The following is a 115343-nucleotide window of genomic DNA, read 5'->3' as shown; positions in this document are numbered from 1 at the left end:
CGGCGGTAAAGTGCGTTGCAGTAGCTGAGGTAAAATCACATCGTAATAGGTGTAAAAAGGAGTTAACCCTAACGACCTAGCTGCTTCAAATTGGCCTTTTTCAATGCTGTTTAAGCCACCGCGCAGAATTTCGGCGGTATATGCGCCCTGAAAGAGAGCGAGGGCAAGCACTGCGGTAGAAAAACGATCTAACCCAATCACTGGTCCAAAAACGAAATAGAGCAAGTAGATTTGTACCAACAATGGCGTATTGCGAATGAGTTCGACATAGCCGGTAGCGAGCGTGCGACCGACAACCGAGTTTGATAGTTTTAATAACGCCGTGGCCAAACCAATTATCAGCGTGAAAAGTAAACTGATGCTGGAGATCTTTAATGTAACCAACAGTCCGTCAATTAACTCGGCTGGCCACCATTCTCCGTCTTCGTAAAAAAACAGGTAGTCAGGTACACGCTCCCATTGCCATTGATAACCCATGGCTTGTGCGCCAGAGTCCAGTAGCCAACCTATGCCTAGAATAAGCAGCGAGATCTGTAATAGTGCTGAGAGTACAGGCTTTAATATCTGTTTTATCATCAATGGCTGAGGATCTGATTGAGAAATTGTTGAGTTCTTGGATGCTGCGGCGCATCAAAGATTTGTTCTGGTGTAGCCATCTCCAGTATCTGTCCTTCGTCCATAAAAATGACTCTGTCAGCCACTTTACGCGCAAACCCCATTTCATGGGTGACACACATCATGGTGATACCATCTCTCGCGAGGTCGACCATGACATCCAGCACTTCCTGAATGGTTTCGGGATCCAGTGCGGAAGTCGGTTCATCAAAGAGTAAGATTTCTGGCTGCATACAAAGAGAACGAGCGATGGCGACACGCTGCTGCTGACCACCAGACAGCTGGACAGGGTATTTGTCAGCTTGATCGCGTATTTTGACACGTTCAAGGAAGTGCAAAGCACGCTCAATCGCTTGTTGTTTTCCGAGCTTTAATGTCCGGATTGGTGCCAGAGTGAGGTTTTCGAGCACGGTTAAATGTGGAAATAAGTTGAAATGCTGAAAGACCATTCCTACTTGACCGGGAGCGACTTTCTGAGTTGACGTGGCGAGCACAGAAATATCGCCATTTGAGATCGCTTCTAAGCCATTTACTGTTCTTATTAGGGTGGACTTTCCGGAGCCTGAAGGGCCACAAATGACCAAAATCTCGCCTTTCGCGACAGATAGGTTGATATCTTTTAGGGCGTGGTACTGACCATACCACTTGTTGACGTTGCTAAATTCAATAGCGCTCATGGCTGCTTTACTTATTTATTTTTATAAGTCTACACCTTAGCAATATCGTGATTACATTGCATCAAAACATGTGATTTATCGTTGTTGATGGTAATTTGTGCACCAATTGGGTGATAACGATAAGTCATCCCTCGAACCATAGTGCTATGTGATGAAAATAACGACAATTGCTGAGTTTCGCCTCCACTGTTTTACATTAAATATCATAGTATTAATGAATTTTAATGGTCTCCAATTATTGTTTGTAAAAATATTTTTACGCGTTGTGTAAATCGTAAAAATGCAATGAATATTGCTTTCTGTTGAAAATAATGGTTGCAAGCTTCTTTTTTGATAGATAAGTTACAGGGAACAGATACGACAATGATTGAACAATAATGCAGCAAATGGATTGCAATCTGTTCAGCCCAAGAAAGATAGGAAGATGTAGCGATGTTTCAGACAGATGATGTAAGAATTAATAGAGCCAAAGAATTATTGCCGCCAATCGCGGTTTTAGAAAAGTTTCCTGCGACTGAGACCGCTTCTTCAACAACGTTTGAATCTCGTCAGGCAATTTCGAATATTTTGAAAGGTGATGATGACCGATTGCTCGTGATCATTGGTCCTTGTTCTATTCACGATCCAGAAGCTGCAATTGAATATGGTAAACGCCTAAAAGTACTACGTGATGAACTTGGTGACCGCCTAGAAGTCGTGATGCGTGTTTACTTTGAAAAACCACGTACAACGGTTGGTTGGAAAGGTCTGATCAACGACCCATACCTAAATGATACATTTAAGATCAACGATGGTTTACGTATGGGACGTAAGTTGTTGCTGGATTTGACTGATATGGGCATGCCAACGGCGAGCGAATTCCTAGATATGATCACGCCTCAGTATGTTGCAGACCTGATCAGCTGGGGGGCGATTGGCGCTCGTACGACAGAATCTCAGGTTCACCGCGAACTCGCATCAGGTCTTTCTTGTCCGGTAGGATTTAAGAATGGTACTGATGGCAATATTAAGATCGCGTCTGATGCGATTCGTTCAGCAAGCGCTTCACACCATTTCTTATCGGTAACAAAATACGGCCACTCTGCGATCATTGAAACGGCGGGTAACCCAGATTGTCATATCATCCTGCGTGGTGGTAAAGAGCCAAACTACAGTGCCGATCATGTAGGCGCTATCAAGCAGGAGCTGGAAAAGTCTGGCCTACCACAAAAAGTCATGATCGACTTCAGCCATGCGAATAGTTCTAAGCAGTACCAGCGTCAAATGGTAGTAGCTGAAGATGTGTGTAGCCAAGTTGCTGGTGGAGAAGATGCGGTATTCGGCGTTATGATTGAATCACACCTAGTTGAAGGTCGTCAGGATTTGGTTGATGGTGTTGCACCAACTTATGGCCAGTCTCTTACCGACGCATGTATCGGTTGGGAAGACACTGAGAAAGTACTTCGTCAACTAGCAGACGCAGTCACAGCTCGTCGCAACGGCTAAATTCAAGTTAAGCAATAGATGAAAAAGCGTAACCTTTCGGGTTACGCTTTTTTTGTTCATGTTTGACGGTTTAACGAATCTTTTATTATCAATTGCGACGAATGACTTGGTGGGTATTAAAGTGATCGCTATTAATGATAGTGACGGTATATTCAAACGGCTGTCCACCTTTGAAATAAACCACTTCACTCAGTTGGATCATGGCTTTGCCCAGTGGGACATTCATTAACTCTGACACATTTTGGTCGTCAAGGTTGAAGGCCTTTAAGTCTTGCTCACGGATGGAAACTTGCTTACCTGTCAGGTGTTCAATGTACTTATATTTTGATTTTTCCAGCTCATTAAACTGAAAGTTATTGCTGATATTGATAGGAATGTGGATCTTTTCCAGCGAAACAGGTGTTTCACCAAAACACATTAATCGATCAACGCGATAAACTTGATCTGTGGGTTTAATTTTTAGCTTGCTTGCAATGTCAGCTGAGGGAACTAAGGTGACACCAGCAGAGACGACTTTACGTATACCTGGCACATTAAGCTGTTTTGCTTGCCAATCGAAAGGAGAGAGTTCGTGAAAGCTATCACTGTTGAAGGGTTTTCGCATGCCAACGTATAGGCCAGAACCTCTGACTCGGTAGACAATGTCCTGCTCAACTAAATTACGTGTCGCTTCTCGCACTGTGGCTCGTGTGACATTCAGACTTTGAGCAATATTGGTTTCCGTGTCGAGCTTGTCACCACAATTCAGTCCACCCGTCATAATTCGGTCAGTGATATAGTCGATGACGATTTGCTGTTTAGCCGTAATTTTAGGGGCCATAATATCCATATCTATTGATAACGCGACGAACAGTATATACCCAAGTGAGCAGAAGAGGCAGGGCTTAAGCATTCGCCACTGGCTTTAGTTCACGGAAAATCTTTAAGCGTGTTGAAAGGCTAAGTTTCAAGCTGTTCTTGTCGATGAAGTTGGCACCAAAAAGCATGAAACAGTCATACTTGTGGTGCCAAACGTCACCATTCCTATGGCGTTAGTCCTGCCAAACAAGCCTCGATGACTTTATCTTCGCTGATTCCATAAACCTTCTTCAAATAATCAAGGCTGCCAACCTGACCATATTGCTCTTGTACCCCCAGTTTTTTGAAATACTGGGTTTCGGTGCCTGACTCTAACAATGCACTGGCGACGGCATCACCCAGTCCACCAATAATATTGTGGTTCTCCAGTGTTACTATGCGTTGAGTGAGCTTGGCGTAGTGGATCAGTAATGATTTATCGAGCGGTTTAATTGTGTGCATGTCAATCACAGCCACGCTTTTGTTGGTCAACTCGCTGATCTTGTCTGAGGTTGCAATCGCTTCATGAACGAGCATTCCTGTTGCGACAATTACTAGATCGCTTCCTTCTCTAAGGACATTACCTACACCGATTTTTATATCATTTTCAGACTGGTACAGTTCAGGCAGCGCTTTGCGAGTAGAACGTATGTAGTTGATCCCAGGGTTGTGATAAGCGTATTTCAACGCAGCTTTCAGCGTATGTTTGTCTGAGACATCAATGACCCGAGAATGTGGGATCAAACGCATCAACCCAATGTCTTCAAAGGGCATGTGCGTGCCACCATTAGTGACAGCAGAAACCCCTGCATCACTGCCAAAAATATTGATATGACGTTTAGCATAACCACCAGAGACAAACAGTTGATCGTAGCAACGTCGAGTAGCAAAACAGCCAAAAGAGTGCATAAATGGCACTTTTCCAATGGCAGATAAGCCCGCAGCGACACCGACCATATTGGCTTCAGCGATACCGCATTGCACAAAGTTTTCTGGGTGGGTCTGTGCGAGTTTTCCCGTACCGATGGTTTCCATCAAATCGGCTTCAAGCACCATGACGTCACTATGTTGTTCGATCAACTCTTGAAGTGTTTCAACGTGGACTTCTCGTAATTCAGTGTTCATTGAGTGCCTCTAATTTGTTTTCAATCGCTGTAACATCGTTTTTGATCGCGCTGATCAAGTCATCGTTTAAGCGCAAATGATGATTTGCGGCAATATTCTCGATGCTTGGGCAGCCTTGACCTTTAACCGTGTCTAAAATGATGGCGGTTGGTTTGTTGGACTGAGCCTTGTGGCTTTCAATGGCATTGGCAATGCTAGGAATGTCACCACCATTGACTTGCAACGCATGAAAACCAAACGCTTCGAATTTCTGCCTGAGATCGAATGGACGCTGTATATCGTCAATAAAGCCGTCGAGTTGACGTTTGTTGTAGTCGATAAACACGAGCAAGTTATTGAGGTTAAGGTGTGCCGCCAACTGAACGGCTTCCCAGCATTGACCTTCTTGCAGCTCCCCGTCACCCACAATCGTGAAGACCTGACGTTTTGTTCCAATTGCCATTCCCACAGCGCAAGAAAATCCTTGGCCTAACGAGCCCGTCGTCATATCTATCCCGGGGGTTTTATTCATGTCGGCGTGGCTAGGTAAGCGCGTGCCATTTTGGTTGATGGTATTGAGCCAAGCTTTGTCAAAAAAGCCGCGAATGGCGAGCGTAGCATACAGTGCCGGACCTGCATGCCCTTTCGATAACACAAAAAAATCGCGCTCATGACTATTTGGGTTTTGTGGATCGTGTTTTAAATAATGTCCGTAAAGGCAGGCGAGCGTTTCCGTAATGGATAAGCTGCCTCCGAAATGACCGTAACCCATGTGCATGAGGGCATTAACAAGTTCTTTTTTAATTTCTAAGTTCAGTGCTTCGAGCGTGCGTAGCTCTCTCGTTGATAACATAAGTACCTCGTGAGGGAGAGAGGTGGGCGATGCCCACCTTGTTATTAAGCAGATTCAGTTGATTTTGTGTCTTTTTCCGGAAGGAAATGTGTAGCAAGTACAGCAATAGTGAAGATCCCGACGCCTGTAATGACGGCGGTTTTACTGATCATTGCCAGATATCCTAGGAATATCCCTGTGACTGCGAAATCGGAATCAGAGAATGTGGTATTAGCAAATCCTAAGTCACCAAGTACAGGCAAAAGGAGTAGGGTAAGCACAGTGATCACCACGCCGTTGACAAATGCGCCGCACATGGCCCCTTTTCGACCGCCCGTGGCGTTGCCAAATACGCCAGCAGTAGCGCCGGTAAAGAAGTGGGGCACGACACCGGGTAAGATCAGCGTTAGCTCTAAAATACCAAAGACGCCCATGGTGATAAGGCCGCCAATAAAGCTGAATAAAAAGCCAATAAGCACGGCATTTGGAGCGTAAGGAAAGACAATTGGGCAATCTAAAGCGGGTTTCGCATTCGGTACAATTTTTTGAGAGATCCCGGTAAATGCTGGGACAATTTCAGCTAATACCAAGCGTACACCTTGCAAGATCACAAACACACCAGCTGCGAAGGTGATTGCTGTCAAAATGGCGTAGACGAAAGCGTTTTGACCGTTCGAAAGATTTTCTTGTACCCACTGTGGGCCAGCGGCAACGACAAGCACCAAGTAGATGATACCCATAGTGATCGAGATAGATATGGATGAGTCACGTAAGAAAACAAGGTTCTTTGGTAAGTTCAGTTCCTCTGTACTTTGCGAACCTTTTCCTACCATTTGACCTATCAATGCTGAAGAAACATAGCCAACCGTTGAGAAGTGCGCAAAAGCGACATCATCACTGCCTGTAATTTTTCGCATGAAAGGTTGTGCCATAGCGGGGAAAATCACCATGACCAAGCCGAGTGTAACGGAGCCAAGAATCACCATTGTTGGTCCAGAGAAACCTGCAACACTGAGGATAATGGCGATCATCGCAGCCATGTATAATGTGTGGTGACCGGTTAAGAAAATGTATTTGAAACGGCTAAAGCGGGCGAAAAAGATATTTGCAGCCATACCAAACGTCATGATAAGTGCTGTCGAAGCACCGTAGTCAGAGATAGCTGTGGCATATATGGCTTCATTGTTTGGTATGACGCCATGTAGACCAAAGCCAGTTTCGATCAATTGCCCCATGGGTGTGACCGCCCCAACCAAAATACCAGCACCACCCCCAATCACTACAAAACCTAAAATTGATTTCACAGTGCCTTTAATGACATCAGAAGAGGATTTTTTCTGGATAGATAAACCCAGTAAAGCAACAAGACCAATTAAAATTGCGGGGGTACTTAATATGTCCATTATAAAATTAAGCATGATCTATTCCTCCGCAAGTGTTTTGAAATAGTTTGTCAGACTTTGGCGCATCGCCTCTTTGTCTGTGATGTTTGGGATAGCAATAACAGGGTTACTCCCTAAACTGCCAGCCAAGTCATGGGTACAAACAAAGACGTCTGCCATGTCAGAAGTGACAGAGCCAAGATCGGTATGTTCCACTTCCGCTTCGACCCCCATCTCCTTTAAGACTTCTTTGACTTTTAGCTCGATCATGAATGAAGAGCCGAGTCCTGTGCTACAAACCGCCATAATTCGCATAAAGTGTTCCTTAATATTTAGCTAGGATTTTCAGGATTTGTTCTTTGTTTTGCGCCTTACTGACGGCTTCTACGTCTTTATCGCAGCAAAAGAACTCCGAAATGGATGTAATCAGTTCAATGTGTTGATTGCTGTCTATCGCTGCCAATAACAGGATAACTTTGACTGGATCATTCTCAGTGCTGTGGAACTCAACACCGTCGCGAACAACAAGTAGAGACAAACTGTTGTGGTTGACACCATCATCAGGTCTTGCATGTGGCATGGCGATCATAGGGGCGAGTACAAAATAAGGACCTAGCTGATCGGCTGTCGTTTTTATCGCATCCAAATAATGTTTTTCGATAGCTCGCTGCTCTAATAGGCACTGGCCAACAATGTCGATTGCTTGCTTCCAATCCGCAACGGTTTCTAGGATTTTGACGTTTGATGCAGTGATATATTGCGAGAGCAGCATAAGTTTTCCATTTGCACACACATGTACAAGTTGTATAGACATGTATCTATCATATGGTTATTTTTTGAGCTAACCGTGAGGTTGATCGAATTTTTTTGCTGTTTATAAAATAAACAACAAATAATTTTAGGAAGATCACGTTCTAGGTAGTGAATAAATTGGTTAAAGAGGAGAGAATGTTTGTTATGAAGTTCAATGACTATTCAAGTAATTGTGCATAAAAGAAATGGTTATTTTCTGAGCTATATTTTCCTGCCGAACATCAAAATAAAATTTTCAAATGTTAAAAGAAAATTAAAAACGAACCTTGTCAAACAGATATAAGTAATAAAATATTAAAAACAAACTTTAATATTAGGTTTTCAAATATTTAATTTTGTCTTTTGTATGAGAGTTTTTATTTTATAGAGTCATAAAAACATATAATGTGAATTATGTTGATTGGGGAATAGTGAATGGATAGTATTTGCCTCGAGAACAACAATAATAATAACTCTCTAAGCTACGTTTATGTTGTGTTGTTTAATTTGCCTCTTATTTATAGGTTGGAGTTGAAAGCTAAACAGATAATTTCTTGGCGCTTCTGTTTAATTTAAGGAATATAAGATAACGTAAGTTATCACTGAATGGACCACTAGCAATCGTAAGTTGGCTTTTCCTTCTAAGTTATGCCCGTGTAACTTTTGGTGGAGATAGTGTTGTGTAGATGCCTCCAATGCAGAAACACTTTGCTATCCCACCATTATTTTTTTCTACTATTCGTTACTCACTTCTTTCTCTTCATTTTTTAACTCATTTTTATAATCAAGAATAATTACTATTAAATAATAGACTTTTAGCTCTAGTTAAAATTAGAGTTTTAATTCTATTTACAGATATATTGATTATTTCCCATCAATAGCGATACCAACATCTAAAGTATCTAGCCAATCAAGAAACCTTCCAATATCATCACCTTTAAATATTGCACCATGTTGTGGACACATCATATCAATGTTTAATTTGCTGACTTTATCAATCCATGCACTTTTCGCTTTATTTGATGGCATCCAACGACGATGAAAATATTCCATTTTTGGTATGTGCTCATGAAAGTCTTCTACAAAAAAGGGGGCGTCATGTTTATCGAGTGCTGCACCAATATCACCTGACATTAGTATTTTTGCTTCAGGATCGTATACGGAAAAATTACCCGATGAATGCATGTAGTGTGCAGGAATAAACTGAATTTCTTTTCCTGCGAGCAACACCTTTCCGCCTTCGTCTTTAATCGGGGCAAAGGTAATGGATTCCATACCGAAATGGCGAATAAACCCTTCCCAAAGCCAAGGTGAATGCAAGGTAGAAGAGGGGAGTGCTTTGTCCCACAACCCTAATGATGAAATGATATCGGGGTCTTGGTGGGAGGCAAAAAGATGGGTGATATGCTCGATAGGAACTTCTTTGACAACGCAACTCAACATGGCTGAAAACAGCTCAATACCACCCGGATCGAGTAACATCGCTTGATCGCGATTGATGATCATATATTGGTTGGTATCGATGATTTTCTCTGGTTTTTCTGGATCTCGCGCAAAAACGAGCCAGCGATGAGCACCCTGCTCAAATAGTACTTTTGATTGCATAATTTACCCTAGCGAACAGTGAAAAGAGTTTTAGAGATTGAAGTACGTGTGATTGAATCGCGTCGGCCAGTTCTGCAACGCTTTCAGCAATAGTATTGAGTTGTGCTTGATGTTTTTCATCAGCTTGTGAAGCCTCAACACTCAACATAGTGGAAATGATTTGAGCGATCCGTAACTCGTCATAAAGCGTCTGCAGCAGATCATGTAAGCCCTTTGCTTCGGAAGTGAAGTGGTGACAAATGGTGTCATATTCAGCCTGATTGCGGATCCGTGCTTCATCTAAGCTATGCAGGTAGGTTGCATCAACCGCTTTTTCATAAACAGTCTCAAACCTATCTAGCGCATTGGATGCGCGCGTCCCTGCTGTCGCAATTTTGCTTAAGCTTTGGGCTTTCACGTTGATGGTATGGGAAGCGGCTAATGTGACACGGACTAAATCGTCAATGGAGTCTGTGATCGGGCGAAACCCGGCGGCACTTTCTCCTGCTCTTTGCGCCAATGCTCGAGCATTACTGGCAACCAGTAATAATCGTTTAGCAATCAGCATGCCTTTATTCAGTTCAGCAGCGACCTCTGCTGCAATTACGAAGACGGGTTTCCTAGCCATAATCATGCTTTTTTATTCGTCGATACTGTTAACTATAGATAAGAGTTCGAAAAGCACTAATAAAAATAAGGGAAAGTCATGGGGAGAAATGTGGTTGAGAAAAATTGGGTGAAAAAAGCTCCCCGAAGGGAGCTTTAGAGTAGGTTATTCTAATAATCCGGCGTTGGTTAATGCACTCAGGTTATTGTCGAGCACAAAATCGCTGAGTTGATCGAGCATCGCATCATGCATGGGCTCGTCAGCATTGCCTGAGTCTTGTGGGAACAAGAATGTGGAATGCGCACCAATATTGGAGAAGCTTACAAAATCCTTGGTGTTGGAAAGTGCGCTGTCGGCTTGCGTGACTGTTTTCATTCCTAGCTTGGTTGCCAGTGGAATGGTGCCAGCAAATGGACGCTGAGGCACGCTGTTTGGAACACTCTCATCCCCTTGCACCTGCATTAGGTATGCCGGGATAGTTGGAGACGTCCCGTCGGTGAGGTAGCTTGCGTTGCTGTATGGGTCAACGGTGTCCAGCACGGTTTGGGTCGCGTACGCAAACTGATTAAAGCCAGACTCCAACGCCGCTTTATCAGCGTCGCTGGCCATGTTGTCGAACAAGGTATAACAAGCACTGGCATCGAGTGAGGCGCAATAGCCATTTGCAAACGCTTGATACTCTGAGCTGGCTGTATAGGCAATGCTGTGTTTGATCAAAGGGCCATACTTTTCTGATCCAAGCAGCAGGTTTGCAATCTGGCCGCCTGAATTTGCAGTAGAAATTGATGAAAACTTATACATCGCATCCGCACTGCCGCCATCCAATACACGATTTGCCGCGCCAACAGCCGGAACACCCACAATGCCGCCTAATGAATGCCCGACAAAACGCGGCGGTGTGGTGAGGGTATTAATCGCAGACAGTGGTGTTGGTGCTAAGACGCCAGCGAGTTGACTGTAGGTAAGAGAAGCACGCAGTGCCATGACATCAAGAGCACTTTGTCTCACATTATCGCGTGCCACTGGTAAGTTAGTTAGGTTGAGATACGCGGTGATATCGGCATTGGCAGAACGTGAACTATCGAGACTGCGAGCGCCATGCAAAGGTAGATCAATCGCAATCACAGCTAATCCTTGGTTTGCAAGTTTTGCCGCATGGAAGTAGGCATCTTCTTTCGACGAGGTGATCCCATGTTGGTAAATGACTACTGGCCAGTTACTCGCTGCACCACTTGGCGTGAACAACAGGAACTCGACAGGTTGAAGCGATTTGATTTTTGGAATTGGGCTGTATCGCGTTAAATGGCGGTCGCTATCTAGGCGAGAACCATCGGATTTGGTCAAGTTCAACCCCACCAGTTTTAACTGCTCTGTTGCTTCTGTCAGTTTTGTTGCGTCAATTCCTGCTGCGGTGAGCTGAGAGGCGATGGTTGCTTGTTGCGTTGAATCTTCCAGTGCCTGTTTGATGAGCGCTAAGCTTGGCATGGCCGATTCAAAAGGTTGGCTGTTCCAGTTGTTGCCTGTTTCCAAGAAATAAGGAAGCTGAACTGTACCTTTAGAGACGTTGACGTTTAGGCCATCGGTATCGTACTCCGCTTTGAGTGTCGCTTTTAAACCTGTACCGTCTGGGTCCATGTAGGTATCAAAGTGACTATCAGCATCGAGTGCATCTTTGTAACCTTGTGTGCTGGTTACCGTTAGTAGGTGTGCCATGGTCAAATCGACATTGTTTGGGTTGGCGTTGTTTCTCCAGACTTGAGCAAGGCCACCTGAGCCCAGTGCGCTGGCTGTTGCCCCTTTTACCGCGTAGAGTGTTTCACCGACAGATTGGGTACTAAACCATGTGGAGTAGATGATGTGTTCACTGTCGATACCCGTCGCCGCGAACAAGGCTTCGGTACCATGGGTGACTTGTTGCAACGTTTGGAGTGTTTCAGAGCCGTATGACTTGAGTTTTGTCTTGATCGCTGCATAGCTTCCTGATGTTCCCACTGGATCACCGTTCACATCGGTGACTTCATCCGTGATAGCAAGAATGTATTCACCCTTGGCAGTCAAATCGCTGTTGAGCATTTGAATGGTGATGGTGTCGCTGGCAGCATCGGCGAGTGCAATGAAATCGACGTTCTGGGTCAGAATACGTTTTGGCGTAGGGTTGCCAAGCAAACTGTCAGTGAGTTCGACAAGGTAGATACCTTGTGCAACCACACCATCCGCTAACCCTGTTCCTTCGAAATTCATGATCAGTGGCATGGTTGTAGACCAGCCATCCATGGTTCCCATCGCAGCCAGTGGATTAGTGAGAGAATCGTCACCACCCGTTGGAATTTCCAGCGTCGCATCACTGGTATTCATTAAAGTATACGAAGGTAGAGGAACAGAGGCATTTTCGCCCTGTAAGGTGAATTTAATGCCAGTACTGCGTGCTAAAGCCGCTTCGATATGCGATTCGTATTGACTCTCGTTGGTGGTGCTTGACGTGTCATCACCGCAGCCAGATAGCAACGCGGCAGCGAGTAGAGTAACTTGTGTATTTAACTTCATGATCTGCTCCTGAGGGTTAGAACGCGTAGTTCATCTGAATGGCAGAGATATATGCCGTGCCTTCGGAATCAAATTCCAGATCGCTACCCAGCTTGTTGGTTTCTTTGAACGAGCCGGACTTACTCTTCACTAATGCAAAACCTGCATCGAAGCTAAGTGCATCGCTGTAGCGGTAGCTTGCTCCCGCTGAGTACCAGTAACGGTCACTGTCAGGAATGCTTAATGTGGCTTCGCCTGCTTGTTCGTCGAAGGCAAAACCAATCCGTGCTGTCCATTGTGCATTGATGGTGTATGTGCCACCTAACGACCAACGGCCATTATCTTCATACTTTTCTGACTTATAGAAACATTGTCCAGCTGTACCGTCATTACAATTTGGAGAGGTTGCTTTTAGCTCGGTAAAGCTGCTCCAGTCGGTTTGCTGATAACTGTAGTGAACGGCGACTTGTTCCGTCACCTGATGGAAGCCAGAAATTTCCCAAATTGAAGGTAATGTAATTTGCAGGCGACCTGTTACGGTCGGTTGAGTGGCAATGCCCGATCCGTAACTTGAAAACTTACCATCGTCAAAATCGAGATCGACAGCAGAGCGGTAACCAAAGCCAAAGCGGTGGTTTTGATTAATTTCATACATCGCACCGATGTTCCAACCAAAGGCGATGGTTTCACCGGTCATACCAATCAAGTTATCAGAAGTATTGCCACCGAATAGGGGGGCAAGCGCGCCTTGGTGACGGGTCAGCTCCGCTTCCGCATAAACAAGATTTAATCCCGCACCAAGGCTTAGGTTTTCGTTAACTCGATAAGCGATGGATGGGTTGATATTGACAGAGAGTAATGAGGTATCGCCCGCTAAATCACCCGCTTGGATATCATTGGGGTAATCCGTTGCCACACCATATGTGGTAAACATGCCGATTCCCCAAGACCATTGGTCGTTAATTGGGCTGAGATAGTACGCTGCAGGAACAAACTGCATAGGAGCGACATCTTTTGCATGTTCGTTATTGGTTTTGTCGTAGACGTTGACTTCAGGATCGATGACGGATAACGCTCCAGAAAATTGGGCTGTATCAAAAAGGGTCATAGCTGAAGGGTTACGAGCGATAACAGAAGCATTGTCGGCCACCGCTGCCTCACCAGAAAACGCGCGACCAAGGCCAGAAGCTGAATGTTCAGCAACTTGGAAGCCCGCTCCGTGAGCGTGGAAAGCCATTACGACAGAAAGAGAGAGCAGTGAATAGTGTTTCGTTTTCATTATATTGATCTCCAGAGATCACGGTTATAAACAGCTAGAAAATCGAATTAAACGTTAAATATTTGTGAAATAAATGTCAAAAATAATTTGTGATAATTTTGATGATATAAATGTTAAAAATGAAAACGCGCCATTATAAACAGCTACTTAAGAAGAAAAACCATTATCAATCAGGTTTGACCAGTATCATTTTGCTGCTTACATCAGGATAAGCAGCAAAATGATATGTTATTTAGAATGTTCTAATTGACTAATGTGAAATGACGGGCTGTGGTGTTAATGACCGACAAACCCAACAAAGACTTTGTCGTTCCCTAAGATTCGGGAAAACGCATACCCATGTTGTTGTGGGATAGCGGAGTGTTTTCCTGCGCCAACCGCAGGGTGTTTTGCTCGAAATTGTCCGAGAACTTTCCAGTGCTCTAATAACGCGTTTTGCTGATCATTCAATTGCCACACCATGTCAGAGCGTGTCCCTTGATGAAAATCGTCGGCATATGGTCCGATTGGTCGGCCGATTTCGTCGCCGTAATAAACTTGTATGGCACCTGGAGTTAACAGAAGGGCATTCGCAGCGTTTCGCTGCATATCATAACGATTAAAGCGGCTAAAAAATAACTCTGTGTCGTGAGAAGACATATAGCTGACAGGAGTATGGTCCGGTGTTTGCAGCATACTGTCGGCGTAGTTTTGGTAAGTCTCGGCCATTTGGCTGAAGCAGGCCGCTCCTTTATCCAGTTTCTTTTGTAGATCAAAGTTGATTAATGCATCAAAGCCCTGCTCTGCATAAGGGGAACGGTAAGCGGAATGGCCCCATACTTCGCCCATCATCCAAAAAGGTTCACCACGTTTATTGTTGGCTTTACGCCACTGCTCAAGTTGTTGACTGGCACTTTGTTTGAGCCGCTGCCACACCTCGCCTTCAACGTGCTTTACCGTGTCAACTCGAAAGCCATCGATTCCAAAACGTTTGACCCAGTCACTTTGCCATTCGATTAAATAATCTGAAACGGCAAAATTGTCTCTTGCTTTAACGCGAGTATTTGGGTTCTCTAGCAGCCATTTTGGCGGTGTGACAAACTGGCGCGATTCCGTTAAGAAGTCTGGTAAACCAGCGAGCGTGAGTGTGGTATCACTAGAGCCGGGCTCTGGGTAGTTAGGCAACTTGGCGCGAACCCAATCACTTCCCCACCAATTACGCCACTGGGGACTGTTGTAATCGATAAGCTGGTTGTAATCGTGCCAGTTTTGCGCAGAACTGGGTGTCCAGTTTGTCCAACGCTCAGGTAAGTTCTCACTATCACTGACGGCAATATGATCATGTTGAAGGTCGGCAAGTGTGGCATAGCCGGGGTGGTTGATCACCGCATCGAGCAGTACTTTGATGCCTCGTTGGTGTGCTTGTGAAACCAGTGTTTGTAGATCTTCTTCATTACCAAAGTTTGCGTCAAGCCTGGTGAAATCACGCGTCCAGTAACCATGATAGGCATAAAAAGGAAAGCTACCGCTGTCGCCACCACCAACAAAACCATGCACCTGTTCAACAATCGGTGATAGCCAAAGTACATTCGTTCCTAAGCTGGCAATGTAATCGAGTTTATCAATGATGCCTTTGAGATCCCCGCCGTGGAATGTGCCTATCTCTTGCTTACCATCTTTTTTACGACCATAGCTGTGGTCATTTTGCGTATCACCGTTATTGAATCGATCAACCATGACAAAATAGATGTTGGCATTGCGATAGGTGAAAGCGGGCGCTGGTGTTTCGGGAGCCACAGGTGCAAGTAACACCAAACCTCCGCTACTGGGGGAAGGGGTTATCGTTACCTGCTGGTTTTTTACCGTCACCTCTGCATTGGTGAAAGCGTCACGCAAACGGGTGCCTTCAGGAAAGGTATTAGCAACAAATAAGGTTACCGGGCCGTGCTCGTATTGCTCACACTTCACGTTGGGAATTGGGCGTTTAAATGTTGATTTGGTCGTTTTCTTGGTCGCCCTGTTGATGGTTAATGTATGCTGGATGTCATCGAAAACAAATTCATAGTCACCGCTAAATCGTATTTTTATGGGAAGAGTCGTTGCTTTGGCGCAATTTAGGCTCAACGGTGTGCGAAAGCGGGCTTTCTGCTGCGTATCTGCTTTACAATTTCCCGTTAGACCTGAAATGGTTAGCGTATAAGTGTCTTTTACTAAGGGAATCGTCAAAGGTGCTTGGCTGGTGAGAGGGAAATCTCGGCTCGTGGTTGTGGTAGAAATAGAAAGCGTAGGTGATGCATTGACAACCATAGACGTTAGAGCGGAAATAGCGGCGACTAGAATGGGAGTTTTCACGACATATCCTTGTGATGGAGTAGGGCATTGTCGATGTTAGCCGCCGAGGCGTCGCTTGACATCATTCCTTGTCTCTACGCCCCTAAACGAGTAATTGCTCACAAAACAACTACTCAAGGGATGAGCTGCTTTGCCAAAAGGCACTGATTTTTTGAAAGGTCAACCATTGGACATCAATAAATCCTAATAAACGTGCGATACCACCCAGATCTGCGGAATAACTTAACTTTGCAGTTATTGTCGCATTGAGTGAAGACGGAAAGCCTCTTAACCTGATGTCAGAATATTAGGAGGGAATTATGGTAGAAAAGGTAACCATGGCACAGCAAGGACCAGAGTTTTCGGAACTTGTTCAGGGCTATTGGCGGTTAGGTGAGTGGGGAATGACACCACAGCAGCGCCTAACATTTCTAAAGCAGCATATTGAGCTTGGTATTAGCACCGTTGACCATGCTGATATTTACGGCGGCTATGAATGTGAAGCGCTATTTGGTGAAGCGTTAAAGCTTGAACCTTCGATTCGTGAACAAATTGAGATTGTGACCAAATGCGATATTAATCTCTGTACAGAGATTAATCCTGAACGAAAAATCAATCATTACGACACCAGTGCGGCGCACATTTATCAGTCGGTCAATAACTCATTAGAGCGATTGGGCGTAGAGCAGATTGATGTTTTATTAATTCATCGCCCAGATGTGTTGATGGATGCTGATGAAGTCGCAGAAGCATTTAGTGAATTGAACAAAGTGGGTAAAGTGAAACATTTTGGTGTATCAAACTTCACGCTTGCTCAGTTTGAGCTTTTGCAATCGCGCCTGTCGCGACCTCTGGTGACAAACCAAGTTGAGATCAATCCGTTGAATTTTGATGTAGCTCATGACGGCACACTTGATCAACTGCAAATGAAACGCGTAAGGCCAATGGCTTGGTCTTGCCTCGCAGGTGGTGAAATATTTACAGGTACTTCTGAGCAGGCGAAACGTGTGCGTGCGGAGCTAGAAGCATTGCGCGAAGAGGTTGGTGCCGAAAGTATTGATCAAGTGATTTATGCGTGGGTTCGTCGCTTACCTTCTAAACCATTACCTATTATTGGTTCAGGAAAAATTGAGCGAGTACATTCAGCAGCCAAAGCGTTAGATATTGAACTGACTCGAGAGCAGTGGTATCGGGTTTGGGTGGCGTCAAAAGGCCACGGTGTGCCATAGAAAACACAATAAAAAAGCCAGCGTTTAAGCTGGCTTTTTTGTGATGCCATTATAGTTCGTCGGCATATTCTTCTGCAAAGTCTCGAACTTTCTCGCTTGTTGCTTCAGTTGAAAGTCGAACCAGTTGAGCTTTGTATTTTTGGTTACCAGAAACGCCTAATACGCGGCAAATCCATGCATGGTAATCTGCATACAGAGAAGGTCGATAGCCACGATTTACGGCCGTATCGAGTTGTTTGCTGAGTGCGTCTAGCAAAAACTCGTTCTCACGGTGATCCCTATAAATGCGTTTCACCGCTTTTTTCTTCAAATAAAGGTCATTTGCAATCGTCATATTGTATAGCTGATGCTCTTGCCAGCTTACATTCGCATCGTTAGGGAGCGGTAGGTGAATTTGGTACGATTTCAGGTGGCGAGCTTCCATCTCTTTGATACTGTCTTTTGCAAAGTTACGTAATTGCTCTGATGAACCTTCTTTGGCCACAAGCTCGAGAGTGTTTAAATACTCGGTTAAACCTGCTTCCGTGAGCGTCTTAATTTGCTCTTCGAGTTCATCTAACTCATCTTTAGACAAGGCTTTCTTATAGCTAGCCAGTACCGCTTCGTTAATTGGATCGAATAGTTTAGGTTGGTTCAACCACTGATCTTGAATCTCTTCATATGCATCCATACGTTTTTTACGCTGAGAACTTAAGATATCAGCGAGTAGCGGCGCTGTGACAGATTCAGGAATGTATGAGCGGTCCATGGTCGGTTGAGGTTGCTTCTGAAACTCAGCGAATTTGTCTTCTACTCCGTCTTTTAGCTTTTCAATTGCATCAGGATTCTTCACATACCCTTCATAAGTTGGAATCTCTTCTTTAAGTAGAGTTACGACATCAAAAGCAATAGAGACTGAAAACGAAGCGTCACGTTTGATACTTTCCTCTGATAACTTTTTAAAATAGTGAAGGCCTTTAATCGTGCGCTCTTTACTAAAGTAGATCGGCTGTTTTTTACCGTTTTGAACTGCGTAAACACTATAGTAGGCGCGAGGCACGCCAATACTATCAATTGGAAATGGTGTGCCTTCACCAGCGAAGACGCGACGATAATCAACCTGTACTTTTAAAGGGATAGCTTTCGGATCATTATTGTCAGCCAACAGTCCTTCTTCTTCGAGCTTTGCGAGGAAAGCCATTTCCATGAGTTCACGAGTTTGTTCCTGATCTAGATAATTTGGAAAGCTTAACTTTTGAACCAGATCGATATTGAAATCTTTTACGGTGAACTGAGAACCTGCAGGGATTACTGCAGGTTCAACTTTTGCTTGTTTTGGAGATGAACCACAGCCAGATATAGCGAGAATGAATGGAAGAAATAGAATAGACAACAGCGTTTTATATTTTTTCATTTAATTCTCCTTTATTATTAGATTGATAGGTTAGGAGTACTAGTTTTTCATTTCCAATACTTTATTTACAAAACGAGTATTAGATCAGATAAGTGGTTCTTATTAATGTTTTTATCAAAAATTAAGCCAGCAAAGTGCTGGCTTTTTAAGGTAATTAAGAGAATGCAATATCGAATGAATCATCATTAGTGAGAAGCGTGTATTCCACCCCATCGGATAATACATGAACTTGATGATATTCATCAGCGTCGAAGCCTTTGCGTTCAATCTCTCTGGTTTGTTTATTGGTAAGATCGTCTACGTCAATTAACGTGATTTCTGTTGAAAACGTAAGATCGATATCCGTAACAATCAGTCCAGTCGTGGCTTTTGAGTTGCTAGCAAGATCGTCGCTATCCAGTGTGAGCGTTTGGTTGAAGCCCTTTCCTTGTATTGCTTCAAAACCTTCGAAAGTAATGGTGTCATCACCATTGGTAATCAGAATATCGAAGCCTTTACCACCATCCACATGACGTTCTTTGTCATCGCGGCTTGCTGCTGATAATTGTGATAGATCAACAATGTCATTTCCTTTGCCGACATTAATCGAGAACTCTGTGTATTGCGAGCCTTCAATATTTTCCAGCGTGACGGTATCGTCGCCTCGTCCTGTATCTATATCGAATGTATTGCTCCAGCTATCGCTATTGCTTTTGACGCCGATATTAATTGTGTCGTTTGATGCAGAGTTTGATGTATCGATCTGACCACGCTTTACATTCGTGATGTTCAATGTAGAAAATCCACTTTCTGATTTATTGAAAATATTAACATCGACAATATTATTGATATCTATAAATGTGGAATTGGATGAAATATTCGCTTCCTTATACCCAATTTTGTTCCACTGATCTGAGTTTATTATGATTTTGTCGAGCTTTATTAAATCATCATGGTCAGTGCAAGCGATAGTTATGCCGCTTTTATTCCACAATAAGTAAGAATCTTCCTGAATATAAGTGGCATTGTCTTTGGTTAGGTTCTTGGATGTGCCTGTACCATCAATATTCGTTGTTCCTATTAAAATAGCCATATAATTACTCCCTTAATTATTTTTATCTAAGCCTTGGGCTTCAGGAATAGTTTCATATAAGCCTAATAAAATGCAATGACCATCATCATGACCAGTACGTACGTAGTTACCTAGGAATTAGGTTTGAATTTATATGTTAATGTGGAACAAAAGTGCTAAATTTCTTGGTTGGGTTATGGAGTGATCTTATAGAAATAGTTGGCGTGAATGTAATTTTGCGACGCAAAGTGAATTATAATATTGATATTAATTATGTTCAAAAATTGTCAATTTATTTTAAATTCTTAATTTTTATTTTCTTTAAGAAAAAACTTACAACATATTTAACTTTACTGTGAATGTAACCCAATCACGAATAAAACTCTGGCTTATGTTCCGTTGTTGATTGGGGTGTATGAACTGATTTTTGGCAAATAGGTGGAATATAAAGTTGAAGGTAAGACTCGGTTAACCGAGGCCTAAAAAAGCTGCTCGTTTGAGCAGCTTCTTTATTATTAAGCGATATCGAATGAATCGTCATTCGTTAGGATGGTGTATTCAACACCGTCAGATACAACGTTTACTTGGTGGTAATCGTCAGAATCTAGTCCCATACGCTCTAGGTAGTTCACTTGCTTCATACCAAGGTCGTGAGATTCTACCATGGTTACATCATCAGAGAATTCAACGTCGATATCAGAAACAACCAAGCCAAAACCTTGTTTGTAGTTTGCTGCAAGTGCGTCTGAATCTAGAGTCAACGTTTGGTCGAAACCAGTACCTTGAACAACTTCGAAACCTTCGAACGTGATGGTGTCATCACCGTTAGTAATTAGCGTGTCGAAGCCTTTACCACCTTCAATGTGACGTTCTTTGTCTGCACTGCTAGCGTAAGCCATTCCTGAAACATCAACAGTGTCGTTACCCTTACCAGCATCAATTGAGAATGATGTGTATTGAGAACCTTCAATACCTGTCATTGTGATCTCGTCGTTACCGTGACCAGAGTTGATATCGAAGTGGTTGCTCCAGCTATCGCTGTTGCTCTTAACACCTACATTGATTACGTCATTAGAGACGCCATTTGATGTATCAATTTGACCACGTTTTACGTTCATTACATTGATTTCTGAGAAGTGTGAAGCCGTGTTGTTTATGATGTTCACATCAACAACATTGTTAATATCAATGTAAGTTGCTTCAGAATTTAGGTTTGCTTCTTTGTAACCTTCTTTATTCCACTCATCAGAACTGATAGTAATGCTATCAATCTTGCTGTGATCTTCGTTATCGGACTCTACAGTCACGCCGTCTTCGTTCCAAGTTAGTGAAGAATCGTCGTTGATGTATGTGCCGTTGTTTTCATCTAAATCAACAGAAGAACCTGTACCGTCAGTATTCGTGGTACCAATAATAATGCTCATTGTATTGTTCCTAGTATGATGGAATTAATTTGTGAGCACATTCTTATATAAAGTTGAGAATTTGTAATCGTAGTGAAAGTCTTTTGGTTTTATTTTGGTACTATTGGCTTAATTAGTTCTAAATTATGATTTTTAAATGCACCTATAAATCCAATTGCATGTATTAATGAATTTGTGATCAATTTGTATTTGTTTAATATATTGAGCGAATGTGTTTTGATTAAAAATTAAGCGTTATTCTTATTTTCTTTCATAGATGTTCTGAAGTTCACCGTAATTTCAATTAGGGACCAGATGCATATGCAGGAAAAATCTGATGCTTATGTCAGTTACCGCTGTTGCATTGTTCGTAGTTAAGAATAAGCCGTTGTTATATATTAAGGATTATGAAATTGGTTTTAAAAAGAAATAAAAAAGCCGCCCGAAGGCGGCCTTTTTATTAAACTAGTGCGTAGTCGTCGTCTTCAACTAAGAGAGTGAATGACTCATCAGCATCGGTATAGACATTGACTAGGCTGAAATCAGTTGCTTCATAACCTAATTGGTTTAGGTAATCGATATGCTCTTGATCAAGCATTTCAATTTCGTATTCACTGATACCTTCGCCAAAGCTTACGTCGATGTTTGCGACCACTAAACCTAGGTCGTTACCTACGTTGTTTTCTAGCGTTTCGGCATCCAGAGTTAGACCGCTCTCAAACCCAGTACCTTCGACGACTTCAAAGCCTTCAAATCGAACTACCGCATCGCCGTTTGTGACTAACGTATCAAGGCCTTCGCCACCTTCAATTACACGCTCTTTGTCTGTATGAGAAGCTGCTTCGATGGTAGAGATGTCAACTACGTCGTTACCTTCACCAAGCTCAATCTTGAATTCGGTATATTCTGAGCCCATAAAACCAGCCAGTGTGACATTGTCATCACCCGCACCGGTTTCAATTTCAAACGTGTTACCCCAAGCGTCGCTGTTACTTCTAACACCAACATAAATCGAATCGTCAGACTCAACGCCTGTAGTATCGATTTGGCCACGTTTCACGTTGAGCACATCGATGTGAGATGTACCGGTTGAAGATTGGTTAGTGATGTCGACATCAACAAAGTTGTCGATCGTGATTGATTCGTAAGAACCATCAACCTTCGCTTCTTTGTAACCAGCTTTATTCCACTCTGCTGATTGAAGTACAAAGCTTGTGAATGGCACATCATATTGACTGTTAATTGTCGCTGCAATTATGCCGTCTTGATTGAAGAAATCAGGAACGATAAAACCGTTTTCAGGTGTTAGATCTGCTGAAGAACCTGTTCCGTCCAGGTTAGTTGTACCGATAATGACGCTCATTGGGAATCCTTTATTACGATGATCATTAATTTACCATTCCGTCGCATAGCGACCGGATCACTGAGTCCTTTGTTCATCAACCATTGCTTCATGCATCAATGAACAAAAGGTTGAGTCATCATATACAAAGAAGTTTTGCATTAGTGATCTTGAATATTGATTTGGTAATTATTTGGTACTGTGAATAGAAGTGGTTCCAAATAATTAACATGCTGTATCTATTGGTTTGGCGCTGTATTTTTCTGCTCTTGTTGATAGAAATGATTATTTAGTTATTTATCAGTAATTTTAATTGAAAGTTGGATCAGTACCGATATGGCTAGCATTTAATTCATACCTTCTTTCCATGGCTTATCATCTAATGTGCTGGATTGCTTGGTTATCTTACTCCTGAAATATGGGGCTCCCATCAACATGTTGAACTAGACCATAGGTCTAACGGTTTTGAGCAATCAATGATCTTGATTCAGAAAGTGCCGTGCTGCTACCTGACAAGCCAATGAAGCGAAGCATCTCGAAAGATCAGCAGTTCCTAACCATTCATCCTAAATATTTTCAGTTGACGCCCTATTGTTACCGCTTATCTCAAACCTAAGCACCTTGGCAATGCATTGATTAATCTTCCAACATCACGACCAGATAAGGACGAAAGCGATGAATGTGAAGAAATCTGTACTGGGCATTTTTCTAGGGGCTATGGTTTCAACATCTACTATGGCAGCACCAAGTGAAACATTGATTAGTCAATACAATCTAGCGGCGGAAGGGGATGAAAACAAAGTCAGTGAGGTGTATCAGCAACTCACTCAGCAGATCAGCAAGCAAGGGGCTGATGCACTTAGTTTGGTTTACCTCGGTAGTACCCAAACTTTGATGGGTAGAGATGCGTTTATGCCATGGAACAAGATGAAATATACCGAACAAGGTTTAGCGACTATTGCAAAAGGATTGAGTTTGATTCCAGATCAGCCAACTTATCTTAAACAACAAGAGTGGCGACAAGGATTACCCGAGAACATTCTTGCTCAAGCAATTGCCGCGGCTACATACACTTCATTGCCCGATATGTTTAATCATTTTGAGCGTGGTTACGATCTATTTTTAGATCTTCTCTCAAGTGAGGATTTTTCTGCTCAGAGTTATGAAGCCACGTCTTGGGTCTATATCTACGCCATTCAAGCTGCGTTGCGTGCAAATGATGCTGAACAAGCGATGAAATGGCTAAATGTGATGCAAACACAAAATGCTTCCCACCCGATGACGCTTCAAGCTGAGGCGATTATCCAGCAATCTGTTTGAGGTAATATCATGATTCAATTCAAGAAAGTCTCAAAGCGCTACCAACTCGGGGAGCAATATGTTAAGGCGCTTAAACAGGTGAGTGGTGAGATCTCCAACGGGGAGATGGTGGCATTATGTGGTCCCTCCGGTTCAGGTAAAAGTACGCTGTTGAATATCCTTGGACTGCTTGATATGGAATACGAAGGAGAGGTTTTGTTTGCTGGCCGAGTGTGCCCAAAGGATTCGCATGTTGCAGCGCAGATTCGCCGGACTCAACTGGGCTTTGTATTCCAGCGCTTTAACTTAATTCCTGTCATGACAGCATTAGAAAATGTGGCTTATCCATTAATGCTGAATGGGTTTAATGCATTTGAGCGAGAAGCTAGAGCGAAAGAGATTCTGGAAAAAGTCGGACTTGGGGGCTTTATAGGTCATCGCCCCGATCGCCTTTCAGGAGGTCAGCAACAACGCGTTGCTATCGCAAGGGCATTAGTTCACCGCCCTCAACTGGTAATCGCAGATGAACCGACCGCCAGTTTAGACAGTCATACCGCGAATGTGGTGATTGAGCTAATGAAGGCGCTAGGTCATGAAATGGGAACCACCTTTGTTGTTGCAACGCATGACCCACGTATGGCAGAGCATTGTGATCGGTCTATTTTGCTGTCCGATGGTGAAATTAACGGGGAGGAAATGCGATGGGCAAGTTAATCCCTCAATCCATACGGTTGGCATATCTGAATCTTACGCGTAACTCGCGCCGTAGTATGTTATCTGTTGCGATCGTTGCTATTGCAGTCTTTGCGTTGACCAGTGCAGGAGGCTTTGGCTTATATACCTACGAATCGTTGCGAGAATCAACCGCGCGCGATATCGGTCATCTAACTTTAAGCCAGCCAGATTACTTTGAGCTTGATGAGGAAGTGCCTTTAGAAAATGGTTTAGCGGACACCGAAGAAGTGATCAAAGGCTTGTTGGCCAATCCTGATATCCGTGGCATCCAGCCTCACATCGACTTTAACGGATTGATTTCAAATGGCAGCAAATCGACCATTTTTGTAGGTAATGGCGTGAATGACAGAGAGTTTGATATGAAAGGGCCGTTCCTTGATGTCAGAGAAGGAAAAACGCTTTCAAACATTGCCAGTCCACGTTACAACGTGCAGGAACCAGAAGTGATGTTGGCCGTGGATTTAGCGCGAAATTTAAAAGTCACCGTTGGAGATTGGATCACGTTGTTAGTGACCACAACCGATGGTGCGTTGAATGCCTTTGACTTTAAGGTTCAGGGGATTTATTCCACAGGGGTGCCTGAATTGGATAAGCGAGAGCTGTACATACATGTGAATACGGCTCAAGAACTACTCGCTTCCAATAAAGTGAGTACATTGTCTGTTTACTTGTTTGATATTGAAAAAACTGATGCCGTACAAACTCAAATCGAAAGTGCATTATCTCAAGTCGATTTGGCGCAAAACATGGCTGTGACGCCTTGGCAGCAACGCGCCTTTTTTTACGACAAAGTGAAGAATCTGTATGACCGAATCTTCGGAATCATGGGCGCAGTGATGGCGATGGTGGTATTTGTGTCGTTGTTTAATACGTTGACCATGTCTGTAACGGAACGCACTCGTGAAATTGGCACCTTGTCTGCTCTTGGCACTTATCCTAGCGAAATCGTGGCAGGGTTTATTAAAGAGTCTCTTCTTATGGCACTGATTGGTTCACTACTTGGTGGTGTGCTTACAGCGTTAACAAGCGCCATCTTGTTTGTGTCTGACATTCAAATGCCTCCTCCTCCGGGGAGTACCGAAGGTTATCCACTGAATGTCTATTTTTCTTTCGAACTTCTTGCCTATACCGCTTGTAGCGTACTGGTTATCTGTGTTTTTGCTGCTTGGATTTCTGCACGCAAAGGGGTGAATAAACCTATTACTGAGGCGTTAATTTATGTCTAAGTTGTTATTAACCAGTTTACTCTTTATTTGCTCGTCTTCTTGGGCGAGCACGGTTGAACAGATGCTAAAACAAGCTGATCAGTATCGTTTAAATGAAAGTGCAGCCAAAGTCGTGTCGTTAGTGAAGTTATATGAACATGACAAGTTGGATAAGACACGCCAATACCATGTCTATACCCGTGAGAATCGCGAGTCTTTAGTAGTGTTCAAATCTCAAGTTGAAGCTGGGCAAAAAATGCTGATGCTGGGTGATAACTATTGGTTGTTGATGCCAAAAAGTCGTCGTCCAATTCGAATCACACCGATGCAGAAACTGCTGGGTGAGGCGTCGGTTGGCGATGTTTCTACGCTAACTTGGAGCGATGATTACCAAGGTGCTCTGGTGGGTGAAGAGGTGATTACCTTGGATGGTCGCGCCATACAGAGTAATAAACTGGAATTGAGTGCGAAAACAAAAGGTGCGAGTTATCAGCGAATCACGTTGTGGCTCACTGCTGATAATGATTTTCCGCTAAAAGCAGATTTGTACTTACGTTCGGGTAAGCTAGCAAAACAAGCGTTATTCCAGCAAGGAGACGGAGTAGAAGGCATTCGGGTCGATGCGATGATTTTGCTTGACCAGATCCAGCCAGCGAAGAAAACGGTGATTGAATATCAAGCCGTGACACCGTATCAGCTGGCAGATAAGTATTACAACCCGGCGTTTCTAACACGTAACTCTCAAGTGGATCTCTGATATGAAAGCCATCAGTGTTGCATTGCTTTTAATTGTGTCCAGCTCTGTGAATGCGAACGTTCAGATTGAGTGGGACTGGATGATAAGTTCTGACTACGTTGAAAAACGTGAAAGCACGATCTTTGTTAACAGCGAACGCAATAACGCTCAAAGTGTCAATGCGCTTTTGGATGCACAAATAACATGGAAAAACTGGACTGGTCTTTTTGCTATCAAGGGAAGTGAGCTGTATAGCAATGAATCTCAACATCAGTTTGATGCTGAATTTGTGGTCCAAGAGCTATTCTGGCAATCAAGTTTTGAGTTGGGAACGACATCGCTGGATATGAGTGTTGGAAAAATGCGTCTCGATTGGGGGGTAGGTTACGCTTACCGCCCATTGGATGTATTCAAACCTTATCGGCGCAATCCTGTTGGAATACAAGTGGAAGAGGGAGCGGGGGCGATTGTGCTTTCTAGCTTTGAACAATCAGGTGAATGGAGCCTCATTTACAGTGATTCCTCATGGAATAGCCAAGCAGGTTCAGAATTGTCTGAAGCGATTGAACAACAAGGAATCGGTATTCGTCGATATATGTTGGTCGATGATCATGAGTGGCAAGGTCTAGTGTATTACGATGATGTCAGACATGGTCTGGTTGCGGGTTCTCTAGTAACGGTTTTAAACAGTGAGCTTGAGCTTCATGGCTCTGCGTTATACCAACGTCAATACCAGTACTTTTCGTTAGGAAGCGTTTTCCAGCCTGTCGAATTGCAAGAAGAGGCACATGGGTACCAAGCATTGATCGGGCTAAGTTGGGCAAATGGGGTTGGTCATCATGTGATTGCCGAATATTGGTATGACAGTCGCGCTTGGGATAAAGAAGATTGGCACCGCGCTTTTGATCATGCTTCTATGCTTAAGCTACAAAATGAAGCATTACTGGCAAGCAGCTATGCGTTAGGTTACCAGCAGGTTAATTTGGTGCAGCACAATATTATGCTGCATTGGACGTTAGATAGTTCCGCATGGGGGCATTGGAACTGGAGCCAGAACCTAGGTTGGCTTTCAGATTTAACGCCGACATTGGATATTATGTATTCCCCAGATGATCGAGGTGTGATTGCTACGCAGTGGTTAAATTATCAAGCATTCGATTCAGGAGATGCTTCGATGGAAATGGAGCTTGCCGCACGCTTTTTTACTGGCAGTGATTCATCTGCGTATGCAAATCTGCAAGACAAGTATATGATTCTTTTTAACTTAAAAGGAAAGTTCTGATGGACAATCACATGAGTCACTGGCGTGGGTTTGGTAAAAGTTTGGTTTTTACGTCACTGTTTTGTTTAGTGATTGCAGTCATTACCAAGATGATTTGGTCAAGTGCATGGGGTGAACATTTAGCCATCAGTTTTGGTTACGGTTATTCTGCGGTATTTACTGCCCACTTACTAAGCGTCTATAAGCCAGATTTACCCTATCGTTTTATTAATCTACTATCGGTGACCAGCTCGATGATCTTTGGCACCGCCAATGCCCACTATTGGCTTAAGAAGTATGAAAAATTTAGTGACTTCTCTGATCTGCAACCAGTCATGGCACTTGGGTTGATATTTACCGTTGCTTGCTTCTTTTACTTTTATGCATACGAGCAGAAAATTGTGGCAGAAAAAGAGCTCGAAATTGCTAAGCGTAAGCAGTCGGAACAAGAGAAGGCTTTGTTGCTGAGCCAACTGAACCAATTGCAAAGCCAGATTGAACCTCACTTTCTTTTTAACACCTTGGCGAATATCAATGTGTTAATTGAACAAAATCCGCCCTCTGCAAGCAAAATGCTCGAAAAACTCACCGAACTGCTGCGAGCAACTTTGAAAAAAAGCCGTCGCCGATTAGTTACCGTTGAAGATGAGCTATCTCTGGTTGACGCTTATTTAGCGATTCATAAAATTCGCTTAGGTAATAGGTTAGAGTATGAGGTGAGTGTTGAATCGCCATTGAGAGAAACCCTTTTGCCTCCAATGCTACTGCAGCCTTTAGTTGAAAATGCAATTCAGCACGGCATCGAGCCAAAATCTGACAGTGGCAAAGTGCAAGTGAGTATTACTTGTGATGATGAATTATTTCATATACGAATCACGGATACGGGGGTTGGGTTATCTGACGGCAACTCAACGACGGGAAATGGCATCAGCTTAGACAATATTCGTCAACGATTACACGCTCTGTTCGCCGAGAATGCCTCCTTTGGTTTGAGTGAAAACCGGGAAGGTGGGACAACGAGTCATATCGCAATCAACAGAACAGCACTAGAGACATTAATACAGTCAAATGGATTGATAGATGAGTAAGATAACCGCAGTAATTGCAGATGATGAACCTTTATTGAGGCACCATTTAGATAAGATGCTGGCAGAGTTGTGGCCAGAACTTGAGATCGTAGGTTTGGCTGCCAATGGCGCTGAAGCTATTGAATTAGTCCAGCAATATCATCCTACGGTCGTCTTTCTCGATATTCGAATGCCGCAGCTCGACGGAATGTCAGTGGCTAAGCAACTGTCGAAAATGGCCACAGCGCCACTGGTGGTTTTTATTACAGCTTATGATGAATATGCGATCCAAGCCTTTGATAATAATGCGATAGATTATCTGTTAAAACCTGTCTCTGAAGCGCGATTAATGACAAGCTTGGAACGTATAAAGGCTAGGGCGTCATCTAGTTCTGACGCAAATCCTGATGTGTCGGTATTACTTGAAAAGCTGCAATCTTTATCACCCTCAACATCGGCCACTGAATACTTGAAATGGATACGTGTTCAGAAAGGCGAAGACATCCATCTGGTTTCCGTTTCTGATGTCCTGTATTTCAAAGCAGAGGACAAATACGTCACTCTGTACAAATCAAACATGGGTAAAATAGAGGAGTTTTTACTCAGAGCTTCGCTTAAAGAGTTGCTTCACCAGCTCGACCCAGAACATTTCTGGCAGATTCACCGCTCGACGGTGGTTAATGTTTCAGCGGTTGAAAAAGTAAAGAAAGAGTTTACAGGTAAAATGTATGCTTATATTCAAGGTAATAAGCTTTCAGTGAGCCGGGCAATGCAATCAAAATTCACTCACCATTGGTGAATTCCGAAAATTCATTGCCGTTACCTCTTCTGGCTTAATCGCTTGAGAATAATAGAAGCCTTGAATGTACCTAACTCCAAGCTCGTTCAATTGTGAAAGTTGTTGCTCTGTTTCTACCCCTTCAGCAATGACCTTCATGTCCAGTTGTTTCGCAAGTTGTATCATTGAGACCAAAACTGGGGTGATGGAGGATTCTGCATGAAGGCTCTTAATGAAGACCTTGTCAATTTTCATCACATTGAATGGGTGTAGGTGGATAAAGTTCAAACCCGAATAACCCGTACCAAAATCATCAATCGCAATCTGGTAACCGCTGGCATGCAGTTCTTTCAGTGATGCGACGGCTTCTTCAAGCTCATCCGCACTAAATTCCACGTTTTCAGTAATTTCTAGCAATAGCTTTGATACCAATTTGGGGTGCTTTGTAGCGAAATCTTGCAGGTATTGGATAAAGCTATTGTCGATAATGAGCGTTCGACTGATGTTAACGCTGATATAACGATTCTTTAGTAGCTTTTTATTGCGATAAAGGAAGTTAGCCACAGAGTCGAGCGTGTTTTTAGTGATCACATCAATAACCCCTAACTTCTCAGCTAAAGGGATGAAAATATCGGGTGATATCTGCCCTTGGCTTGGATGATTCCAACGAACTAACGCCTCACAACCGCTCAACGTATGATCGTTGCTATCGACAATCGGCTGTAAGTACAGCTCAATTTGATCGTTTTCAATGGCACTTAGCAGTGAAAACTCCATCGATCTTTTCGCAAGGGTCTGATAACGGATCAGTAAGTACACCACCGACAAGGCGCTAGCAATAAAAATAGCTTGCCAAATATGTTCGAAAAAATGGTGTTGGAAAGTGGTGGCATTCAAATAAATGGTGATCGATAGCGGGTAAAGATGCGATGAAAAGCTAAACAGCGTATGGGCATCTTCCATTGAACCCGCGTCGCTGATGATTGATTGATCCAAAACCTGGATGCGATAGCCATAGTTTTGCTCGGCTAATAACGGCTCAACCAGTTGGATGAATTGCTTTGGTGGCATCAATGCATTAATGCCTTCTTTCTCTTTTTCAGAAGCGTACACAAAAAAGGTTTGCAGCTTGCTTTTAGATTCCGTCAGTGAAATCGTTGTATTACTCGGGGAGTGGTAGATTCGGTCTAGTACTGAGCTGTACAGTTTGATCTTTGTTTTACCTTCGTTGCTAGTACAAATGACGTAATTGTCTCTGTACATCCCCACTTCTTTTAGCATTTCAGAATGAAACGCGTATGAACGAAGGGCTAGCTTGTCCTTGGTGGTACAACTGTCGCTAACTTGTGTTTTTAGCGCTCTTAGTTCATCTGAAATCTTATTGATATGGTTTTCGAGTATTGCAATAGAGGCTTTACCATCAGCCATGGCATGGTTTCGTACGTGGTAGAAATTGAGCAGAACAGCAGTCAAAACAACGACTATAAAGATAATGACTACGGGGAGGTAGTTGGGTAGGTGGTCTATAGCTTGTGCAATAAAGCTGTTTGTTTTTTTTATATTAGATCTCTGGTGCTGCATAAAGAGTTAAGCCAACGTTTTTATTCACTATAAGCCGTCTAGCAAAAAAGTTATAAATTTCATTTTGTTATTAGAATACTATCACGCTTATTGTAAATCGCAGTTTTGTATCTGTCTTATTTATGAAACAAACGCCAAACGAGACACTTTACCGACTATCATTCGATAGTTTTCTGCTACCTCTCGGCAAGTGCTATTCATGATGTCAATAAAGTCGTCCATTTTTAAGTTTTAAATTCTGGTTTTTCCTCTTATTGGTAAGAATATCTGCTAATTATTATCCATGAGACGATATCCTTTGATACTTTTGTAAGTCAAATACTATAAAAGTGTGCCATAACATTAAAAGGTACGCAGGGCAAAAAGTGAACAGCTTAAGTTTGTCGAAAGTCGGGGGGATATATGGCTGTAGAGGTGATTGGTCAACAGGCCGTCGTACAAAAGATTACTGGGGAAGTCATTGCAGTTGAACATAACGGCAATGCCCGAATTGTTAATGTTGGAGAGACGCTCGAGAGAAACGAAATTCTCATTACCGTGAATCGCTCTTCTGTCGTTCTTGTTGCCGATGGTAACCAGTTTCTTGTCGATGAAAATTGTTTAGCTTGCTTGTATGAGCCTTTAGCTGATGGCGATCTTATTGCCGTTACCCCGATAAACGGAGAAGTCTCAGTAAATACTGACTTACTGAATGACAGTGGGATTACTGAAGATGACTTTGCTGCAATCTAAGATGCAATTTTAGCGGGGGCCGACCCGACACAGATCCTTGAAGCGCCTGCGGCAGGTGCAGGTGCTTCTGGTTCAGCAAATGCTGGTTTTGTGACGATTAATTATAATTTTGCTGAGACGATAGCCAGTACATTCTTTGAAACCGCAGGTTTCGATTCGACAACCCAAGAAGAGCAAGAGCAATTTGACCCACTGATTTTGGCCGCGGGTGGTGAAGGCCTTGCCGCAAGTCTTCAGGAAGGTATTTTATCTCAAGGTTCTTACCCTCAATCTACCACCGTTTCAGTGTTGGTTAACTCAGGTGATTTACCTCTCGATCCTACCTCTTTTGTTCCGGAAGCCAATTCTCTTGCTGCGTTGTTAGCTGAGTTAAATTCAGATATTACTTCTGCCGGAGAGCCGGTTACTTTTCGTTATGATGCCGTTGAAAATGCCATTATCGGTGAACAGGGCGGTAATGAAGTTGTCCGTATTGATATTGATGCGGTGAGCTCTGGTGTTGATGTGTCTCTTTCCGTTACTGCGACCATTAGTCAGCCCATTGATCACAATCCATCTGTTGGTGGGGGGCTGGTTTCTATTGCAGGCGACCAAATCATTGTGAATTTGGATGTGACTGGTGCTGATAATGCGGGTAATGAGATCCTATCCCCAATTGATATTAGTGTTGGTATTTCTGATGGCTCCAACCCACTGGCCCAAGCCACCGATGTCACAACGGTTGAATCCGAATCAGCAAGCCTGAACGGCACGTTGTTTGAAGAGGGAAGCGATCAAATCCAGTCTGTCGTTTTCACCGAAGATGCATTAGCACAATTTGATGATCTTTTAAGTGATAACCAAGCCATCACCGCGACCTTATCCGATGATAAGACAACGATAACGGTGACAATCAATGGGACACAGGAAACGGTATTAACGGTTAGTGTTGATGCAAATGGTCAGTTTTCTTTCCAACAAAACCTTCCATTAGAGCAGGTCGGTAACGGTGATGATATTGAGCTGAGTCTTCCTGTGATTGCCACTGACTTTGATCAGGACACCACTGACAATACGCTAAATGTCACCATTACTGACGGCCAGAACCCTACGATTAACGCCACTGAAGGTTTAGATTTATCTGAATCAGGTGTTGCGGGTGGTTCAGAAGAAGGAGTGGCTGCGGTTACCGACACGGGTACAATCGACTTCACTGCAGGTAGTGATGCGGTTGATCATTTTGAGCTTGAGCCAAGTGAATTTAACCAAGATGGTGCGTTAACCTCACAAGGGCAAGCCGTGATGCTTGAGCTTACCTCGAACGAGAATGGTGTACGAACTTATAACGGTTATATCATCATCGATGGCCAGCAAGTTAATGTATTCGAAGTTAAAGTGGATAGCCCAACTTTAGGGCAATACGAAATCACTTTGCTAGAACAGCTTGACCACTTAGGTGCTGATGATAGCGAACTCTCATTTAACTTGCCCATTTATGCCGTTGATGCCGATGGCGACCGATCATCGATAGTCGCTGGTGGCAGTGAGCAAGCGTCGCAAATTGTGGTCACAGTAACGGATGATGAACCATCTCTGGTTGATCAGTCGTTTGATCTGACTGAGCCTGTTGTTGCAGGCAGCGAGGTCGCATCCTATTCCTTATTCGATCAACCGGGTGCGGATGGTGCTTTCATCACTTCATTTACTTACGGCACTGATAGCTACACATTGCGCGATGACTTACCCGCAGATCAAGAGCAGGCTTTTTCTTTTGCAGAAGGAACCTTGTATGTTACCCGTGATGGTAGTGTGCGCTTTGAAGTCGCGCGTGATATTGATCATAGCGCCGATGAAACCATTCAGAAGCAACTGCAGTTTACGGCAACCGATGCTGATGGCGACACAACAACGTCCGATCTAACGCTTAATATTTCTGATGGCGCTCTGCCAGAAATCGCCAGTGTTGAGAGTGTGGATTTAGCGGAAAGTGCATTAAGTCATGGTTCGGCTCCAGGAGACGCCACACAAACTGCCGAAATTACCTTCACTGAAGGTAGTGATGATTTCAGTCATTTTCGTATTGATGTCGATGCATTCAATACGGCAACAACGCTAACTTCTGACGGGCAGAATGTCACTCTCGTTGAGGTTTCCCAAGGCGTGTATCAGGCGACGATTACCGATGCGTCAGGGACGATCATTCCTGTATTCCGTATTGAATTTGATGCCAATTCTCCGGGTAAATACACCTTTACGCTTCAAAAAGAGTTGGATCACAGTGGATCTGGCAATGACGATATTCAGTTTACGTTGCCGATTTATGCGGTTGATACTGATGGTGACGACTCAGCGCAAGCCAATATCCAAGTGACGATAAAAGATGATATTCCGACCATTGAAGATATCACTGCAGGCAGTGTTACCACGATCAATGAAAGTCATATTGCCACTGGATCTGATGCGAAGCCGAGCAATGTAATTAATGGTGAGTTTGTCACTGAGCAAGGCGCTGATGAAGTGGTGTCTTATCAGCTCGCAAACAAAGATGCAGTCATTGAAAATATGACGTCTGCTGGCGAACCGCTAACGATGACGGAATCTGTCACAGCAGGTTCCACTACTTACCAAGCGATGGCAGACGGTAAAGTCGTATTTGAACTGATACTCAACAGCGACGGCAGTTACAGTTTTGAGCTTAAACAGCCATTGGATCATGATGTGAATCTTGATGACTTGCTACTGAACTTCAAAGTGACGGCAACAGATGGCGATGGCGATGTCTCCGCGCAGTTTGAATTTCCAATTACTGTAACGGATGACAAACCAAGTATTGATGGGTTTACTGGCGAAAATCGAGTTGATGAAGATGATCTAGCATCTGGCTCAGATACCGTCAGTGCAGATGACAGTGTGATTAATGGTCACTTTGATGTTACGGAAGGGGCTGATGAAATTGCCTCTTACGAGCTTGTTAATCCTGATACGATTTTGAATGGTTTATCCGTTGATGGTAGCGCCTTGGAATGGGCGACGGTTGAAACATCCGGTACTCAAACTACATATACGGCGATCATTGAAGGTACCAACACGCCAGCCTTCAAAATCATTTTTGATGCGAGTGACAATAGCTACCGTTTCGAGTTGCTTCAATCTCTAGACCATGCTGATGGTGCAAGAGAAAATGAGCTCACAATCAACATTACAGTCGTCGCGAAAGATTACGACGGTGACAGTAGCGATTCGTTTACGTTGCCTGTGACTGTGGTGGATGATGTACCAACGTTAACGGCTCAAACAATAGAGACAGTGGAGGGCAGCCGAAATCCGGTGTCGGTTGATATGTTTGCCACTGACACAGATAAAGGTGCCGATGGTGCGTCGCTCACTCAGCTTGAAGGGGTCAGTGCAAATGGTGTCAATATCATGTTTGGTGACTCCCCAGCAGATATCAACGCGACGTTTGATATCCCATCCGGTGAATCATCAATCAAAGTGTATGAAGTCAATGGCACCGAGATACGCGAGCTTGGTGAACTGACGGTCAATAGCGATGGTCAAATTGAGTTTGTTTCCAAAGATACGTTGCAGCATCAGGGTGATGACATCTCATTCACGATCAATGTGACAGCAACGGATGGGGATAAAGATACCTCGACACAGCCAGTCGAGATTGTTATCACCGATGAGCAAGCCACGATGATCCCACTTAAAGTGGTGACATTCGAGGACTCGGGTCGCAATGACAGTATTGCGTTTGCGCCTGGCGTAACGGTTGATATGGAAAACGCAGAAGATAACTTAGCTTCGTTGCCTGACGATCTGGCACAAGTTGCCTTAAGTGTGAATCTTCACGATGCTGATAACAACGAGTCTATTGGTGGCTTGACCATTCATGCGGGGGACCACCATGGAACATTCTTTTATGAAAAAGATGGCTTGTTATATGAGCTAACCCCGGATGCCTCAGGGAATATTCATTTACCTGCAGAGTTAATTCAGCAAAGTGCCACCGTGAATGCAAATGGCGACACGATTGCGACCATCGATAATTTGTATTTTGTTCCCGATCGCCACTTCTCAACCAGCCAAAATGGTTTTGATGTCAACTACACCATGGATATCAATAATAATGGCAGCTTGGATCATTCGCTAGATGGCAACTTTAAAGTTGAAGTTGAGCGTGTTGCTGATATCGCAACTTGGGATGACAACAATAGTACATACCATTATTCACTCGACGAAGATGACGCGAGCGCGACGTTACACTTAACGGCTCAAACGCAAGATGATAGTCAACCAGAAGCCATTACCTATCAGCTCACTGTGACTGAAGGGGCAGGGAATTTTGTATTGATTGGTGCTGACGGACAGCCTATTGCTGAATCATCACCGGGTGTGTATTTGATTTCCGCAGCAGATATCAACTCAATAAAAGTAGATCCTAATGATAACTTCTCTGGTCAGATTCGTTTTGACGCAGTGGCGATTACAGAAGAACGCAACAACGCAGTCAGTGGAAAAGAGACCGCAGAATCTGAAGTCCAAGAAGTGATCATTGATGTCTCCCCAGTGGCTGATGAAGGTTCTTTCTCAGTAAACCGAGTGGACATATTTGAAGATAACGCCTCCCATCAGAATGCAATCGATCCAACACAGGAGCATGATCCGCTATTGGTCAGTGAAGTGGTGACAATGACACCTTCACCGGACCAAGATAGCTCCGAGTCAATGTATGTGCGTATTTCTGACTTCTCTGTTGATGGTGTTGAATTGGTATGGCTTGATACGTCGATGCCAAGCCAGATCACGCAAGTGACATTGCCTGACGGCTCGGTGTATTACGAGATCCCTGAGCAGTATCTAGATTCAGTCGAAATATTGCCACCGCTACATAGCAACCAAGATTTCACGTTTAACGTTGAAGGGATCATTAAAGATCAGGCGACGTTATCCGATGGAACAACTGTCGTTGATGAAACCTCATTAGGTAGCAAGGAAGTCAATGTTGCAATTAAGGGGGTTGCTGATACTCCAGAGATTGTCATTAAAGATGGCAACACCGATTGGAGTGAATTTACTGAAGGTGACACCTCGGGCATCAAGACGACCATCGATGAAAATGGCACCGCGGAGCTCAATTTCTCTGTTGTTTCTGGAGAGTATTCAGATAAACCGTTAGATCAATCAGAGTCATTAACTGTGCTACTTTCGAATATTCCTGAAGGCGTGGTTCTTGAAGACAGTGACGGGACAACGATTGACTTAACGTTTGTTGGTTACGATAGCAATGGACAACCTATTTATGAAGCGGACATTAGTGCGCTCCATTTTGATACTGGTATTGTTGTTCGTCCTGTGGATTCGGCAACGGCTAATATTGAAATCACAGCGACCATTGTTGTAACTGAAGATGACGGGCATTCAATCACGGTTGAGAAACCAATCGTGATTGAGGTGGCGCCAGTCATTGATACACAAGACAATTATCTATCGCATTCTCGTGGGAATGAAGACAGTAAAATCACCATCAACTGGCAACCAGAAGGGACAAAAGTTGATGCTGATGAATTCTACGCCGATCTCCAGATCTCGGGTGTTCCTTCCGGTGCTTCTGTCTTTATTAATGGTGAGGCAACGGCACTTACTGAAGGCACTACAGTTACCATTGATGGGGTAAAAATCACCTTTGAAAATGGTGAGCTATCTTTTGAGCCGGATGGAATATCAGAACAAGAGTTCTCTGACTTGATCAGTCAAAATGGTTTTATCCAGATCCAGCCAGAAGCTGATTCTAGTGCCGACTTCACCCTAACAACTTCAGCGACAGTGAAGGAAATCGATGCTGAATATGAAGATGCATCTAATCCGGGGCAAGGCATTGCTGAGAAAGTGGTTAACGGCCAAATTGATGTAACTGTGGTTCCGGTGGTAGAGCCGGAAGATGCTGACAACAAGCTGGAAGTGACCGATGCGGCGGGTGCTGCTGAATCTGTAATTCACGCTGGCGATGATGGCAGCATTGAATTTACCATCAACGATGCCAATGGTGACGCCAATATTATCCATTACTTGGAAACCGATGGCTCTTCAGATGAGCTGGTGACTGAATTGGTGGTTCAATTCAATAATACTGATCCAGCCGTACTTGAACAGCTCGTGATCGTGGGTGCAGTGTATGAAGGAAATGGACGTTGGGTGATCACCGATGAAGAAAACTTCAGCATCAAAGCGCCAAATGGCCTGAATTTGTTCGACCAAAACCAACCGGGCCAAGAAAATACCATAGATATTACTATCTTTGCCAAAGTGACGGATGCAGGAGAAGACTCTCCCGAAGCAGCCAACAGCGCTGAACGCGAAACGGACGTGACACTATCCTTCCCGAAAGTAGTGAACCCACATGATCCAGATAAAGCGGCAGACGTTGATATTAAAGATACTGCCGTCATTACTGGCACCGAGGACAACTCAGTCAATTTAGGTGAGCAACTCGCTGATGAAATTGTGATTTCTGGTCATGATGGCAAAGAAGACATTGTCACAATTGTGATTGACGGAACGGTGACGATCAATGGTCAGAGTTACCCGATCTCTATCAGCGCGAACGATATTGATTTCACCAACGGAAAATATGTCTTCCAAGGTGGGATAGATGCTGATGGAAACCTGACAGGCTTTGATGGGCTAAACTTGAACTTGCCTGAAGATTTCTCTGGTGATTTTGAGCTTCCAATTACCATCATTACTACTGACGTTTCTTCTGGGGATGAGAAAACAACCACAGAAAACGTAACCATTCAGGTCTCTCCTGTTGCTGACACACCAGACAGCACTCAGCCTAATGACAGTACACTGACGCCGGAATTTGATGTGGTAGTGTCTGGTTCATTGGATGAAAATATGGACCCTATCGATATCGATGGAACCGCAGGGGCTGACACTGTCGGATACGAAGACAGCTACATTCAACTCGCGTTTACCTCGACGTTAATGGATAACTTTAACGGTGTTGATGGGGGAGACGAAGTTCTTAGTGAAGTCACGTTAACATTAGCTGATGCAAGTGTTGGTCAGTTTTATGATGCCGATGGTAATGCGTTAGGGACAAGTATTACTTTCTCCGCTGCTGACATTGCTGCTGGCAAATTGGATGAGGTACTGTTCAAGCCTGCGCATAATTACCCGACGGGCAACGATGACAACACAGTGACGATCAATGTTTCTGGTACAGTGACAGATACCGCTACGTTCGATCAAACGGGTGCCGCTTCTGAATCTGATAGTGGTCAGTTTAATACGAATGTTAGCTTCGAAGTTGTACCTGTTGTGGATGATATTGAGGTCTCTGGAGCTGGTGGCGATGGTGTCATTGATATTGTTGGAACAGAAGATGAACCAATCTCACTAGCAACAACAGATCCTGTGACGGTATCACTGACCGATACCGATGGCTCCGAACAGTTTATTTCTCTCAAGCTGACTGATGTTCCGGATGGTTTCTTGGTTCAAGCTGTATCAGGAAGTGGTTACACGGTTAAGAATAACGGTAATGGTGAATGGAGTATTAAGCTACCGGCAGGTGCAGGCAGTGAACTTGATCTAAGCAATATTCAAATCGTGCCACCAAAAGACTTTAGCGGTCATGTTGATATCAATATGGAAGTGTTTACCCAAGAAAACTTGTTGGGTGTGCCGGTAAAACATGATGTCGATTTGCCAAGTATTAGCATCGATGTGCAACCGAAAGGGGACGTTGTGGATGTTGATCCGGTTGATACCGTTGAAGGTATTGAAGGAGAAGATATCCAGATCGATATCAATGCCCAAATTGTCGACAATAAAGACTCACTTCCTGCAAGCAGTGATTACCAAGAGAATGAGCCAGAGACCTTGCGAGTTGAGATTTCTGGCGTCCCTGACGGCGCGACCATTTCGATTCCAGGAGTCACGCCAATTGAAGTCGCTGACGGAAAATGGGTATTTGAAATCTCAGCTCAGCAGTTGGATAACGTGGTATTCAATTCAGGTGACAACAACCATGAAAACTGGGATGGGAAGCTTCAGTTCAACGTGCAGTCGAAAGATACGGGTGTAGATGGCACGACAGTAGACTATGGTCCATCACAAAACTTTGAAGTTTCCGTAGATGTTTCGGAAGTGAATGACGCCCCAGAAACCACGCCTGTTACGTTGCCAAATATTGAAGAAGACCAAGCAGATCCAATGGTCATTACATCTGCTGATTTGCTTGCCAATGCCAGCGATATTGAATCCCACAACTTAACCGTCTCTAATTTAGTGCTAAGCGATCCTGCGATGGGGACCTTGGTTCAAATAGATGCTAATACTTGGCATTTTGTACCAGCAGAAAACTACTATGGGGATGTCAGCTTCAGTTACGACATTACTGATGATGGCACCACGGATGGCGTGGCCGATCCGCAAACGGTGGAAGGTAACGCTTCATTTACCGTGGAAGCAACCAATGATGCACCTGAAATTGATGGAAGCAGTATTACTACTGAAATTGAAGAAGGCGCTGGGCAGAAGATTTCTGGCGTGTCGGTCAGTGATGTGGATTACACTGGGCCGCATGCTGGCGAGGCAATGAGTGTGACACTAAGTGTGGATTATGGAGTGCTTTCGGTTGTTGCTCCTGCCGGAAGTTCAGTGGTAATTTCCTCGGGCATTAATGGTGAGGTGATCTTGGAAGGTAGCATTAGCGACATCAACGCATTGCTATCAGCAAGCGATCCAAGCGTTGGTGTGTTTGTGGATACCAGTGGTATTCCGATGGAGCAGGTTCAGTTTACTGTTAAAGCTGATGATCAGGGCGTCTATTATGAGAATGCTTCTGGCATGGTTTTAGAAGACGAACAGTCCTTTACCATTGACGTTAAGCCTGTTGCTCAGCAACCGTCATTGTCAGTTGACCCTGACTTTAACTACGTGAAGCATATTTACGCTCAGCAAAGTGTCAGTAATCAAGGAATTGCGTTGGTAGGCTTAATTGCCGTTCTCGCTGATATTAATGAAGTGCTTGCGCTTGAGCTGACCAATGTGCCTGATGGTGCTACGTTAATGAGCAGTGCAGGTAGCGTCATTCAAGATGGAAATGTATGGAAAGTTTCTGAAGACGCAATAGAAAGCTTGGTTATTCTAGGCGCACCTGAAGGCGCGCATCAAATCACTGTGACAGCGGTATCAACTGAGTCAGATGATTCAACAGCATCGTCTGATCCTGTGGTGGTCAATCTAGAAGTGACAGCTGATAGTGGCGATGTAATTCAGCCAACACTAACGGAAGATGCATTAATTGCGGCTGGAAATGAAGGCGCTACGCTTCAATCTGGCAGTGGTAATGATCGTATCGAAGGCGGTGATGGTGCTGATCATCTGATTGGTGGTGAAGGTAACGATACACTTCTTGGTGGCGCAGGTGCTGATGTATTAGAGGGTGGCCTAGGTTCAGATATCCTAACGGGCGGCACGGGTGCAGATGTGTTTGTTTGGCGTGATATTGATAATGGTGCCCAAGACACCATCACGGACTTCAATTTAACAGAAGGCGACCAAATTGATTTGAGAGAAGTCTTACCTGAGCTCCAATCTCCAACGGTTGATATGGATGCGTTATTTGCACATCTTGATGCCAAAGTTGTAGATTCCAATAACATCGAATTGACGGTACATGCGGATTCTACGGGTGGGGAGTCTCAAACGATTGTGGTTGAAAATCTAGGACAACAAATCGATTTCAGTGGTATGGATTCCGCTCAAATCGTAAATACCTTGTTAGAGCAAAATGTGATCATGCACGATACATAATTTAGGGCCTGTTGATCTTTCGAGATGATTTTTGCAGCCATTTGTGGGTTCTTTGTACAAGGCAGAGCTTATTCGGTGTAGTCGCTCTACATCAATGAGCGATAACGCAGTAGAAATAAGCCACAAATGCTGCCCAAAGGGTTCGTTTCTATGCCTTTTACTCTTTGTTGCAAGGTATTTGCTTAGAATGACTAGGCGTCACACCTTGCGTCGCGATTAAAAGGCATAGAATTCGAACAAAATTTAACCGCAAAAGATCAACAGACCCTAGTCACTTGCAAAACAAAACGCCCTCATAGATTGAGGGCGTTTTTAATTGATTAACCAATAACAACTTGTCCTAAAACGTAGCCTAAACAACAAGCACCAATAACACCAATGAGACCAACAGACATAAACGAGTGATTAAAATACCACTTGCCAATCTTGGTAGTGCCGGATGTATCGAAGTTAACCGTTGCAATGTCAGAAGGATAGTTCGGAATAAAGAAGTAACCGTACACTGCTGGCATAATCCCAATCAATAGTGCGGGATCTAAGCCTAATCCAAGGCCGACAGGTAACATCATGCGCGCTGTTGCTGCTTGAGAGTTCACCACTACAGAAACAATAAATAGCGCGAGAGCGAAGGTCCAAGGGTAGTTTGTCACCATCTCTACGATGCCGGATTTGAACTGAGGCATGGCATATTTGAAATAGGTGTCTGACATCCATGCTATACCAAAAATAGCAATCGCTGCGACCATGCCTGATTTGAATACCACACCGTTTGGTACATCGCGTGGATCTGTTTTAGTTGCCAGCAAAATAACCCCACCAAAACACAGCATCATCATCTGGATAATGATTGACATGCTAATCGGCTTTTCGCCATCCACAATAGTGCGTACTTCAGGAACCATAGCGATAATAACGATGGTCACGATAGAAGCTAAGAAAATGAGTACGGCGTTACGTGCGGAAGAAGGGAGCACTTCGTCCAACGAAGTCGCTGTTGTGCTTTCAATGCGCTTACGCCATTCAGGATCTTTTAGTCGAGCTTGATAGCCCGGATCATCATCCAGCTCTTTTCCTCGTTTGAGGCTGTAAAGCGACATGAGTAATGTACCAAATAAGGTTGCTGGTACTGTCACCATCAGAATCGAAACTAATGTAATTTCATGTTGAATATCAGCAAGCTGCGCCAAATAGTACACAACGGCTGCGGAAATTGGAGAGGCCGTAATCGCAATCTGTGAGGCAACAGAGGAAGCCGCCATTGGACGTTCAGGACGAATGCCATTTTTCAATGCAACATCACCAATAATTGGCATGATCGAATAGACCGCGTGTCCTGTCCCGAGTAGAAATGTCATTGTGTAGGTGACAAAGGGGGCGATTAACGTGACTCGTTTAGGGTTTCGTCTCAATAACCGCTCCGCAACTTGGAGCATGTATTTCAAGCCACCCGCGGCTTCCAAGATGGATGCACATGTAACCACGGCAAGAATGATCAACATCACCGTTACCGGTGGGGATGTTGGTGGCATTTTGAAAACAAAGACTTCGATGACAAGGCCAATACCCGACACGACACCGAGGCCTATGCCACCATACCGAGAACCAATGTAGAGCATGAGCAATAGAAAGAGAAACTCAAGATACAGCATACTAATAATCCCTTTAAGTTATTGTGATATCAGCATTTTCTCTCTAAGTGGGATTTTTTTTTCGACTCTTGGTCACACAACTTACCAATACAAAAATGGAATGACAGGAACAAGATTTTCTTCACGAAATCAATTCGTTAAGTTGGATTAATGTTGGTTGCATGTAATGAAGTTGCACATTGGTAGTGTTAAAGATGTATATAGCACTGGGCAGAAATGTATGATGGATCAAATGACGCTTTAGTTTGGGTTATTGTCGTCTGGTCTTTTTCAATATTTGTAGCAATAACTCAAGAACGGATGCGATGCATACAAAGGTGACGACATTGACCACAAGCAATGTGGCATCAAATGGATCGGTAAATAGGTTGTAGCTAAAACCAAACAACTCAGTGACATGCTGTCCAAGTAACACGGCGAGAAATATAACGATAATGTTCACTAGAAAGTCCTTGTCGGTCAGTGGCTGAGAATAGAATCATGCTATCACAGCAAGCGATAGTTGGTTCGCTTGCTATGATATTTAGTTGGGTCATTAATGACTCAATTGAACGATAGTATGATGTTGTACGTTCTTAAATTGATGCAGTAGTGGAATGGTCTAAAAATAATGGGAATATAATAAAAAACACTGCGTTTTATTATACTTATCTAAGTGAGATGGAAGTTAAAACTACTTATATAATAAAGGGTTAATTCAACTTGTTGATAATATTCTATGCTGCATTATCAAAATGAAATAAATGCTATCTTTTTCATAACAAGTTCATATACTGGTTAGAAGTTGTTCAAAATATGACTGGTATCACGTTCGTGAATTCAAACCAAGTCGAATAGTCAGTGGAGGGCGAGATATGACACAACAGGAGAGTTTGTTTCAATGGCAGCGAGTTCAGCGGTTTAATTTTTCTGTCTGGACTGTTTTAAGTGGTGTGCTCCTTGCCCGCACAAGTTATTTTATGGCATGGCCATTTCTTATCGTCTTCCTATATCAAGATTATGGTGCCACCGCGACGGAAGTCGGGGGCATGCTGGCAGCATCAGCATTAGTCGGAGCAATTACTGGCCTATACTCGGGCTATTTGTCAGATAAATTTGGTCGTAAGTGGGTCATGGTGTCGGGGAGTTGGATTGCTGCTCTGGCATACAGTGGCATTGCGATGGCAGACCAAGTGTGGCAGTTCTATGTATTAATCATTATCACTGGCTTAATGCGTCCCATGATTGAAGCGCCAGCGAAGGCTGTTATTGGTGATAATTTAGAGGATCTTAAAGATCGAGAGCTTGCATTAAATATTCGTTACTTCTTGCTAAATTTAGGTGGTGCAATTGGCCCTCTTATTGGCGTGACGCTCGCTTTGTCTGAGCCACAAAAACTCTTCTACTTTGCTGGAGTGACTTATTTAGTTTATGGCGTATGGCTGCTTGTCGGGATAGAGCGAAGCGGCAAAGCTAAGAAAGTGGATCGTTCGCTGTTACCTAATTTTCGAGCCACTCTTAGAATAATCAGCAAAGATAATATCTTTGTGCTGCTTATGATCGCCAACTTTCTGATGATGTTTGTGTACGCGCAAGTTGAATCATCCATTCCACAAGTGATTGTTCGCGCGAGCGGAGAACAAGCAGCACAGATCATTGCAGGTTTAGTGCTGGTCAATACGTTAACCATTATCGTATTTCAGTTTCCTATGCTTAAGTGGTTGGAGAAGGTTCCTCTCTTTACTCGAACCCGAATAGGAATGGCATTGATGGCATTGGCACAGGTTGGTTTTATTATGACTCCTGCCGACTGGCCTATTGGTTGGGGTATCGCCTGCTTTATTCTGAGTCTAGGGGAAGTGATTGCGTTTCCTACGTTAAATGTTCAAATAGACAGAATGGCGCCAGCACACCTGCGCGGTTCTTACTTTGGCGCTGCTGCACTCTACTCACTTGGTTTTGCGGTAGCCCCATTGATTGGTGGTATGGTCATTGAATCGTTAAGTTCAGCATGGTTGTTTGGCGGCTGCTTTACGCTTTGTTTGCTGATGATGTGGTTATACTGGCGAGCAGAGCACACGGAAGATAGTGTCGAACGAGAGCCTGTAACACAAGCTTAGAATCAGCCCTCACTTTGAGGGCTGACTCATTTATTCAGTTAAGAAGACAAGATGTGAACTGACGCATTATTAAATTCGAAAGATAAAATAAGTTGCAACTCTCTGATAGCTTTCGTTTGCTAAATTGGTATTTTCAATAAATCAAATAGATACAGAAATACTCTTAATATTTATGCTTATTTTTTATGATCTTTGAAAGGTTTTATTAAGTTATACCTCAAGTATATTTATTGTGATCAATATTATCGTTTGAATATATTCTATTTATTAAAATAATTTTGCAATATCACATATAAATGGAATTTTGTTATGAACAAATACATATTTACTGCTTGCTTAATTTCGACAGCTTTTTCTACTTATGCAAACGATTGGACTGTACCTGATTTGATGGTAGGGAAAAAAGGATTACAACAAACAGTTCAGCATAGGGTTGTGGGAGAAGGAATAGATTTTTACCAAGTGACTAGAGGGAAAAGCGTTGGGGAAGCGTATCTATTATCCTCTGGTGTCCTTAATTCAAAGGATGTTGACAAATATACTGAATTTCTAAATAAACACTCAATAAAATTTTTATTAGAAAAGGCTCCAGAGCTTACACCAAATAATAGAACTTTAGAGAGTATTATACGAATTAGAAATATAGGAAATAAAGAAGAAACCAAGTTATTGGCTAAAGAACTACAGAAAAGTGGGCTAAATTTTTCTGTCCGTTACTCCGCACAAGATGGTTATGAAACTAGTGGTCCATTTACTATCAGTTTATTGCGCATTGATCTAAATAAATACCAAGGAAAGATCAAAAGTATTTTAGCTAAAGATAAAATATATGATGCGGAGTCAGTTACGAGTATGGCTGCTCGTAATGATGCTTTAGCTGCAATTAACGCCGGCTTTTTTGTGTTTAACGATAAAGTTGGAGATTATGGGGCGCCTGCTGGTATTTATGTACAAAACGGAATGTTATTAAGAGATGCTTCGAATGGGAAAGCGGGTTTGCTCATTGATAACTCCGGAGAAACAACAAAATTGCAGATTGGGTCATCCATTACCAGCACTTCATTCTTGTTGATTAATGGAGAAAAAACTCAGATCGACGGCATAAACCGCCAACCAGGTATTTTACTCAATTGTGGTGGTTATGGTGATACACCATCAAATGAAACTATGCATGACTACGTTTGTACTGATAAAGATGAAATCACAGCATTCAATTCTTTTTTTGGCGAGAGCTCTCCATCAGGAGAAGGAAAGGAACTTATTGTTAACCCTGAAGGCAAAGTTGTCAGTATTGCTGATCGTCTAGGTGCGAATATCAAACCGGATTACATCCATTTGCAGGCCACTGGAGGTTTACTCGACTCAGTTAATGTTGGAGACAGCGTGGTAGTAGAAAGCCTAGTTAGGGTTGATAATAAGGACATTGCATTAAAAGAAGGCATGACAATTATCAATGCCGGCCCGGTCCTTGTAAAACAAGGTAACATTGACAAAACCGCAAGAAATGATGGTTGGAATCCATATCCTGAGATCGGCTCTGGTGAAGGAGCACAAGATGATGATGGGCTTGGAGTAGCCGCAAGCGATAACCGAGAAGGTTTCTATAACGGTTGGATACTTCGTCGCCACCCAAGAACCGCGATTGGTATGACTGACTCGAACATCGTTTATGCCGCTGTTGTATATGGACGTCAGCCTACGGTGACGGAAGGGGCAAGTATTAGTGATATGGAAAACCTAATGAAAGCGCTCTCCGTTGACAACGCTCTGAACTTAGATGGAGGTGGCTCATCAATGATGATTGTGGATGGAAAAAATACAGGTAACTCATCAGACGCTACAGAAAGAAAAGTATCAGACGCACTTATATTTACTAAGTAATAGTGAGTTGCAGTAAGCCCGCTGAATAGCGGGCTTTTTTATCTCTATCGTGTGATCAGTTCGATGGGTTCACCCGCATGCTGTGGGTCAAGTTTTAGCGTTTGCGTTGGGTAAGCAATGTCTGCATCATGCTGGTGGATGATGGTCATGATTTGCAGCAGAACATCTTGTTTTACTTCATGGTAACGAATCCAATTTACCGTTTTTGTAAATGTGTAGATCAGTAAATCCAACGATGAAGGGCCAAAGGCGTTGAAGTTGACGATCAGCGTTTGCTTGGTATCGATATCAGGGTGATTTTCCAACATAGTTTTTATTTCGGATACGATCAGTGCAACTTTAGCTCCGTCGTCATAACGTATCCCGATATTTTCTTTAATACGGCGGTTCAGCATTCGGGACGGGTTTTCGACTACGATATTGCTAAAGACGGAGTTCGGCACATACAAAGGTCGCTTGTCGAAGGTTCGGATAATGGTCATTCTCCAACCGATACGCTCAACGGTTCCCTCAATTTGACGATCAGGAGAACGAATCCAGTCTCCAACTTTGAATGGACGATCGAAGTAAATCATCATGCCACCAAAGAAGTTGGATAGTAGATCTTTGGCTGCCAAACCGACAATTAAACCACCGACACCACCAAATGTGAGTAAGCCCGACAGGCTAAGGCCAAAGGCCTGCATCACGGTGAGTGCGCCAATTACAATAAAAAATAGTCGTGCAACTTTGGCAACGGCTTGGACCGTTGTCTCATCCCGACTTTGAGTGGTAAGCACGTACTCCTCAATATTGTTGATAAGTCGCATGATGACCCACACAAATATTGCAATGACCAACAGTAACTTGAGTGTACTTAGCCAGTTAAGACGTGTGCCCATGTGTTCTTGTAAAACAAAACCAAGGGAAATGGTTCCAGGCCAACACCAGATGAGTGTACTGATAGGTGTTTTTAGAGCCAGCAGCGTTAGGTCATCCCAATGAAAATTGGTTTTTGAGACCAACACTTCTAGGCGGTTATAAATAATGCGCCAACACACCCAAGCTAAAAAGCTTGCTGCGGTGATGAACAGTACATTGTTGTCCCAGCTATCAATAAAAGCGTTTACGTTACTCGGTAGCTGGCTAATCCATTCATTCATAAAGTCATATCTTGTAATTGAGAATGTTCGACAAATTATAAAGCGAATCTTCGCCATTAAGAATCAGGGAATTAAGATCAGAGAATTTAATTGAGCTTTGTTTCGTTAGATTCTTGTCAGAATGTAACGCATCAATTTGATAAGTGCATTTTATGAGCGCACACTTTCGCGCTTCATCAGAACAATAAAGGTAACACCATGAAACCAGGTAGTAAGCAATTCGCAGTGATAGGCCTTGGACGATTTGGCCTGTCAGTATGTAAAGAGCTACAAGAGTCTGGAGCGCAAGTACTCGCTATCGACATTAACGAAGATCGTGTTCGTGAAGCGGCAGGCTTTGTGACACAAGCTTTGGTTGCAAACTGTACCAGTGAGGAGACGGCTGCGGAGCTAAAGCTGGATGACTACGACATGGTGATGGTTTCTATTGGTGCTGATGTGAATGCCAGTATCCTGACCACGCTCGTTGTAAAAGAAGCGGGTGCTAAATCGGTTTGGGTTAAAGCGAATGACAAGTTTCATGGCAAGATCCTGCAGAAAATTGGTGCAGACCACATCATTATGCCTGAACGGGATATGGGCATTCGGGTGGCTCGTAAAATGTTAGATAAGCGCGTGCTTGAGTTCCAAGAACTGGGATCAGGTCTTGCGATGACAGAAGTGGTGGTTGGTTCGCGACTTATGGGTAAAACATTAGGTGACTTGGCTTTATGTCAGGAAAGTGGTGTACAAGTATTGGGCTTTAAACGTGGGCCGGAAATTGTCAAAGCACCAGAATTATCCACCGAATTGGAAATTGGTGATGTGATCATTATTGTGGGTCCTCAAGTAACGTTAGCCAAAAAATTGAAAAACCTATGAACTCATTTCAGCGACAAGGGTTGTTCTATTCGTTAGAGCCAGAAAAGAAACAACAGAAAGGCTCTGAACCTAGAATCATTCTTATCAGCTTTTTAGCTGTATTGCTCCCTGCGGCCATCTTACTCACATTACCCGTATTTTCGGTAACTGGGCTTTCAATTACGGATGCGCTTTTTACCGCAACGTCTGCCATTAGTGTGACTGGGTTGGGTGTGGTTGATACTGGTGAGCATTTTACGCTTGCAGGAAAGATCTTGCTGATGTGTCTGATGCAAATTGGCGGTTTGGGGCAAATGACGTTGTCTGCGGTTTTGTTGTATATGTTTGGGGTGCGCCTTAGCCTAAAACAGCAAGCATTAGCAAAAGACGCATTAGGACAAGATCGTAAGGTAAATTTAAGAAAGCTCGTTAAGAAGATCATTATTTTTGCGCTGGTTGCAGAAGGGCTTGGCTTTACAATTTTAGCATTTCGTTGGGTGCCTGAATTCGGGTTGGGCACGGGACTTTTTTATGCCCTTTTCCATGCGATTTCAGCCTTTAACAATGCCGGTTTTGCATTGTTCTCCGATAGCATGATGAGCTTTGTGGATGATCCATTAGTCATATTTACATTGGCAGGGTTGTTCATCTTTGGTGGGCTAGGTTTCACCGTGATTGGTGATGTCGCAATGAACTGGCGCAAAGGCTTCCACTTTTTGCATCTTCACACCAAAATCATGTTGTTGGCGACACCCGCACTGTTATTGGTGGGGACCATTCTCTTTTGGTGTTTAGAGCGAAATAATATGTCGACAATGGGGCCTTTAGATGTGTCTGGTCAATGGCTTGCTGCTTTCTTCCAATCTGCAAGTGCGAGGACTGCTGGCTTCAACAGTGTCGACCTGACACACTTCTCTCAGCCAGCGCTGCTTATCATGATCATTTTAATGCTGATTGGTGCCGGTTCTACTTCAACGGGTGGCGGTATAAAAGTGTCGACATTTGCTGTTGCTTTTGTGGCTACTTGGACATTCTTACGCCAAAAACGACATGTAGTGATGTTTAAACGTACCGTTAACTGGCCGACCGTTACCAAAGCTTTGGCGATCATTGTGGTGAGTGGTGCGATGTTAACCACGGCGATGTTTTTGTTGATGCTGACCGAGCAAGCGAGTTTCGACAAGGTCATGTTTGAAACGATCTCGGCATTTGCGACAGTGGGGTTAACGGCAGGCCTGACGGCAGAGCTTTCTGAAGCAGGTAAGTACATCATGATCGTGGTGATGATCATTGGTCGTATAGGACCACTAACATTGGCTTATATGTTGGCCCGCCCGGAACCAACATTGATCAAATACCCAGAAGATAACGTTCTAACAGGGTAAACTAGTTCGCGCCACACTATTTGTTTCCGAAGTGTTCAGATAGTGCGGCGCGCCGGTGCTTTGCGGCACCGCCTCCTTCCATGTCCACGGTATTTTCATACCCCTCTTTAATAAAACGCTGAGTAGGGCTGTTTGGAACCAATCGCCGAAGTTGAGGGGAATTCATGGTACCTGCTATCTGGTAAATGGATGTTCCTTGACCAGTCTCCACATAGACTTTCTTTCCGTCAAACTCGAACTGTGTTGCAACAAGGCGATTATTGCGTAGTACTCCTTGTTCACTCAGCACTAATACTTCAACGTTGTAGCCAGGTGCACCCACTTCAATCCACTTTCCGTAGACATGTTTTGGATGAACATAGTCTTGATAGCTAAAGTACAGCAATAGCGAGAAGGCAATGGCTAGGACGCCAAAGACAACCGCAAACAGAGTTTTAAAAAGCGAAGGACTTCTCATAATTGACCGATATGCAGAGTTAGGTTTTCGCGATCGTTTCTTTGAGGTCAATTTATACAGCTCCAAGGCATAAGTGTTGAGTGAATCCAGAGATTGTAAGAGTTTCCTCTACAACGCAATCCCTCAATATGGATTTTTGAACTTCACCCAAAAGTTGTAGCTTAAATGCTGTGATTCTATGACCTAAATCAATTGCTAATTATAGTTCACTCAGTGATTGGCTGGGGCGTTACCTGATTAAATTGTACATATTAACGCATGGGCAGTTGCTAATTATTATTTTATGGGATGGTGTGGTGAAAACTTCTGAATACAGAATCTAAAGAAAGCGTTTTTACCTAAGCTACTTGCAAGTTCACTAATAAATAGTACTTGTTGAGACGCCTTTTTTTGGTTAAAAGTAATTTTCAATTTTATAAAGAAAATCAGCCCAAGGAAGACAAAATGATAAACGAAAACAGTTACTTTGATGGTGGTGTTAAGTCTTTAGGATTTGACCAACAAGGTTCAAGCGTCAGCGTAGGTGTCATGTTACCTGGTGAATATACCTTTGGTACCGCCGCGCCAGAACGCATGACTGTCGTTAAAGGTGAACTCGTTATTAAGCGTGACGGCGAGACTGAGTGGAGTTCTTTTAAATCAGGAGAAGCCTTTGAAGTAAAAGGTGATTCATCTTTCGATCTGCAAGTCAGTATTGCGACAGCATACTTGTGTGAATACTTGTAAATAAAAAGCGCCACGCATTATAAGGTGCGTGGCGAACTATTTAAGCATTACGTCATGGCAATGGTATTAGCGTAACGCTTTCTATCTGCGGTTAATATTGAGCAAAACTCCCGCTGTTATAATCCTTGATTGCTTGTTCGATTTCTTCAATGCTGTTCATAACAAAAGGGCCATAATGGACAACTGGTTCATCGATAGGATCACCAGTGAAAACCAAAACGCCTGCTTCATTTTCTGTTTGAATCGAGACCTCATCACCTAAGCTTAATAGCCCCAATTCGCCTTCGGAAAGTTTAATATCCTCAACAATTACAGAGCCTTGATAAACATATAACATGGCATTTTGAAAACTACTTGTCGCAAATTGCAAATCAGAATGACGAGATGCTCGCCAGTCAGCAACGTTGAGAGGCACACCCGTTTGGTCCAACGGTCCGCGGACGGTGGTGCTCTTGAGATCAAACTGACCTGCTATTACTCTAAGTAAACCCATACCATCTTGCTGGTATTCCATGATAGTTTCTGACTGAAAGTCATGATAGCGAGCGGGTGACATTTTCAACTCTGCGGGTTGGTTAATCCAGATTTGAAAACCATGGAGCGAGCCCTTATCCATTATGGGCATTTCACTATGAATAACTCCTTTTCCAGCTGCCATCCATTGTGCGCCACCAGAGCGTAATTCGCCCACATTCCCCATATGGTCTTTGTGTTGAAAGTGGCCGTTTAACATATAAGTTAGGGTTTCAATGCCTCGATGTGGATGAGGTGGGAACCCACCGATGTAATCAGCACTGTTATCTGACTTCAGCTCATCGATCATTAAGAATGGCGAGAAACTTGCATTATTGAAGCCAGCAACACGACGAATCTGAACACCATCACCGTCTGATGTGGGGTGAGATGCGATGATTTGTTTTATTTTTCTTTGTGTTGTCATAGCGTTGCTCCTACTTTTTGTTTACAAGTAGTGTAGTGAGAAGGCAGCGCAAACAAGACAGTTATGCTTTGTTCAAGTTGTTCGATTATTTCGAAAAAGGACTGAGAATTAATCAAATTTTACTCGTCAGAGCTTTGACTATACTTAATTTATGACGGAACCGCTTCGAGAGGAGGACGCTATGGCTGTTGTACCCAAACATACAGACCAACACGCTCGTTACGATCCCAGTCAAGATTTCACTACTGAACAACGACATCGTTTCGGGAAGATTGCAAACAAGGCGCAAAAACGTCGAGAAGAGTTGGAAGAAAGACCTAATATTATTTCAGCGGCTAAATCTGCTGCAATGAGACCTGTTGTGGTACCCAAAAAAGATAAACCCAACACAGCTCGTTATGCTGCATGGCTGATTGTCGTAATGGCATTTAGTTTGTGGCTAATGTACATGAATGGTTAGGCTTTCTTAATCGGTGTTACTTTTTTATCAACGTTACGATGAAAATGATCAAGGGGGGCAGATGTCACCCCTTGATAGTATCTAAACTGGTTCTTTCCACTGTGCTTTGCGGCATACATCGCTTTGTCAGCACATCGAGTAAGCTCAGGTAATGAGTCTGCATCTTCAGGGTATAACGCGACACCGACACTGACGGTTAAATGATTGATGCGTTCAGAGCCTTGATAACTGTTTTCAAATAAATGGCATATGCGGTGCAATATGCCATCGAGATCTTTCCTACTTTTCACATCATATAACAACAGAACAAACTCATCTCCGGCGAAGCGGGCGATAGAATAGTCGTGCTTATTGGTTTTCCTATCCTTTGAGCGAATATTGTTTTTTAGTCGGTTAGAAAAGTGTTGAAGTACTCGATCTCCCACATCATGACCATAGGTATCATTAATCGTTTTAAAATCATCAATATCTAAAAATACCAATGCAGTGAGGTTTCTTGAGTTTCCGAGCTCAGAAAGCTTCTCCAGTGCCCAGTTTTCGAAGCTCCATCGATTAGCAAGGCCTGTGAGTTGATCTAAGTAGGCAAGGTCTTCAATACCTTCTTTATAGAGTGATTGGATGTAATTCATAACCTTGGTGTAGTAATAGGAAGAAACATTGCAGAGCAGGCACAAAGCAAAAAGACTGAGCAAGAAGCGATCACTTGCTACATTGACTCCTAGGTAGACGGCATCTGTAAATAGGATCGCAAATAAAGTCAGCAAACAAAATGAAACACTAAAGACCAAGCCGAGCTTAAAATCGTTAATAAGCACGATAGTAGCGATGATTGGAAAGAGCCAAAGTAGACGATCTGGAAGAAATTCGCCATAGAGCAACAAGATGATCCCTTGAAAGAGCAAAACCGCAGTAAGGATATGATCGGAGTAATTGACTTCTTTTAGGTGGTATAAGTGCCACAGGTTGAAAGAAAGGATGAGTGCACATAAGACGTTGAGTAGAGCGAAGGGGTAGTTTCCTCCGAGAATATGGACAGTGCTATAGCCAAGCATGATTAGCATGGATACGATAGAGCATAACAACACGATTTTACATTTTCGTGTAGCTCGAATATCTGCCATTTCTTCAAGATGCCTGCCGGCAAAGTGTGTCATGCCTCGCTTTTTCCTATTGTCTATAACTCCGCAAGTTAAGAATAGGAGAAAAATTAGAAGCTGAAGCGGCTATTCAAATTTATTATGTGAGCGCCTTCAACTATTTATATGAATTTTGTTTCTTATTGTTGCTTTGTTCATTTATCCAAGAAAGTGACTAATCCCTTGTTATTAATGCTGCAATGGTTTGCGTAATTATAAAGTGCTACATTTTGTTTTCCGTACTTCATTCAGGTTGTGGTATAAAAATTTAATTTTTATGAGAAAACAATCTAGGGTCTGTTGATCTTTTGAGATGATTTTTGCAGCCATTTGTGGGTTCTTTATACAAGGCAGAGCTTATTCGGTGTAGCGTTCTACATCAATGAGCGATAACGCAGTAGAAATACGCCACAAATGCTGCCCAAAGGGTTCGTTTCTATGCCTTTTACTCTTTGTTGCAAGGTATTTGCTTAGAATGACTAGGCGTCACACCTTGCGTCGCGATTAAAAGGCATAGAATTCGAACAAAATTTAACCGCGAAAGATCAACAGACCCTAGTAATACGGCAATCTAAGTTGGTTAAGTTTTGATGGATTCCTGAGAGCCGAATTCACTTTTTAACCAATTTCTTACAGTGAGAATATGCTCATTCTTAAGTTTGTTGGGTGGACACACAAAGTAAAACTGCTGATGTGGATTCTGAACGGGTGTACCGACTTCTTTCAATAACCCTTGTTTTACATCATCTTTGACAAACTGACGGTGTGTAACAAATATCCCTTGCTTTCGAATTGCAGCCTGAACGGCTTGAATAGAAGAGGTGAAAGATAAATTACGAGCAATGCGAGGTAAAGCGACATCAAAGGCGTAACACCAGACTTGCCAATCAAACTTTCTCCTATCGTTGTCTGTGGTAATCGCAGGAAAGCGACGCAATAGCTCAGTAGGATCGGAGGTTATCGCATATAACTCTGGGCTACATACCATGATGAGCTCGTCTTCAGAGAGCAGTTCACAGTAGTAATCTGGCCATTCCTCACTCGTTCCGTGAATAATGGCAGCATCGACTCCTTCCGCTTCCATGACAAATGTACCTGCAAGGGTCGATATGCGCAGATCTAACTGTGGTGCGTACTCATTGAATTGATGAACTCGGGGAATCCACCAATGCATGGTGAGTGAGTTAATCATATTTAAAGTGAGGCGGTGAGAACTTTGGTTTGCTATTAGCTGGTGAGTTGCGTTGACGATTTGTTCAATCGCGGGTGCAACTTGTTTGTAGTACTGACGACCTGCTGTATTGAGGACGACATGACGTCCAATTCGCTTGAACAGCGGCTGACCAATCTGGCTCTCTAATGACTTGATCGCTTGACTGACAGCAGAATGACTAACATTCAGTTGCTCCGCGGCTTGGGTCATGCTTCCAGTTTCCACGACAGCAATAAATGAGTACAGCGCTTTTAAGGGGGGTAGTTTCATAATATGTAAGTTTTTCTTACTGATTGTGTAAATATTACTCGTTTTTAAATGAATTTGCATGTCTTTAGAATATTAGCTAAGGAGGTGCTTTATTTATGTCTATGTCCCCAATTTTATTTATGCTTGGTTCTACACTGAGCCTTTCCGTGACTGGTTTATTGTCAAAATACCTTACACATGAAATGAATATTTACTTATTAAGCGAGTTACGCTTTCTCATTCCTGCACTGCTGTTATTGCCACTGTTCTTTACTCAACGTTTTCGCTTTCCAGCATCAGGAGTTCGAAGTGCTTTGCTGATACGTGCTGGATCGATTGCGATTTGTCAGCTTGCATTCCTGTTTTCTCTTGAACACTTAAGTTTGGTTGAAAGCGTGGTGCTATTTAGTACCGGTCCTTTATTTATTCCTTTGCTTGAACGTGTTTTCTTTGCTGTTCCGTTAAAACTGTCTGCCGTTGTGAGTCTATGCATTACCTTTTTAGGCGTCGTATTGATGACAGGGGATCTTTCATCTTTCCATCTTAGGCTCGAATTATTGATTGGCTTGGCTGCAGGCTTGTTTAATGCGGCTTCACAGCTCAGTCTGTATCGAATGAGTAAAAGCTCATTAGGAGCAACAGAAATCAATTTCTGGACGTTTCTATTAGCTGCGGCTTTGTTGCTACCGATGATCTTGTGGGTTTGGGTGAGTGGTAGTGGGGAGAGTGTCGATTGGGTTAATGAACAGGCGCTTTTATCCGGTGCTGCGCTTGTTACGATGTCTGTGATGATCATTAATACACAGGTATGTCGAGCAAAAGCCTATAAAATGGTGGCGTCGAATTCTCAACTCGCACCGCTTATATTTACCAACTTGCTGTTTGCTGCAATTTGGCAAGTATTATTCTTTGACGAAGCATTCAGCTTGCATCAAATTTTCGGTATTTCTCTTATGGTATTTGCTTTGATCAGCCAATCCGTGATGCCGAGATGGCGTAGTAATAGAAGCATGACTATAAAACAAAGAGCAGCCTAGGCTGCTCTTTGTAAGACATTATTTTTTGGCAACTAAACCATAGGGCAACCCAGAGAACATGCGTGGGTGGTTCTGAATATTGGGGGCTTGGTTAACACCTTTCCAATCCAATAACATGATGGCTAATACGTTACGATGTTCTCCATACTCGAGATCAAAATCTCCAGTGACGGATGGGATCATACCGTGTTGCAGGTCGATAGAAGATTGGATCTTGGCGCGTGTCTTTTCGACTACAGGATCGTTTTCTAAGCCAGCAAGCAGGAAGGAAATACCAACTTCAGCGATCACATCCTCTTTTGCTCTGAGTAAAATGGTATCGATATTCTGGCGGAAGTAGTCGTAAATCCATTGGTGTGTTGCTTCACTAATTTGACGCTGATAGTACTGTGAATCAGCAAAAATAATATGTGTCATGCCATAAAGCTTGTTGCCATACTGCTGTTTGGAAAGTCCTTTGTCATCAATGTCCGGATAGGTTGTTTTGAATGCGCTGATGAAGTCATTGACCACGTCCTGTTCTCCGAGTTGACGTAGCCAGTAAACTTGATTGGCAAGTTGAGCTGCCCAAGCGCGGATCATTTCCTGATCGGTGGCGTATTTTTTGAAATCGTAACGACGAATAATGCGGCGCAGTTTTTTATCTTCAACATGCTGGAGTCCATATTCATTCGCTCTTGCCATTGAGCCCAACAACCCAACACCCAAATAGAGATATTCAGGTGTGTGTTTGGTCACGGTGTAGCGTCGGACACTGCGTTCATCTTTGTCACCAATATAACCACTGAGACGTTTTTCTGAATACAAATAGATCTGCTCTGGTGTATAAACTTCGGCCGCAAATTGATTTAACCGACTACTTACACGGGCCAGATCACTCCAAACTGCAGCACGATATTTGGTGTCCAGTGTTTGCCTGAACATGCGCAGGCCATAATGCCCTTCTTTAAAGGCTGAAAGCGTATAGAGTTGAGGTTCGTATGTCTGTCGAATGACAGCTGCAGAATCAGGATAAGAAAGCTTTGGTACGTCTTCAACCGAGGCTAAAGCGCTGAAAGAACATGTTAAAGAAAGGCATAATGCTATCAAAGAGTTGCGCATATAGTGTACCAAACGTAAATAACAACAGAGTATTCGAACGTATCAGCTATTGAACGTATCAATGTAATCGTAGCGTCAGATTCACGTTAAAGCCCTTTTACAAGTGATCTTATGCTCATTCCGAGAGATTATTTTTGGTCGTATACGTAACGATAAGTCAGATTAATTCGTTCGCTGCAAGGGCGGCGTGTTTTGGGTACGCTGTGTTTCCAAAAATGCTGGGTAGCGCCTGCCATAATCAGTAAGCTGCCATGTTCTAACTCCATCGTGTGTTTTTCTCCAGATAGCTGGTGGCAAAGTGTAAATCGGCGGGTTTCCCCCAAACTTACTGAGGCGATAACGGGATTTTTGCCCAATTCAGGTTCGTTATCTTGGTGGGAACCCATAGAGTCTTGGCCATCTCGATACATATTTGCAAGCACCGAGTTGAATGGACAACCAGCAATCTCTTCACAGCGCTGTTTAATGTCATGTAATGGCTCTATCCAAGGAAGTGGATTAACGGTCAACCCCGAGTACGTGTAGGGGTGTGAACCATACCAAGCTTGCAATCTCGGTTGTAAAACGGAGCGGCCGAATAGACGTATGGTTTCTTGTTTCCACGGGACGCATTGCTTAAGGCAGGAAAAGAGCTGATCAGACTCTTGTTGAGAAAGGAAGTTGGGTAACCAAAGTAATTGACTATCAGGCAGTGTTAACCAAGAGTGTTGATTTGCTGATGATGTAGAGAAAAGATCCATTTTAACCTCTCATATTTATAAATGAATCAATAGGCGTGAAGGTAACGTCTGTATTATTATAATTGATATAAATATTGGCTTGGTAAACAGATTGTTTTACAAGTCAGATAATAACAAAAAGATATTAATTTAATATGTTGCCAGATTTTTACTGGGGGAAGAATGAAAGAAACTCATGGTGGACATAAAACGGTAATATTGCTGTTTGTAGCGATTGTTATGCTGTCCATTGTTATGATTGAGTTCCTGAATCGTAGTCAAGCGTCGTTTGTCCGAGACGGGTTGCTGACACGAGCGAAAGAAGAGCTATCCATTATTCGATCTGAATTAGAAGCCGCGATTGTGTCAGATATCTACATTGCGAATAGTCTATCGGCACTCGTTTCTGCTAATCCGGATATTCAGTTTGTTAACTGGATATCGCTTGCATCGAGCATCAAAAGAAAAAGCAGTCATATTCAGGTGATTGGGCTCGCCCCCAATGATGTGGTTGAGTATGTCTATCCGATCAAAGGAAATGAAGAAGTTATCGGGTTAGATTATCGAAGTGTGCCGACTCAATGGCGTTCGATAAAGAAAGCCAAAGAGATAGAAGAAATATTCATTTCAGGGCCAGTGAGTCTAGTGCAAGGTGGGAATGCGTTAATCGCACGTGTACCTATTTTTGTCGATCCACCTTTAAACCTAAGGTATTGGGGGGTGTGTAGCATTGTGCTTAATTTGGATACCTTATACCTTGATGTCGGCATTCCGGCTTTTGCGTACAAGTACCATTTGGCAATACGAGGAGTAGATAGCGCAGGGAAAGATGGCGAACTGTTTTATGGTGAGCAAACGACCTTTGATAATGCATTTGCAGTGGAAGAAGTCCATTTTCCGTATGGTAGCTGGGTAATTGCGGCAGCAGCAAAAGACAACCTGATTGAGCAAGTGCCATGGTATCGGGTTCATATAGCCAGAGTATTAGGGTACCCAGTGATCCTGATGTTACTGCTGGCATTTGGCACCATCTATCATTTGTACACATTGGCTTATGAGCGCTCATTGCACGATGAATTAACTCGGCTTCCCAATCGCCGTTATTTCATATACACCCTAAAACATCATTTCGATACTGTAGCCAGAAACAAAAAAGGGGATGTATTTGCGATCCTCAATATAGATATCGATAAGTTCAAATCGATTAACGATAACTATGGACATGCGGCAGGGGACAAGGTGCTGATCGCTTGTGCAGAAAGGATACGATCAACATTACGTGCGACCGATGTAGTAGCGCGTATGGGAGGAGATGAATTCTTGGTTCTATTGCCTCGAATCTCCAAACCAGAAGATGTAGACATGATTAATATCGAGCTACAGAAGGCAATCTGTCATACCCCAGTAATTTACGAACAGCACCTGATTAACCTCAGTGTGAGTGTCGGCTATGCGTTGTATAAACCAGAGTTTGACGATATTCACCAAATGATGAAGTTAGCGGATACGCGTATGTATGAAGAGAAACGCCGACAAAGCGCCTACTTCTTATAAAGTGCAGTTTCATAATGAATGGCAGGCGTGGAAAGCCTGCCCACCTACTTTCTTTGTGAGGGTATATACTTAAAGAAAACAAAGAAGTGGGGTGAGCCATGCGTCAATTATCAGATTGGCTTTCAGCGTATGGAGAAAGCCATCAAAATCCAATCAATCAGAAAATCCATCACATTGCTGTTCCGGGTATCTTCTTGTCGATTGTCGGCTTGATTTGGTCGATTCCTACCTTGAGCATTGCTGGCATCGAGTTTAACTGGGTGTGGCCTGCAATAGTTCCTGTTTTGATTTTTTACTTTCGTCTATCGCTCAGCGTGTTTCTCATGATGCTCGGGTTTACCTTTGCATGCATTACACTTATTTGGTGTTTAGAGCTGCTTCATGTCCCTATTTTCCTCGTATCTGTTTGTGGTTTTGTCATCCTTTGGTTGTTTCAATTTATTGGTCATAAGGTTGAAGGTAAGAAACCTTCTTTACTGATATCCAATTCCTGCTGATTGGCCCTATATGGGTGTTTCGTAAACACTGACTTGCATTAGTAGAAAAGTATAATTGCATTATAGGAATGTGATAATTTGCATTTTGCGTCAAGATTGCAAAATGCATTTTTGCTATGCATTGTGTTTTGTTAAATCTGGTGCTTATTTGAGCAAATACGTGATTTTTTGGTGATTCAAAAGTTGGCACGCATCGTGCTTTAGTATTAATGACCCTTATTAAGCCGAGGGTCACCTAGCCAACTGACGTTGTTAGTGAACCTTATATTTTGTTCACACTTATATATAGCCAATCACGCGTATTGTGATTGGCTTTTTTTCTTTTTGTCACTGGTAAATGTGGAAGTAGGCTTATTGTCCTAACTAGCTACATGGTTGATAGCAACTTGGCTTTCTCGGGCATACCGCTCCCCTTGAGCAGATAACTCTTGCTTCTGATTGCAACCCTCTTTCTATCCAGTTGATGTTAAGAATGCGAGCAATAGTCGTGAATTCTTTCTGAATATGGTGTGGAATGGCTGATGTGCCCCCGTTTTGCACACACATAGCTTTCAGATCTTCTGCGATTTCTCTTGAGTTGCCACCTTGCGCGTCGATAGCGGGGTTAAGGTCAATACCAGCACATAACACGCGATTATTCCCCGCAGGATCGGTCATATTGACGGACTCGCAACAATAGATCCTTGGTTCATCGCCAACATGTAAGATAGAAATTTGAGCAGAACTTCCTTCTCTAGGCTCCGACAATCGACGAAAAACAGCCCAATGTTGGCAAGGGTCATTGACTTGTCTCATGTTGCCCCAAGGAAGTGGAATACCATTACCTCGATAAACGGCTTTAAGTTTGTTTTGCCCGTAAGCATCAAAATAGTGCCAATGTGGGTAAGGTGATACCACCGTCATACGTCGCATTGCAACTGAAGGGGATACCCCCGCTTTTTTGTGAACATCGATTTCGTACCCATTGCGATCCAACAACTGTCGAAAAGGGACTTTGGGGCATAATAACGCCCCGGCAAAAAAACTCGACTCAAAGTCTCGCCAAGCTTGTAAAATATCTTGAGAATTGAGCTCAGAACTACTGGGTGGCGTCATGCCATTGTTCCACTCGTTACTGTGACCAACAGAAAGAACGCTTTTCAGACCTTCCTTGCTATGCAATACGCAGTGCCCAATGTAGACCGCCAAATCATATTTCAGCCGGGTAGGGTACTCTTTGAGTACTTCATTGAGATAAATGCTGCCTGGCGGCTCAAAAAAAGAGGTGACAACTTGTTTTGCACTGACGCCAAGTTCATCCACTACGTCCTGTGGTGCTCTCGAAACCCAGCGAATGGTCAGGCCAATGCTACGAGCGATGTCCATCAAATCTTCAACCGACAGATTGAGGCGCTTTAGGCCAACTTCTTCTGCTGCGCGCTCTAGATCAGGAAAATGATTCTGATGGCTCTCTTGGTGAGCACGAATCAGCAGGTGCGCAAATTGTCGTCCAGTGATCCCGGTTTGTGACAGCATTTCTGGAATGGCAATTTGCAATATGTCATTTGAGAAAAGAAAGCTAGGCTCTAGTGCCATGCCGCTGATGCCACCACGATTGCCTTTATCCGGAGTGATGGCATTTTGTTCAGGTTCATCATCGAGAAACCATGCTGGATCTTTCTGAAATACTTCGGCGATGACTTCCAACATATCGATACTGGGAACACGCTTTCCACGCTCAATCATGGATAGATAAGAAACGGAAGGCGCGTATTCGGGGCTAACACGAACACAGCGAGCTGAGAGATCTTCCATCGTTAAATGGTTGCGTTTTCTCAGGTTTCTAATTTTTGTCCCTAAAAAGTGGGACTGGCGGATCAGACTTTTCGACAGCGACATTTTGTAAAATTCACATTGTAAAATTTTTGTTGTGAAATTGTAGTAAAAAATTCGCTAGTCTACAAAGTAAGCAAAGTCACAAATTTGCAGACAACTGAAAGCAAGATTGAGAACTTTGCTCTAAATAGGATTTTTAGTGAGTCGTACCAGCCTAATTCATAACAAAGGTTGGTGACGTAAAAGAGGGAAAGACTATGAATATGCTGACATTCGATAACCAACAAATCCAACAACAAGACACGACGTTTATCGCTGAAGCAGTCTTTGCCGTCGAGACCATCAGCGCCAACAAGCAAATGGAAAAGCAGGAGAAAGCGAAACAATTACTTGATCGCCTATTCCCTCTTGAAAATGGCTCACACAATGATGTTACGGCCTACGTAATTGATTATCGCCATGTGATGGCATACTTCAAAGATGGAAGCCACAGCGGCCTTAAGCATCCAAAACACTTTGTTGCCTTTACCGGAGAAAAGGAAGACCCAGAGTCTATTCTTTTCCGAGATGGTTCGGGTAGTCACGTTGAAGTGATGTTTGGTAAGCATAAAGGTACAGGGTGCATTGAATTAATTGAAATTGATGACATCCATCTAGAAACATGCACCATGTTTCCACAAGCCACATCAGGTGTTGCTGCAATGCGCCACTGGATTAGCTTGGTAAAAGGGGATGAAAAAGGGAAACCTAAAGCGTGCAGCGAGCATAAAGAATATACCGCTAAAAATGGTGAAGATTACACCTTAGATTGCTGCTATACCCTGTAAAGCTCCGTTATGCAAAAGCCTCTGAATATGATTCAGAGGCTTTTTTCTTAGCGCTAAAAGAAAACTAAGGAGAGGTATGTCGGCTAATAATATTTTCTATCTCTCCGCTGCGTTTTAAGCGGGCAATCTCTTTGTTGATGAGCTCTCGGAGTTGCTCTTTATCTGCTCTGGTTTGCGAGATCATCATGTAAAAGCGATGTTTATCCATGTTGGGGACGTTACGTTCCTCAAACTCATCGCCAATAATGCTGATATTCCAAATCTTTTGGAACCCTTGATGAATCTCTTTCCAACTAATAAAGACATCACATTGTTTCTGGCGAACGGCATTTAAGCCTTGATAAATGGAGTTTGCATACTGCTGAATGTCATCAAGGTTGAAGTCGCGATAATTATAACCAAAGATCCCGCATACCACGTAATTGTTCAGATCTGAGGGGGATTTTAATTCAATCCCTTTTGGATGGTTCATGCGAGAAAACACATAAACAGGGGTAATGTCGTAGTACCAATCGGTGTAGAGGTATTTTTGCTCTCGTTCTTTGGCGAATGTTGCACTTAGGGCGATATCATACATGCCTTGTTCGACGCCTCTTAAGCAGCGGGTCCAAGACGTCATTGATACGTCGTAACGGATATCGTGTTTATCAAAGATGTTCCTCAAGATATCAACATCAACACCCAAAACTTGGCCTTTATCGGTATAAGTGTAGGGAGGCCAATCGACGGCATCACCACATAGATGGATAGTGCCGTCATCACGCTCATGAGCATACGCGGAGGACATGAAGGAAAGCACACTGATGATGGCAGTGCTAGAAAGTAACATTGGGTTCATACACGCACTCAAACTAAGGTTTAGTTTGAGTATAGTTGAGAGGGAGCATGGCGTGCGCTATCTCCCCATTTTAGTTTGGCTTTATGACACTCTTCACACCCCAAGTATCACGCTGTCTGTGTGAACTGGATGGTGTCAAAATGTGGATTTGCGATGAGAGCTTGCATGGTGAGTAGTTCCTCTGTTGGAACCACGATTTCCCCTAATGGACCAAGGATGACTATCGACTCTTTTTTGTTTTCGTTATATCGCGTATCCATTGCTTTGCCTTCAATAATTTTACCTGAGAGCAAAGTGAGTTTGACCGGGATCTGATACAGGCAGGCAACTTCGATATAGTCATATTGCTGGCATGAAATCATGTGAAACTCCTTTAGTAAAAGACAGCTAACCAAATGGTGATGGCATCTGGTTTGGTCCAACTTACCTGATGTTTGGTATGGGCGGGAATATTGATATGATCGCCGACGTTTAACTCGATCTCTGAGCCATCTTCATAACGAATTCTTCCAGCCCCTTCAAGTACGACCACCCACTCATGTTCTGGTTGATCGTACCACTCGTCTTCTGCAGTTACGTGCCCGAAAGAGACGATGCGTTCAACGCGTACATGTTCTGTTTTGATTAAGTCTTCAAACACTTCACTGGAAAGATCACTGGGTAGTTGCTTGAGCAAGTTCATCTAGAAACTAGACCCTGGTTGTTTGAGAAATTCAATTTCTTCTGCTGTACTTTCGCGACCGAGGAGCTGATTTCGGTGAGGGTAGCGACCAAACCGATCGATGATCACTTTATGTTTTAGCTCAAAGTCGTAATTATTTTCCATACCCGGTTGCTTAAATAGTAACTCTGCTTTTTCATGAATAATTGGAGACTCACTGTGCATGAATGGCATAAATAAGAAGCTTTTTTCAACGGTACTTAGTGATTGCTCCGCCCCTGAAGCGATGGCTTCTTGGGCTAGAGCGAGCGCAAGAGGGTCTTGAGAGAAAGCTTTAGCCGTATTGCGATAAATATTACGAGAAAACTGGTCAAGTACGATGACTTCTGCAAGTCGACCATGTGGCGTTGTACGCCAGCCACTAAGCTCACATTTAGAGGCCTGTTCAAGGAGTTCGGAAAATCGATTTGTGATGAGCTGATCAATGTCGGTGTTGGTAACAAACCAGTCTTTAGGCTGAAGTTCTTTAAACCAAAACTCGAGTACTTGTTGGTACATATTAGGCTCTCTATAAATGATGACTAGATGGACTTACAGTAGAGGGAAAAGAGAGTGAGGTAAAGTCAGTCTGTTTGGTGTGTTTCTTCTAATTATCTGAACAAGTGGGAAAAATATTGAATATCTTCATTGATATAACAGGTCTTATATCGCGTTTATGTAGGAATAAAAGAAAATGCACACTTATTTAGTCACGTTTGTCGCTATGGCGGCTTTTGCGGCAAACTCTATTTTATGCCGCTTAGCATTACAATCAGGAGCGATAGACCCGGGGGCGTTTACCGTGATTCGGTTGTTCTCTGGAGCATTTGTGCTTGTTGTATTAAGTGGTGTTTGGAAAGGGCGAATTCACGTACTGAAGTCGTCTATGACTTTATGGAATGGCTGCGCACTTTTTGTTTATGCGATCTTTTTCTCTTACGCGTATGTTGCTCTTGCGGCAGGGGCTGGCGCTTTGATTTTGTTTGCGACGGTGCAATTTGCTCTTATCGGTGCCTATTTGTGGCAAGGCCATAAATTATCATGGCGTGAAGGCTTTGGAAGCTTGTGCGCTATTGTTGGCTTCATTATCTTGATGTTGCCTGGTGCGCAGCAGCCGGATCTGTTCGCAGCCATCATGATGATCCTTTCGGGATTGGGTTGGGCAGCTTTTACGCTTTTAGGTCAAAAAAGCAGTTCAGCGGTGGTTGGTATTACTCAAGGGTTCGTTGGCGCAAGTCTTGTCATGTTGTTTATTTTACCTTGGATTGGCTTTGCGTCTGGTTTAAGTGGCTATGGATTATCGCTTGCACTGCTTTCTGGTGCGGTGACTTCTGGCGGTGGCTACGTATTGTGGTATTGGATCTTAAAACGGCTTTCATTATTGCAAGCTTCAGTCGCGCAGCTCTCAGTGCCTCTACTCGCGTTTGTTGCTGGCACAATATGGTTAGGAGAAGAGCTTTCTCTACAAGCCGTCATAGCTTCAATTTTGATCTTAGGAGGCATCTTAGTGGTCATGAAAGTTAAGTCTGAGCGTTGAATTTGTCTAATCTAAGCATCAGAAAATACGGTTATTCATCGTCATCATATGGATATATAATCCACCCTTTGTTGTTGCCGTGTTACTTCATTATGAGTCCCAAACCTGATCGCATGACCGCCATGCAGTTGATTATTCAACAAGTAAAAGCAGAATTGCCGCTATATGAGTCTGAAACATTTGTATGTGGTGTGAAGGGAAACTGTATTGGCTGCCCCAAAAAGCTGCTAGAGCTGGTGGATTCAGAGCTTACCTATTGGGAATCTGCGATGTCACGCGGAGTCATTCCTCAGTTTGATGATATTCGGCGCTTCGGAAAACTGTGTACCAATGTGAGGCGAGGACTGGTTAGAAATAATCTACTGTCTGCTTAGGCATGAGTTAACAAAGTAAATAATGTCTCAGCCTTAGTACAATTTTTTCTATACGGAGGGCTTCCACTGGACTAGCTTTAAAGTAGCTACATGGATGTGGAGCCTACTATGTTTACAGTCCGTATCACTGGTTTTTCTATCGTGTTGATGATGGTGGCAGCTAATGCGCATGCTGCGGTCAACAGTTTATCTGACTTACGCTTTAATACCGAAGAGTATCCGCCAGCTAATTTTACGCTTGATGGAAAGCTTCAGGGATTTGCCGTCGATATTTTGCTGTCTGCCAGCCAGATGATGGGGCAGGAAGTGAAGATGGAACAGATTCATGTTGGGCCATGGGCACGGTCTTATCGAGCGACATTGACGCAAAAAGATGCGGTTCTTTTCTCCACGACTCGAACTGAACATCGTGAAAACTTGTTCAATTGGGTTGGTCCAATTAGTGATATTAAAGTTGTTGTTCTTGCCCGCAAAGACGCCAATATAAAAATCAATGATCCAATGGAAATGGCCAATTACACCATTGGTGTCATTCGGGATGATATTGGAGAGCAGTCCTTACTAGCCATGGGAATTCCCCGGGACGCCATGCAAGAAGCGTCGTATGTTACAACCTTGGCTGAGCAATTGATGAAAAAGCGCATTGATCTTTTAGCTTATGATGAAAAAGCAGCGTATTGGTGGGCAAAACAAGTTGGTGTGGAAAGCAGCTTATTTGAGGCGGTGTACACCTTAAGAGAAGGGGAAGTTTACTATGCGTTTAATAAACACATCCCACAACCTTTGTTGGATGAGCTGCAACAAGCGCTTGATGAAATGAAGACAACCATGACGGAAGAGGGGGTCTCTCTCTACGACAGTATCATTTTCAAATATCGTTAGAGATATTATATGGAATAAACAAAAACAGCCCGATAAGGGCTATTTAACGTTTGATTAAGGTTTAAAACACCGCTTTCTTCACGAAATATGGGTTATCAAATTTCTTTGGTGAGCCCAGCTCTGAAATCACCAATTTGTTCCACAGTTTGCGGTCAAACTCCCCTTTAGGGATTGAAGGGTAGATGGTTTCCAGTTCTTCATTAGCATAACGCATCATCTGTTTCTTTTTGATTTGGTTATACTTTTTTGCAACTCGGTTGTGTTTTTGAATCCACTCTTGCTTGAATGCTTGCAGTGCTGGCTCCGCCTTTTCTAATGCTAAGCGCGATAGATAAACACGTTTATAAGAGACTTTACGATCCAGCATAGTCCGCATTGCCGTTTGGATATAATTACCGTGATGGGTAATGGAGAAGTCATCTTTCTCAAACGGCTTAACACACCAACCTGCGGGAAAGTAATCGGTTTTACGATAACGCTGATTGCGAGTTTCCAGCACGCGGTGCAGGACAAGATCAGACGTGCCTTTGAATGTTTGTTGCCACTTACCGATGCGGATTTGAAAACCCGTTGGTATGCGGTACACATTGATAAATTTGTCTTGTTCCATCGGTGAATACGCTAAATAAACAATTACACACACTTCCTTGAAGTGCTCAAAACCTGAAAAGAAGCGTTAAGGCATTGGCAACACAAGGAAAACTGAGTTTGAGAAAAATATATAGACTTATGCCGCACATTCTAGGGTAAAGAATAAAATGTCGCCAGCTCAATTTAGTCATAAAAACGCAAAATTTTCATATTCGAGTCTTGTGTTACATAGGGTTAGCTTTTAAAAATGAGTATTGTCTATGTTTTTATATGCGGCTTAGTGCATCGTTAATATTGGGGCTGAAAAAGTGAGCACAATGAAGTACACAGTGCGTCCGGCGAAGGTATCGGATTATTCATTTCTTTTTGAATTGAAAAAGGCGGCGGAGTTTCCTGTGATAGAGCAGGTATTTGGGTGGAACGAACAAGATCAACGCGTTATCCATGCAAGAGAGTGGCAGGAAGATAGGCCAACGATCATTGAGGTTGAAGGAAAAGCTGTAGGCAGCTACTTATGGAAAATTAGCGAAGAGCAGTGCTACTTAGGACGCTTCTTCATACTGCCTGAATATCAGGGAATAGGCTTGGGCAGTGATGTTTTGAGTCAGCTATTAACCGAAGCCGATCGCTTAGGCGTACCGACAACACTGTGTTACTTGCAAGGCAATCGCGTAGCAAAGTTATATCAACAATTTGGGTTTTCAAAGAATTCCGAAGATGATGCCTTTGTTTATATGAAGCGAGAGCCGAGTGTCTGATGAAGAGTTATTGAGAGGTTTTGCTTAGAGCTCTAGGCGAGAAACCTCTCACACACTTAACTCGCTGTTCGCTTGAGCGATATACGCATCTCGCGAGCCAGTGTATCACTCACTTAGAAAATGCAGTGCTTAGCAAAGTCTTTTGCTTCGTTGGCTGTCCAGTCACCTTTTGGTTTTTCCTGCATATCTTTACACCATTCTTCACTGCCGACTTCTGTACATGCCATCAGTTGAGTCGCTAAAAATAGTAGTAGTGCGATTTTTTTCACATTGTGCTCCTTCAAAATTCTGAGACCGAAAAGGTCGCGAGTATAACGGCTTTTACTTAACCGATATGTAAAGAATGCCTGATTTTTTACTTATGTCGCAACTTTGTTACCGTGATCAAATTCTCTTTTTCTATTTTGAAAACCTCTTGTTCAAGGATCCCAATCACACAATAACTTTAACTACCTCGCAAATCTGATGAGACCAATTATGATTCCATCGAAACGTTTCGATGAGTATTTTATCACTAATGTAGTTAAGAATGCTCACTGTCGGCGTAACGTGTCTGAGAGATGAAAAATGAAAAAAAGTACCCTGATAAATTCTGAACTTTCTTATTTGGTGGCGACCTTGGGCCATACGGATGAAGTCACCATTTGTGACGCAGGCCTGCCGATTCCTGAGGAAGTGCAACGTGTTGATTTAGCCCTGACTCGAGGCACGCCCAGCTTTATTGAGACCGTGCGTGTTTGGCTCTCGGAATCTCAAATTGAAGGGGTGATTATGGCAAAAGAGTTTGCTGACGTTAGCCCAGAGCATCATGTTTGGTTGCTCAACGAATTAGAAGAAGAGCAGCGACAGTCAGGCAGGAAAATCAGCATCGACTATGTTTCTCATGAAGAGTTTAAAACTCGAACCCAGCAAAGCCGAGCGATTATTCGTACTGGGGAATTCACACCTTATGCGAACGTTATTTTCAAAGCTGGTGTGGTGTTTTAACCCATTAAAGGTTGAGGACGGATTATGACTGAAGCGATTTTGCAACTCAGTGATATTGAAAAAGCTTTTCCCGGAGTTAAAGCTCTGGATAAAGCATGCTTGAACGTGTACCCAGGAAAGGTGATGGCCTTGATGGGGGAAAACGGGGCAGGTAAATCAACATTAATGAAGGTGTTGACGGGGATATATAGCTTAGACGCTGGTTCAATTCATTATCAAGGACAACCAGCAGCCTTTAAGGGACCAAGAGATTCCCAACAAGCGGGTATTAGTATTATCCACCAAGAACTAAACCTTATCCCAGAGTTGACTATTGCAGAAAATATCTTCCTAGGCCGAGAGTTTACTGGTGCATTGGGTTCAATCCAATGGGGCCGAATGTATCAAGAAGCCGACAAGTTGCTGGCGAGGCTGAATGTTAAACACAGCTCCAGAACTTTGCTTGGCGATTTGAGCCTTGGTGAACAACAAATGGTTGAGATTGCAAAAGCTCTCTCTTTTGAATCTAAAGTCATCATCATGGATGAACCAACCGATGCACTTACTGACACCGAAACCGAATCTTTGTTCAAGGTGATCAATGAGCTACGTGATGAAGGGTGCGGCATTGTTTATATCTCCCACCGTCTGAAAGAGATTTTCCAAATTTGTGATGACATTACGGTGCTTCGCGACGGTAAATTCATCGGTGAGTGTCAAGTTGCATACACCAATGAAGACGGCCTGATCGAAATGATGGTTGGGCGAAAGTTGGAAGAACAATACCCACGGATTGATGTTAGACATGGTGACACTTGCCTTGAAGTCATCGGTTTAACGGGAGCGGGTGTGCATGATGTCAGTTTTACCTTGAAACGCGGCGAGATCTTAGGTGTTTCTGGCCTGATGGGAGCTGGGCGCACTGAGCTGATGAAGGTTATCTATGGCGCACTCCCCAGCAAACGGGGGGTCATTAACCTAAACAACAAAACCATTAACCCTGTGAGTCCGCAAGATGGCTTAGCAAATGGTATTGCGTACATCTCAGAAGATCGTAAAGGGGATGGCTTAGTGCTCGGGTTGTCGGTTAAAGAAAACATGTCTCTTTGCGCGTTGGATAAACTGACTAAGGGTGTTCAGATTCGTCATTACGACGAAGTGACCGCAGTCGAAGACTTTATCAAGCTATTTAACATTAAAACGCCAACTCGCGATCAGATCATTGGCAATTTATCGGGTGGTAACCAGCAAAAAGTAGCGATTGCGAAAGGGTTAATGACCAAACCAAAAGTATTGATCCTCGATGAGCCCACTCGTGGCGTTGACGTTGGGGCAAAGAAAGAGATTTATCAACTCATCAACAAATTTAAAGCAGACGGCATGAGCATCATACTGGTTTCCTCAGAGATGCCAGAAGTTCTGGGAATGAGCGACCGCATTCTGGTTATGCATGAAGGCCGTATTAGTGGTGAGTTTGATGCCAAAGACGCCGATCAAGAAAAACTATTGGCGTGCGCAGTAGGCAAAAAGATTAACGAGGAAGCAGCATGAGTACCAAGACCATGAGCAAACCAACTGAAAACAGTACAAAAACGCTGTTTAGCAAAGAGTGGTTGATTGAACAAAAATCACTGATTGCATTACTATTTTTAATTGTTGTTGTGTCGTTTTTAAACCCTAACTTTTTTACCGTCGACAACATTCTCAATATTCTTCGTCAAACTTCCGTTAATGCAATCATTGCGGTGGGTATGACGTTAGTAATACTCACTGCGGGTATCGACTTAAGTGTCGGTTCCGTACTGGCGTTATGTGGTGCGTTTGCAGCCAGTTTAATCGCAATGGAAGTTCCGGTTTTGATTGCGGTACCGACTGCGTTACTTGCAGGTGCAGCATTGGGAGCGATCAGCGGCATAATCATCGCGAAAGGCAAGGTTCAAGCCTTCATTGCGACACTGGTTACAATGACGTTATTACGTGGTGTCACCATGGTTTATACCGATGGTCGACCTATCTCAACTGGCTTTACTGATACGGCTGATGCGTTTGCATGGTTTGGTACGGGTTATGCGCTAGGTATCCCTGTTCCTGTTTGGCTTATGGTCGTCGTATTTGCTGCTGCTTGGTATTTACTAAACCACACTCGCTTTGGCCGCTATGTCTATGCACTGGGTGGTAATGAGTCAGCGACTCGCTTGTCGGGTATCAATGTTGACCGTGTAAAAATCGGTGTCTATGCCATTTGCGGTTTGTTAGCGGCTTTGGCTGGCATCATCGTGACTTCGCGACTTTCTTCTGCTCAGCCAACGGCTGGTATGGGATACGAGCTCGATGCGATTGCTGCGGTGGTACTCGGTGGCACCAGTCTAATGGGAGGTAAGGGCCGTATTATGGGAACATTAATCGGCGCACTGATTATTGGCTTCCTTAATAACGCCTTAAACCTTCTAGATGTTTCTTCTTACTATCAGATGATAGCAAAAGCAGTGGTGATTTTGCTGGCGGTACTGGTAGACAACAAAAACAAGTAAACCATAACAATAGAGCCAGTTGCTAAGCACTGGCTCACTTAAACAAAGGACGATAACGATGAAAAAACTGGCAACTCTTATTTCTGCTGCACTGCTTTCTTCCACCATGTCTGTTGCTGCGCAAGCGCAAGACACAATGGCCATCGTGGTATCCACGTTGAATAACCCATTTTTTGTCACCATGAAAGATGGCGCGGAAGCAAAAGCAAAAGAGCTGGGCTACAACTTGATTGTTCTGGACTCGCAAAACGATCCAAGTAAAGAGCTTTCCAATATTGAAGATTTAACCATCCGTGGTGTTAAAGCCATTTTGATTAACCCAACAGACTCCGACGCAGTATCCAATGCTATTCGCATGGCAAACCGCTCGAAAATCCCTGTACTGACGCTAGACCGTGGCGCGAGCCGTGGTGATGTTGTGAGTCACATTGCTTCTGACAACATTGTTGGCGGTGAAATGGCGGGTCACTACATTGTGGAAAAAGTAGGTGAGAAGGCGAAAGTTATTCAGCTTGAAGGCATTGCAGGTACATCGGCTGCACGTGAGCGTGGTGAAGGTTTCATGAATGCCGTTAAAGGCAGCAAGATGGAATTACTGGCTAGCCAACCTGCAGACTTTGACCGTACGAAAGGTTTGAACGTAATGGAGAACTTGCTTGCCGCTAACCCAGATGTGCAAGCGGTATTCGCGCAAAACGATGAAATGGCGCTCGGCGCGTTACGTGCGGTTCAAGCATCTGGTAAAGATGTCATGATCGTTGGCTTTGATGGAACTGATGACGGCATTGCTGCGGTTAATCGAGGCAAGCTTGCAGCGACAGTAGCTCAGCAGCCAGACATGATTGGTGCGCTCGGTGTTGAAACGGCGGACAAAGTACTTAAAGGCGAATCGGTTGAAGAGTACATTCCTGTGCCACTTAAAGTGATCACCAAATAAGTTTTATGCCCTCCTTTCATTTTTCTCCTGTCGTTTGTTGGGAGGAGGGCTTTCTTCACAGAGTAGATAGCTTTGTGTTTTGGCAAAGTCCAAAGCTATCTGTTCCAACGTTTGTATAAAGGTTCGCTAAGAACCGAGGATTACCTTATGAGTAAGTTAGTGGTGTTAGGTAGTGTTAATGCTGACCATGTTTTAAAAGTGCCTTCATTTCCTCGCCCGGGCGAGACGTTACATGGTCATGGCTATCAGGTTATTCCCGGTGGGAAAGGAGCAAATCAAGCGGTTGCTGCGGCACGATTAGGTGCTGATGTTGGGTTTGTAGCATGTGTCGGCGATGATGCGTTTGGTATTAATATCCGTGAAAGCTTCAAGCTTGACGGTATCAACATCTCAGGGGTAAAAATGCAGCCCAATTGTCCCACTGGTATTGCGATGATCCAAGTGGCAGAAAGTGGCGAAAATAGCATTTGTATCTCGGCAGAGGCGAATGCGAAGTTAACCGCGGAAGCGATTGAGCCGGATTTAGAAAAAATTCGTCAAGCCAACTACTTACTCATGCAGCTAGAAACACCGACTTGTGGTGTTGAAGCAGCAGCAAAAGAAGCGGCGCTCTCGGCGACTAAAGTGATTTTAAATCCTGCCCCAGCGAAACCATTGAGTGATGAGCTGCTCGCGTGTGTTGATGTGATCACGCCAAATGAAACGGAAGCGGAAGTGCTTACTGGTGTGGCGGTCTCTGATCACGACTCGGCTCAGGAAGCAGCTAATATTCTGCATGCGAAAGGGGTGGAGACGGTCCTTATTACACTAGGTGCACAAGGTGTTTGGTTAAGTGAGAACGGAGTGGGCGAGATCATTCCGGGCTTTAGAGTGGAAGCCACGGATACAACAGCGGCAGGAGATACGTTTAATGGGGCATTGCTCACTGGTTTATTAGAAGAGAAGCCACTAAAATCAGCTATTCAGTTTGCTCATGCAGCGGCTGCGATCAGCGTAACACGTTTTGGAGCACAAACGTCGATACCAAAACGGGAGGAAGTGGATCGCTTTCTTGCTAGTCAATAATTAGGAGAATGACATGGCAACAATGAAAGATATTGCGAAACTCGCCGGAGTTTCTACCTCAACGGTTAGCCATGTCATCAATAAAACCCGTTTTGTTAGTGAAGAAATTTCAGAACGGGTGAATAACGCAGCTAAAGAACTCAACTACTTTGCCCCATCCGCTATCGCTCGAAGCTTAAAAGTCAATCGAACTCAAACCATTGGTATGCTTGTGACTACCTCGACCAACCCATTTTTTGGTGAAGTGGTGAAAGGGGTTGAACGCAGCTGCTATCAAAAAGGCTACAACCTTATCTTATGTAACACAGAAGGTGACAATGAGCGGATGAAAGCCTCGATTAATACCTTATTGCAAAAGCGAGTTGATGGCTTGATCTTGATGTGTTCGTCTTTGGAAGGTGAGCGACTTGATGTCTTTGAAAAGTACACTAGTCTGCCTGTTGTGGTGATGGATTGGGGGCCGATGCTGTTTACCAGCGATAAGATCCAAGACAATTCACTTCGTGGAGGATACCTTGCGACCAAGCATCTGATTGAAGCAGGACATCGAGACATTGGTTGTATCGCAGGGCCTTTGATTAAACACCAAGCTCAAATGCGTTACGAAGGCTATAAGCGAGCAATTAACGAGGCGGGACTTGAGTTCGCCTCACGCTGGATTGTCGAAGCGGATTTCGAATGTGAAGGTGGCTACGAAGCGTTTAATAAAATGCATCAAGCAGGCCCGCTACCGAGTGCCATTTTTGTGTGTAATGACATGATGGCGATGGGGGTGATTAATGCGGCGAACGAAAAGGGTATAAAGATTCCTGATGAGCTTTCTCTTATCGGTTACGATGATATCCATATTGCCAAGTTCATGACTCCGTCACTCACCACCATTCACCAGCCTAAATATCGTTTGGGTCAAGCGGCCGTAGAAACGTTATTGAACAAACTAAATAAAGTGACATCTGAGCCGCAAATCGTGCAGCTGGAGCCCACGTTGGTGGAACGCAAAAGTGTTGCCCAGCACCATCAATAGACCATACTGAAGGAACCATTATGATTTTAATTACGGGAGCAACAGGGGGACTAGGCTCTGCATTGGCTAAGCTCTATTGCGAAGAAAGCCCTGTATTACTCAGCGGGCGGAGTGAAGCTAAATTAGCGGCGTTAGCTCAGACTCTGTCTGGTGATGTGACCACTTCGGTAGCGGATTTAATGGACGAAAACCAGATTGTTCAACTGCTCGATACGCTGCCTGAAACGCCAAAGATGATCTTCCATTGTGCCGGAAGTGGTTGCTTTGGCCCGATTGAAACACAATCAGCAGAATCATTGACTCAGTTAGTGGAAAATAACCTTACGTCCACCATGTTGTTTTTAAAAGCTTTAGTTAACCGTTATCAAAACCAATCAGTCACAGTGACGGTGGTCATGTCTACCGCAGCACAAGTCGCGAAAGCAAATGAATCCACTTATTGCGCAGTGAAGTGGGGCGTGCGTGGATTGCTGGAATCGCTTCGTATCGAGCTGAAAGGAAAACCCATGAAATTAGTTGGTGTATATCCGGGTGGGATGGCAACGGAGTTTTGGGTAACTAGCGGTACGGATATGGATACCTCTTCATTTATGACAGGAGAAGAGGCGGCCACCATGCTTAAACAGGCGATGCCATCAACCGAACATGGGTATGTGTCTGATATCACCATTAATCGACAATAGTGTATAAAAGCTTGGCAGAAAAAAGGATGGCGCATGCCATCCTTTTTGTATTTACATAAACCAGAATACGCCGACTTTGAATGTTTGCTGATCCAGCTTCTCGTCACTGCTGAACTGAACCCCATCAAATAGGTATTGGTAAGAAAACTTCATTCCAAAATTCTTAGTTATGTTGAAATCCGTACCCAGCTCAACGGCACCATGAACGTATTTTTCTTTATTACTTGCATTTGTACTTTTGCTGTCACTGTCTAGGAATAATCCGCTGTCATAAATGCTGCGTGAACCACTGTAGTACACATCAGCATCGGTAATGGTGTAATGGATAGAAGGCTTAGCGAACAGGTTTAACTTGGTATTCAAAGGTAGCGTGAACTTGGGTGCAAGTGAGAACGAATAAATATTGGCCTCTAAATCCAAGAAATTACGTGTTCTCACACTTGTGCTACCCAATGTCACCGTATTATAAATGGTCTCTGTAATAGGGTTTGAGTATGTATAACTTGCACCTGCTTCCAAAGACAGCCACTGGCTATATCGATACCCTAACGTCGCACCAAGACCAAATGCAGATTTATCTACATCATAATTTTGGCCGTCGATGGCGTAGTCTGAAGATTTATAATCAATCACCGAGCCTGTCGTTTCTAATCCGATGTAAAAATGATTTGCTTGGGCAAAAGGAGCAAGTAAAAGCGTGGTTGCAGCAAGAGATTTTATTGTCAATTTCATTGATTAAGTCTATTACGTATTATTGTTGTGTCAGCAATCCATTCCGTTATGTTTGATGCGGTTGTCCATCTGGGTAACAACGCGCAAATTGAATTAATTGTCCGTAATTATATTTCGTACCGAATTATATAAATCAAAGATTGGTTGCCAACGTCTTGAGCGGCAAAACAGTTTTGTCGTATGGAAACAATAACGTTAGGGGAAAGAAAAAGGTGGCATCAACGCCACCTTTCATAGGGGATTTGAAGGTTAGTGATTTAGAAACTCGACGGCTTTATCTGGGAAGTCGGTGAATAATCCATCAACCTTCACTTGGTTGTAGAAAATGTCCAGCATGTCTTCAAAGTTCTCTGCGTATGGTGCGATACGCCCTGGATCGGCACGGAATGTATAAGGGTGAACTTCAAGCCCGGCCATTTTTGCTTCTTTCATTAAAGGCTTGATGATAATATTGCCTTTGGTTGATTTGTCATCCACCAACATTGGCTTCCAAGGGCCTAGTCCTTCTGCATATTCCGCCACTTTTTTCATTGCGCCGGGCTCAAACATCCAGTCGTAACTGTAAGGTGTGGCTTTTTCACCTTGGTATACCATGGTTTCGTTCCAGTCGGTATAAGCGACTAACTGAACTAATTTTACGTCCATATTCATTGATGGCATCAGCTCATCGTTGATTCGTTTTAATTCATTTGGATCAAAGCACTGAAGGTAGACTTTATCGTCCTTGCTGTCGTAGCCATATTGTTTCAGTACTTTTAGCACGGCGCTACTGATGTCTTTTCCTTCATGGCGGTGGAACCAAGGTGCTTTTATTTCTGGGTAAATACCAATGTCGTAGCCCAATGTTTTGTTTAAACCTTGGATGAGCTCTATCTCCTCTTCCAGAGTTGGAACGGTAAAATCACCTTTCCACATAGGGAAGCGAGTTGGGTAGCCAGCAACCTTGTTCCCTGCATTATCCAGCTTAAATCCTTCGGTGACCTTTAAGGTTTTGATTTCGGCAAGCGTAAAGTCAATTGCATAGTAGCGACCGTCTTTTCTTGCTCTGTTTGGGTATCGCTCAGCAACGTCAGTCACGCGGTCTAGGTAGTGATCATGTAAAACAACCAAGCGATCATCTTTGGTCATGACAACATCTTGTTCGATGTAATCCGGCTTCATCGCATAGGCAAGTGCTTTGGCTTCCAGTGTATGTTCGGGTAGGTAAGCTGAAGCACCGCGGTGTGCGACGACGAGTGGTTTGGCGAATGCATTGGCGGACAAGCTGAGTGCAATAACGGATGCACAAAAAGTAACAGTTTTCATGATTTATTCCTTATCAGATAGCAGTCCAAAGGCTGCCATCAATTTATGACGTTATTACGACAGATTTTATGCAAGTGCTTCTTTTTCTTTTTGCTTACGTTCGTGGTGAGCTCGTTCGCCAAGGAAGGCATAAGTCAGACACACGATAGATGTAATACAAGAACCAACCAGAATGATAAAACCACCATCCCAACCGAAGTGATCAACGGTATAGCCCAAAATTGCATTTGCAGCGACCGCGCCACCTAAGTAACCAAATAGGCCGGTTAAGCCAGCCGCCGTACCCGCTGCTTTTTTCGGTGCAAGCTCAAGTGCGTACAGGCCAATCAGCATCACTGGACCGTAAATTAGGAATCCGATTGCAACCAAAGCCGCCATATCCACTGCTGGATTACCTGCTGGGTTAAACCAATACACAAGCACTGCAAGCGTAACGAGTACCATAAATAGAATGCCCGCGGGAGCACGGCGCCCCTTGAACAGTTTGTCCGAGATCCAACCACACAAGAGCGTGCCAGGAATGCCCGCCCACTCGTATAAGAAATAAGCCCATGAAGATTTATCCACGGTAAATTCTTTGGCTTCTTTTAAGTATACCGGAGCCCAATCGAGTACACCGTAGCGGATCAGGTAAACGAAAGCGTTGGCAATAGCGATCGACCAAAGCAATTTATTATTGAAAACGTATTTAAAGAAGATTTCTTTAGCCGTCATCTCTTGTTCATGGGACTTATCGTAGTCATCTGGGTAATCGTGTTTGTATTCTTCAATCGGTGGTAAACCACAGGATTGTGGAGTATCACGCATGGTTAACCAGATAAAAATGGCAACGAGAGTGGCAAAAAATGCGGGAACATAAAATGCGGTACGCCAGTCATCGTTAAAAGCCCATAAGCCAAGTAGGAACATAGGACCAATTAAGCCGCCACCGACGTTGTGTGCAACATTCCAGACGGAGACGATCTCACCCCTTTCTTTACGGGACCACCAGTGCACCATAGTTCGTCCACAAGCGGGCCATCCCATTCCTTGAAACCAGCCATTGAGGAATAACAGAATGAACATGGCAGTAATGCTTCCGGTTGCCCACGGCATAAAACCAAAGCAGAACATAACCAGTGCTGACATCAGAAGGCCAGCGCTCAAGAAATATCTCGGGTTTGAACGGTCGGAAACGCTGCCCATTAAGAACTTAGACAGTCCGTACGCAATAGAAACGGCAGCCAGTGCTACCCCTAGATCTCCTCGGCTAAAGCCTTGTTCAATTAAGTAGGGCATCGCCAAACTAAAATTCTTACGAACCAGATAGTAGCCAGCGTAACCAATGAAGATGCCAGCAAATAATTGCCAACGTAATCGGCGGTAAGTGCTGTCAATCACGCTTTCGGAGAGTCGATCAATATGAGCCTTTGGTTTAAATATACCTAGCATAAGAGCCTCTTATGGAGTTATGTATGTATTTTTGTTTCGAATGAACGTTCGAAATCTTTCGTTATGCGAGCGGTATTGTATTAAAACGAAAATGTTTTTCTGTGATAAATGTTACAGAAACATTAAGGCCTTATGCTAAGGCTAAGATTTTGATAAGAAATGACTCATTTTTGAGCCTGTTTTTGTTTGTTGTTAATGGTTGTTAATTTTCGATTGAGAAGAATAACGAGCGTACGTAATGTTATTAAATTAAATGAGGAGGTTAATACAGAGAAATAAGGCCTAAAAAGTCTTTTAAGAGAGAGTTAATACACATTAAGAGCTATTTATGTAATCTTTTAATACTTCAAAACAATATTTATAAAATACAGCGACTTAATACGGTGATTTTGGAACCGACGTCAAATTGTTGGGCTTATAATGGAAAATATAAAACGTTACCACATTTTTTCTACAGTTGTAGAAACGGGGAGTATGACAGCAGCGGCAAAACATTTAGGGATGACACCTTCCGCTGTGAGTCAAAATATTAGTTACTTAGAAAACTCTTTAGGAATGACATTGTTATATCGTTCTACGAGAGGAAATTCGCTGACTGAGGCGGGACAAATATTATGGAAAGGTTATGACGAAATGCGCCTTCACTATAATGATTTGGAACGAAAACTGACAGAGAATAAAGTTGTTGTACAAGGCGATGTGCGGATTTCTTGTCCTGAAGGCATTGGGCAAGAATTATTAGCCCATGCTCTGAAAGAGTTATTTGCTAATAACCCAAAATTGACTGTCAATGTGATCTCCGAATATCAACTTACGGATATTTACACGAACAATATTGATATTGCTATTCGTGTAGGAAAGATCAGTGATAACAACTTAGTTTACCGGCCGTTAGGTAAGCTTCGTATGGCCTTGTGCGCTTCTCCAGATTACCTTGAAGAATATGGCGAGCCTAAAAATGCGGAAGATCTCAAAAATCATCATTTGCTACGTCATGCCGATGATCTCGCTGAGCTCCAGTTTCTTGACAAAACTGGTAAGTCATACCGAATCAAACCAAAGATGAAAATGGTCAGCAATAATGTCTTAGTTATTCGATCGTTTGCTACCAATGGTTATGGCCTTGCATTGCTGCCAATAGACTTAATTCGTGAGCATATAACAGAAGGTGTATTAAAGCCTGTTATGGCGGACTATGAGTGGCCAGTTTTAGATATTCAGGCATTAACTGTCGGTCGAATTCTGCCAAAACGAGTGGTTGAGGTCGTTAATGCATTAAAGAGCTATTTTGAAAACGTGAACTCAGTTCAGACAAAGTAATTGCATATCCAGACTGCATTTAAAACAAGTCATTAACAATCAAAAAAATACTTCTCATTTTTGAGAAGTTTACCTTTTTTATTTTTGTGACAAATACGAGTTTGTCATAGTTAAATTTGTGGTAAATATTTGTTTTCAATCACCTAATTTGGACGCCATTATTTAGAAATAAGATGATATATAAAAATAATTTCATATTTAATGCCAAATCTAGATTTGTTGTTCAATTGATTAGTTATTGCAACTCAAGTTGAAATTTGTATTATCAAAAAAACATTATAAAAAGTAAGGTAAACATTGTTTACCAAATAATAACAATAAATTTAAAAATTATATAAAGTGCTGTCTTATTAGGAAAAATAAAATGGAAAACATGAAGCGCTATTGCATTTTCTCTGTTGTGGCCGAAACAGGGAGCATGACGGCAGCCTCGAAACGTTTAGGCATGTCTCCATCAGCAATAAGTCAAAATATTGCTCATTTAGAAAAAAAACTAGGTGTAACTTTGTTATATCGTTCAACACGGGGTTTTTCGTTAAGTGAAGCTGGCAGAATTTTGCTTCAAGGCTATGAAAACATGCGTGAGCACTTTAGCGAGTTAGAAGACCGGCTAAGTGAATGTAAATCGTGTGTGAAAGGGGAAGTGAGAATTGCATGTTCAAGTGGGATCGGCCAAGAAACGGTTGCTCGAATACTTGCTGAATTAAACGAAGATTACCCTGAATTAAACTACACCATTTTTGTTGGCGACGAGTTTCATGACTTGGTGGGTGAAAACATCGATATCGCCGTGCGTATCGGGGACTTAAAAGACAGTGGGCTTGTGTTTAGACCACTTGGTCAAATCAAGGTTGTGTTATGTGCATCCCCTCATTATCTTGCGACAAAAGGAACGCCAGAGTCGCTGTCTGATCTGAACCAACATGACTGGATCTTAAACTCGGAATGCGATATTGGCACTCGTGTCAATCAAATGTCAGAAGTTGCAGCTGCAAAAGTCGTACTCACGCCTAAGATCGTATCGAGTAGTGCCATGGTGTCACGGACCTTCGCAATTGAAGGACATGGGTTGGCTTTTCTTCCAGAAGAATTCATTGCTCCCAATGTTCATCGTGGTGAATTAGTAACGTTACTGGACGATATTCAGTGGCCGTTACTAAAAATTCAAGCATTAACAGTCAGCCGAGTTTTACCAAAAAAAGTGGAAGTTATTTTGGATGCATTAAAGATCCATTATCTGCAACATGCGAATAAATAAGGTATTTATATTCCACCGATTTTATTTCAATCAACATCTTATTATTAAATTAATTAATATAACTTGCTGATTATTAAATTTCTTATTTTGAAGTTAAATAGAATATTTGTTTGTTTTTGAACAAATATTCTATCTATTTGGTTAATTTGGCGAAAATATCTTCAGATAAATGATGTAATTGGTAGCGTTAAAATTTTGAAGTCGCTCGAAACTTGTGAGTGAGATTGCAAGCTCGCGGTGTTGGCGCTGGAAACCAGATAAAAGAACGTCTGATATATCAGTAAGGTCAATATATTTCCTTGATAACCTGAATTTGCTCAAAACATCTCGCGATGCAGTAGAAGATGCGAGTTCAAATATCAAAAGGAAATGAAATGAAAAATCTTACAACCTTATCCCTCATCAGTGCTGGCCTTGTGACCTCACTGACTTCAATAAACGTTCATGCTCATGGCTGGGTCGAGTTTCCAAGTGCACGTCAGAACACCTGTTATCTTGATGGCGGTTTTTGGACAAATGAAATCCCAAATCAAGCGTGTCAGGCTGCTTATGACATCTCAGGTGCCTATCCTTTTGTTCAGCGCAGTGAAGTTGCGGCAAATGTACCAAACTACAGAGATATGGCGCATGTAAAAGCCATTGTTCCAAATGGTGAACTTTGTTCAGCAGGGGATTCTGCTAAAGCAGGGTTGAATGTGACGTCTCCCCATTGGCAACGAACGAATATAACTCTGGATGCAAACAATCAAATTGACCTCGTTTTTTATGGAAAAGCACCTCATAACCCGTCCTATTGGGAGTTTTACTTAACCAAACCAACTTACGATCCAACCTTGCCGCTTACATGGGATGATCTGGAGCTCATTGATACCGCAGGTGATATTGCAGTCGATGCCGAGAAACGATACCGCATGAAAGTAACGTTCCCGGCAGGGCGAAGTGGAGATGCGATTCTTTATACGCGCTGGCAACGTATTGATGTTGCAGGGGAAGGGTTCTACAACTGTAGTGATATCACCTTTAAAGGCGACGGCACAACACCAACGGATCCGACAAACCCAACAGAGCCAGGTAACAATTTAACAGTATTAGGGTACTACGTGCCACAAGGCTTCGGACCTGTTGAAGCAGGTGATACGGTACGATTCCGTACTTTTGATGCCACAGGGGCTGAAACAACAGACATCTCACTGCCGATCACGGCTAACAACACGTCAACATGGTCTGCTGAGCTTGCGGGACAATTTAACGATACCAAGAAAGGAGAATGGTATATCGGCATTTGGCATCAGGAAATGAACCACTACATGTACGATACCAACAATGTTCACGCGAATCAGGTTCATGCCCCGAATGACACCTTCAGCTACGCATTATCATTGATTAAAGGTGATACGACGGTGCCAACAGAACCTACCAATGCATGGCGTGCTGATGCAACATATTCTGCTGGTGATGTGGTTTCACACAATGGTCGAGAGTGGACAGCGCAATGGTGGACTCAAGGTGAAGAACCGGGTACGACTGGTGAGTGGGGCGTTTGGCGTTAATTACATCGCCAGTTAAAGGTATGTTGGTGAGTGTTTGAAAAACGTCATACAGCAGCCGCCACATGTCATTTCGATTAAGCAAATAAAGCCCCTTGCGGGGCTTTATTTTTATGTAGTGTTAAGTTAAGCCTGAGGTAGTGCGACACCACTTTCTTGGTGAAGACGACGACACGCTTTTCCGTCACTGTGGAACAGATGACAACGATGGGCTGGGATGCCAACGGACAATTTGTCGCCAGCTTCAACGGGCAGCGTATCCGGTTGGCGATAAATCATATCTGCATCTGCGGCGTCAATGTGCATGTAAACTTGTGTTTCGTTACCCAGTTTCTCAACGATATTTACTTCACCTTCGATGGTTGCATCCCCTTCGTTTTCAGGCAGTAAATGTTCTGGACGAACACCAAGAGACATACGTTCTCCGCGTGTAACTGTCGTACCATCTACGGGAATCCAGAATGTTGTACCATTGGCAAGTTGGACCATGACGCGCTCTTTTTCCACCGCTTCAATGAATACGCTCATGAAGTTCATTTTTGGTGAGCCGATAAAGCCCGCAACAAAACGATTTTGTGGGTAGTGATATAACTCGAGCGGTTGGCCTACTTGAGAAACATAGCCGCCATCGAGTACCACGATCTTGTCAGCCATAGTCATTGCTTCAACTTGATCGTGGGTCACGTAAATCATAGTGCAGCCTAATTTACGTTGTAATTTGGTGATTTCAGAGCGCATTTGCACGCGAAGAGCCGCATCTAGGTTAGAAAGAGGTTCGTCTAATAGAAATACTTTAGGTTGGGAAACCAGTGTACGGCCGATAGCTACACGCTGTCTTTGTCCACCAGACAATGCTTTGGGCTGGCGTTCTAGCAAATGACTTAGCTGGAGAATCTCTGCGGCGTGTTCGACGCGTTGATCAATTTCCTCTTTGTTTGCTTTTGCGAGTTTTAGGCCAAATGACATGTTGTCGTACAGATTGAGGTGTGGGTACAAAGCGTACGATTGAAATACCATACCCACGCCACGTTTTGACGGTTCTACGTCATTCATCTTCTCTTCACCAATGAAGAGTTCGCCAGAGGTGATGTCTTCAAGACCAGCAATACAACGCAACAATGTTGATTTACCGCAGCCTGATGGTCCAACGAAAACGACAAATTCGCCTTCCTTGATCTCTAAATCGACGTTTTTAGAAATTAATACGTCGCCGTAGGCTTTACATACATTTTTTAACGTGACACTCGCCATTTAGCTCGTCCTCGATCTTAATTTTTATTTTTGTCCTGCTCATCATTATATGAATTATCTCCTGAGCAGTAACAGTAGGAATTCGGTTATCCAGTCTTAATGAGACCTAGGTAAGAAAATAGGGTGACCGCATTAAGGCGTTACGTCACCCGTCTGAGCCTAAATTGAGAATACTTCCCCCACTGATAAACATCTCCCCCGTATTGTCATAACCACGAATGTTTATCAGCACAGTACCTCACTTGGCATGAAACCAGTGTTATCGATTTTGACTCACTGGAAAGGGTTCTTACCATCCACTTAAGGATGAGTTCATTGTGTGTTTTTCCTTGTGGTTAAACATCCTCCCGTGGGTGTTTTTTACGGGGGGAGTAGTCGAGGAGGAGGGCGTAGGGAGTAAAAAAAGGGTGAACAGATCGAGTTCAAATAAATTTGCAGGCCAATAGTGAAGTGACTCACATAGAAGGTCGTATTTGTGAACTCAGTCATCAATGTGCACCGATGATGATCACGAAAATAAGCCATAATACAGAGGGCGTAGGGAGTAGGAGGATTCGCGTTGCCGTGTTTTCTTTGAAGATATATGTCGAGATATGGCGAAACCTTCTGGTGAAGCCCTACAACACAAATATAAAAAGGATATGAACATGAAAAACGCCCTAAGCACGGTAGCACTTGGAACGCTTGTTGCTCTAGGCTCATTCGGTGCGCACGCTGCGATTGAAGAAGGCCAGCTAACTATCTGGATTAATGGTGACAAAGGCTACAATGGACTGGCTGAAGTAGGTAAACAATTTGAAGAAGACACAGGGATTAAAGTGACGGTCGCTCACCCTGATGCGCTTCAAGACAAATTCCCTCAAACAGCGGCGACTGGTGATGGTCCGGATATTGTGTTCTGGGCTCATGACCGTTTTGGTGGTTACGCTGAAGCGGGCCTTTTGGCTGAAGTTAAACCGTCCAAAGAAGTGAAAGAAGGCATTGTCGACTTCGCTTGGGATGCCGTGAAGTACAACGGTAAGCTCATCGGCTACCCTGTTGCGGTTGAATCACTTTCGCTTATCTACAACAAAGATCTAGTTCCAACCCCACCAAAAACTTGGGAAGAGGTTGCTGCGATTGATGCCAAACTGAAAAAAGAAGGCAAGTCAGCGATCATGTGGAACCTAAAAGAACCGTACTTCACATGGCCATTGATGGCAGCAGATGGTGGTTACGCGTTTAAATACGGCGCAGATGGCTACAACGTAAAAGATGCGGGTATTGCAAAAGATGGTGTTAAAGACGCAATGTCTTTTGTGAAAGGTCTTGTGGAGAAAGGGGTGATTTCTTCAGACATGGATTACTCGGTGTCAGAGTCTGCGTTTAACCAAGGTAAAACAGCGATGACGATTAATGGGCCTTGGTCTTGGGGCAACATCGAGAAATCGGGCATCAACTATGGTGTAACGACGCTACCTAAATTTAACGGCCACTCTTCTAAGCCATTTGTTGGTGTACTCACGGCAGGTATCAGCACGGCGTCACCAAATAAAGACCTTGCTGTTGAGTTTATTGAGAACTATCTGCTGACGAATGACGGTCTGCGTAAAGTAAACAATGACAAACCACTTGGTGCGGTTGCATTGAGCTCATTCCAGAAAGAGCTGGATTCAGATGCACGTATTGCGGCGACAATGGACAATGCAATGAATGGTGAAATCATGCCAAATATTCCTCAGATGAACGCTTTCTGGGGCAGTGCGAAGAACGCAATCATTAATATTGTTGAAGGTCGCCAAACTGTTGATGCCGCTCTGGCAGACGCAGAAAAACAAATGACGAAATAATCTTGTCGTAACTTTTTAGGAGGGACATTTCCCTCCTACATTTCTTCATTTTATCGCTAGCAGGTTCTTATATGCAGTCAGTTCAAGGTACCGATGCCATGGCATCACCAAAAGCGATCTTGCCTTCAAACAAAAAGGCTTATATTAAATGGTCACTGTTAGGTGCCATTGGTTTTCTCAATGGTTATGCATCAATTCTGATGTATTCCCGTGGCGAAGTCGCATTTGCATTTCTAACCATCATTCTTACAAGTCTTGCCCTTTTTATTTTTGGCAGTAAAAGGACATACGCTCATCGTTACATTTATCCGGGCATCGCCGGGATGATCTTATTTATCCTTTTTCCCTTGGCATACACCATTGGATTATCTGTTACCAATTTTAGTGCTAAGAACCAATTATCTCTCGAACGTGCTCAATCGGTTCTGTTAGACAGAACTTACCAAAGTGGCGAAAGCTATCCTTTTGCTCTGTATAAATCAGAACAAGGCTACCAACTTTCGATTACGAAAGAAGGCCAGTTGTTAGCGACTGATACTTTTGATCTTGCAACCTTGGTTGCTGGTGATATGGACCTTAAACCAGTTGAACAGGTTGAAGGCAGCAAAGAGAAAATAAAAACCATCATTCAAAACCGAGCACAACTTGGGGCGGTTGATCTTCATTTGCCTTCTGGTGAAGACATTCGCATGAGCAGTTTGCGAAAATTTGCGGCTGTTGTGGCTCAGTATACGTTACAAGAAGATGGTGAAACGCTCATTAACAATGAAACCGGAGAGACGCTGCGGCCAAATATGGAGGTTGGTTTTTATCAGCCTGTTGATGATGCTGGCCAGTTTATCGGAGCTACGGTTTCCCCTGGTTTCATTGTCGGGGTTGGTTCTCACAACTTTGAGCGAGTGTGGAAAGACGAAGGTATCAAAGAACCATTTGTTAGTATCTTTATCTGGACGATCGTGTTCTCAGTGGTCACTGTTGGGTTAACAGGCATCATCGGTATGGTGTTAGCCAGCGTCGTACAATGGGAAGCATTAAAAGGGCGAGCGATTTACCGTGTGTTGCTTATTCTACCTTACGCTGTCCCTGCGTTTATTTCGATCTTGATTTTTAAAGGCTTGTTTAACCAAAGCTTTGGTGAAATCAATATGGTATTGGAAGCGATATTTGGCTTCAGCCCTGCCTGGTTCTCTGACCCGCTAATGGCGAAAACCATGGTGATTATCGTCAATACTTGGCTTGGCTTCCCTTACATGATGATCCTTTGTATGGGGCTTCTAAAAGCGATTCCAGAAGATCTTTATGAAGCGTCAGCAATTGATGGGGCAAATTTCATCCAGAATTTCGTTCGTATCACCTTACCGCTGATGATCAAGCCGTTAACCCCGCTTCTGATTGCAAGCTTTGCGTTTAACTTCAATAACTTTGTATTGATTGCACTCTTGACTCAAGGTGGTCCAAATATGATTGGAACATCGGAGCCTGCGGGTTATACCGATTTGCTTGTGAGCTATACCTACCGTATTGCGTTTGAAGGTGCGGGTGGTCAAGACTTTGGTTTAGCCAGTGCGATTGCGACCTTGATCTTCTTACTTGTCGGTGCGCTTGCTTTGTTCAACCTACGTTTCACTAAACTGGATCAGGAATAAGGAGAATTCGTTATGGCTATGGTTCAAGGAAAGTCTTTGAAATATCGGGTTTGGGCAACACATATCGCGATGTGGCTCTTTTTAGCAATGATTCTTTTCCCACTGCTTATGGTTGTTGCTATTTCATTTCGTGAAGGGAACTTTGCAACAGGGAGCATCATTCCTGACAACCCTTCACTGGAGCACTGGAAGTTGGCGCTTGGTATTTCTGTCACCAATGCAGATGGCAGCGTGACGCCACCACCTTTCCCAGTACTGACGTGGTTATGGAATTCAGTGAAAGTGGCGGGTATTACATCGATCCTTATCGTCGCGTTATCGACAACCTCCGCTTATGCTTTTGCGCGTATGCGATTTAAAGGGAAGAACACCATCTTAAAAGCAATGATGATCTTTCAAATGTTCCCGGCAGTACTTGCTTTAGTTGCCTTATACGCATTGTTTGACAAGCTAGGACAATACATTCCGTTTCTTGGGCTAAACACCCATGGGGGACTGATCTTCTCATATCTTGGTGGTATTGCTCTGCATGTTTGGACGATCAAAGGGTACTTTGAAACAATTGATAATTCGCTAGAAGAGGCTGCAGCATTAGATGGAGCGACACCTTGGCAAGCATTTAAACTGGTGTTATTACCGTTGTCTGTGCCTATTCTTGCTGTGGTGTTTATCTTGTCATTTATCGGGGTTGTGGGTGAAGTTCCTGTAGCATCCTTACTACTTTCTGATGTAAACTCATACACATTAGCGGTTGGTATGCAGCAGTATTTGTACCCACAAAATTACCTTTGGGGTGATTTTGCAGCGGCAGCAGTATTGTCGGCGTTACCAATAACCATCGTTTTCTTACTTGCACAACGCTGGCTTGTTGGAGGATTAACAGCTGGTGGCGTGAAAGGCTAATAAAAACGATAAGGGCGACCGCTGGTCGCCCATTTTGTATCTCTGTTTAACACTTTTGGTTTGGCCGCCGATCAGTTAAACAGAAGCAATTCTGGCGTTACGCATAGCTGGCTGTTAGCTTAATTCCTTACTATTGAAAACTAACAGTTTTTGTAACCATGACCCAAGCATCGCTTGGGTTTTTTTATACCTGTACTGCTGTCGCTATTATAAGAATTCAACTGGTCTCAAATAGCATACAGCTGACGGTATGCGACAGACTCTCCAAATGAATATGTAATGAGATGACTATTTTCACAATAATGTGTCTTGTGCGTAATTCCTACTTAAAGCTCTTTACTCGACGGAGCGCAACCAAGGTAACGAAGCAGAACATAAAGGCTTTCTTGTGATAGGGCGACTTTTCGAAATAGGTCAGCAAAAACATCGTCTCCGCCGAAGCAGGTTTGAATATAATGATTGATTTGTTGGGTGTTGTAGCCTTCGACATATAACGTACGAACCCATTGATATTCTACGGATTTTAAATTAACGATTGTCTCTTCACTGAGTTTGGTTGCCAGCTGAACCACGGTATAAGCCTTATTGTTTTTAAATATCGGCGAATTTAATCAGGTGAAGATGAAGGAAAAATGACAAGCACGACAATTTCGCTCTGCAACATAGTGTGTGAAATAAAAAAGCCACGTTGCCGTGGCTTCTACTGGTTATTTGAGGTATTTGACGTGTGCTTCCATCTCTTCGCCAATTTGTTTTCTCATGTTCATCAATCGTATCGCAGAGTCGCGTAACTCGATATCTTCCTGTGTTTTAGGAACCCACTCAGGAACAGAGCTTGGTTTCCCATCTTCATCGACGGCAACCATAATGACGATGCAATGCGTGGTCAGACGATTTTTGAGTTCTTTTGGATCACTGGCTTGTACGTCAATAGCAATATGCATTGAACTATTGCCCGTGTAGATCACTTTTGCACTTACTTCTACTAGGTTTCCAACTTGGATTGGCGCAACAAAGCGAATGCCACCTGCGTATGCGGTGATACAGTATTTTCCACTCCAAGCTGCGGCGCATGCATAAGCGGCTAAATCGATCCACTTCATCACGGCACCACCGTGCACTTTACCACCGAAGTTTACGTCTCCCGGCTCAGCCAGAAATCTCAATGTAATATCTCTTTGACCACGACTCATCACTGTATTCCTTATTGTTATTCTTTCCGACATCTCTTTTGGTAGCCATATTCGCTAAGCTCGATGCGATTCATTTTAAATAACAAACCTGTCAATTATGTGCAACATCTATTTGAGTTTAGCCAAAAAACATTACTCAAACTTGAGGCATTATTCTGTGCAGGAAGAATACAGGCGTCTCAATATTGACATGGCGTATGTTTTGCGCCTGAAGCCTACAAGCATCTTTTTCCGCAGCACTTACACTAAATTCAGTAAATTAGCTTCTGAACACCAACTCATAGAATGAACACAACAAGGGTTGAATGTGCTGAATACGAGAGAGAATCATAATGAAAAGAAAAGTTCATAAACTCACCAAGCTTACAGCGTTATCACTTGGGATGTCGTTGGCACTAACAGCATGTGGTCCTGCGGAACAAACCACTGCGGAAGTCTCTGCTGCATCTGAGCACCCACTTAATACCTTATTTATCGGTAGCAGTGTTATCACCATGAATAAAGAGCAACCAAGAGCTCAGGCAGTGGTTGCTGGTGTGGATGGAAAAATCCAATTTGTTGGTAGTACTGAAGAAGCCAAAGCGCAGTTCCCTCATGCAAAAGTTGTTGATTTAGGTGAACGCATCATCATGCCAGGCTTTATTGAGCAGCATTTGCATCCATTCTTAGGCGCGTTAACGTTGAGCATGCCAGTGATTGCGCCTGAAGAATGGCAACTTCCAACTCGTACATGGCCTGCAGTCTCCGGCCATGACGAATATATGAAAGCACTGGCAAATATAGAGAAAGAGCTAAAAGATCCAAATGAGATCTTGTGGACGTGGGGATACAACAACTTTTTCCACGGAGAGTTAAACCGAGCTGAGCTAGATAAAATTTCTAGCACTCGCCCAATTGGTGTGTGGCACCGTTCGGCGCATGAGTTTTATGTGAATAGCGCATTTATCAAGAAGTATGGGCTTAATCAAGCTGATATCGATAAACTTGGTGAAGAAGTAAAAAGCCAGTCAGATCTTGAGCATGGTCACTTTTGGGAAGGTGGGGCACTGATTTACTTGTTGCCTCGCATCTACAAAGATTTAGGAAGTCATGATCGTTTTGAATTTGGCCTGAATCAAATGGTGGAAATGTTGCACCAAAAGGGTGTGACGGCTTATAACGAACCGGGTGCATTTATTCCACCAGAGATGCTTGATACCTATAAACGGATTCTAGGTGCTGATGAGACACCAATGTATTCGTTCTTTACGCCAGAGAGTAAAACGCCATTCCTATTGAAAGGAAAAGAAGGAGTTGTCAAAGCAGTCGAAGAGACAACCAATATGTTCCCTAAAGATGGGAAGGTGCGATTCTTTGATAATCAAATCAAAATCTTGTTTGATGGCGCGATTATTTCTCAGCTAATGAAAATGAAAGATGGTTACCTTGATGGTCACCATGGTGAATGGATTCAAACGCCCGAGGACGTAGAGGCGATCACTAAGATTTTCTGGGAAAAAGGTTACCAGATTCTTGTCCACGTTAATGGTGATAAAGGTGTTGAAAAGCTCATTGAAATTATGAAGCGTCGCCAAGCTGAATTTCCACGTGAAGATCATCGCTTCACCATTGTTCACTTTGCTAACTCTACTGATGAACAAGTGAAAGAGCTTAAGAAACTTGGTGCTATCATCAGCGTGAACCCGTACTACGTGACAGGATTTGGTCAACGATTTGGTGAAGTAGGGCTGGGTGAAGAACGAGCGCATGCAATGGTTCGTTTGGCAACGATTGAAAAAGAAGGCATTCCTGTTTCACTGCATTCTGACATGCCAATGGCCCCATCCGATCCTCTGTTGCTGGCTTGGAGTGCGGTTACTCGTCAAACGAACGAAGGTGAGGTTCTGAGACCGGATTTAGCCCTATCTTTGGACGCAGCGCTTCGCGGGATTACGATAGAGGCGGCTTATTCATGGGGAATGGAAGATACATTGGGCAGTATTGAAAAAGGTAAGGTTGCGAACTTTACGATTCTTGAGCAAGACCCATACAAGGTAGACGTTAAAACCCTCAAAGATATACCCGTTTATGGTACCGTTTTTGAGAGTAAACTTTTCCCAATTGATAAGTAATATGTCATACAAAAACACCCGGCTTAGCCGGGTGTTTTTGTATATTGAATCAGGGCTTGGTGACTTCTTCAAACTCACCTTCTATCGTCGTTCTGTGACCATGGTGATGAGCAGAGGCTTTTAGCTGCTTCTCTATTTTTTTGCCAGTAATAAGTGCGGCGATAGCCAATGGGATAGCGAGAATCAAGCTGGCAATAAGAGCGAAGAAGCCAGTGACCAGCGCGAATGTTGTCATAATAAATCTGTTCATATGTTCCACCTCTTATTAGTTAGTCTTAAACTTAGCAGGGTGAAGATGAACGAAGAATGAACAAGAGCATTCAGGTACAAAAAAGCCGCTCAAGAATGATTTGAGCGGCAATAAGTAGAGATTGTTATTCTTATTCGTTGTGGAGTCGAGTTAATTACACGGCAGGGTACGTTTTGTAGCGCACGCCCATCATCTGTTCCATACAGTGGACAACTTGGCAACTATAGCCAAATTCATTGTCATACCATATGTACAACACGCATCGATTATCCTGAGCAATGGTGGCAGCGCCATCCACCACACCAGCATAGCGTGAGCCGACAAGATCGCTAGACACGACTTCCGTGGAGTCGGTGTAATCAATTTGGCCTGAAAGAGGTGAGTTCAAAGCCATGTCTCTTAAATAGGCATTTAAGCTTTCTCGGTCAGTGTTTTTCTCTAAATTTAGATTAGCGACAGCCATCGAAACATTCGGAGTTGGAACGCGAATAGCGTTGCCTGTTAGTTTTCCTGCAAGCTCGGGCAGTGCTTTTGATACGGCTTTGGCCGCGCCTGTCGAAGTCAAAACCATATTGAGCGATGCACTACGGCCACGACGCTCACCTGAATGGAAATTATCAATCAAGTTTTGATCGTTCGTAAAAGAGTGGACGGTTTCAATATGGCCGGAAGTGATGCCATATTTATCATTAATTGCTTTTAAAACAGGAGTGATTGCGTTGGTTGTGCAACTTGCCGCTGAAATAATTGTATCTTTAGGCGTGATCACAGCTTCATTGACGCCAAAGACGACGTTTTTAATATCACCTTTACCCGGTGCGGTTAATAACACTTTATCGGCCCCATGGCATTGTGCATGTTGGCCTAGTCCTTCGGCATCACGCCAGACGCCAGTATTGTCGACGACGAGAGCATTGTTAATACCAAATGTGGTGTAATCGACTTCTTCAGGTTTATTAGCGTAGATAAACTGAATGTAGTTTCCATTTGCAATGATGGCTTTACGCTCCTCATCGACAACGATACTGCCGTTAAATTGTCCATGAACAGAGTCTCTTCGAAGCAAGCTTGCACGTTTCTCCAAGTCACCCTTTTTACCTCCTCGCACAACCACTGCACGAAGTCGCAATGGATAACCCGGACCGCTTTTTTCAACCAGTAATCGAGTCAGTAGGCGGCCGATGCGACCAAATCCATATAACACGACATCTTTCGGCTCTGAAACAGTTTCACCATTCATTGCACCCATCAAGGACGTATGCAAGAAGTCTTTGACGCCATGTTCGTCATCTCTATTTTGCCAAAACTGATAAGCGAGCTGCCCTACATCAATACGGCATGGGGAAAGTTCCATTTCTGAAAGCGCTTTGATGATAGGAAAAGTTTGTTGAGCGGAGAGGGGAGTGCCAGTGTAATGGCGGGCTAAGCGGTGGGCCTTGATGATGTCGATGGTTGCTGCGTTTACAAGCGTTTTACCAAAGAGTAGTACTTCAACACCTTTTTGGCGATAGAGCTGACCGAGTAAGGGGGAGATGGTTTCCGCAATCGTTTGGCTGGTTTGCCAGTCTAGAAGATGTTTTTCTGGACTCATTTTTACTTAATTACCTTTCACGTTTTAGGGGGAACTCTAAAGTTGGTTAAAACAATAGAGGTATAGGGTGCTGTAATATTGTTGTAATTTTTATGTGTCGGGATTGTAATGCCTGATGTCTTATTCTGCTAGGAAAAATAAAACCAGAGATTAATGCTTAAATTCAAGGTAATTGTGAGGTGTTATAAGGAAAAATGTTGTATTAATCGCCTATTGACAACTGAATTTGAAGGGACTTTTTTTGGATTAAAAAATACTCATTAGCCATATTCTTATGTAATACAGCTAACAAGCATAAATAAAGCTGTGATGAGTTGCTTATTACCAACTTAAAAAGTGAACGAAATACCCGCAGAGAAAATATCGACTTTATCTGCCAACGGTTCAAGTGGGTTTTGTGGCATGGTGAACTGCCCACTGATAATTTCTTTTTGGCCGTAGATGCGTTGCCACTCCATTTTCAAGTTGACACTTGGGGTGATGTCATACCTTACCCCTGTGAGATAGGTGTTGCTGTGGAAAGCTCGCCTTGCTTGACCATATTGGAAGTATGGTGTCCAGTTTTTGATGTTGTAGTCGACACTGGCATACCAATTGACGTGAAACTCTCGTGATACAAGAAGTTCAGATTGTAGATGAAGCTTATCAATGTAATAACTAAAGCCAGCAGAGTAGAGCTGAAGATCGAACTCGATAGGAAGTTGGTTTAGGTACTCCTGAACAACGCTGGCATTGATGGCCGATGCGTGAATCGTATTGTCACCAAAAAACAGATCAGCGGAAAAACCGTAACTTTGCTTTATTTCCAAATTAAACCACTCGCCATACAAACTGCGTCGGTCGTTACTTTTTCGTGAGTAGAATGGGGTGAGATTGAGCTGAAAGTCATCCTCAAAGGTATGGCTCCAATCAACCGCAATGCCTTCATAGTGTGTAATACCAAGGGTATTGTTATAAACCTCAGAGGGAAGTCTTAACCAAGGGTAGGCACTGGAAACAAAGTAGTATTCAGACATGATGAAAATAGGAACACGCAAACGGCCTGCTTTAATTTTGGTTTCATTTAATGAGTACTCAACGAAAGCGCGTTCTATTTCAGGCTCAGAAAAAGTGTCCTGTGGTCGTTTAACGACTTGTATAGCACTTCTTAGCTTTGGTGTGATTGCCCAGTTGAGTTGCAGTCCCATTGTTGTATCGCAGTCGAAGCACCATTCATCGGTAATATCACGATTAAATAAAACTGGGGTATTGTTATCACTTTTTGCCGCTGCGAAAGTACCAAACCCATCCAAATAGAGGGATTCCGTAAGTTGGAGTTGGGCAAAGGCACTTGAGGGGAGTGCAATTAATATGGAAAGTAAATACTTGTTCTTCATAGCCTAGCCTTTGCTTTTCAAATAATAAATAACCCGTACATCTTCCGGTACTTGCTCTTCTGGAACGTATGCAATGCCATTTGGATTGTCTTTAAGCCAAGTGACTATAAGCTCCAAATTCTCTTGTGGAATTTCGAAAGGAGCGAGTGCTTTACCTGAAAAACTCTGTCGAGCCCAGATAGCGTTCATTTGAGTGGGTGATTTATTTAAAAGGGTTTTATAAAACAACTGACGATTTTCTGAATGGTTTGGCAGGTCCATTAGTCTGGCTGGAATACCATCTAAATGTGTGACCCTGCCCCGATAAAGCATCTTTACTTGATTAGTACGCAATGGCTTAATTTCATCATTAAGAGTTATAATGACGAAATCTCGTGCCAAAATACTACAGCTAGCCAACTGCAGAAGTACAAAAATCAAAAGGTTTTTCAAAGATATTCCTTATTTTTACCGGACTGCATCCACAAAGTATTATTTTTTATCTAAGATACAAGTTTTTATTAGCTACTATTAAAGATAGGCTAGGAAACTTTTGATTCAAGGATGAATTCAAATGTTAATAACAAAAATATCTATTAAGACAAGGCTGTTAATACTCTGCTTACTGCCAGCATTGGTGATTGTTGGTTTTAGTGCAAACAGCGTTATCCATATCCAGAACAAACTTCACAGTTATACTGTAATTGATGAAAAAGCCCAATCACTCTATATGCTTTCAGAATTATCTAAGCATATCTATGACGGTTTAAATAAACGTTTGAGTGGTGAGGATGCTTCTTCTTCATTAGAAAGAAGCAAGCGTGTTATTAGTGAGTTAAAACAAACGGCGCATTCTGTCGCACATAAACATTATGGTGTTGTCGAACTGGAATCGGACATTACGTCTGGTCTAGAAGAATTGGGTGACATTATTTCTGAGTTATCAGAAGTGACACCTGAAGGCAGTATTGAATTAGGCCGAGTTCTTTACGAAGTTTTACAAGATATATATTCCGATATACAACGTGTTGATAGCCATAATGCTGATGTGGATATTCACAAACTTGACCTTGTTTTGAGTGATTTAAGTTGGCTGCATTATTGGATGGAGCGTGAAGCGTGGCTAGCTCAAGAAATTGTTCGACTTGATTGGACTTATTCTGAGTATTCTTCTGACTATTTTCAAATTAGCGAAAGGCAGCAGTTCTATTTAGATAAATATATTACAGGTGGTGCCAATTCTAAGCAGATTGAATTACTACTTGGGCTATTTTCTAGTAGAGATTTTAGCCAGAGTACGTATTTACGTGAACAAGTACTGAATAATCGCCAAGGAGATGCAGATTTATCAAATCTCATTCATATTATTGAAAAACGGAATTTACTTGTTGATAGACAGTTGAGCTTGTTTGCTGAAAACCTTCGTTCTGAACTAGAAATCAGCATTACAAAGAATCAGCGCTCAATGTTATTGCTTGCTCTAGCGATGTGCGCGGTATTAGGGGCTATGTTTGTTTGGGGGAGTAGCACTCTCTATCGGATTAACTCCAAGTTAAGGCGCATCTTAAATACGATGAGCAGTTTAAGAAGCAAAAATGGTGTTGAGCAAATCCCGGTCGATGGAAAGGACGAGTTTACTAAGTTTGCTAAGAGTCTTAATTCAATCATCAAAGATCAAATGAATCATGAAAAGCAATTGGTGAAAGCGAAGGAACATGCAGAAGCAGCAAACAAGGCGAAAAGTATTTTCCTAGCAAATATGTCCCACGAGATCCGAACACCTCTCAATGGCATCATAGGTATGGCAGAAATATTGTCTGATAGCCATCTAAACAACAGCCAAAAAGAGATTCTGTCAGACATTGATGCCTCGTCTCACGCGTTATTAGTATTGATCAACGATATTCTGGATCTGTCTAAAATTGAGTCGGGTAATTTAACGCTGTCGAAGCACGAGGCCGATATTCGTGATGCAGTGTTTGATACCGTCAATATGATTAGCTCAAAGGCCCTTAAACAACATGTTGAGCTGCTTATTGATTTGGATCCAGCATTGCCAGATCTGGTTAATATCGATGAGTTTCGTTTCAAACAAGTGTTGATGAATCTGTTAAGTAATGCAGTGAAATTTACCAATGATGGCTTTGTGTCTGTTGAGTTGCGATACCACCAAGAAGGTGTACAGTCTTGGTTGACTTGCAGTGTTATTGACTCTGGGGTAGGTATTGAAAAGGACAAGCAAGAAGACATCTTCAAACCTTTTACTCAAGAAGATGGCAGTATCACTCGTCAGTTTGGCGGCACTGGGCTTGGGCTGACGATCTGTCGCCAGATTGTTGGGTTGATGGGTGGAACCATTAGTGTTGATTCAACGAAAGGAATGGGAAGTTGTTTTGAGTTCACTGTACCATTAGAAACATTCAAACAGGTATGTGAGCGGCCGACATACTCATACAAAGCACTATTGGTTTCAAACAAATCAAAATATACCGACTTAATTACCTCCGAATGTGAGCGCTATGGCTTAGAAGTTACGGTTTGTTTGAATATCGCCCAAGCTTTGGAGAAAGAAAACAACTACCAAATAGTAATGTATTGTTATTCAGGACAATCGGGTAGCCGAAATGATCTGTCGCAACTGTCTCAACACCACTCAGAAGCAGAACTCATCGCACTGCAGCATCATTTATATCTTTCGTCTGATATTGAATCGCTTGTTTCAGCCACAATGACTTTACCGATATTGGGTAAGAAATTAGGGGCGCTACTCAGAAAGATTTCGATTTCAGGAGAAATGAGCCACAAACCATACGAAACGTTGGAAGACTTTTCTTCAGAATCCCTCAACCATCGCCGAGTTCTTATCGTCGAAGACAATTTAATGAACCAGAAAATTGCTAGTTTCTTCTTAAGTAAAGCCGGTATTGATTATCAGATTGCTAGCAACGGGCAAGAGGCAATCAATATTATCGAAACCGGTAAAGAGTTTAGCGCCATTCTTATGGATTGCATGATGCCAATTATGGATGGTTTAACAGCGACTAGAAAAATACGTGAGTGGGAAGAAAACAATCAAAAGGGGCGTATGCCGATTATTGCGCTTACAGCGAGTGTCCTGCAAGAAGAGATAGACAGCTGCTTTGAGGCAGGTATGGATGCTTACCTGCCTAAGCCTTATAAATCTCAGCAGCTCTTTGATACTTTTGAAAGACTAAACGTCGCTGTTTAAATCTTCTAGCGGTAGCCAATTCACTTTAACCCCCGCTTGCAAGAACATATCCTGACTTACTTTGATTTTCTCTCCCCAACGAGAGAGAAAATCAGGTGTCTGCTCCGGGCAATGTACGGCAGAAATACCAGTTTGGATGATCTTCGCTGCACAGTTAGGACAAGGAAAATGTGTTACCCAAATTTCACATCCGTCTAGATCTCGCTTAGCAAATAAAATGGCATTTTCTTCAGCGTGCAGCGTTTTTAAGTATTTCATTTCTCTGTTATCAGTATTTGCACTATCAGAAATACCGTGTGGATAACCATTAAAACCCACAGAAACAATTCGGTTTTGTTTAGTAATGACAGCCCCAACTTGAGTTGATGGGTCTTTACTCCAAGAGCCAACTAGTTCTGCCATTTGGTAAAAGCGTTGTGCCCACTTTGAAATCATCGACGGTTCCTCGAACAACTATCTGAATTATGTGAGAGAGATCTGACAATAATATCCTAGTTTCTACTGTCTTAGTCCAGTGAAATACGAATAGAAATGGTTAACTGAAAACTGCTCTCGGATTTAGTGTGATTAAGTTCACAATATAGAGGCGTATCTGTCAATAACAAAAGCGGCCATTTGCTCATGGCTTTGTGCGAGATCTCTCACAAGCGCGTGAGTGATAAGGGATAAAAACGATAGGATATATAGCGGAGTCTTTTTAAGTTGCTGATATTTAAAAATTAAATTATCTGTGCAATATTTGTTCTAAGCGTTTTTTTGATATTTTCTATTGTGACTTTGAGTGCTTTGAGTAATCTTAATGGTGTCAGCAGGACGCAGACACGGAACAGGAAAGACCCAAGGATAGGTCATCTTCAGGAAGAAGATTCGATCGTTCATGAAGAGCGATTGGCAAGGATAGCGAAGGACATTAGCTGGATGCTTGTAGCTAGGATGGTTACTCATGGAAGGTTAATGGACGCTTAAAGGACTAAGGTTATTTCTGTCAGGATGACAGAGTAGGACACCGCTTAAGGATAAGTGATGTGAGTTAGTCGGGATAGACTAACGGGCAGGATTGCTAGGGACACCGCTAGGAAGGCGATGATAAGGAAAGTGCTGAACGGACCAGCGTACTATCAAGGAATAGATGCAGGGAGCACCTATTTGTAGCCGGATTGCTGCGAGTAAGAACTAACCCCATCAAGCGAGAGCTTGGTGGGGTTTTCCTTTTTTAGGCTTTTATGGCAGTGCAAAAGCTGACGTCTGCATGACCTGTTTCAAGGTCATAACTATGGTAAAGCTCAAAACAGGGGCGGTCATCACTTTCAACCCCTTGCTCAACAACCTGAGCCATGAGCTCATCCCAAGCAATAGAATACTGACTATGGTCTGTAATTGTTTTGCGGATCACACCATATTTTCCACCAGGAAATGATTTCTTTTCGATGCCATTAATAACTTGTACGTTGTTATCGACTATCAAGCAGATATCGGTACGACATTTATCTGCAGGCGTGATCTCGGGATTGTCGTGGTAGATAAAGATGCAGGTATTGCTAGCTAATCCGTTTGGGCCAGCCCATGAATACAGCCTATTGGAGGCTGGCTCGTAGTTCTCGCCATAAGGTCCTGTTACTCGCACGTACGCCAAAGTAGATGGTTCAAAATGCTGGATGTCCATAAGTTCGCTCCATTGGTTGATGTTAGAGCTAGTATAAAAATCACTTACGGTTGCTGCGTTTCCATTCTTGCGAAGTGTGTGTCCAATCTTGCTGTTTTTCAATAGGGCAGAAAAGTCTTGAATTTGCTGGCAATCACGCACTTGAGAGGGAGTTAGGTCATATTGTTGTTTGAAGGCTTTTGCAAAACTCTGAGAGCTCGAGAAACCATACTCCAAAGCTACATCTAGTATCGCTGGTTTATGGTAGAAGAGATCGTTAGCGGCACTTTCTAAGCGCAGCCTCTTCAAATAGTCGTTTAGGGTTTCCCCGATCACGGCTTTAAAAATTCGATGAAAATGGTAAGGAGATAAACAAGCCAGTTGAGCGACGCTTTCAAGGTTTAATGGTTGGTTAAAGTGTGTCTCTAAATAGCGTATGACGGGGAGTAAGCGTTCTTGATAATTTGTTTTCATGATGGTTAATCCCTAAGCGTTGCTTGTGTTAACTCATATCTTACATGGATTCACTGGTGGGAGGCGTAACACAGGTTATAAGCTTGCGGTTCTTCACGAATAGAAATTGAGAAAGCAGACAAAAAAAGAGCCAACAGCAAATCATGCTATTGGCTTATATAGATGTGAACAAATTGGTTCACTAACAACGTCAGTTGGCTAGGTGACCCTCGGCTTAATAAGGGTCGCTAATACTAATGCACTATATGTGCCAAGTTTTAGAGTGCTTATTTGCTGCTTTTTTGGCCAATTAACAGGTCTTAGCGGTCATTAATTTGCATTATGCAAGTGCATATTGCAAATAACCACAAATTTGCTAATGACATAATGCACATTTGTTACTGAAAATACCCCTTGGGATAAATATTTTAACAAAGTTATCAATAACATCAGATGGAATAAAAGAAATAGAGCTGGGACTTCATTCGTAAGATAATACCTCGAATAACGTCAAGGAAAGCCATAAAGCCGATGGGCTTATCCCCACTGACCCAGGCGAGACCCACAGAACCAACGGGTAAATCATAGCCCTTTGGTTCATCTATCTTTAGACGGACAAAGTGATGTTTGTTCTGAACGTTCTTACCAGTCGTTGCTCGAACGGAAGGATCAATGCCTACCAAATTTCCCTGCGCTTCCCCAGTTGCTTCTACAATACCTTCAACTTCTGCACGGAACACTTTCCCTGGGTATACAGAAGAAGCAAATTCAGCTGCTTGGCCTGGTTTTATGTTGCGTATTGCTTGGTGATTAACGCGCATGAGAACATACTTTTCTTCAGTGTACATTTGTAAACGTGGGACGCGAGATACGAGCTGGCCTTCACGCAACATGAAATTGGTAACAAACCCATCTGCAGGTGCGTAGATTTTCGTACTGTCTAAATCCCATTGTGCTCTGGCTGTTTTTTCTTGGGCAGCAATAATGTCGGCTTCACGTGCTTTCACTGCTAATTGAGCTTTCTTAATGGAAAGCTTTGCTTTATCCGTATCGACGTGTTTCTTCTTCAGTTGAGACTCTGTGGTAATGACTTTTTGTTTTGCAAGCGCCACTACACTGGTTTGTTTGTCTATATCGCTAGCAGTAATTGTGTTGCTTACTACTCGATTCTGCTCTTGGTATCGTTTCAACATTTTTGATTGTAAACGATAATCCACTTTGGCAGCCTCGAGTTCACTTTTTGTTGTTTCTAAGTCTTGAAGCAATGACGTGTAGTGGCTTTCTGCGATACCAACTTCTTCTTTAGCTGTCACTAACTTGATTTCGGCTGACGCTTCAGATGTTTTTGCTTGCTTAAGAGCGATGACATAAGGTTCATCTTCCAATTCGTAAATTAATTGGCCCTTCACAATTTTTTGATTTGGCTTGATGTATATATGTTCCACTTTACCACTGACATTAACAGAGTCAGGTCTAAGCTGGATATGAGGTGATTGCACCAATGAACCACCTGACATATCCATTGGAGTAAAGTTAATTAAACCTACCCATACAAACAGTAACCAAGAAATTCCGCCAAGATACGCAAATGCCTGAGTAAACTTGTTCCACGGCATACCAACCAGTCTCAGGAGATAAATAAACAGAGACCAAACAGCTAATCCTTCTATCATTTGTTTTTCTCCTCTGGATTCATTTCTTGTTGTGGTGCGTGTCGCCATGTATCACGCAAATTGACGATGGCTTTTTCCATATCAACGAAAGCAAGGATAACGGCGAGCACCCACACCCAGTGCCAGACGAATCCAATCCATGTGAGGGCGGTGATTAACCCCAACTGGTGGTGCTCTTTACTGTGAGCTTTGTTTATTGGTAGTTCATGGATGCGCCAAAAACCGTATAAGGCTGCACCGACGGTTGCGAGTAAGACCACAGTGGCAAAGACGTGTAGCGCTGTGTCTGCATTTGTCCCAACAAAAGGAACACTCAAAAGACTCATTCAATACTCCGGTTCTATGTTCTGGGAGGATTGTGATCAGAATTTGAATTTTGGAAGTGTTTGTGACAGATTTAATCAAAATTCATCTTTATTTGATTGGATCTGTATTTTGAAGTCGGTCAGGTTTATTCGCTCAATTGGTATTCTGAATATTCACAATGCCGCAAGATATCGCTATCAATTATCAAGTGGGGAATTAGGGATAGCAGAGAGTGTATTCTCTAGTTCAATGACTTTGATCCCTCTTAGTGATCTAAATAAGTGGTACCGAAATCTAGAATTGGCCACTTCAGAGCCAGATATCATTCTTAAAATGTCTCGTGATATTGAGATTGGTCGTTTGGGCACCATTAGCCGTTGGCTTCTTTCTGGTTACGATCTTGCTTCGACGATTCGGCGCGTAAACTATGGTCTTAGCTGTTTACAATCTGGCGCTTTCTTGGCAGGGGCCCAGATTGGCAACCTATTAAAATGGACGTATAGCAACCCTTTCATTGAGCCGGAACAAAAAGCACATGACAGCGTCAGAGTGGCTATTTTTATGACCAAGATCCTACGTGAATACCTTGGTGAATCCTTCAACCCTCTTCGTGTGATGCTGTCAGGGTCGCGAAAAAACACCAAGGAATATGAAGCGTTTTTTGGTTGTACTGTCGTCTGGAATCACAATAAAACAGAGGTATGGTTTAACGCGGATCTACGCTTAACGACTCAACAGTCTAAGAAAATATCGAACAAGCGCTTAGCTATGAACTTCAGTGATCTAGATGATTTTCTTAACATGCCAGAGCCAGAAGATGGATTGAAAGTGATTTATGAGCTCATTAATTACAGCTGCCATTATGGTTTGCCAACGGTAAAGGGGGTTGCGCAGCTCTTAGGTTGTTCTGAACAACAATTTCAACGGCGTTTGCATCAAGAAGGTTTAAATTTTACAACGGTGTGTGGTTATGTTCTCAGTAATCGAGCGATCGCATTAATGTCAAAGAATGTCCCTCTTGCAGAGGTTGCGAAAGCGCTGGGATACAGCAATGAAGCGAGTTTCAACCGTATGTTTAAGAAGCAAAGAGGGGTAACACCGAGGCAGTATATTGAACGCTTTCATGACGTTTTTTAAATACGATGTTTTCAATCTGCTTTACTCGATGAGTGCTAAGCCAAACTATAATCTGGAAAGGTTTAATATCACGTAGGTTGTGTCATATTTATTAAAAGGAGAGCAATATGTGTCGATGGCTTGCATATCATGGTACCCCCATCTACATCGATGAATTGGTGTATGAACCTGAATTTTCATTAGTTCATCAAAGCCTTGAGGCGAGAAAGGCGGTAACTCGAGTGAATGCGGATGGCTTTGGTTTAGGTTGGTACACAGAGCGTGATACACCGGGTCAATTTCATGAGGTGTTGCCCGCATGGGGAGATGAAAATTTGCGTTCTTTGGCGCACCACATTCGCTCACATCGTTTTATGGCACACGTACGCTCATCTACTGGAACGCAAGTTTCTCGATCAAACTGCCATCCTTTTATCTTTGAAAACTGGATGTTTCTTCATAACGGGCAAATTGGTGAGTTTGAGAAAGTAAAGTATGAGCTTGAGAGAAGTTTGCCTGAGTTTTTATACTTACAACGAAAAGGGACGACAGACAGCGAGTTGATATTCTTACTCATGTTGAAGCATGGATTGCAGGTGGATGCTGTCGGTGCGGTAAAGAAAACACTATCTGAGATCTGCGAGTTAACAGAACGCATGCAAGTCAGCGAACCTTTTAAGGCATCGATTTGTCTTTCTGATGGAGAGCAGTTCTGGGCGGTAAGATACAGCTCTGATCCATACCCGCCTACCATGTTTTTAAGCCAATATCAGGAAGGTATGGTGCTAACGTCAGAGCCCTTAGATAAAGTTCACATTTGGCATGCGATAGCCCCACAGACGCTGATTCATATCCATGGAGCACAGACCACCACTATTGACCTCTAGCTACTCAGTTACACGTGCTTTGCGATCCCCAAACCATTTGGACCAAGGTAGCGACAGTAATCCAAAAATACTCAATGCATATAACATAGACCAACCGAGACAAACAAAAACAACAGTACAAAGCAGCAAAGAGCATTTTGCTAATCGTTTGTTCCAGCCATTAAGGAGACGGCATGCGGCGAGCATGGCTAATAAGTAAATCAAAACAAAGATGCTGTTGGCGAGTTTCAAAAAGAACTCTAAATCTAAACCAGAAAGCTCTCCGATAAGGCAGGAGATCAATAACACGGCACCAACCATGAGCGTTGCATTGGCTGGTACTCCGCGTAATGATACTCGGGCGATGGCGCTAGTCGGGCGATATTCACGAGCTTGGGCCCAGACCATACGTGATAAGCTTTGGGTATACAAATTGACACTTGCAAAGCAGGCAGAAAAACCAAGAATCGCAATTAAAGTTTTAAACCCAGAACCAAACAACAGCTCACTGAGCCAAGGAATCGAGCCATTGTCAAAGCTAGCATGACCATATGCGCCAAACTTCAAAATGACAACCGAGCAAATCCAGTAGGTTGCTCCTGCGATAAAACTTCCAACGATAATCGCGATAGGGAAATCTCTTTGAGGATTTTTAAATTCTTCCCCCATATGAGCGAAAGCCTCAATACCAACAAAGCACCAAAACATCACACCTAACGCAGCGCCAATTGGCCAAATATCTTCTCCTGTGAGGTGTGGCATGGTGATGTCCGATGTTGAAATGTTTCCTTTCAAAACAAAAGCAATCACAAGCGAGAAGATGGCGACAGCAATAAGAGTTTGGAGTTGACCCGAAGATTTAGCACCGAGTAGGTTTACGCCAATTAAAAGACAGACAGTTATGATCTGCGCAATGAGAGCGCTGTTTATTGGAGAGGGCAGTAATGGTTGCAAAAAGCCAGCAGCTAAGGCGACAGCAGCAGGAACACCGACCGGAATTACACTGACAAACAACCAAGCCACGCTACGTCCCAGTTTCTCATTAAACGCTAGGCGAACAAAGTGAGCGGTGCCTCCGGCGTTTGGGTAACGCTTTCCTAATTGGGCGAAAGTCAGTGCGACAGGGCAAATGGCAATGAATAATAGTATCCATGCCCATAGCGATAAAGAGCCAGCAATTCCCGCTGCAATTGCTGGTACCATAAATAAGCCCGTCCCCATAAGCGTGGTAGAGAGCTGCCCAATGCCTGACAAAAGTGTAATTTCTTTTTTTAGCTCGCCCATCGTTCACTCCTTGAACCACATCATTAAATAACGGTACTGACTCTGTATGGAGATAGGTTAAACGTTGCGAGAAACAAAAGCAGCCACCAATTTGGTCTATTTAGTAGTCAATATGACGGTAATAAGCGATACAAGCATCAATCTGCCTGCTTTCTTCTATGTTGAATTTATGTAACATTACGCAATCCAAGCGACCTTTTTTTAGCTCTTACCACGGAGCTCATCCCTTAATGTCTTGGAATAAAGCAGAATAAAAAGTCATGAACAGATGACAGGAAGTAATATGGATAAATTTGATGAGCAGATTTTAGATGTACTTAAGCAGGATGCTAGGCGCTCAGTGAGTGATATTGCTCGAGATGTGAATTTGTCTCGTTCTGCCGTGACGGCTCGAATTAAAAAATTAGAACATGATGGGACAATCTTGGGTTACTCGGTGAGCGTGCAGAGCCCAGAACAAGAAATGATCTGTGCCTATCTTGCGATTAAATTTGATATGTCAGAAGCAACGCACCATTGCGAAAAATACGCAGAAAAGATCTATCAAATTGATGGAGTAAAGTGGTGCCACGCAATCAGTGGAGAAACCGATATGATGCTGTTTGTGGAAGTGCCAAGTATGTCTAGACTGAATGACATTCGCGATCAATTACAGCAAATCCCTGAACTTAGGCAGTTGATCACTCATACGGTTCTCACGGAGTTTTTCAATGTGGACAAGAAGATACGTTCACCCTTACCGCATAGAAAACAAATGGGTAGCTGTTGATGAGCAATATCAATCTCAATTTACTTCGCACGCTACAAGTGCTGCTGGATGAATGCCATGTGAGTCGCACTGCGGAACGTTTGTGCATTACACAATCTGCTGTCAGTCGTCAGTTGGGGCAGCTACGCGAGTTGTATCGGGACCCACTATTGGTCCGCGATGGCAATATCCTTAGGCCAACCCCTAGAGCGTTAACGCTGCGCAGTCGAATTGAGCCTCTTATGGGGGAAATCGACGCATTGGTTGCAGACAAACCGTTTGACCCTATGTTGTGGCAACAAGAATTTGTTTTTTCTTCAAGTGATTATGTCGCTCAATATTTGATTCCGGATGTGGCCTCGAATGTTGCAGCCATGGCGCCAAAAGTAGACTTAGCTTACCGTTTATGGGAACCCTCATTCCTCAGCCACTTTCATGACACTGGAATTCATCTTGCCTCGACCATGCTACCTGAACCTCCATCTAATTTGAGTCACTTTCAAATAGGCGAGGATGAACCTGTATGCGTAATGCATAATACGCATCCGCTGGCCAATAAGAAGACCATTCTATTGCAAGATCTGCTGGAATACAGCCACGTAAAAGTAACGGGAGGCGGAGATAAAGATTCCTTTGTTGATGTTGCATTAAAACAAGAAGGATTGAGTCGTCGTATTGCGTTGAAAGTGCCTTTCTTCACCTCTGCCGTGAACACATTGCGTCAAAGTGACTATCTAATGACGGTTCCAGAGCACATTGCCACCAACCTTGCTGAGCCCAATCAGCTTGTCATCAAATCGTTACCGATAAAGACGCCTTCTTATAAGTACTGGTTTATCTGGCACCCTAAATACGATCAAGACGAGGCGCATAAATGGATGCGAACAAACATGAAGCGAATCATGGAATCATCTCAATACTCAATCAAATGATTTGAGATCATGAGCGCAATGATGTTTTTTGATTTCAGATCATAATGGCGGCGCTTTATGGTAACGGTAGTTACATAACAAAACGAGAAGTACTTTCATGACATTTACGGTTTGGTTGTCTCTGTTTACCATTTGTATTTTAGGCGCAATGTCTCCCGGGCCTAGCCTAGCTGTTGTGGCTAAACATAGTCTGGCAGGGAGTCGGCTCAATGGGTTAGCAACATCTTGGGCTCATGCTTTTGGCATTGGTATTTATGCTTTTATCACATTGATTGGTCTTGCTGTGCTACTGCAACAGTCGCCGATGCTGTTTAAAGGAATTAGTTACTTAGGTGCGGGGTATCTCGTTTATCTGGGTTTTAATGCTATCCGATCTCGAGGTGGCGTCACCGAAAAACTCGAATCAGGCCAGTCAGTTAGTTTGCTACAATCGGCGAAAGAAGGCTTTTTGATTTCTATTTTGAGCCCTAAAATTGCCATTTTCTTTATTGCTCTATTTAGCCAATTTGTTGCGCTGGGGGCTAGCAACGTGGATAAAGCTCTGATTGTTTTAACCCCATTTGTGGTTGATGGTCTTTGGTACACATTTATCACTTTTATTCTGTCTGTCCCGACCGTTCTGGAAAAGATACGTAATCGAGCTCAACTTATCGATCGCCTTACTGGCATCATTCTCATTGCACTCGCTGTACGGGTGCTTTTCACTGTATAGCGGTTTTGGACCTTGAGTAATAGAGCGCTTGCATATTCACTTAATTCCTTAGTGAAAATAAGTTTATTTGGCGGTACACTTTTTGGCTAAAATCTTATTAGAACTGAAAGAGAGAAAAGTATGGAAGCCGAAGTTAAGTGGATTGAAGGTTTTAAGTTTTTAGGTCAATCCCAATCCGGCCATTCGATTGTTATGGATGGTAACGGTGGTTCAACAGCTCCAAGCCCAATGGAAATGGTGTTAATGGCTGCTGGCGGTTGCAGCTCTGTTGATGTCGTTGATGGGTTAAAGGAAGCAGGGCAACTTGTTTCTTCATGTTCAGCTAAGCTAACGACGGAGCGCCGTGATACTGCGCCACGTATTTTCACTAAGGTGAATATTCATTTTGAAGTATCTGGTGACAACCTTGATCCTGAAATAGTGGCAAAAGTAACCGCTGACTCGTTAGAGAAGTACTGCTCAGTCTGTTTGATGTTAGCAAAAGGTGTTGAAACTACCCATACATGGGAAATTGTTTAACGTTGCCTAACTGATTGATGTATAAGACATTGAAAGTTTTTATACTAGGTTACAGTTAAATTGAGAATTTCGAAGCCGGGCATTATGCCCGGCTTTTTTCTATGCTTGTATTCAAGTTGATTGGATCTGAGTTGATATGGCGGCAAAGAAGCTTAAGGGAAAAATCACTGAATGGTATGGTGAAAAAGAATACGGTTATCTAACCCCTGAAACTGGTGGGATGCGAGTGAAGTTTTTGAGTGCAGATACACGCAAAATCGGCTTTAAGCCAACCATCGGTCAGGAAGTTTTATTTAGGCTCAGCCAAGATGAACAAGGTAATCACAAAGCAACCAAAATTGAGCGGATGAGGCATTTCTATGTTTCAATCATTGTCGCTGTTTGGTTTGTTATTACGCTTGCGATGTGTGTATGGTTATTCGCGTACCCCTTGGTGATTATTTATTACTATTCTTTCATCAGTCTCATTGTGATGTTTGTCTCTTGGTTAGATAAACGAGCATTACAAAAGGGAACGCCATCAACCAGTGAGGCGAGTTACTTTTTTCTGTCAATGCTCGGAGGATGGATTGCAGAATCATTATGTCACTATTTTATGCGGCTGAAAGCGAAGAGCTTGTTTTACCGCATATTTTTCTCGTTATGTATTCTGGTACACATTGGCTTTTTACTTTGGTCGCTGTCACCGTATGCAGAGCAACCCTTAAGTGCTGTCGATCAAGCGTTTTATAACCAAGTACTTAACTACTTTTAATGTTTACCACTGAATTTCAATTGGTGTGCCGGGTTTCACTAAGCCCAAGAGTTCATCCATCTCTGCATTTGAGATAGCAATACACCCATTTGTCCAATCAAAGCTTTGAACAAAGTTAACGGGTCGATCATCACCATTTTTAAATCCATGAATTTTAATGTTGCCGCCGGGATCAAGTTGGTGTCTTGCGGCCGTCGCTTTGTCCCTGAGATTTGGATAACTAATATGGATAGAGCGATAGAAATCAGAATCCTCCATCACGAAGTCCAAATAATAACGCCCTTCAGGGGTGCGCTGATCACCCTCATGAGTCTTATGACCTTTAGGCTCCCCACCTAAAGCGATCCGATACTCTTTGATCACTTCATTGCCATGAAGTAGGTACATTCTTCTCTTAGACTTATCGACTTTAACCAAATCAACCGCTGCCATGCTGGTGTTGGATATCACAAGTACCAGCAGAGCAAATATTATTCTTTTCACACTTCTAACAACCTCAGTGAACGTTGGCCCGCATTGTAGAGTAAGTTCGTAACTAGTTTAAGTATGACATCTGATACAAAATTATCTGCAACAAAAGTCAATAGGGAAAATACGGCATCTGATGAAATAAATGGAAATAAGATCAAAAAAATGCCATCTAACTCAAGCTTGTAAAACTATGAAGAAAATAACTGCGAGTTGGTTAACACGGCGTACGGAATTTGTTTGATTGATTAGGGTAAGGTGCTAGTTTTTTAGTTGCATATAATAAAGAACGTCAGGCTTATAAAATGACATCCCGTGTCCTACTAAAAAATATAATGTCAGCGAGAAACCAACGGTTTCTTGCTAATTCTTTATTTCAGTTTGTTGATGAAATACTTGAGCCCAAGGCTGGTGGGGTATTTTATGAACCCAAAAACTCAGCATCACCAATACACTTATATACTATGGGTTCACCGGTAAGTTTAGATGCGTATCCTGAAACTTTCTGGACATGGGCTTCTCAATTTGACACCTCTGATGGATTGTTGCCTTTAGCAATGAATACTTGTCACTGGGACTATCAACAAACGCTAGATAGTAATACGTATGTGTTCATGCTCGATAATCACCCTGAAATGCGAACATATTTAGTGCTGGAGTCGATTAATACAGAGCTTCTTCACCAAGCGAATAAAAACCATAGTATCGATACATTGCAATTGATTGCCTCGCGCTGGCAGTGTGTGCGGGCGGAGACAGAAGCCGCGAAAGAATTTAAGAATCGAGATATTAAAGAAGCGCAGTATCTCGATGTGATTAAACAACGTGAATGCTTCATCGACAATATGAAGCTAGTTCATAAGGTTGCCATCGATATATCGAACCCATCAAGTCTTGATGAACTGCACAAAATGGCTGTTGAAGCTATCCGTAACCAGCTTGGCTTTGACCGAGCTGTTTTTATGTTGCTGGACATTAAAAAACGTTGTTTTAGCGGTACATACGGTACAGATGAAGAAGGCAATACTGTCAGTGAGCATCACACCCAATATGACTTGCACCAGCTTGATGAGACCTATATCAATGCCTTATTAGAAGGAAAAGAGAACCTTGTTGTTATTGATGGTGCACCTTTGTATACCGCGGGCAATGTGATTGGGCAGGGGTGGAATGGTATGTTGATCCTGCGGGATGGAGAAGAAACCATTGGCTGGATCGCGATGGATAACTACATCAACCGGGCTCCAATCAGTAACTATCAGAGACAAATGTTAGAGTCGTTTGGTTCCTTACTATCACAGATCTATATACGAAAACGTCAGGAGCAGAATGTTCGTATGCTTCATGCAAGCATGATGGAGTTGTCACGCTGCATGACGGTGCGAGAAGTGTGTAAAACGGCGGTGACATTTGCAACCAATCGTCTGGGCATTGATCGTCTGGCGGTTTTTTTAACCGATGCTAATTGCACGTACATGCAGGGCACTTGGGGAACAGACATTCAAGGTAACTTAGTTGATGAGTCTTACTATCGTTCGGAAACTACCGATCGTTCTATTGTGCATTTAGCGAGATCAACTCCTAACGAGGTTGCGTTTGAAGAATCAGTACCCATTTATCACGATTTTCATATTGTTGGCTTTGGTTGGACAGCGATGACGATGCTGACAAACAATAATGGTGAACCTATTGCGTTTATTGCAGCAGATAACTTGATTAAGAGAACGCCACTCACCCAACAGCTGCGGGAAGTGATCCGTATGTTTGCTTCCAATGTCACGGAGGTTTTATTGAGAACGCGAGCTCAAGAAGCCGTTCATGAACTCAATGAAAACCTTGAGCAAGAGGTCAAAGTTAGAACCAAAGAACTGCAATCAGCAAACGATAAGCTTGAACTACTGGCAAAGATGGATCCCTTGACCCGATTAGGTAACCGCAGAATGTTGGAGTCGATGCTTGAAGAGCTCTGTCATAAGCCAGGAAATAAGGAATGTTCTTATGGGCTTATCTTGATTGATATTGACCATTTTGGGCTATACAACAATGAATATGGTCATATGCAAGGTGACATCGCTTTGATGCGGGTTGGCAACATTCTGCAGCACCATACTCAATATGAAAACGAAATGTTTTGTCGTATTGGTGGTGAAGAGTTCGCGCTGCTGGTTGTTGAACAATCGGATGAACAAGTGGCAAAACTTGCTGAGTGCTTAAGAGCATGTATCGAAGAAGAAGCGATCATGCACAGTAAAAGCCCTGTATCAGAAGTTTTGACGGTTTCTGTCGGTTACGCCATTACATCCACAAGATCGAAGGATTTTAATTTTGATTTACTCTATGGTCAGGCAGATAAAGCACTCTACCAAGCAAAAGGTGCAGGTCGCAATACTGTCGCGTATTGGGAAGGTGAGTTAGTGGCATTGGAATGAGAAGTGACAAATAAATAAAAAGAAGGGCGCTTAATGAAGCGCCCTTTGTGATCATAATGAAGGCAGTTCTTTTTCAGAAGGCTTCATTTTTACGTGTTGTTTGCGTGCGGTTGTGAGCTTCTTGATGAGTCTATCTTCATTCCAAGAGGCAGTGCCGGAAGCGTACTGAGCACGCTGCATTTCAGCGACTTCTTCAGTGATTTCCTGCTTGAGCTTAGGATCTAAGCTCGGGTTTTGTTTGAGCCACAAATCAACAAAGTGTTGAGCTCGAATAAAGTCTTTGTTTTTCAATGACTGTAGCGCACTCTCAAGTGTCTCCGTTTCCAGTGGGGTACTGTTCATCTCATCTGAATTCACTGATCTTGGTGAACGTTTCAATGCATAGATTCCAGTGAGTAACCAAAGAATGGCAAATAGTGCGGTTAAGTAAGGCCAGTACCCGCTGTCCTTAACTGTGACTGTTTTAACCTCAGCGGGTTGGTTTGGCGTCGTTGCTGTTAAAGGTGTGTTGATGACTTCACCGGGAGCAATATCTAAGGCGAGCCCAGCTAATTTATTACTTTCTGCTTTCTTACTTTGGCTATTCCACCAATTGATCGTGACATCGGGAAGCGTCGTTTCTCCTTGTTTCTGTGGAATGAGCACCTGTTTTACCGTCATTCGAGTAACGCCATTATCCAATTCGGTAAATTTAGGCTTTTCGTCGTATACACGAACAGAACTTGGATAATCCAACTTGATGTTTGGGAACCGCTCGGATGCCAAACCTGCGATGTCTAATGTTATCTCGCGGCTGATCGAGTCTCCCACTTTAGTTTTTAACGTTTCTACAGGGTTGATCAAGTTCCCTTCTGCATCATGCCACTGCTGTGTCAGTTGGAGCGAAGCCGTTGGTAACCAAGTGCCTTTATAGCTCTCAGGCTTTGATTCAACATTAATATCAAACTGTTTTGCTTTTGTTATCACCGGGATCAGTTTGGTGGTGCCGGTGCGATTACTGCCATATATTACGGTGCCTTTAAACGAAGGCCCGCGTAACATAAACTGCCCCGCTTGATCAGCTGTAATACGATAGGTTTGGTCTACCACGGTCACTTCCATCCCATCAAGCACACTTTGATACTGGTTTGGTTCTCCTTCAGTGTCTAATGTCATGCCATTAATGCTTGGTGGTGTGATCTGTGGGTTTTGTAATCGTCGAGGATCGGCTTTGATGATCAGGCGAGTTTTCAAATAAGCACTTTCATTCGGGTAGAGTTGCGTCTTGTCTAGATTGGCTTGTAGCTCGATGAGATCATCTGCTTTCGGGTCGTCCTGATCAACAGTCACCTGAATAGCAATGGGTTGAGATTTTGCGCCATTCACTTCAAAGGCGGGAATGGTAGCCATGCCCAATTGATGCGCTGCAAGAGAAATATTCCATTCACTTCTCGTACTGCGATCTCCGTTGATAATATTGACAGAGGAACCGAAACTTGGTCGCCCTAAATAAAATTGATTCTCTAAAGAGGTAAAGTCGATGGCGTCGGAGGAGACTTTCTCATCAACCACAACTCGCAGTTGAAACACCTCATTCTTAGAGACTTTGTTTTTACTGACGGTTGCCCAAACAGTTGTGGCAAAAGCGCTTGTACTTATTAAACACATTGCTCCAAGCAATATGGCCAAGCAATATCTCATATAACGTTTCATCATCACCACTGTTTACCTGTATTCTCTGGTGGTTGTTTCTGTTGAGCCTGAAGCAATAACTGAGCACGTAGTAGGCGGCTTGGATCTCGCGCACTTTCGACTTGCTCGAGTTTTCTTAACTCAGGGTCAATCGCTTGTTGGTTATCTTCTTGAAGCTGAGGAGCACCATCTTTTTGCCGAGTGTTTTCTGATGGCTGAGAATCTTGTTCCATCTCCTGAGCCGGCTTTTTGTCCGCTTTCTGTTCAGATTTGTCTTCGGCAGCGTTCTGAGAACCTGAGGTCTCTTTTGACTGTTGCTCTTGACTCGATTCCGATTGGCCCTTTTCATTTTTCTGCTGATTCTGCTGATTCTGCTGATTCTGCTGATTCTGCTGATTCTGCTGATTCTGCTGATTCTGCTGATTCTGCTGATTTTCTGAAGATTGTTGTTGATCTGATTTGTTGTCAGAATCAGACTGCTGTTGCTGTTGCTGTTGCTGTTGCTGTTGCTGTTGCTGTTGCTGTTGCTGTTGCTGTTGCTGTTGCTGTTGCTGTTGCTG

General features: G+C 43.1%; 97 protein-coding genes and 3 pseudogenes (1 of these 100 running past the window's edge). 48 read left to right on the top strand and 52 right to left on the bottom strand.

Annotated features, from left to right (window positions below):
- Together ACQEXS_RS09945 and ACQEXS_RS09940 are read right to left on the bottom strand one after the other, a co-directional pair.
- Positions 1-576 carry the 5' portion of an amino acid ABC transporter permease gene (locus tag ACQEXS_RS09945; protein WP_427013712.1) on the bottom strand. It extends 222 nt beyond the left edge of the window, so 576 of the gene's 798 nt are visible here — the first part of the coding sequence; the start codon lies at positions 574-576; its stop codon lies off the left edge, out of view.
- Complete coding sequence (locus tag ACQEXS_RS09940) at positions 576-1292, bottom strand: amino acid ABC transporter ATP-binding protein (RefSeq protein WP_427013711.1); 717 nt, start codon at positions 1290-1292, stop codon at positions 576-578. Before ACQEXS_RS09940 ends, ACQEXS_RS09945 begins: the two co-directional genes overlap by 1 nt.
- A 432-nt stretch (positions 1293-1724) precedes the next feature.
- Here ACQEXS_RS09940 and aroG point away from each other — a divergent pair, with 432 nt between their 5' ends.
- A complete protein-coding gene (gene aroG / locus ACQEXS_RS09935) occupies positions 1725-2777 on the top strand; it encodes a 3-deoxy-7-phosphoheptulonate synthase AroG (RefSeq protein ID WP_367990210.1) in 1053 nt (350 codons plus the stop codon).
- 88 nt (positions 2778-2865) lie between these two features.
- Here the strand turns inward: aroG and ACQEXS_RS09930 are convergent, their stop codons facing one another.
- From ACQEXS_RS09930 to ACQEXS_RS09880, 11 genes are all read right to left on the bottom strand, one after another.
- The gene (locus ACQEXS_RS09930) at positions 2866-3597 is read right to left on the bottom strand and encodes a GntR family transcriptional regulator (RefSeq protein WP_427013710.1); all 732 of its coding nucleotides are present in this window, start codon (positions 3595-3597) and stop codon (positions 2866-2868) included.
- A gap of 203 nt (positions 3598-3800) precedes the next feature.
- Entirely contained in the window at positions 3801-4739 is a 939-nt protein-coding gene (locus ACQEXS_RS09925) for a transketolase family protein (protein WP_427013709.1), read from the bottom strand.
- A complete protein-coding gene (locus ACQEXS_RS09920) occupies positions 4729-5571 on the bottom strand; it encodes a transketolase (protein WP_427013708.1) in 843 nt (280 codons plus the stop codon). Before ACQEXS_RS09920 ends, ACQEXS_RS09925 begins: the two co-directional genes overlap by 11 nt.
- A 44-nt stretch (positions 5572-5615) precedes the next feature.
- On the bottom strand, positions 5616-6968 hold the full coding sequence (locus ACQEXS_RS09915; protein WP_367990206.1) for a PTS ascorbate transporter subunit IIC: 1353 nt from the start codon (positions 6966-6968) through the stop codon (positions 5616-5618).
- Positions 6969-6971: 3 nt separating this feature from the next.
- Positions 6972-7247 carry a PTS sugar transporter subunit IIB gene (locus tag ACQEXS_RS09910; protein ID WP_427013707.1) on the bottom strand — a complete coding sequence of 92 codons (276 nt, stop codon included), beginning with the start codon at positions 7245-7247 and terminating at the stop codon, positions 6972-6974.
- A 10-nt stretch (positions 7248-7257) separates the two neighbouring features.
- On the bottom strand, positions 7258-7746 hold the full coding sequence (locus ACQEXS_RS09905) for a PTS sugar transporter subunit IIA (RefSeq protein WP_427013706.1): 489 nt from the start codon (positions 7744-7746) through the stop codon (positions 7258-7260).
- Between the two features lie 842 nt (positions 7747-8588).
- Positions 8589-9329 carry an MBL fold metallo-hydrolase gene (locus ACQEXS_RS09900; RefSeq protein ID WP_427013705.1) on the bottom strand — a complete coding sequence of 247 codons (741 nt, stop codon included), beginning with the start codon at positions 9327-9329 and terminating at the stop codon, positions 8589-8591.
- Positions 9307-9936 carry a chemotaxis protein gene (locus ACQEXS_RS09895; RefSeq protein WP_367990203.1) on the bottom strand — a complete coding sequence of 210 codons (630 nt, stop codon included), beginning with the start codon at positions 9934-9936 and terminating at the stop codon, positions 9307-9309. The genes ACQEXS_RS09900 and ACQEXS_RS09895 overlap by 23 nt, the downstream gene beginning before the upstream one ends.
- Before the next feature lie 144 nt (positions 9937-10080).
- Entirely contained in the window at positions 10081-12459 is a 2379-nt protein-coding gene (locus ACQEXS_RS09890) for a VolA/Pla-1 family phospholipase (RefSeq protein ID WP_427013704.1), read from the bottom strand.
- A gap of 16 nt (positions 12460-12475) precedes the next feature.
- The gene (locus ACQEXS_RS09885) at positions 12476-13717 is read right to left on the bottom strand and encodes an outer membrane protein transport protein (RefSeq protein ID WP_427013703.1); all 1242 of its coding nucleotides are present in this window, start codon (positions 13715-13717) and stop codon (positions 12476-12478) included.
- A gap of 276 nt (positions 13718-13993) precedes the next feature.
- Positions 13994-16048, bottom strand: a complete 2055-nt coding sequence (locus tag ACQEXS_RS09880; RefSeq protein WP_427013702.1) for an alpha-amylase — start codon at positions 16046-16048, stop codon at positions 13994-13996.
- A 299-nt stretch (positions 16049-16347) separates the two neighbouring features.
- Here ACQEXS_RS09880 and ACQEXS_RS09875 point away from each other — a divergent pair, with 299 nt between their 5' ends.
- The gene (locus ACQEXS_RS09875) at positions 16348-17256 is read left to right on the top strand and encodes an aldo/keto reductase (protein WP_427013701.1); all 909 of its coding nucleotides are present in this window, start codon (positions 16348-16350) and stop codon (positions 17254-17256) included.
- Positions 17257-17305: 49 nt separating this feature from the next.
- On the opposite strand, the gene ACQEXS_RS09870 is transcribed toward ACQEXS_RS09875, so the two are convergent.
- The 4 genes from ACQEXS_RS09870 to ACQEXS_RS09855 all read right to left on the bottom strand — a co-directional run bounded on the left by ACQEXS_RS09870 (position 17306) and on the right by ACQEXS_RS09855 (position 22466).
- A complete protein-coding gene (locus ACQEXS_RS09870; RefSeq protein WP_427013700.1) occupies positions 17306-18649 on the bottom strand; it encodes a hypothetical protein in 1344 nt (447 codons plus the stop codon).
- Positions 18650-18803: 154 nt separating this feature from the next.
- The gene (locus ACQEXS_RS09865; protein WP_427013699.1) at positions 18804-19721 is read right to left on the bottom strand and encodes a hypothetical protein; all 918 of its coding nucleotides are present in this window, start codon (positions 19719-19721) and stop codon (positions 18804-18806) included.
- A 494-nt stretch (positions 19722-20215) separates the two neighbouring features.
- Positions 20216-21124, bottom strand: coding sequence for a hypothetical protein (locus ACQEXS_RS09860; protein ID WP_427013698.1), 909 nt, complete (start codon positions 21122-21124; stop codon positions 20216-20218).
- A 439-nt stretch (positions 21125-21563) separates the two neighbouring features.
- On the bottom strand, positions 21564-22466 hold the full coding sequence (locus ACQEXS_RS09855) for a hypothetical protein (RefSeq protein WP_427013697.1): 903 nt from the start codon (positions 22464-22466) through the stop codon (positions 21564-21566).
- Positions 22467-23120: 654 nt separating this feature from the next.
- Here ACQEXS_RS09855 and ACQEXS_RS09850 point away from each other — a divergent pair.
- Genes ACQEXS_RS09850 through ACQEXS_RS09820 form a run of 7 tightly spaced genes read left to right on the top strand, consistent with a single transcriptional unit; the run spans position 23121 to position 29547 of the window.
- Positions 23121-23765 carry a hypothetical protein gene (locus ACQEXS_RS09850; protein ID WP_427013696.1) on the top strand — a complete coding sequence of 215 codons (645 nt, stop codon included), beginning with the start codon at positions 23121-23123 and terminating at the stop codon, positions 23763-23765.
- Between the two features lie 9 nt (positions 23766-23774).
- Positions 23775-24458: an ABC transporter ATP-binding protein gene (locus ACQEXS_RS09845; protein ID WP_427013695.1), complete on the top strand. Its 684-nt coding sequence runs from the start codon at positions 23775-23777 to the stop codon at positions 24456-24458.
- Positions 24446-25705 (top strand): ABC transporter permease, encoded by a 1260-nt coding sequence (locus ACQEXS_RS09840; RefSeq protein ID WP_427013694.1) that lies wholly within the window; start codon positions 24446-24448, stop codon positions 25703-25705. Before ACQEXS_RS09845 ends, ACQEXS_RS09840 begins: the two co-directional genes overlap by 13 nt.
- Entirely contained in the window at positions 25698-26441 is a 744-nt protein-coding gene (locus tag ACQEXS_RS09835) for an outer membrane lipoprotein-sorting protein (RefSeq protein ID WP_427013693.1), read from the top strand. The genes ACQEXS_RS09840 and ACQEXS_RS09835 overlap by 8 nt, the downstream gene beginning before the upstream one ends.
- Position 26442: 1 nt before the next feature.
- Positions 26443-27702, top strand: a complete 1260-nt coding sequence (locus tag ACQEXS_RS09830) for a hypothetical protein (protein WP_427013692.1) — start codon at positions 26443-26445, stop codon at positions 27700-27702.
- Positions 27702-28769, top strand: a complete 1068-nt coding sequence (locus ACQEXS_RS09825) for a sensor histidine kinase (RefSeq protein WP_427013691.1) — start codon at positions 27702-27704, stop codon at positions 28767-28769. Before ACQEXS_RS09830 ends, ACQEXS_RS09825 begins: the two co-directional genes overlap by 1 nt.
- Positions 28762-29547, top strand: a complete 786-nt coding sequence (locus ACQEXS_RS09820) for a LytR/AlgR family response regulator transcription factor (RefSeq protein WP_427013690.1) — start codon at positions 28762-28764, stop codon at positions 29545-29547. The genes ACQEXS_RS09825 and ACQEXS_RS09820 overlap by 8 nt, the downstream gene beginning before the upstream one ends.
- On the opposite strand, the gene ACQEXS_RS09815 is transcribed toward ACQEXS_RS09820, so the two are convergent.
- Positions 29524-30954, bottom strand: a complete 1431-nt coding sequence (locus ACQEXS_RS09815) for an EAL domain-containing protein (protein ID WP_427013689.1) — start codon at positions 30952-30954, stop codon at positions 29524-29526. The two genes, ACQEXS_RS09820 and ACQEXS_RS09815, sit on opposite strands and share 24 nt — an antisense overlap.
- A gap of 555 nt (positions 30955-31509) precedes the next feature.
- Here ACQEXS_RS09815 and ACQEXS_RS09810 point away from each other — a divergent pair.
- Positions 31510-35373: pseudogene (locus ACQEXS_RS09810) on the top strand (retention module-containing protein); the annotation flags it as partial.
- 141 nt (positions 35374-35514) lie between these two features.
- Entirely contained in the window at positions 35515-41646 is a 6132-nt protein-coding gene (locus ACQEXS_RS09805; RefSeq protein WP_427013844.1) for a cadherin-like domain-containing protein, read from the top strand.
- A 320-nt stretch (positions 41647-41966) separates the two neighbouring features.
- Here the strand turns inward: ACQEXS_RS09805 and ACQEXS_RS09800 are convergent, their stop codons facing one another.
- Positions 41967-43295 (bottom strand): anaerobic C4-dicarboxylate transporter, encoded by a 1329-nt coding sequence (locus ACQEXS_RS09800; RefSeq protein ID WP_367990178.1) that lies wholly within the window; start codon positions 43293-43295, stop codon positions 41967-41969.
- 250 nt (positions 43296-43545) lie between these two features.
- The gene (locus ACQEXS_RS09795; RefSeq protein ID WP_427013688.1) at positions 43546-43737 is read right to left on the bottom strand and encodes a hypothetical protein; all 192 of its coding nucleotides are present in this window, start codon (positions 43735-43737) and stop codon (positions 43546-43548) included.
- A 412-nt stretch (positions 43738-44149) separates the two neighbouring features.
- Here ACQEXS_RS09795 and ACQEXS_RS09790 point away from each other — a divergent pair, with 412 nt between their 5' ends.
- On the top strand, positions 44150-45394 hold the full coding sequence (locus tag ACQEXS_RS09790; RefSeq protein ID WP_427013687.1) for an MDR family MFS transporter: 1245 nt from the start codon (positions 44150-44152) through the stop codon (positions 45392-45394).
- A gap of 309 nt (positions 45395-45703) precedes the next feature.
- Positions 45704-47275 carry a phosphodiester glycosidase family protein gene (locus tag ACQEXS_RS09785; protein ID WP_427013686.1) on the top strand — a complete coding sequence of 524 codons (1572 nt, stop codon included), beginning with the start codon at positions 45704-45706 and terminating at the stop codon, positions 47273-47275.
- Between the two features lie 44 nt (positions 47276-47319).
- On the opposite strand, the gene ACQEXS_RS09780 is transcribed toward ACQEXS_RS09785, so the two are convergent.
- Entirely contained in the window at positions 47320-48417 is a 1098-nt protein-coding gene (locus ACQEXS_RS09780) for a mechanosensitive ion channel family protein (RefSeq protein WP_427013685.1), read from the bottom strand.
- Positions 48418-48615: 198 nt separating this feature from the next.
- On the opposite strand from ACQEXS_RS09780, the gene ACQEXS_RS09775 reads away from it, so the two are divergent.
- Positions 48616-49278, top strand: coding sequence for a potassium channel family protein (locus ACQEXS_RS09775; RefSeq protein ID WP_367990174.1), 663 nt, complete (start codon positions 48616-48618; stop codon positions 49276-49278).
- On the top strand, positions 49275-50642 hold the full coding sequence (locus ACQEXS_RS09770) for a TrkH family potassium uptake protein (RefSeq protein ID WP_427013684.1): 1368 nt from the start codon (positions 49275-49277) through the stop codon (positions 50640-50642). The genes ACQEXS_RS09775 and ACQEXS_RS09770 overlap by 4 nt, the downstream gene beginning before the upstream one ends.
- A 16-nt stretch (positions 50643-50658) precedes the next feature.
- On the opposite strand, the gene ACQEXS_RS09765 is transcribed toward ACQEXS_RS09770, so the two are convergent.
- Positions 50659-51099, bottom strand: a complete 441-nt coding sequence (locus ACQEXS_RS09765) for a DUF2850 domain-containing protein (protein ID WP_367990172.1) — start codon at positions 51097-51099, stop codon at positions 50659-50661.
- Positions 51100-51543: 444 nt separating this feature from the next.
- Between ACQEXS_RS09765 and ACQEXS_RS09760 the strand changes: the two genes are divergently transcribed.
- Entirely contained in the window at positions 51544-51825 is a 282-nt protein-coding gene (locus ACQEXS_RS09760; protein WP_367990171.1) for a pyrimidine/purine nucleoside phosphorylase, read from the top strand.
- Positions 51826-51916: 91 nt separating this feature from the next.
- Here the strand turns inward: ACQEXS_RS09760 and ACQEXS_RS09755 are convergent, their stop codons facing one another.
- On the bottom strand, positions 51917-52765 hold the full coding sequence (locus ACQEXS_RS09755) for a pirin family protein (protein WP_367990170.1): 849 nt from the start codon (positions 52763-52765) through the stop codon (positions 51917-51919).
- Positions 52766-52946: 181 nt separating this feature from the next.
- On the opposite strand from ACQEXS_RS09755, the gene ACQEXS_RS09750 reads away from it, so the two are divergent.
- Positions 52947-53225: a hypothetical protein gene (locus ACQEXS_RS09750; RefSeq protein WP_367990169.1), complete on the top strand. Its 279-nt coding sequence runs from the start codon at positions 52947-52949 to the stop codon at positions 53223-53225.
- Here ACQEXS_RS09750 and ACQEXS_RS09745 read toward each other — a convergent pair.
- Complete coding sequence (locus tag ACQEXS_RS09745) at positions 53222-54379, bottom strand: GGDEF domain-containing protein (protein WP_427013683.1); 1158 nt, start codon at positions 54377-54379, stop codon at positions 53222-53224. The two genes, ACQEXS_RS09750 and ACQEXS_RS09745, sit on opposite strands and share 4 nt — an antisense overlap.
- A gap of 562 nt (positions 54380-54941) precedes the next feature.
- Positions 54942-55847 carry a LysR substrate-binding domain-containing protein gene (locus ACQEXS_RS09740; protein WP_427013843.1) on the bottom strand — a complete coding sequence of 302 codons (906 nt, stop codon included), beginning with the start codon at positions 55845-55847 and terminating at the stop codon, positions 54942-54944.
- Positions 55848-55939: 92 nt separating this feature from the next.
- Here ACQEXS_RS09740 and ACQEXS_RS09735 point away from each other — a divergent pair, with 92 nt between their 5' ends.
- Entirely contained in the window at positions 55940-56860 is a 921-nt protein-coding gene (locus tag ACQEXS_RS09735) for a DMT family transporter (protein WP_427013682.1), read from the top strand.
- Positions 56861-56878: 18 nt separating this feature from the next.
- On the opposite strand, the gene ACQEXS_RS09730 is transcribed toward ACQEXS_RS09735, so the two are convergent.
- Both ACQEXS_RS09730 and ACQEXS_RS09725 read right to left on the bottom strand, forming a co-directional pair.
- The gene (locus ACQEXS_RS09730) at positions 56879-57961 is read right to left on the bottom strand and encodes a DUF3541 domain-containing protein (protein WP_427013681.1); all 1083 of its coding nucleotides are present in this window, start codon (positions 57959-57961) and stop codon (positions 56879-56881) included.
- Positions 57962-58089: 128 nt separating this feature from the next.
- Positions 58090-58701: an alpha-ketoglutarate-dependent dioxygenase AlkB family protein gene (locus tag ACQEXS_RS09725; protein WP_427013680.1), complete on the bottom strand. Its 612-nt coding sequence runs from the start codon at positions 58699-58701 to the stop codon at positions 58090-58092.
- A gap of 162 nt (positions 58702-58863) precedes the next feature.
- On the opposite strand from ACQEXS_RS09725, the gene ACQEXS_RS09720 reads away from it, so the two are divergent.
- Both ACQEXS_RS09720 and ACQEXS_RS09715 read left to right on the top strand, forming a co-directional pair.
- On the top strand, positions 58864-60234 hold the full coding sequence (locus ACQEXS_RS09720) for a diguanylate cyclase (protein WP_427013679.1): 1371 nt from the start codon (positions 58864-58866) through the stop codon (positions 60232-60234).
- Between the two features lie 98 nt (positions 60235-60332).
- Positions 60333-60763, top strand: a pseudogene (locus tag ACQEXS_RS09715) (DUF962 domain-containing protein).
- Between the two features lie 331 nt (positions 60764-61094).
- On the opposite strand, the gene ACQEXS_RS09710 reads toward ACQEXS_RS09715, so the two are convergent.
- The gene (locus tag ACQEXS_RS09710) at positions 61095-62609 is read right to left on the bottom strand and encodes a DUF3612 domain-containing protein (RefSeq protein WP_367990163.1); all 1515 of its coding nucleotides are present in this window, start codon (positions 62607-62609) and stop codon (positions 61095-61097) included.
- A 194-nt stretch (positions 62610-62803) separates the two neighbouring features.
- Between ACQEXS_RS09710 and ACQEXS_RS09705 the strand changes: the two genes are divergently transcribed.
- A complete protein-coding gene (locus ACQEXS_RS09705; protein ID WP_427013678.1) occupies positions 62804-63373 on the top strand; it encodes a hypothetical protein in 570 nt (189 codons plus the stop codon).
- 64 nt (positions 63374-63437) lie between these two features.
- On the opposite strand, the gene ACQEXS_RS09700 is transcribed toward ACQEXS_RS09705, so the two are convergent.
- The 4 genes from ACQEXS_RS09700 to ACQEXS_RS09685 all read right to left on the bottom strand — a co-directional run bounded on the left by ACQEXS_RS09700 (position 63438) and on the right by ACQEXS_RS09685 (position 65430).
- Positions 63438-64211 (bottom strand): substrate-binding periplasmic protein, encoded by a 774-nt coding sequence (locus ACQEXS_RS09700; RefSeq protein ID WP_427013677.1) that lies wholly within the window; start codon positions 64209-64211, stop codon positions 63438-63440.
- A gap of 107 nt (positions 64212-64318) precedes the next feature.
- Positions 64319-64573, bottom strand: a complete 255-nt coding sequence (locus ACQEXS_RS09695) for a Rho-binding antiterminator (RefSeq protein WP_427010634.1) — start codon at positions 64571-64573, stop codon at positions 64319-64321.
- An 11-nt stretch (positions 64574-64584) separates the two neighbouring features.
- Positions 64585-64893, bottom strand: coding sequence for a cupin domain-containing protein (locus ACQEXS_RS09690; protein ID WP_427013676.1), 309 nt, complete (start codon positions 64891-64893; stop codon positions 64585-64587).
- The gene (locus tag ACQEXS_RS09685; RefSeq protein WP_427013675.1) at positions 64894-65430 is read right to left on the bottom strand and encodes a DUF924 family protein; all 537 of its coding nucleotides are present in this window, start codon (positions 65428-65430) and stop codon (positions 64894-64896) included.
- Between the two features lie 175 nt (positions 65431-65605).
- Between ACQEXS_RS09685 and ACQEXS_RS09680 the strand changes: the two genes are divergently transcribed.
- From ACQEXS_RS09680 to ACQEXS_RS09670, 3 genes are all read left to right on the top strand, one after another.
- Positions 65606-66448, top strand: coding sequence for a DMT family transporter (locus tag ACQEXS_RS09680; protein WP_427013674.1), 843 nt, complete (start codon positions 65606-65608; stop codon positions 66446-66448).
- A 92-nt stretch (positions 66449-66540) separates the two neighbouring features.
- Positions 66541-66822 (top strand): hypothetical protein, encoded by a 282-nt coding sequence (locus ACQEXS_RS09675; protein WP_427010630.1) that lies wholly within the window; start codon positions 66541-66543, stop codon positions 66820-66822.
- 108 nt (positions 66823-66930) lie between these two features.
- Complete coding sequence (locus ACQEXS_RS09670; RefSeq protein ID WP_427013673.1) at positions 66931-67704, top strand: substrate-binding periplasmic protein; 774 nt, start codon at positions 66931-66933, stop codon at positions 67702-67704.
- A 61-nt stretch (positions 67705-67765) separates the two neighbouring features.
- Here the strand turns inward: ACQEXS_RS09670 and ACQEXS_RS09665 are convergent, their stop codons facing one another.
- Complete coding sequence (locus ACQEXS_RS09665) at positions 67766-68314, bottom strand: hypothetical protein (protein ID WP_367990155.1); 549 nt, start codon at positions 68312-68314, stop codon at positions 67766-67768.
- A 298-nt stretch (positions 68315-68612) separates the two neighbouring features.
- Between ACQEXS_RS09665 and ACQEXS_RS09660 the strand changes: the two genes are divergently transcribed.
- Positions 68613-69053, top strand: coding sequence for a GNAT family N-acetyltransferase (locus tag ACQEXS_RS09660; RefSeq protein ID WP_427013672.1), 441 nt, complete (start codon positions 68613-68615; stop codon positions 69051-69053).
- 113 nt (positions 69054-69166) lie between these two features.
- Here the strand turns inward: ACQEXS_RS09660 and ACQEXS_RS09655 are convergent, their stop codons facing one another.
- A complete protein-coding gene (locus ACQEXS_RS09655) occupies positions 69167-69322 on the bottom strand; it encodes a DUF3012 domain-containing protein (RefSeq protein ID WP_367990152.1) in 156 nt (51 codons plus the stop codon).
- Between the two features lie 298 nt (positions 69323-69620).
- Here ACQEXS_RS09655 and rbsD point away from each other — a divergent pair, with 298 nt between their 5' ends.
- The 7 genes from rbsD (at position 69621) to ACQEXS_RS09620 (ending at position 76259) form a co-directional block, all read left to right on the top strand.
- Entirely contained in the window at positions 69621-70040 is a 420-nt protein-coding gene (rbsD, locus tag ACQEXS_RS09650) for a D-ribose pyranase (RefSeq protein ID WP_367990151.1), read from the top strand.
- Between the two features lie 24 nt (positions 70041-70064).
- A complete protein-coding gene (rbsA, locus tag ACQEXS_RS09645; protein ID WP_427013671.1) occupies positions 70065-71570 on the top strand; it encodes a ribose ABC transporter ATP-binding protein RbsA in 1506 nt (501 codons plus the stop codon).
- A complete protein-coding gene (gene rbsC / locus ACQEXS_RS09640; RefSeq protein WP_367990149.1) occupies positions 71567-72550 on the top strand; it encodes a ribose ABC transporter permease in 984 nt (327 codons plus the stop codon). Before rbsA ends, rbsC begins: the two co-directional genes overlap by 4 nt.
- 58 nt (positions 72551-72608) lie before the next feature.
- Positions 72609-73487, top strand: a complete 879-nt coding sequence (rbsB, locus tag ACQEXS_RS09635) for a ribose ABC transporter substrate-binding protein RbsB (protein ID WP_367990148.1) — start codon at positions 72609-72611, stop codon at positions 73485-73487.
- A gap of 147 nt (positions 73488-73634) precedes the next feature.
- The gene (rbsK, locus tag ACQEXS_RS09630) at positions 73635-74552 is read left to right on the top strand and encodes a ribokinase (RefSeq protein ID WP_427010627.1); all 918 of its coding nucleotides are present in this window, start codon (positions 73635-73637) and stop codon (positions 74550-74552) included.
- Between the two features lie 13 nt (positions 74553-74565).
- Positions 74566-75576, top strand: a complete 1011-nt coding sequence (locus ACQEXS_RS09625; protein ID WP_427013670.1) for a substrate-binding domain-containing protein — start codon at positions 74566-74568, stop codon at positions 75574-75576.
- Positions 75577-75596: 20 nt separating this feature from the next.
- Entirely contained in the window at positions 75597-76259 is a 663-nt protein-coding gene (locus ACQEXS_RS09620; RefSeq protein WP_427013669.1) for an SDR family NAD(P)-dependent oxidoreductase, read from the top strand.
- 51 nt (positions 76260-76310) lie between these two features.
- Here the strand turns inward: ACQEXS_RS09620 and ACQEXS_RS09615 are convergent, their stop codons facing one another.
- The 3 genes from ACQEXS_RS09615 to glpT form a co-directional block, all read right to left on the bottom strand.
- Positions 76311-76991, bottom strand: a complete 681-nt coding sequence (locus ACQEXS_RS09615) for an outer membrane beta-barrel protein (protein ID WP_427013668.1) — start codon at positions 76989-76991, stop codon at positions 76311-76313.
- A gap of 249 nt (positions 76992-77240) precedes the next feature.
- Positions 77241-78296, bottom strand: a complete 1056-nt coding sequence (gene glpQ, locus ACQEXS_RS09610) for a glycerophosphodiester phosphodiesterase (protein ID WP_427013667.1) — start codon at positions 78294-78296, stop codon at positions 77241-77243.
- Between the two features lie 66 nt (positions 78297-78362).
- Entirely contained in the window at positions 78363-79727 is a 1365-nt protein-coding gene (gene glpT / locus ACQEXS_RS09605) for a glycerol-3-phosphate transporter (protein WP_367990142.1), read from the bottom strand.
- 420 nt (positions 79728-80147) lie between these two features.
- On the opposite strand from glpT, the gene ACQEXS_RS09600 reads away from it, so the two are divergent.
- The 3 genes from ACQEXS_RS09600 to ACQEXS_RS09590 all read left to right on the top strand — a co-directional run bounded on the left by ACQEXS_RS09600 (position 80148) and on the right by ACQEXS_RS09590 (position 83855).
- On the top strand, positions 80148-81047 hold the full coding sequence (locus ACQEXS_RS09600) for a LysR family transcriptional regulator (protein WP_427013666.1): 900 nt from the start codon (positions 80148-80150) through the stop codon (positions 81045-81047).
- Between the two features lie 364 nt (positions 81048-81411).
- The gene (locus tag ACQEXS_RS09595) at positions 81412-82305 is read left to right on the top strand and encodes a LysR family transcriptional regulator (protein WP_427013665.1); all 894 of its coding nucleotides are present in this window, start codon (positions 81412-81414) and stop codon (positions 82303-82305) included.
- 374 nt (positions 82306-82679) lie between these two features.
- Positions 82680-83855, top strand: coding sequence for a lytic polysaccharide monooxygenase (locus ACQEXS_RS09590; RefSeq protein ID WP_427013664.1), 1176 nt, complete (start codon positions 82680-82682; stop codon positions 83853-83855).
- Positions 83856-83978: 123 nt separating this feature from the next.
- Here ACQEXS_RS09590 and malK read toward each other — a convergent pair whose 3' ends face one another.
- Positions 83979-85103, bottom strand: coding sequence for a maltose/maltodextrin ABC transporter ATP-binding protein MalK (malK, locus tag ACQEXS_RS09585; RefSeq protein WP_427013663.1), 1125 nt, complete (start codon positions 85101-85103; stop codon positions 83979-83981).
- A 647-nt stretch (positions 85104-85750) separates the two neighbouring features.
- Between malK and malE the strand changes: the two genes are divergently transcribed.
- From malE to malG, 3 genes are all read left to right on the top strand, one after another.
- Positions 85751-86932 (top strand): maltose/maltodextrin ABC transporter substrate-binding protein MalE, encoded by a 1182-nt coding sequence (malE, locus tag ACQEXS_RS09580; protein WP_427010619.1) that lies wholly within the window; start codon positions 85751-85753, stop codon positions 86930-86932.
- Between the two features lie 71 nt (positions 86933-87003).
- Positions 87004-88578, top strand: coding sequence for a maltose ABC transporter permease MalF (malF, locus tag ACQEXS_RS09575; protein WP_427013662.1), 1575 nt, complete (start codon positions 87004-87006; stop codon positions 88576-88578).
- A 12-nt stretch (positions 88579-88590) separates the two neighbouring features.
- On the top strand, positions 88591-89481 hold the full coding sequence (malG, locus tag ACQEXS_RS09570; protein WP_367990135.1) for a maltose ABC transporter permease MalG: 891 nt from the start codon (positions 88591-88593) through the stop codon (positions 89479-89481).
- Positions 89482-89807: 326 nt separating this feature from the next.
- Here malG and ACQEXS_RS09565 read toward each other — a convergent pair whose 3' ends face one another.
- Both ACQEXS_RS09565 and ACQEXS_RS09560 read right to left on the bottom strand, forming a co-directional pair.
- On the bottom strand, positions 89808-90053 hold the full coding sequence (locus ACQEXS_RS09565) for a hypothetical protein (protein ID WP_367990134.1): 246 nt from the start codon (positions 90051-90053) through the stop codon (positions 89808-89810).
- Between the two features lie 135 nt (positions 90054-90188).
- Positions 90189-90674 (bottom strand): acyl-CoA thioesterase, encoded by a 486-nt coding sequence (locus ACQEXS_RS09560; protein ID WP_367990133.1) that lies wholly within the window; start codon positions 90672-90674, stop codon positions 90189-90191.
- A gap of 383 nt (positions 90675-91057) precedes the next feature.
- On the opposite strand from ACQEXS_RS09560, the gene ACQEXS_RS09555 reads away from it, so the two are divergent.
- On the top strand, positions 91058-92785 hold the full coding sequence (locus tag ACQEXS_RS09555) for an amidohydrolase (RefSeq protein WP_427013842.1): 1728 nt from the start codon (positions 91058-91060) through the stop codon (positions 92783-92785).
- 49 nt (positions 92786-92834) lie between these two features.
- Here the strand turns inward: ACQEXS_RS09555 and ACQEXS_RS09550 are convergent, their stop codons facing one another.
- The 4 genes from ACQEXS_RS09550 to ACQEXS_RS09535 all read right to left on the bottom strand — a co-directional run bounded on the left by ACQEXS_RS09550 (position 92835) and on the right by ACQEXS_RS09535 (position 96434).
- Positions 92835-93035: a hypothetical protein gene (locus ACQEXS_RS09550; RefSeq protein ID WP_367990131.1), complete on the bottom strand. Its 201-nt coding sequence runs from the start codon at positions 93033-93035 to the stop codon at positions 92835-92837.
- A gap of 154 nt (positions 93036-93189) precedes the next feature.
- The gene (locus tag ACQEXS_RS09545) at positions 93190-94626 is read right to left on the bottom strand and encodes a glyceraldehyde-3-phosphate dehydrogenase (RefSeq protein WP_427013661.1); all 1437 of its coding nucleotides are present in this window, start codon (positions 94624-94626) and stop codon (positions 93190-93192) included.
- 329 nt (positions 94627-94955) lie between these two features.
- Positions 94956-96002: a sulfate ABC transporter permease gene (locus ACQEXS_RS09540; protein WP_427013660.1), complete on the bottom strand. Its 1047-nt coding sequence runs from the start codon at positions 96000-96002 to the stop codon at positions 94956-94958.
- 3 nt (positions 96003-96005) lie between these two features.
- The gene (locus tag ACQEXS_RS09535; protein ID WP_367990128.1) at positions 96006-96434 is read right to left on the bottom strand and encodes a hypothetical protein; all 429 of its coding nucleotides are present in this window, start codon (positions 96432-96434) and stop codon (positions 96006-96008) included.
- Between the two features lie 121 nt (positions 96435-96555).
- On the opposite strand from ACQEXS_RS09535, the gene ACQEXS_RS09530 reads away from it, so the two are divergent.
- Positions 96556-99210, top strand: a complete 2655-nt coding sequence (locus ACQEXS_RS09530) for an ATP-binding protein (RefSeq protein ID WP_427013659.1) — start codon at positions 96556-96558, stop codon at positions 99208-99210.
- Here the strand turns inward: ACQEXS_RS09530 and ACQEXS_RS09525 are convergent.
- From ACQEXS_RS09525 to ACQEXS_RS09510, 4 genes are all read right to left on the bottom strand, one after another.
- Positions 99193-99645, bottom strand: a complete 453-nt coding sequence (locus ACQEXS_RS09525; protein WP_367990126.1) for a dCMP deaminase family protein — start codon at positions 99643-99645, stop codon at positions 99193-99195. The genes ACQEXS_RS09530 and ACQEXS_RS09525 overlap by 18 nt on opposite strands.
- A gap of 778 nt (positions 99646-100423) precedes the next feature.
- On the bottom strand, positions 100424-101326 hold the full coding sequence (locus tag ACQEXS_RS09520; RefSeq protein WP_427013658.1) for an AraC family transcriptional regulator: 903 nt from the start codon (positions 101324-101326) through the stop codon (positions 100424-100426).
- A 428-nt stretch (positions 101327-101754) separates the two neighbouring features.
- Positions 101755-102978: an HlyD family secretion protein gene (locus tag ACQEXS_RS09515; protein ID WP_427013657.1), complete on the bottom strand. Its 1224-nt coding sequence runs from the start codon at positions 102976-102978 to the stop codon at positions 101755-101757.
- Entirely contained in the window at positions 102975-103304 is a 330-nt protein-coding gene (locus ACQEXS_RS09510; RefSeq protein WP_427013656.1) for an MFS transporter, read from the bottom strand. Before ACQEXS_RS09510 ends, ACQEXS_RS09515 begins: the two co-directional genes overlap by 4 nt.
- Before the next feature lie 109 nt (positions 103305-103413).
- Between ACQEXS_RS09510 and ACQEXS_RS09505 the strand changes: the two genes are divergently transcribed.
- Positions 103414-104421, top strand: a complete 1008-nt coding sequence (locus ACQEXS_RS09505) for a helix-turn-helix domain-containing protein (protein ID WP_427013655.1) — start codon at positions 103414-103416, stop codon at positions 104419-104421.
- 107 nt (positions 104422-104528) lie between these two features.
- Complete coding sequence (locus ACQEXS_RS09500; RefSeq protein ID WP_427013654.1) at positions 104529-105287, top strand: class II glutamine amidotransferase; 759 nt, start codon at positions 104529-104531, stop codon at positions 105285-105287.
- Here the strand turns inward: ACQEXS_RS09500 and yjeH are convergent, their stop codons facing one another.
- Positions 105288-106550 (bottom strand): L-methionine/branched-chain amino acid transporter, encoded by a 1263-nt coding sequence (gene yjeH / locus ACQEXS_RS09495; protein WP_427013653.1) that lies wholly within the window; start codon positions 106548-106550, stop codon positions 105288-105290.
- 283 nt (positions 106551-106833) lie between these two features.
- On the opposite strand from yjeH, the gene ACQEXS_RS09490 reads away from it, so the two are divergent.
- The 5 genes from ACQEXS_RS09490 (at position 106834) to ACQEXS_RS09470 (ending at position 110215) form a co-directional block, all read left to right on the top strand.
- Positions 106834-107319: an Lrp/AsnC family transcriptional regulator gene (locus ACQEXS_RS09490; protein WP_427013652.1), complete on the top strand. Its 486-nt coding sequence runs from the start codon at positions 106834-106836 to the stop codon at positions 107317-107319.
- Entirely contained in the window at positions 107316-108230 is a 915-nt protein-coding gene (locus ACQEXS_RS09485) for a LysR family transcriptional regulator (RefSeq protein ID WP_427010608.1), read from the top strand. Before ACQEXS_RS09490 ends, ACQEXS_RS09485 begins: the two co-directional genes overlap by 4 nt.
- A 97-nt stretch (positions 108231-108327) precedes the next feature.
- Entirely contained in the window at positions 108328-108942 is a 615-nt protein-coding gene (locus tag ACQEXS_RS09480; protein ID WP_427013651.1) for a LysE family translocator, read from the top strand.
- 120 nt (positions 108943-109062) lie between these two features.
- Complete coding sequence (locus tag ACQEXS_RS09475; protein WP_367990116.1) at positions 109063-109461, top strand: OsmC family protein; 399 nt, start codon at positions 109063-109065, stop codon at positions 109459-109461.
- Positions 109462-109597: 136 nt separating this feature from the next.
- On the top strand, positions 109598-110215 hold the full coding sequence (locus ACQEXS_RS09470; protein WP_427013650.1) for a DUF1294 domain-containing protein: 618 nt from the start codon (positions 109598-109600) through the stop codon (positions 110213-110215).
- Positions 110216-110218: 3 nt separating this feature from the next.
- On the opposite strand, the gene ACQEXS_RS09465 is transcribed toward ACQEXS_RS09470, so the two are convergent.
- Positions 110219-110647 (bottom strand): L,D-transpeptidase family protein, encoded by a 429-nt coding sequence (locus ACQEXS_RS09465; RefSeq protein ID WP_367990764.1) that lies wholly within the window; start codon positions 110645-110647, stop codon positions 110219-110221.
- A 341-nt stretch (positions 110648-110988) separates the two neighbouring features.
- Between ACQEXS_RS09465 and ACQEXS_RS09460 the strand changes: the two genes are divergently transcribed.
- Positions 110989-113112, top strand: coding sequence for a GGDEF domain-containing protein (locus tag ACQEXS_RS09460; RefSeq protein ID WP_427013649.1), 2124 nt, complete (start codon positions 110989-110991; stop codon positions 113110-113112).
- A gap of 51 nt (positions 113113-113163) precedes the next feature.
- Here ACQEXS_RS09460 and ACQEXS_RS09455 read toward each other — a convergent pair whose 3' ends face one another.
- A complete protein-coding gene (locus ACQEXS_RS09455; protein WP_427013648.1) occupies positions 113164-114792 on the bottom strand; it encodes a BatD family protein in 1629 nt (542 codons plus the stop codon).
- A 14-nt stretch (positions 114793-114806) separates the two neighbouring features.
- Positions 114807-115343: pseudogene (locus ACQEXS_RS09450) on the bottom strand (hypothetical protein); the annotation flags it as partial.

The organism is Vibrio sp. TRT 17S01 (assembly GCF_050113695.1).
GTDB lineage: Bacteria > Pseudomonadota > Gammaproteobacteria > Enterobacterales > Vibrionaceae > Vibrio.
The sequence above is the reverse complement of the archived record's forward strand: the minus strand, read 5'-3'. Positions and strand labels throughout refer to the sequence as shown.

Excerpts from the sequence above, each read along its gene's own strand:
- ACQEXS_RS09590 (WP_427013664.1), top strand. The coding sequence starts at position 82,680 with ATGAAAAATCTTACAACCTTATCCCTCATCAGTGCTGGCCTTGTGACC.
- ACQEXS_RS09475 (WP_367990116.1), top strand. The coding sequence starts at position 109,063 with ATGGAAGCCGAAGTTAAGTGGATTGAAGGTTTTAAGTTTTTAGGTCAA.
- ACQEXS_RS09705 (WP_427013678.1), top strand. The coding sequence starts at position 62,804 with ATGAATATGCTGACATTCGATAACCAACAAATCCAACAACAAGACACG.
- ACQEXS_RS09480 (WP_427013651.1), top strand. The coding sequence starts at position 108,328 with ATGACATTTACGGTTTGGTTGTCTCTGTTTACCATTTGTATTTTAGGC.
- ACQEXS_RS09525 (WP_367990126.1), bottom strand. The coding sequence starts at position 99,645 with ATGATTTCAAAGTGGGCACAACGCTTTTACCAAATGGCAGAACTAGTT.
- ACQEXS_RS09695 (WP_427010634.1), bottom strand. The coding sequence starts at position 64,573 with ATGATTTCATGCCAGCAATATGACTATATCGAAGTTGCCTGCCTGTAT.
- ACQEXS_RS09790 (WP_427013687.1), top strand. The coding sequence starts at position 44,150 with ATGACACAACAGGAGAGTTTGTTTCAATGGCAGCGAGTTCAGCGGTTT.
- ACQEXS_RS09905 (WP_427013706.1), bottom strand. The coding sequence starts at position 7,746 with ATGTCTATACAACTTGTACATGTGTGTGCAAATGGAAAACTTATGCTG.
- ACQEXS_RS09690 (WP_427013676.1), bottom strand. The coding sequence starts at position 64,893 with ATGAACTTGCTCAAGCAACTACCCAGTGATCTTTCCAGTGAAGTGTTT.
- ACQEXS_RS09800 (WP_367990178.1), bottom strand. The coding sequence starts at position 43,295 with ATGCTGTATCTTGAGTTTCTCTTTCTATTGCTCATGCTCTACATTGGT.
- ACQEXS_RS09545 (WP_427013661.1), bottom strand. The coding sequence starts at position 94,626 with ATGAGTCCAGAAAAACATCTTCTAGACTGGCAAACCAGCCAAACGATT.
- malK (WP_427013663.1), bottom strand. The coding sequence starts at position 85,103 with ATGGCGAGTGTCACGTTAAAAAATGTATGTAAAGCCTACGGCGACGTA.
- ACQEXS_RS09670 (WP_427013673.1), top strand. The coding sequence starts at position 66,931 with ATGTTTACAGTCCGTATCACTGGTTTTTCTATCGTGTTGATGATGGTG.
- malE (WP_427010619.1), top strand. The coding sequence starts at position 85,751 with ATGAAAAACGCCCTAAGCACGGTAGCACTTGGAACGCTTGTTGCTCTA.
- ACQEXS_RS09865 (WP_427013699.1), bottom strand. The coding sequence starts at position 19,721 with ATGGCTATTTTAATAGGAACAACGAATATTGATGGTACAGGCACATCC.
- ACQEXS_RS09540 (WP_427013660.1), bottom strand. The coding sequence starts at position 96,002 with ATGAAGAACAAGTATTTACTTTCCATATTAATTGCACTCCCCTCAAGT.
- ACQEXS_RS09850 (WP_427013696.1), top strand. The coding sequence starts at position 23,121 with ATGAATGTGAAGAAATCTGTACTGGGCATTTTTCTAGGGGCTATGGTT.
- ACQEXS_RS09720 (WP_427013679.1), top strand. The coding sequence starts at position 58,864 with ATGAAAGAAACTCATGGTGGACATAAAACGGTAATATTGCTGTTTGTA.
- ACQEXS_RS09940 (WP_427013711.1), bottom strand. The coding sequence starts at position 1,292 with ATGAGCGCTATTGAATTTAGCAACGTCAACAAGTGGTATGGTCAGTAC.
- ACQEXS_RS09825 (WP_427013691.1), top strand. The coding sequence starts at position 27,702 with ATGGACAATCACATGAGTCACTGGCGTGGGTTTGGTAAAAGTTTGGTT.
- ACQEXS_RS09550 (WP_367990131.1), bottom strand. The coding sequence starts at position 93,035 with ATGAACAGATTTATTATGACAACATTCGCGCTGGTCACTGGCTTCTTC.
- ACQEXS_RS09890 (WP_427013704.1), bottom strand. The coding sequence starts at position 12,459 with ATGAAGTTAAATACACAAGTTACTCTACTCGCTGCCGCGTTGCTATCT.
- ACQEXS_RS09915 (WP_367990206.1), bottom strand. The coding sequence starts at position 6,968 with ATGCTTAATTTTATAATGGACATATTAAGTACCCCCGCAATTTTAATT.
- ACQEXS_RS09680 (WP_427013674.1), top strand. The coding sequence starts at position 65,606 with ATGCACACTTATTTAGTCACGTTTGTCGCTATGGCGGCTTTTGCGGCA.
- ACQEXS_RS09900 (WP_427013705.1), bottom strand. The coding sequence starts at position 9,329 with ATGCAATCAAAAGTACTATTTGAGCAGGGTGCTCATCGCTGGCTCGTT.
- ACQEXS_RS09930 (WP_427013710.1), bottom strand. The coding sequence starts at position 3,597 with ATGGCCCCTAAAATTACGGCTAAACAGCAAATCGTCATCGACTATATC.
- yjeH (WP_427013653.1), bottom strand. The coding sequence starts at position 106,550 with ATGGGCGAGCTAAAAAAAGAAATTACACTTTTGTCAGGCATTGGGCAG.
- ACQEXS_RS09625 (WP_427013670.1), top strand. The coding sequence starts at position 74,566 with ATGGCAACAATGAAAGATATTGCGAAACTCGCCGGAGTTTCTACCTCA.
- ACQEXS_RS09455 (WP_427013648.1), bottom strand. The coding sequence starts at position 114,792 with ATGAGATATTGCTTGGCCATATTGCTTGGAGCAATGTGTTTAATAAGT.
- ACQEXS_RS09840 (WP_427013694.1), top strand. The coding sequence starts at position 24,446 with ATGGGCAAGTTAATCCCTCAATCCATACGGTTGGCATATCTGAATCTT.
- ACQEXS_RS09665 (WP_367990155.1), bottom strand. The coding sequence starts at position 68,314 with ATGGAACAAGACAAATTTATCAATGTGTACCGCATACCAACGGGTTTT.
- ACQEXS_RS09730 (WP_427013681.1), bottom strand. The coding sequence starts at position 57,961 with ATGCGCAACTCTTTGATAGCATTATGCCTTTCTTTAACATGTTCTTTC.
- ACQEXS_RS09735 (WP_427013682.1), top strand. The coding sequence starts at position 55,940 with ATGTCTATGTCCCCAATTTTATTTATGCTTGGTTCTACACTGAGCCTT.
- rbsK (WP_427010627.1), top strand. The coding sequence starts at position 73,635 with ATGAGTAAGTTAGTGGTGTTAGGTAGTGTTAATGCTGACCATGTTTTA.
- ACQEXS_RS09775 (WP_367990174.1), top strand. The coding sequence starts at position 48,616 with ATGAAACCAGGTAGTAAGCAATTCGCAGTGATAGGCCTTGGACGATTT.
- ACQEXS_RS09835 (WP_427013693.1), top strand. The coding sequence starts at position 25,698 with ATGTCTAAGTTGTTATTAACCAGTTTACTCTTTATTTGCTCGTCTTCT.
- ACQEXS_RS09465 (WP_367990764.1), bottom strand. The coding sequence starts at position 110,647 with ATGGCAGCGGTTGATTTGGTTAAAGTCGATAAGTCTAAGAGAAGAATG.
- ACQEXS_RS09515 (WP_427013657.1), bottom strand. The coding sequence starts at position 102,978 with ATGATAGAAGGATTAGCTGTTTGGTCTCTGTTTATTTATCTCCTGAGA.
- ACQEXS_RS09710 (WP_367990163.1), bottom strand. The coding sequence starts at position 62,609 with ATGTCGCTGTCGAAAAGTCTGATCCGCCAGTCCCACTTTTTAGGGACA.
- ACQEXS_RS09860 (WP_427013698.1), bottom strand. The coding sequence starts at position 21,124 with ATGAGCATTATTATTGGTACCACGAATACTGACGGTACAGGTTCTTCT.
- ACQEXS_RS09520 (WP_427013658.1), bottom strand. The coding sequence starts at position 101,326 with ATGAAAACAAATTATCAAGAACGCTTACTCCCCGTCATACGCTATTTA.
- ACQEXS_RS09770 (WP_427013684.1), top strand. The coding sequence starts at position 49,275 with ATGAACTCATTTCAGCGACAAGGGTTGTTCTATTCGTTAGAGCCAGAA.
- ACQEXS_RS09745 (WP_427013683.1), bottom strand. The coding sequence starts at position 54,379 with ATGACACACTTTGCCGGCAGGCATCTTGAAGAAATGGCAGATATTCGA.
- ACQEXS_RS09555 (WP_427013842.1), top strand. The coding sequence starts at position 91,058 with ATGTCGTTGGCACTAACAGCATGTGGTCCTGCGGAACAAACCACTGCG.
- ACQEXS_RS09675 (WP_427010630.1), top strand. The coding sequence starts at position 66,541 with ATGAGTCCCAAACCTGATCGCATGACCGCCATGCAGTTGATTATTCAA.
- ACQEXS_RS09685 (WP_427013675.1), bottom strand. The coding sequence starts at position 65,430 with ATGTACCAACAAGTACTCGAGTTTTGGTTTAAAGAACTTCAGCCTAAA.
- ACQEXS_RS09885 (WP_427013703.1), bottom strand. The coding sequence starts at position 13,717 with ATGAAAACGAAACACTATTCACTGCTCTCTCTTTCTGTCGTAATGGCT.
- ACQEXS_RS09750 (WP_367990169.1), top strand. The coding sequence starts at position 52,947 with ATGGCTGTTGTACCCAAACATACAGACCAACACGCTCGTTACGATCCC.
- aroG (WP_367990210.1), top strand. The coding sequence starts at position 1,725 with ATGTTTCAGACAGATGATGTAAGAATTAATAGAGCCAAAGAATTATTG.
- ACQEXS_RS09780 (WP_427013685.1), bottom strand. The coding sequence starts at position 48,417 with ATGAATGAATGGATTAGCCAGCTACCGAGTAACGTAAACGCTTTTATT.
- ACQEXS_RS09755 (WP_367990170.1), bottom strand. The coding sequence starts at position 52,765 with ATGACAACACAAAGAAAAATAAAACAAATCATCGCATCTCACCCCACA.
- ACQEXS_RS09725 (WP_427013680.1), bottom strand. The coding sequence starts at position 58,701 with ATGGATCTTTTCTCTACATCATCAGCAAATCAACACTCTTGGTTAACA.
- ACQEXS_RS09820 (WP_427013690.1), top strand. The coding sequence starts at position 28,762 with ATGAGTAAGATAACCGCAGTAATTGCAGATGATGAACCTTTATTGAGG.
- ACQEXS_RS09660 (WP_427013672.1), top strand. The coding sequence starts at position 68,613 with ATGAAGTACACAGTGCGTCCGGCGAAGGTATCGGATTATTCATTTCTT.
- ACQEXS_RS09470 (WP_427013650.1), top strand. The coding sequence starts at position 109,598 with ATGGCGGCAAAGAAGCTTAAGGGAAAAATCACTGAATGGTATGGTGAA.
- ACQEXS_RS09830 (WP_427013692.1), top strand. The coding sequence starts at position 26,443 with ATGAAAGCCATCAGTGTTGCATTGCTTTTAATTGTGTCCAGCTCTGTG.
- ACQEXS_RS09870 (WP_427013700.1), bottom strand. The coding sequence starts at position 18,649 with ATGAAAAAATATAAAACGCTGTTGTCTATTCTATTTCTTCCATTCATT.
- malG (WP_367990135.1), top strand. The coding sequence starts at position 88,591 with ATGGCTATGGTTCAAGGAAAGTCTTTGAAATATCGGGTTTGGGCAACA.
- ACQEXS_RS09785 (WP_427013686.1), top strand. The coding sequence starts at position 45,704 with ATGAACAAATACATATTTACTGCTTGCTTAATTTCGACAGCTTTTTCT.
- ACQEXS_RS09510 (WP_427013656.1), bottom strand. The coding sequence starts at position 103,304 with ATGAGTCTTTTGAGTGTTCCTTTTGTTGGGACAAATGCAGACACAGCG.
- ACQEXS_RS09765 (WP_367990172.1), bottom strand. The coding sequence starts at position 51,099 with ATGAGAAGTCCTTCGCTTTTTAAAACTCTGTTTGCGGTTGTCTTTGGC.
- ACQEXS_RS09490 (WP_427013652.1), top strand. The coding sequence starts at position 106,834 with ATGGATAAATTTGATGAGCAGATTTTAGATGTACTTAAGCAGGATGCT.
- ACQEXS_RS09805 (WP_427013844.1), top strand. The coding sequence starts at position 35,515 with ATGATCCCACTTAAAGTGGTGACATTCGAGGACTCGGGTCGCAATGAC.
- ACQEXS_RS09560 (WP_367990133.1), bottom strand. The coding sequence starts at position 90,674 with ATGAGTCGTGGTCAAAGAGATATTACATTGAGATTTCTGGCTGAGCCG.
- ACQEXS_RS09920 (WP_427013708.1), bottom strand. The coding sequence starts at position 5,571 with ATGTTATCAACGAGAGAGCTACGCACGCTCGAAGCACTGAACTTAGAA.
- ACQEXS_RS09925 (WP_427013709.1), bottom strand. The coding sequence starts at position 4,739 with ATGAACACTGAATTACGAGAAGTCCACGTTGAAACACTTCAAGAGTTG.
- ACQEXS_RS09895 (WP_367990203.1), bottom strand. The coding sequence starts at position 9,936 with ATGGCTAGGAAACCCGTCTTCGTAATTGCAGCAGAGGTCGCTGCTGAA.
- ACQEXS_RS09600 (WP_427013666.1), top strand. The coding sequence starts at position 80,148 with ATGGAAAATATAAAACGTTACCACATTTTTTCTACAGTTGTAGAAACG.
- ACQEXS_RS09620 (WP_427013669.1), top strand. The coding sequence starts at position 75,597 with ATGATTTTAATTACGGGAGCAACAGGGGGACTAGGCTCTGCATTGGCT.
- glpT (WP_367990142.1), bottom strand. The coding sequence starts at position 79,727 with ATGCTAGGTATATTTAAACCAAAGGCTCATATTGATCGACTCTCCGAA.
- glpQ (WP_427013667.1), bottom strand. The coding sequence starts at position 78,296 with ATGAAAACTGTTACTTTTTGTGCATCCGTTATTGCACTCAGCTTGTCC.
- ACQEXS_RS09500 (WP_427013654.1), top strand. The coding sequence starts at position 104,529 with ATGTGTCGATGGCTTGCATATCATGGTACCCCCATCTACATCGATGAA.
- rbsC (WP_367990149.1), top strand. The coding sequence starts at position 71,567 with ATGAGTACCAAGACCATGAGCAAACCAACTGAAAACAGTACAAAAACG.
- ACQEXS_RS09855 (WP_427013697.1), bottom strand. The coding sequence starts at position 22,466 with ATGAGCGTCATTATCGGTACAACTAACCTGGACGGAACAGGTTCTTCA.
- rbsA (WP_427013671.1), top strand. The coding sequence starts at position 70,065 with ATGACTGAAGCGATTTTGCAACTCAGTGATATTGAAAAAGCTTTTCCC.
- malF (WP_427013662.1), top strand. The coding sequence starts at position 87,004 with ATGCAGTCAGTTCAAGGTACCGATGCCATGGCATCACCAAAAGCGATC.
- ACQEXS_RS09760 (WP_367990171.1), top strand. The coding sequence starts at position 51,544 with ATGATAAACGAAAACAGTTACTTTGATGGTGGTGTTAAGTCTTTAGGA.
- ACQEXS_RS09700 (WP_427013677.1), bottom strand. The coding sequence starts at position 64,211 with ATGAACCCAATGTTACTTTCTAGCACTGCCATCATCAGTGTGCTTTCC.
- rbsB (WP_367990148.1), top strand. The coding sequence starts at position 72,609 with ATGAAAAAACTGGCAACTCTTATTTCTGCTGCACTGCTTTCTTCCACC.
- ACQEXS_RS09815 (WP_427013689.1), bottom strand. The coding sequence starts at position 30,954 with ATGGCTGATGGTAAAGCCTCTATTGCAATACTCGAAAACCATATCAAT.
- ACQEXS_RS09615 (WP_427013668.1), bottom strand. The coding sequence starts at position 76,991 with ATGAAATTGACAATAAAATCTCTTGCTGCAACCACGCTTTTACTTGCT.
- ACQEXS_RS09530 (WP_427013659.1), top strand. The coding sequence starts at position 96,556 with ATGTTAATAACAAAAATATCTATTAAGACAAGGCTGTTAATACTCTGC.
- ACQEXS_RS09845 (WP_427013695.1), top strand. The coding sequence starts at position 23,775 with ATGATTCAATTCAAGAAAGTCTCAAAGCGCTACCAACTCGGGGAGCAA.
- ACQEXS_RS09875 (WP_427013701.1), top strand. The coding sequence starts at position 16,348 with ATGGTAGAAAAGGTAACCATGGCACAGCAAGGACCAGAGTTTTCGGAA.
- rbsD (WP_367990151.1), top strand. The coding sequence starts at position 69,621 with ATGAAAAAAAGTACCCTGATAAATTCTGAACTTTCTTATTTGGTGGCG.
- ACQEXS_RS09460 (WP_427013649.1), top strand. The coding sequence starts at position 110,989 with ATGACATCCCGTGTCCTACTAAAAAATATAATGTCAGCGAGAAACCAA.
- ACQEXS_RS09595 (WP_427013665.1), top strand. The coding sequence starts at position 81,412 with ATGGAAAACATGAAGCGCTATTGCATTTTCTCTGTTGTGGCCGAAACA.
- ACQEXS_RS09910 (WP_427013707.1), bottom strand. The coding sequence starts at position 7,247 with ATGCGAATTATGGCGGTTTGTAGCACAGGACTCGGCTCTTCATTCATG.